101 protein-coding genes, 1 tRNA gene and 1 pseudogene (1 of these 103 running past the window's edge) are annotated in these 115343 nt (G+C 65.2%); 50 read left to right on the top strand and 53 right to left on the bottom strand.

The features are described from left to right. Positions 1–125 precede the first annotated feature (125 nt). On the top strand, positions 126–2288 hold the full coding sequence (locus RAD10_RS26440; protein ID WP_461619801.1) for a putative bifunctional diguanylate cyclase/phosphodiesterase: 2163 nt from the start codon (positions 126–128) through the stop codon (positions 2286–2288). A gap of 163 nt (positions 2289–2451) precedes the next feature. On the opposite strand, the gene RAD10_RS26445 is transcribed toward RAD10_RS26440, so the two are convergent. After that, positions 2452–3603: an acyl-CoA dehydrogenase family protein gene (locus tag RAD10_RS26445; RefSeq protein ID WP_461619802.1), complete on the bottom strand. Its 1152-nt coding sequence runs from the start codon at positions 3601–3603 to the stop codon at positions 2452–2454. 119 nt (positions 3604–3722) lie between these two features. Between RAD10_RS26445 and RAD10_RS26450 the strand changes: the two genes are divergently transcribed. Then, on the top strand, positions 3723–4544 hold the full coding sequence (locus RAD10_RS26450) for a hypothetical protein (RefSeq protein ID WP_461619803.1): 822 nt from the start codon (positions 3723–3725) through the stop codon (positions 4542–4544). On the opposite strand, the gene RAD10_RS26455 is transcribed toward RAD10_RS26450, so the two are convergent. Continuing rightward, entirely contained in the window at positions 4516–6174 is a 1659-nt protein-coding gene (locus tag RAD10_RS26455; protein WP_461619804.1) for an amidase family protein, read from the bottom strand. The genes RAD10_RS26450 and RAD10_RS26455 overlap by 29 nt on opposite strands. 136 nt (positions 6175–6310) lie before the next feature. On the opposite strand from RAD10_RS26455, the gene RAD10_RS26460 reads away from it, so the two are divergent. Further along, complete coding sequence (locus tag RAD10_RS26460; protein WP_461619805.1) at positions 6311–6787, top strand: GNAT family N-acetyltransferase; 477 nt, start codon at positions 6311–6313, stop codon at positions 6785–6787. 130 nt (positions 6788–6917) lie between these two features. On the opposite strand, the gene RAD10_RS26465 is transcribed toward RAD10_RS26460, so the two are convergent. Next, positions 6918–8465 carry an FAD-dependent monooxygenase gene (locus RAD10_RS26465; protein WP_461619806.1) on the bottom strand — a complete coding sequence of 516 codons (1548 nt, stop codon included), beginning with the start codon at positions 8463–8465 and terminating at the stop codon, positions 6918–6920. A gap of 429 nt (positions 8466–8894) precedes the next feature. Here RAD10_RS26465 and RAD10_RS26470 point away from each other — a divergent pair, with 429 nt between their 5' ends. Both RAD10_RS26470 and RAD10_RS26475 read left to right on the top strand, forming a co-directional pair. Beyond that, complete coding sequence (locus RAD10_RS26470; RefSeq protein WP_461619807.1) at positions 8895–10037, top strand: helix-turn-helix domain-containing protein; 1143 nt, start codon at positions 8895–8897, stop codon at positions 10035–10037. 78 nt (positions 10038–10115) lie between these two features. Then, entirely contained in the window at positions 10116–11363 is a 1248-nt protein-coding gene (locus RAD10_RS26475) for an acyltransferase family protein (RefSeq protein WP_461619808.1), read from the top strand. 26 nt (positions 11364–11389) lie between these two features. Here the strand turns inward: RAD10_RS26475 and RAD10_RS26480 are convergent, their stop codons facing one another. Further along, positions 11390–12610 (bottom strand): MFS transporter, encoded by a 1221-nt coding sequence (locus RAD10_RS26480; RefSeq protein ID WP_461619809.1) that lies wholly within the window; start codon positions 12608–12610, stop codon positions 11390–11392. On the opposite strand from RAD10_RS26480, the gene RAD10_RS26485 reads away from it, so the two are divergent. Next, entirely contained in the window at positions 12609–12845 is a 237-nt protein-coding gene (locus tag RAD10_RS26485) for a hypothetical protein (RefSeq protein ID WP_461619810.1), read from the top strand. The genes RAD10_RS26480 and RAD10_RS26485 overlap by 2 nt on opposite strands. Before the next feature lie 147 nt (positions 12846–12992). Here RAD10_RS26485 and lepA read toward each other — a convergent pair whose 3' ends face one another. Then, positions 12993–14804, bottom strand: a complete 1812-nt coding sequence (gene lepA / locus RAD10_RS26490) for a translation elongation factor 4 (protein WP_091959884.1) — start codon at positions 14802–14804, stop codon at positions 12993–12995. Positions 14805–14918: 114 nt separating this feature from the next. Between lepA and RAD10_RS26495 the strand changes: the two genes are divergently transcribed. After that, positions 14919–16544, top strand: coding sequence for a glycosyltransferase family 39 protein (locus RAD10_RS26495; RefSeq protein ID WP_461619811.1), 1626 nt, complete (start codon positions 14919–14921; stop codon positions 16542–16544). Positions 16545–16656: 112 nt separating this feature from the next. Here RAD10_RS26495 and RAD10_RS26500 read toward each other — a convergent pair whose 3' ends face one another. From RAD10_RS26500 to RAD10_RS26520, 5 genes are all read right to left on the bottom strand, one after another. Beyond that, a complete protein-coding gene (locus RAD10_RS26500) occupies positions 16657–16974 on the bottom strand; it encodes an HPr family phosphocarrier protein (RefSeq protein WP_461619812.1) in 318 nt (105 codons plus the stop codon). After that, positions 16971–17372: a PTS sugar transporter subunit IIA gene (locus tag RAD10_RS26505; RefSeq protein ID WP_007597752.1), complete on the bottom strand. Its 402-nt coding sequence runs from the start codon at positions 17370–17372 to the stop codon at positions 16971–16973. The genes RAD10_RS26500 and RAD10_RS26505 overlap by 4 nt, the downstream gene beginning before the upstream one ends. A 133-nt stretch (positions 17373–17505) precedes the next feature. Next, entirely contained in the window at positions 17506–18030 is a 525-nt protein-coding gene (locus tag RAD10_RS26510; protein WP_461619813.1) for an HPr kinase/phosphorylase, read from the bottom strand. After that, complete coding sequence (locus RAD10_RS26515; RefSeq protein ID WP_461619814.1) at positions 18027–19823, bottom strand: stimulus-sensing domain-containing protein; 1797 nt, start codon at positions 19821–19823, stop codon at positions 18027–18029. Before RAD10_RS26515 ends, RAD10_RS26510 begins: the two co-directional genes overlap by 4 nt. 117 nt (positions 19824–19940) lie before the next feature. Next, positions 19941–20642, bottom strand: a complete 702-nt coding sequence (locus RAD10_RS26520) for a response regulator transcription factor (protein WP_008542552.1) — start codon at positions 20640–20642, stop codon at positions 19941–19943. A 240-nt stretch (positions 20643–20882) separates the two neighbouring features. On the opposite strand from RAD10_RS26520, the gene RAD10_RS26525 reads away from it, so the two are divergent. The 3 genes from RAD10_RS26525 (at position 20883) to RAD10_RS26535 (ending at position 26193) form a co-directional block, all read left to right on the top strand. Further along, entirely contained in the window at positions 20883–21617 is a 735-nt protein-coding gene (locus tag RAD10_RS26525; RefSeq protein WP_461619908.1) for a HugZ family pyridoxamine 5'-phosphate oxidase, read from the top strand. Between the two features lie 78 nt (positions 21618–21695). Further along, complete coding sequence (locus RAD10_RS26530) at positions 21696–24290, top strand: CHAT domain-containing tetratricopeptide repeat protein (RefSeq protein ID WP_461619815.1); 2595 nt, start codon at positions 21696–21698, stop codon at positions 24288–24290. 286 nt (positions 24291–24576) lie between these two features. After that, positions 24577–26193, top strand: a complete 1617-nt coding sequence (locus RAD10_RS26535; RefSeq protein WP_461619816.1) for a phosphoenolpyruvate carboxykinase — start codon at positions 24577–24579, stop codon at positions 26191–26193. Positions 26194–26274: 81 nt separating this feature from the next. Here RAD10_RS26535 and RAD10_RS26540 read toward each other — a convergent pair whose 3' ends face one another. Beyond that, positions 26275–27303 carry a helix-turn-helix domain-containing protein gene (locus RAD10_RS26540; RefSeq protein ID WP_461619817.1) on the bottom strand — a complete coding sequence of 343 codons (1029 nt, stop codon included), beginning with the start codon at positions 27301–27303 and terminating at the stop codon, positions 26275–26277. 194 nt (positions 27304–27497) lie between these two features. Here RAD10_RS26540 and RAD10_RS26545 point away from each other — a divergent pair, with 194 nt between their 5' ends. Beyond that, positions 27498–29138: a flavin-containing monooxygenase gene (locus tag RAD10_RS26545; protein ID WP_461619818.1), complete on the top strand. Its 1641-nt coding sequence runs from the start codon at positions 27498–27500 to the stop codon at positions 29136–29138. A 56-nt stretch (positions 29139–29194) separates the two neighbouring features. Further along, positions 29195–30388, top strand: a complete 1194-nt coding sequence (acmB, locus tag RAD10_RS26550) for a methyl acetate hydrolase AcmB (protein ID WP_461619819.1) — start codon at positions 29195–29197, stop codon at positions 30386–30388. 37 nt (positions 30389–30425) lie between these two features. Here acmB and RAD10_RS26555 read toward each other — a convergent pair whose 3' ends face one another. Both RAD10_RS26555 and RAD10_RS26560 read right to left on the bottom strand, forming a co-directional pair. Beyond that, positions 30426–31241 (bottom strand): acyl-CoA thioesterase, encoded by an 816-nt coding sequence (locus RAD10_RS26555; RefSeq protein WP_461619820.1) that lies wholly within the window; start codon positions 31239–31241, stop codon positions 30426–30428. Positions 31242–31429: 188 nt separating this feature from the next. Next, positions 31430–33946, bottom strand: coding sequence for a glycogen/starch/alpha-glucan phosphorylase (locus tag RAD10_RS26560; protein ID WP_461619821.1), 2517 nt, complete (start codon positions 33944–33946; stop codon positions 31430–31432). A gap of 205 nt (positions 33947–34151) precedes the next feature. Here RAD10_RS26560 and RAD10_RS26565 point away from each other — a divergent pair, with 205 nt between their 5' ends. Beyond that, positions 34152–34397 (top strand): hypothetical protein, encoded by a 246-nt coding sequence (locus RAD10_RS26565; protein ID WP_461619822.1) that lies wholly within the window; start codon positions 34152–34154, stop codon positions 34395–34397. Positions 34398–34421: 24 nt separating this feature from the next. Here RAD10_RS26565 and RAD10_RS26570 read toward each other — a convergent pair whose 3' ends face one another. Beyond that, a complete protein-coding gene (locus RAD10_RS26570) occupies positions 34422–35285 on the bottom strand; it encodes a LysR family transcriptional regulator (RefSeq protein ID WP_461619823.1) in 864 nt (287 codons plus the stop codon). A 97-nt stretch (positions 35286–35382) separates the two neighbouring features. Between RAD10_RS26570 and RAD10_RS26575 the strand changes: the two genes are divergently transcribed. Beyond that, entirely contained in the window at positions 35383–36288 is a 906-nt protein-coding gene (locus RAD10_RS26575) for a DMT family transporter (RefSeq protein WP_461619824.1), read from the top strand. Positions 36289–36468: 180 nt separating this feature from the next. Here the strand turns inward: RAD10_RS26575 and RAD10_RS26580 are convergent, their stop codons facing one another. The 4 genes from RAD10_RS26580 to RAD10_RS26595 all read right to left on the bottom strand — a co-directional run bounded on the left by RAD10_RS26580 (position 36469) and on the right by RAD10_RS26595 (position 43007). Further along, complete coding sequence (locus tag RAD10_RS26580; RefSeq protein ID WP_461619825.1) at positions 36469–37239, bottom strand: TIGR02186 family protein; 771 nt, start codon at positions 37237–37239, stop codon at positions 36469–36471. After that, positions 37236–38153 (bottom strand): sulfite exporter TauE/SafE family protein, encoded by a 918-nt coding sequence (locus RAD10_RS26585; protein WP_461619826.1) that lies wholly within the window; start codon positions 38151–38153, stop codon positions 37236–37238. The genes RAD10_RS26580 and RAD10_RS26585 overlap by 4 nt, the downstream gene beginning before the upstream one ends. Positions 38154–38504: 351 nt before the next feature. After that, complete coding sequence (locus RAD10_RS26590) at positions 38505–42026, bottom strand: tetratricopeptide repeat protein (RefSeq protein WP_461619827.1); 3522 nt, start codon at positions 42024–42026, stop codon at positions 38505–38507. Between the two features lie 390 nt (positions 42027–42416). Next, positions 42417–43007 (bottom strand): PadR family transcriptional regulator, encoded by a 591-nt coding sequence (locus tag RAD10_RS26595; protein ID WP_461619828.1) that lies wholly within the window; start codon positions 43005–43007, stop codon positions 42417–42419. Between the two features lie 200 nt (positions 43008–43207). On the opposite strand from RAD10_RS26595, the gene RAD10_RS26600 reads away from it, so the two are divergent. The 4 genes from RAD10_RS26600 (at position 43208) to RAD10_RS26615 (ending at position 48973) form a co-directional block, all read left to right on the top strand. Continuing rightward, positions 43208–43591: a nuclear transport factor 2 family protein gene (locus RAD10_RS26600; protein WP_461619829.1), complete on the top strand. Its 384-nt coding sequence runs from the start codon at positions 43208–43210 to the stop codon at positions 43589–43591. A gap of 95 nt (positions 43592–43686) precedes the next feature. Next, positions 43687–45477 (top strand): acyl-CoA dehydrogenase C-terminal domain-containing protein, encoded by a 1791-nt coding sequence (locus tag RAD10_RS26605; RefSeq protein WP_461619830.1) that lies wholly within the window; start codon positions 43687–43689, stop codon positions 45475–45477. A 55-nt stretch (positions 45478–45532) separates the two neighbouring features. Continuing rightward, a complete protein-coding gene (locus RAD10_RS26610) occupies positions 45533–46741 on the top strand; it encodes an acetyl-CoA C-acetyltransferase (RefSeq protein ID WP_461619831.1) in 1209 nt (402 codons plus the stop codon). A gap of 18 nt (positions 46742–46759) precedes the next feature. Then, a complete protein-coding gene (locus RAD10_RS26615) occupies positions 46760–48973 on the top strand; it encodes an FAD-dependent oxidoreductase (RefSeq protein ID WP_461619832.1) in 2214 nt (737 codons plus the stop codon). 396 nt (positions 48974–49369) lie between these two features. On the opposite strand, the gene RAD10_RS26620 is transcribed toward RAD10_RS26615, so the two are convergent. Both RAD10_RS26620 and gstA read right to left on the bottom strand, forming a co-directional pair. Continuing rightward, positions 49370–49678, bottom strand: coding sequence for a hypothetical protein (locus RAD10_RS26620; protein WP_461619833.1), 309 nt, complete (start codon positions 49676–49678; stop codon positions 49370–49372). 240 nt (positions 49679–49918) lie between these two features. Beyond that, positions 49919–50533: a glutathione transferase GstA gene (gstA, locus tag RAD10_RS26625; protein ID WP_104465891.1), complete on the bottom strand. Its 615-nt coding sequence runs from the start codon at positions 50531–50533 to the stop codon at positions 49919–49921. 126 nt (positions 50534–50659) lie between these two features. Here gstA and RAD10_RS26630 point away from each other — a divergent pair, with 126 nt between their 5' ends. The 3 genes from RAD10_RS26630 to RAD10_RS26640 all read left to right on the top strand — a co-directional run bounded on the left by RAD10_RS26630 (position 50660) and on the right by RAD10_RS26640 (position 53431). Next, positions 50660–51157, top strand: coding sequence for a MarR family winged helix-turn-helix transcriptional regulator (locus tag RAD10_RS26630; RefSeq protein ID WP_018316363.1), 498 nt, complete (start codon positions 50660–50662; stop codon positions 51155–51157). A 99-nt stretch (positions 51158–51256) separates the two neighbouring features. Continuing rightward, positions 51257–52627 (top strand): glutamate--cysteine ligase, encoded by a 1371-nt coding sequence (locus RAD10_RS26635; RefSeq protein ID WP_028139831.1) that lies wholly within the window; start codon positions 51257–51259, stop codon positions 52625–52627. A 213-nt stretch (positions 52628–52840) separates the two neighbouring features. Further along, positions 52841–53431: a PAN domain-containing protein gene (locus RAD10_RS26640; protein WP_091959976.1), complete on the top strand. Its 591-nt coding sequence runs from the start codon at positions 52841–52843 to the stop codon at positions 53429–53431. A 128-nt stretch (positions 53432–53559) separates the two neighbouring features. Here RAD10_RS26640 and RAD10_RS26645 read toward each other — a convergent pair whose 3' ends face one another. The 4 genes from RAD10_RS26645 to RAD10_RS26660 form a co-directional block, all read right to left on the bottom strand. Then, the gene (locus RAD10_RS26645) at positions 53560–54126 is read right to left on the bottom strand and encodes a nucleotidyltransferase family protein (RefSeq protein ID WP_461619834.1); all 567 of its coding nucleotides are present in this window, start codon (positions 54124–54126) and stop codon (positions 53560–53562) included. Between the two features lie 83 nt (positions 54127–54209). Further along, entirely contained in the window at positions 54210–54989 is a 780-nt protein-coding gene (gene lepB, locus RAD10_RS26650) for a signal peptidase I (protein ID WP_018316360.1), read from the bottom strand. After that, positions 54986–56413, bottom strand: coding sequence for a metalloprotease TldD (gene tldD / locus RAD10_RS26655; RefSeq protein WP_461619835.1), 1428 nt, complete (start codon positions 56411–56413; stop codon positions 54986–54988). Before tldD ends, lepB begins: the two co-directional genes overlap by 4 nt. Before the next feature lie 327 nt (positions 56414–56740). Further along, positions 56741–57244, bottom strand: a complete 504-nt coding sequence (locus tag RAD10_RS26660; protein ID WP_430649270.1) for an invasion associated locus B family protein — start codon at positions 57242–57244, stop codon at positions 56741–56743. Between the two features lie 518 nt (positions 57245–57762). Between RAD10_RS26660 and coxB the strand changes: the two genes are divergently transcribed. The 9 genes from coxB (at position 57763) to RAD10_RS26705 (ending at position 64854) form a co-directional block, all read left to right on the top strand. After that, positions 57763–58602, top strand: coding sequence for a cytochrome c oxidase subunit II (coxB, locus tag RAD10_RS26665; protein WP_018316356.1), 840 nt, complete (start codon positions 57763–57765; stop codon positions 58600–58602). Between the two features lie 87 nt (positions 58603–58689). Then, positions 58690–60309 (top strand): cytochrome c oxidase subunit I, encoded by a 1620-nt coding sequence (gene ctaD / locus RAD10_RS26670; RefSeq protein ID WP_461619836.1) that lies wholly within the window; start codon positions 58690–58692, stop codon positions 60307–60309. Between the two features lie 61 nt (positions 60310–60370). Beyond that, on the top strand, positions 60371–61315 hold the full coding sequence (locus RAD10_RS26675; RefSeq protein ID WP_038948601.1) for a heme o synthase: 945 nt from the start codon (positions 60371–60373) through the stop codon (positions 61313–61315). After that, on the top strand, positions 61312–61488 hold the full coding sequence (locus tag RAD10_RS26680) for a hypothetical protein (protein ID WP_018316353.1): 177 nt from the start codon (positions 61312–61314) through the stop codon (positions 61486–61488). The genes RAD10_RS26675 and RAD10_RS26680 overlap by 4 nt, the downstream gene beginning before the upstream one ends. A 5-nt stretch (positions 61489–61493) precedes the next feature. Next, complete coding sequence (locus RAD10_RS26685) at positions 61494–62147, top strand: cytochrome c oxidase assembly protein (RefSeq protein WP_461619837.1); 654 nt, start codon at positions 61494–61496, stop codon at positions 62145–62147. Between the two features lie 79 nt (positions 62148–62226). Then, a complete protein-coding gene (locus RAD10_RS26690; RefSeq protein ID WP_461619838.1) occupies positions 62227–63123 on the top strand; it encodes a cytochrome c oxidase subunit 3 in 897 nt (298 codons plus the stop codon). A 97-nt stretch (positions 63124–63220) separates the two neighbouring features. Next, a complete protein-coding gene (locus RAD10_RS26695; protein ID WP_028139840.1) occupies positions 63221–63622 on the top strand; it encodes a DUF983 domain-containing protein in 402 nt (133 codons plus the stop codon). Then, complete coding sequence (locus RAD10_RS26700; protein WP_461619839.1) at positions 63619–64371, top strand: SURF1 family protein; 753 nt, start codon at positions 63619–63621, stop codon at positions 64369–64371. The genes RAD10_RS26695 and RAD10_RS26700 overlap by 4 nt, the downstream gene beginning before the upstream one ends. 117 nt (positions 64372–64488) lie before the next feature. Beyond that, positions 64489–64854: a nuclear transport factor 2 family protein gene (locus RAD10_RS26705; protein ID WP_461619840.1), complete on the top strand. Its 366-nt coding sequence runs from the start codon at positions 64489–64491 to the stop codon at positions 64852–64854. Positions 64855–64919: 65 nt separating this feature from the next. On the opposite strand, the gene RAD10_RS26710 is transcribed toward RAD10_RS26705, so the two are convergent. Continuing rightward, entirely contained in the window at positions 64920–66266 is a 1347-nt protein-coding gene (locus RAD10_RS26710) for a histidine kinase (RefSeq protein WP_461619841.1), read from the bottom strand. An 86-nt stretch (positions 66267–66352) separates the two neighbouring features. Between RAD10_RS26710 and RAD10_RS26715 the strand changes: the two genes are divergently transcribed. The 5 genes from RAD10_RS26715 (at position 66353) to RAD10_RS26735 (ending at position 71699) form a co-directional block, all read left to right on the top strand. Further along, positions 66353–66997 (top strand): response regulator transcription factor, encoded by a 645-nt coding sequence (locus RAD10_RS26715; protein WP_008541266.1) that lies wholly within the window; start codon positions 66353–66355, stop codon positions 66995–66997. A 571-nt stretch (positions 66998–67568) separates the two neighbouring features. Then, entirely contained in the window at positions 67569–68987 is a 1419-nt protein-coding gene (gene thrC / locus RAD10_RS26720; RefSeq protein ID WP_461619842.1) for a threonine synthase, read from the top strand. Continuing rightward, positions 68984–70273 carry a M16 family metallopeptidase gene (locus RAD10_RS26725; protein WP_461619843.1) on the top strand — a complete coding sequence of 430 codons (1290 nt, stop codon included), beginning with the start codon at positions 68984–68986 and terminating at the stop codon, positions 70271–70273. The genes thrC and RAD10_RS26725 overlap by 4 nt, the downstream gene beginning before the upstream one ends. Before the next feature lie 39 nt (positions 70274–70312). Continuing rightward, a complete protein-coding gene (locus RAD10_RS26730; protein ID WP_018316343.1) occupies positions 70313–70900 on the top strand; it encodes a GNAT family N-acetyltransferase in 588 nt (195 codons plus the stop codon). A 148-nt stretch (positions 70901–71048) separates the two neighbouring features. Further along, positions 71049–71699, top strand: coding sequence for a hypothetical protein (locus RAD10_RS26735; RefSeq protein WP_461619844.1), 651 nt, complete (start codon positions 71049–71051; stop codon positions 71697–71699). A gap of 201 nt (positions 71700–71900) precedes the next feature. Here the strand turns inward: RAD10_RS26735 and RAD10_RS26740 are convergent, their stop codons facing one another. The 5 genes from RAD10_RS26740 to RAD10_RS26760 form a co-directional block, all read right to left on the bottom strand. After that, entirely contained in the window at positions 71901–72386 is a 486-nt protein-coding gene (locus RAD10_RS26740) for a F0F1 ATP synthase subunit B family protein (protein ID WP_091960043.1), read from the bottom strand. Between the two features lie 5 nt (positions 72387–72391). Then, positions 72392–72958: a F0F1 ATP synthase subunit B gene (locus RAD10_RS26745; RefSeq protein WP_461619845.1), complete on the bottom strand. Its 567-nt coding sequence runs from the start codon at positions 72956–72958 to the stop codon at positions 72392–72394. A 66-nt stretch (positions 72959–73024) separates the two neighbouring features. Further along, on the bottom strand, positions 73025–73255 hold the full coding sequence (locus RAD10_RS26750) for a F0F1 ATP synthase subunit C (RefSeq protein WP_007599451.1): 231 nt from the start codon (positions 73253–73255) through the stop codon (positions 73025–73027). 53 nt (positions 73256–73308) lie between these two features. Continuing rightward, entirely contained in the window at positions 73309–74058 is a 750-nt protein-coding gene (locus RAD10_RS26755) for a F0F1 ATP synthase subunit A (protein ID WP_247324656.1), read from the bottom strand. A gap of 112 nt (positions 74059–74170) precedes the next feature. After that, positions 74171–74545: an AtpZ/AtpI family protein gene (locus RAD10_RS26760; protein WP_461619846.1), complete on the bottom strand. Its 375-nt coding sequence runs from the start codon at positions 74543–74545 to the stop codon at positions 74171–74173. 359 nt (positions 74546–74904) lie between these two features. Between RAD10_RS26760 and RAD10_RS26765 the strand changes: the two genes are divergently transcribed. Together RAD10_RS26765 and RAD10_RS26770 are read left to right on the top strand one after the other, a co-directional pair. Further along, on the top strand, positions 74905–75426 hold the full coding sequence (locus RAD10_RS26765) for a hypothetical protein (protein ID WP_461619847.1): 522 nt from the start codon (positions 74905–74907) through the stop codon (positions 75424–75426). Between the two features lie 160 nt (positions 75427–75586). Continuing rightward, complete coding sequence (locus RAD10_RS26770; RefSeq protein WP_461619848.1) at positions 75587–76060, top strand: secondary thiamine-phosphate synthase enzyme YjbQ; 474 nt, start codon at positions 75587–75589, stop codon at positions 76058–76060. Between the two features lie 77 nt (positions 76061–76137). Here the strand turns inward: RAD10_RS26770 and RAD10_RS26775 are convergent, their stop codons facing one another. Further along, positions 76138–77763 carry an MFS transporter gene (locus RAD10_RS26775; RefSeq protein ID WP_461619849.1) on the bottom strand — a complete coding sequence of 542 codons (1626 nt, stop codon included), beginning with the start codon at positions 77761–77763 and terminating at the stop codon, positions 76138–76140. Between the two features lie 338 nt (positions 77764–78101). On the opposite strand from RAD10_RS26775, the gene RAD10_RS26780 reads away from it, so the two are divergent. Continuing rightward, positions 78102–78773 (top strand): response regulator, encoded by a 672-nt coding sequence (locus RAD10_RS26780; protein WP_018316334.1) that lies wholly within the window; start codon positions 78102–78104, stop codon positions 78771–78773. Positions 78774–78778: 5 nt separating this feature from the next. Here the strand turns inward: RAD10_RS26780 and RAD10_RS26785 are convergent, their stop codons facing one another. Further along, a complete protein-coding gene (locus RAD10_RS26785) occupies positions 78779–81640 on the bottom strand; it encodes an ATP-binding protein (protein ID WP_461619850.1) in 2862 nt (953 codons plus the stop codon). A 198-nt stretch (positions 81641–81838) separates the two neighbouring features. Here RAD10_RS26785 and RAD10_RS26790 point away from each other — a divergent pair, with 198 nt between their 5' ends. The 4 genes from RAD10_RS26790 to RAD10_RS26805 all read left to right on the top strand — a co-directional run bounded on the left by RAD10_RS26790 (position 81839) and on the right by RAD10_RS26805 (position 84805). After that, entirely contained in the window at positions 81839–82258 is a 420-nt protein-coding gene (locus RAD10_RS26790) for an organic hydroperoxide resistance protein (RefSeq protein ID WP_461619851.1), read from the top strand. A gap of 38 nt (positions 82259–82296) precedes the next feature. After that, entirely contained in the window at positions 82297–83325 is a 1029-nt protein-coding gene (locus RAD10_RS26795; protein ID WP_461619852.1) for an alpha/beta fold hydrolase, read from the top strand. Positions 83326–83443: 118 nt separating this feature from the next. Beyond that, positions 83444–83962: a cytochrome P460 family protein gene (locus tag RAD10_RS26800; RefSeq protein ID WP_461619853.1), complete on the top strand. Its 519-nt coding sequence runs from the start codon at positions 83444–83446 to the stop codon at positions 83960–83962. 18 nt (positions 83963–83980) lie between these two features. Next, complete coding sequence (locus RAD10_RS26805; RefSeq protein ID WP_461619854.1) at positions 83981–84805, top strand: SDR family NAD(P)-dependent oxidoreductase; 825 nt, start codon at positions 83981–83983, stop codon at positions 84803–84805. Between the two features lie 10 nt (positions 84806–84815). On the opposite strand, the gene RAD10_RS26810 is transcribed toward RAD10_RS26805, so the two are convergent. Beyond that, on the bottom strand, positions 84816–88325 hold the full coding sequence (locus RAD10_RS26810; RefSeq protein WP_461619855.1) for a PAS domain-containing hybrid sensor histidine kinase/response regulator: 3510 nt from the start codon (positions 88323–88325) through the stop codon (positions 84816–84818). A 183-nt stretch (positions 88326–88508) separates the two neighbouring features. Next, the gene (hemA, locus tag RAD10_RS26815) at positions 88509–89738 is read right to left on the bottom strand and encodes a 5-aminolevulinate synthase (RefSeq protein WP_461619909.1); all 1230 of its coding nucleotides are present in this window, start codon (positions 89736–89738) and stop codon (positions 88509–88511) included. 339 nt (positions 89739–90077) lie between these two features. Between hemA and aroQ the strand changes: the two genes are divergently transcribed. Next, positions 90078–90509, top strand: a complete 432-nt coding sequence (gene aroQ / locus RAD10_RS26820; protein WP_461619856.1) for a type II 3-dehydroquinate dehydratase — start codon at positions 90078–90080, stop codon at positions 90507–90509. Between the two features lie 41 nt (positions 90510–90550). Here the strand turns inward: aroQ and RAD10_RS26825 are convergent, their stop codons facing one another. The 4 genes from RAD10_RS26825 to RAD10_RS26840 all read right to left on the bottom strand — a co-directional run bounded on the left by RAD10_RS26825 (position 90551) and on the right by RAD10_RS26840 (position 95437). Beyond that, positions 90551–91612, bottom strand: coding sequence for an MBL fold metallo-hydrolase (locus tag RAD10_RS26825; RefSeq protein ID WP_461619857.1), 1062 nt, complete (start codon positions 91610–91612; stop codon positions 90551–90553). 235 nt (positions 91613–91847) lie between these two features. Then, a complete protein-coding gene (locus tag RAD10_RS26830) occupies positions 91848–94001 on the bottom strand; it encodes a methyl-accepting chemotaxis protein (RefSeq protein ID WP_461619858.1) in 2154 nt (717 codons plus the stop codon). A 165-nt stretch (positions 94002–94166) separates the two neighbouring features. Continuing rightward, positions 94167–94892, bottom strand: coding sequence for an outer membrane protein (locus RAD10_RS26835; protein WP_461619859.1), 726 nt, complete (start codon positions 94890–94892; stop codon positions 94167–94169). A gap of 224 nt (positions 94893–95116) precedes the next feature. Continuing rightward, positions 95117–95437 (bottom strand): hypothetical protein, encoded by a 321-nt coding sequence (locus tag RAD10_RS26840; protein ID WP_104466053.1) that lies wholly within the window; start codon positions 95435–95437, stop codon positions 95117–95119. Positions 95438–95643: 206 nt separating this feature from the next. Between RAD10_RS26840 and RAD10_RS26845 the strand changes: the two genes are divergently transcribed. Beyond that, positions 95644–95928 (top strand): hypothetical protein, encoded by a 285-nt coding sequence (locus RAD10_RS26845; RefSeq protein WP_028139867.1) that lies wholly within the window; start codon positions 95644–95646, stop codon positions 95926–95928. A gap of 15 nt (positions 95929–95943) precedes the next feature. Here the strand turns inward: RAD10_RS26845 and RAD10_RS26850 are convergent, their stop codons facing one another. The 7 genes from RAD10_RS26850 to RAD10_RS26880 form a co-directional block, all read right to left on the bottom strand. Next, on the bottom strand, positions 95944–96882 hold the full coding sequence (locus tag RAD10_RS26850; RefSeq protein ID WP_461619860.1) for an AEC family transporter: 939 nt from the start codon (positions 96880–96882) through the stop codon (positions 95944–95946). Between the two features lie 162 nt (positions 96883–97044). After that, positions 97045–97254 (bottom strand): hypothetical protein, encoded by a 210-nt coding sequence (locus RAD10_RS26855; protein WP_461619861.1) that lies wholly within the window; start codon positions 97252–97254, stop codon positions 97045–97047. Next, positions 97251–97427 (bottom strand): hypothetical protein, encoded by a 177-nt coding sequence (locus RAD10_RS26860; protein ID WP_183258265.1) that lies wholly within the window; start codon positions 97425–97427, stop codon positions 97251–97253. The genes RAD10_RS26855 and RAD10_RS26860 overlap by 4 nt, the downstream gene beginning before the upstream one ends. Before the next feature lie 372 nt (positions 97428–97799). Further along, entirely contained in the window at positions 97800–99419 is a 1620-nt protein-coding gene (locus tag RAD10_RS26865) for an ABC transporter ATP-binding protein (RefSeq protein WP_461619862.1), read from the bottom strand. A 2-nt stretch (positions 99420–99421) separates the two neighbouring features. Next, on the bottom strand, positions 99422–100261 hold the full coding sequence (locus RAD10_RS26870) for an ABC transporter permease (RefSeq protein ID WP_028139871.1): 840 nt from the start codon (positions 100259–100261) through the stop codon (positions 99422–99424). Continuing rightward, positions 100258–101229: an ABC transporter permease gene (locus RAD10_RS26875; RefSeq protein WP_461619863.1), complete on the bottom strand. Its 972-nt coding sequence runs from the start codon at positions 101227–101229 to the stop codon at positions 100258–100260. Before RAD10_RS26875 ends, RAD10_RS26870 begins: the two co-directional genes overlap by 4 nt. 270 nt (positions 101230–101499) lie before the next feature. Continuing rightward, entirely contained in the window at positions 101500–103050 is a 1551-nt protein-coding gene (locus tag RAD10_RS26880; RefSeq protein ID WP_461619864.1) for an ABC transporter substrate-binding protein, read from the bottom strand. Positions 103051–103534: 484 nt separating this feature from the next. Here RAD10_RS26880 and irr point away from each other — a divergent pair, with 484 nt between their 5' ends. Further along, entirely contained in the window at positions 103535–104020 is a 486-nt protein-coding gene (irr, locus tag RAD10_RS26885; protein ID WP_461619865.1) for a Fur family transcriptional regulator Irr, read from the top strand. A gap of 21 nt (positions 104021–104041) precedes the next feature. Here irr and RAD10_RS26890 read toward each other — a convergent pair whose 3' ends face one another. Further along, positions 104042–105589, bottom strand: a complete 1548-nt coding sequence (locus RAD10_RS26890; RefSeq protein ID WP_461619866.1) for a winged helix-turn-helix domain-containing protein — start codon at positions 105587–105589, stop codon at positions 104042–104044. Between the two features lie 133 nt (positions 105590–105722). Here RAD10_RS26890 and mddA point away from each other — a divergent pair, with 133 nt between their 5' ends. Both mddA and RAD10_RS26900 read left to right on the top strand, forming a co-directional pair. After that, positions 105723–106511, top strand: a complete 789-nt coding sequence (gene mddA, locus RAD10_RS26895) for a methanethiol S-methyltransferase (RefSeq protein ID WP_461619867.1) — start codon at positions 105723–105725, stop codon at positions 106509–106511. Positions 106512–106727: 216 nt separating this feature from the next. After that, positions 106728–107150: a GFA family protein gene (locus tag RAD10_RS26900; RefSeq protein WP_028139881.1), complete on the top strand. Its 423-nt coding sequence runs from the start codon at positions 106728–106730 to the stop codon at positions 107148–107150. Positions 107151–107215: 65 nt separating this feature from the next. On the opposite strand, the gene RAD10_RS26905 is transcribed toward RAD10_RS26900, so the two are convergent. Beyond that, a complete protein-coding gene (locus tag RAD10_RS26905; protein ID WP_028139882.1) occupies positions 107216–107440 on the bottom strand; it encodes a hypothetical protein in 225 nt (74 codons plus the stop codon). 238 nt (positions 107441–107678) lie between these two features. Between RAD10_RS26905 and RAD10_RS26910 the strand changes: the two genes are divergently transcribed. Further along, a complete protein-coding gene (locus tag RAD10_RS26910; protein WP_018316308.1) occupies positions 107679–107969 on the top strand; it encodes a hypothetical protein in 291 nt (96 codons plus the stop codon). A gap of 137 nt (positions 107970–108106) precedes the next feature. On the opposite strand, the pseudogene RAD10_RS26915 reads toward RAD10_RS26910, so the two are convergent. The 4 genes and pseudogenes from RAD10_RS26915 to RAD10_RS26930 all read right to left on the bottom strand — a co-directional run. Next, positions 108107–109387, bottom strand: a pseudogene (locus RAD10_RS26915) (sensor histidine kinase); the annotation flags it as partial. A gap of 106 nt (positions 109388–109493) precedes the next feature. Beyond that, complete coding sequence (locus RAD10_RS26920; RefSeq protein WP_173015727.1) at positions 109494–110177, bottom strand: response regulator transcription factor; 684 nt, start codon at positions 110175–110177, stop codon at positions 109494–109496. 151 nt (positions 110178–110328) lie between these two features. Then, positions 110329–113085, bottom strand: a complete 2757-nt coding sequence (locus RAD10_RS26925) for a DUF2235 domain-containing protein (protein ID WP_461619868.1) — start codon at positions 113083–113085, stop codon at positions 110329–110331. Between the two features lie 208 nt (positions 113086–113293). Next, on the bottom strand, positions 113294–113527 hold the full coding sequence (locus RAD10_RS26930) for a hypothetical protein (RefSeq protein ID WP_461619869.1): 234 nt from the start codon (positions 113525–113527) through the stop codon (positions 113294–113296). Between the two features lie 146 nt (positions 113528–113673). Between RAD10_RS26930 and RAD10_RS26935 the strand changes: the two genes are divergently transcribed. After that, positions 113674–114132 carry an SRPBCC family protein gene (locus RAD10_RS26935; RefSeq protein WP_461619870.1) on the top strand — a complete coding sequence of 153 codons (459 nt, stop codon included), beginning with the start codon at positions 113674–113676 and terminating at the stop codon, positions 114130–114132. A 27-nt stretch (positions 114133–114159) separates the two neighbouring features. Here the strand turns inward: RAD10_RS26935 and RAD10_RS26940 are convergent, their stop codons facing one another. Beyond that, complete coding sequence (locus tag RAD10_RS26940; protein ID WP_461619871.1) at positions 114160–114462, bottom strand: hypothetical protein; 303 nt, start codon at positions 114460–114462, stop codon at positions 114160–114162. 196 nt (positions 114463–114658) lie between these two features. Then, a tRNA-Leu gene (locus tag RAD10_RS26945) sits at positions 114659–114743 on the bottom strand. A gap of 157 nt (positions 114744–114900) precedes the next feature. On the opposite strand from RAD10_RS26945, the gene RAD10_RS26950 reads away from it, so the two are divergent. Then, a protein-coding gene (locus RAD10_RS26950; RefSeq protein ID WP_461619872.1) for a disulfide bond formation protein B crosses the window boundary here: on the top strand, positions 114901–115343 show its 5' portion. 97 nt of this gene lie beyond the right edge of the window; only the first 443 of its 540 coding nucleotides appear in the window; its start codon is at positions 114901–114903; the stop codon falls past the right edge of the window.

A 115343-nucleotide genomic window follows, 5' to 3' on the forward strand; every position in this document is an offset into this window, starting at 1 on the left:
CCGGCCGGGCCACCCAAGATTACTTTTTTTTCAGACACTTGCCCCAAAACTTGCGCCGTTGGGCGCGACTGGGACGAGTGAAGTTGGGTTTGGGGTCTCGAAAAACAAGAAAACGAAAGCAAAGCGTGCTTGCCCGGGCCGGCCAATCGCCGCGCAAGCCGCGCTTCGCGCGCGCGCCGCGAGGTCTTTCGGAACGCGATGAAGTCCTGCGCAGCCGTGCCGAGGCGGAAGCCGCGATCGCGGACGCGCGCAAATCCCATGAGCGCCTGCGCCAGGCCGTCGACATCCTGCCCCAGGGCATTGTGTTTCTCGACGCCGAGGGTCGCTACGTCCTCTGGAACAAGAAATACGCCGAGATCTACAGCAAGACCGCCGATCTGTTCGAAGAGGGCGCGCGTCTCGAAGACACGCTGCGCATCGGCGTTGCCCGCGGCGACTATCCGGAGGCCATCGGCTACGAGGACGAGTGGATCGCCGAGCGGCTGCAAAGGCTCTATCAGCCCGGCGCCCGCCACGAGCAGAAGCTGTCGGACGGCCGCGTCATCCTGATCGACGAGCGCCTGACCGACGACGGCGGCGTCGTCGGCCTGCGCGTCGACATCACCGAGTTGAAGCAGCGCGAGGCCTCGTTCCGCCTGCTGTTCGACGGCAATCCCGTTCCCATGATCGTCTGCGCGCTGGACGACGAGCGCATCCTCGGCGTCAACGACGCCGCAGTCGCGCATTACGGTTACAGCCGCGCCGAGTTCGAGCGGTTGAAGATCCGCTCGCTGCAGGCTTTCGACAGCGAGCCGCCCTGGACCGCCGACCCGACCGGCGCGGAGCAGGCCGGCCGCACCTGGAAGCACGTCAAGGCCGACGGCGCGCTGATCGACCTTGCGATCTATTCCCGCGAATTGACCTATGCCGAGCGGCCGGCGGTGCTGCTCGCGCTGATGGACATCACCGAACGCAAGCGCGCCGAGGCGCGGCTCGCCTTCATGGCCCAGCACGACGGGTTGACCGGCCTGCCCAACCGCAGCCTGCTGCGCCAGCAGGTGGACGAGATGCTGCTGCATACGAGGCGCAGCACCGACAAGGTCGCGCTGCTGATGCTGGGGCTCGACAGTTTCAAGTCGGTCAACGACACGCTGGGACATGCGGTCGGCGACAAGCTGCTGCGCGGCGTCGCCAAGCGGCTGCGCTCGACCTTGCGCGAAGAAGACGCGCTGGCGCGGCTCAACTCCGACGAGTTCGCGATCGTGCAGAGCGGCCTGGCGCGTCCCGAGGACGCGGTGATGCTGGCAAAACGTCTGCTCGCGGCCATCGCCGATCCCTATCTGCTCGACGGCCATTCCGTGGTGATCGGCGCCTCGATCGGCATCGCGATGGCGCCCGGCGACGGCGATGATTCCGAAAAGCTGCTCAAGAGCGCCGACATGGCGCTGTCGCGCGCCAAGCTGGACGCGCGCGGCACCTTCGCCTTCTTCGAGGCCGCGCTCGATGCGAAAGCGCAGAGCCGCCGCAAGATCGAGGTCGAGCTGCGCGACGCGATCCAGAACGACGTGCTGCGCCCCTATTACCAGCCGCTGATCGACCTCCAGAGCGGCCGCATCACCGGCTTCGAGGCACTGGTGCGCTGGCCGCATGCCGAGCGCGGCATGATCTCGCCGGCCGAGTTCATTCCGGTCGCCGAGGACACCGGCCTGATCAATCCGCTCGGCGGGCTGATGCTGCGCAGGGCGTGCCTCGACGCTGCGACCTGGCCGGACGACGTCCGCGTCGCGGTCAACCTGTCGCCGCTGCAGTTCCGCAGCGGCAATCTGCTTTCGATCGTGACGGACGCCTTGAGGCATTCCGGCCTGCCGCCGCGGCGGCTCGAGCTCGAGATCACCGAGACGCTGCTGCTGGAGAAGAGCGCGCAGGTGCTGGCGACGCTGCATGCCTTGCGTGCGCTCGGGGTGCGCATCTCGATGGACGATTTCGGCACCGGCTATTCCAGCCTCAGCTATTTGCGCAGCTTTCCGTTCGACAAGATCAAGATCGACCAGTCCTTCGTGCGCGATCTAGGGGCCAACCGCGAGGCCCAGGCGATCATCCGCTCCATCGTCAGCCTCGGCAAGGGCTTGGGGGTCACCATCACCGCCGAGGGCGTCGAGACCGAAGCCGAGCTCAGCTGCCTGCGCACCGAGGGCTGCGACGAAGGCCAGGGCTTCCTGTTCAGCAAGGCAAGGCCGAACGCCGAGATCATCAGCCTGCTGGCCGCGCAGCGCGGCATCGACGGCGAGGACGCCGCGCTGGTGGCGTGAGCGGTGGCCGCTTGTTTATCCTGATGTGAGGGGCGCGCCGCTTTCTCACTCCCTCGCCCCGCTCTTACGGGGAGAGGGTGGGGTGAGGGGCGTCTCCGCGCATTCGGTTGTAAGTGGGGCCAGTCATGCGCGCCCGATCGCTTTGCTCCCAAATCATTCCGCGTCAGCCTCCCGATAAAATCGCCTTCCCCACATCTTCATAGTGCGTGTCCCGCGCCTGGATCTGCTGGGCGATCGCGTGCATGTCGCGAAACCGGCGTTCGAACGGGTTGCTGCGGAACACCGCGGTCGCGCCGGCCATGTGATAGGCGGTGTCGACCACCTTTGTCGATTGATGGATGGTCCAGGTCGCGGCTAAGCGAACCGCGCTACGGTGCGCTGTGCCGAATTCGCCGGCCGCACAGAGGTCGCGCCACATCGCGGTCGCGGTCGCATAGAGATAGGCGCGCGCGGCGCGCAAATCGCCCTCGGTGCGGCCGATCAGGCCCTGCACCGCCCCGTTGTCGCGCATCGCGGCGGCCGCCAGCGAGGGGCGCTTTTCGCGCGCAAGTGCAATCGCTGCATCCAGCGTCGCGCGCGCCACGCCGAGCGACACCGCGGCAAAGCCGAGGCTGAAGGCAGCGCCGGTGCCGATCCTGTAGAGCGGGCCCGGCTCACGCAACGCCGCCGGCACGTCGCGAAACGCCGTGAAGCGCTCGGGGATGAAGAGGTCGTTCACCTCGTAGGAATCCGTGCCGGTGCCGGAAAGACCAATCGCCTGCCACACGTCGTGCAACGTCGCACTTGCGGCCGGAAACAGAATGGTCCGCACTTCCGGCGAGCCATAGGCATTCCTGCGCGGCGTGCCGTCGACCCCGAGGATGCGCACATGTGCCCCCAGCCAGCTTGCCTGCCGCGAGCCCGAGGCAAAATCCCAGCGCGCCGTGACGCGATAGCCGCCCGCGACCGCGCGCGCCTCGTGCGCGATCGCGCCCCACGCCAGGATCCCGGGTGCGGTGTTGAAGATCTCCTGCGCGGCATCGCGATCGAGCGAGGCCGCGATCATCGCGCAGACGCTGCATTGGCCGAGACACCAGGCCGTGGACGCATCGGCCTTCGCGATTTCCTCCAGCATCTGCATGAAGGCTTCGATGGAGACTTCCGCACCGCCAAGGCTCCGCGGGAGGAGGGCGCGATAGAATCCGTTCTCGATCAGCGCCGCGACCACGGAAGGCGTCAGCCGCCGGGTGCGCTCGATATCGTCTGCTTCGCGCGCGATCAGCGGCGCGATGGCGCGGGCACGTTCGACGAGATCAGATCCGGGAAGCTCCGACATTCGCGTGTCCTCGCCCCTTCTGTCGTGAGCGGTGAGGATGCGATGGTGGTCTATTTGCCGGGGAGGATCAAGGTGCGGCGCATCCCCGCGCGCGACGCGTGAAGGCCGAGCGATGAACCTTGGCGGCGCGCCTCGCGACCAACAACCGCCATCGCCGCGACCGGCACCGCGGATCGCGCCGGATGAGGTTGCCCATGCCGATCGTCAGAATCCTCATCGTCCTGCTCGCGCTCGCTTCGCCGGCGTTGGCGCAGGATGGGCCCCGTGATGCCGCCGCCGCGGGCGAGGCCGCGCGGATGTTCCGGGTCTACGTCGAAGGCGTTGCGAAAAAAGGGGAGCGACCGGACCTGACCCGGCCGGAGACCACCGCGCTGCTCGGCCGCGTCTTCGATGTTGAGGCCCTGGGGGCGCTGCCGCCGGCGAAAGCGAGCGACATGAGCTGGCTGATGGACTGGATGGACGCCGCCAACGCGACCTACAAGCTGTTCGCGCTGTATGGCTCGAAGCCGGGGGCGCAGCCCGATCTTGCGATGATTCAGCGCAACATGACCGACTATGGCGACCAGTACGCGGCGGCGATGAACTTTGTCATCCGCGGCATGGCGCGCGAGGCGGTTGCGGGCGAGCTGTTCATGGCGAGCCTTGCGCCGGAGCAACGCACCCGCATCCGCCAGGAGGGATTTACGGGCTTCCGCCGCAGCGCCGCCGAATTCATCCTGGGCACCGTCTGCGCGGCGATCCAGGGCGCGGGCACGCCCGCCAACGCCCGCCTGGTCGCCGCCGCCATCCGCGACACGCGCGAGGTCTGGGCGAGCTTCCTGCTGCCGCAGGATCGGGCCCGCGTGATCGAGCAACTTGCCGACCTTCCCAGATGGGCACCGGACGAGACGGCACGAACCGATCTCGCCGCCTTCACGGCCGCACTGCGCGCGGTGAATTGAGCCCCGGCGGCGGCTTGCGGGCGTGAGTCGCCTGCTCGAAGGCATAGGCCAGCCGCAGCAGCTTGTGCTCGCTCCAGGCTCTCCCTGCGAAGGCGACGCCGAGCGGATAATCGGGCGTGTCCTTGCCGTCGACCGTCCCCGAGACGAAGCCGCCTGACACCATGACGCTGGGATAGCCTGCCTTGGCGGCAATCGCGGCACCCGTGGCGCCGGCGAACAGCACCGCGTCGAGCTTGTGCTGGTTCATGTAAGCGTCCATGCCGCGCGTCCTGGCCGAGAGCAGGTCCATGGCACGCGCCGACTTGTACTCGCGCTCACTCAAATCGCCCCTGGTCAAATCAGCTGCCAGGAAATGGTCCTGACCGAAGCGCAACGCCTTCCCCGCGTTCGCTTCATTGAAGGCCACGATGTCGCTGATGGTCTTGATGTCGGTGCCGGTCGCCCAATCTCTCAAATAGAGATTGAGATCGTGCTTCAGCTCGTACAGGAAGACGACCGGCGGCCTCGCGATGGTGCCCTTGTGCGCGCTCCGTGGATTGCGGTTGAGCACGGCCATGGTCGTGCCCGGCCCGCCGATCCAGCCCAGTGTCGGCATGCTGGCGCGGACGATGACGGCGCCGAGATCCTCCAGCACCTTGATCGTCTCGGTCATCACCTTGACCCAGTCGGGCGGCAGCTTGCCGTAATAGCAATCGTTCAAGGGATCGGCGGGGTCGCTCGGCACGCCGATGCGCGCGCCCTTGATAGCGTCGGCGGCAAGGCCCGCGGTGAAGTCGACGGGCCGCCGCTGCTTCTGCGTCGCCGGATCGAGCGGATCCCTGGCGGCCAGCACGTTCAGCAGCAGCGCCGCGTCGCGCACGGTGCGCGTCATCGGCCCCGCGGTGTCCTGACTGTGCGCGAGCGGCAGGATGCCGGCGCGGCTGATCAGTCCGACCGTCGGCTTCACGGTGACGAGACCATTCTGGCTGGCGGGGAACAGCAGCGAGCCCGAGGTCTCGGTGCCGATCGACGCCGCACACAGGCCGGCCGCCACCGCGACCGCCGACCCCGAGCTCGATCCGCCTGGCTGCACGACCGGGATGCCGTGTTCGTCCGCCGGCGCCGGCGCGTAAGGGTTCTTCACCTGACCGCCCAACGACGAATAGCCCGAGGGCATGTCGACCGCGAGCATGTTGGCGAACTCCGTCAGGTTGGCCTTGCCGAGGATCACTGCGCCGGCGGCGCGCAGCAGCTTGACGAGGGTCGCGTCGTCCCTGGCGCGCGCGCCTTCCAGCGCCAGCGAGCCTGCCGTGGTCGGCTGCTTGTCGCCGGTGGCGATGTTGTCCTTCAGCAGGATCGGCACGCCCGCCAGCGGCCGCCCGACCGATGGCTTGATGTCGTCCAGCTCGGCCGCGATCGCGCGCGCATCGGGATTGAGCGCGCGGACGGAATTGAGCGCGGGGCCGTTGCGGTCACAGGCCTCGATGCGCGCGAGATAAAGTTCGGCCAGCGCGGTGGCGGTGAGCTGCCCGCCGGCCAAGGCGTCGACGATCTCGCTCAACGGCGCGTGCTCGGGCGTCAGCGCGGCCGGGGCCTCCGTGCTGGCGACAATCGGGGCGAGGCGAGCATCGCCGCGGATCGGCTGGTCCATCGTGTGTTCTCGGGCGGCTTGCTACGATTATGCTACCAATGGTAGCATTGGGCTTGGTTGCGCGGCAAGCTGATTGCCGGTCACGCGGCGCAGGCGTGAGATTTCGATCTTTCCAGCGGCTTCAGTTGAGCGATCCATGGAGTGCACGATCCGGCCCGCGCGCGAAGATGATGCCGATGGCATCAGCGAGGTCATTTTGCATGCGCTGCGCGAGACGAATGCAAAGGACTACACGGACGAGATTATCGAACGGGTCGGGCGCAGCTTCAGTCCGGAGGCCGTCAGGCAGCTGATAGGCAAACGTACAGTCTTCGCCGCCGGCATCGGCAGCCGCATCGTCGGAACGGCAAGCCTTGATGGAAGCGTCGTCCGCACCGTCTTCGTGGCACCTGACGTTCAGGGCCGAGGCATCGGCAGGCGGCTGATGGCGGAGGTCGAGCGCGCAGCGCGCGAGCGAAACATCCCTGCCTTGACGGTCCCTTCGTCCGTCACCGCTGAGGTCTTCTATGCGCGGCTCGGGTTCAGGGCCGTGCGCGACAGCTTTCATGGTGACGAACGCACGATCATCATGGAGCGGGAGCTCGATGACGCTCAGTCTCACGAAGCCAGATAGCGAGCGTTCTCACGATCGGGGCACCAGATGCCGCATTCACGTCACAGAGCGATGGGTTTCGCAAGAGTTTGCCCCCATGTCCGAAGTATCAAAGGCGTGCCGCAAGATCGGGCACGCCTTTCTTCATGTTTCACGCCTCAATCGGGTCACCGAACCATTGCACGGCGGCCCGAGATGCTTCCTCGAGGTCCGGCGTCCTCTCGCTGACCCAGCCCACGACGCCGTCGGGGCGCACGAGCAAGGCGGTCAGGCCCAATCGATCCCGGGCGTCGCTTGCGACGTAGCTGATCCGGTCGCTCCAGCCGCGTGCAAGCGCTTGAAGCGCTGGCCGGGCGTCGAAGTCCAGCAGCAGCCCTTTCCCTGTCCTGAGCAGCTCGCTTGGTCGCGTTCCATCGACGAACGCGAAGTCGGGTGCGCTGCGCCCCACCAATGGATGGGGATCGCCGAGGTCATAGCGGAGAGAAACGCCCCAGACCCGTTCGGCGAAATAGGTCGCGCCATCGCGCGTCTCGATGAGGTCGCGGATAATGGCTTCGAGCGCGCGCGAACTCCGGCTGGGACGCATGAGACCGACCTGGGCGCGCGACCAGTCGAGGATTTGTGCGCCCACCGGCCGCCGCTCGGCCGAATAGGTGTCGAGCAGGCCAGCCGGCGCGTCGCCACGAACGGTCGCGGCGAGCTTCCAGCCAAGGTTCATGGCGTCGCCGAGGCCGAGGTTCAGGCCCTGGCCTCCCAGCGGCGAATGGATGTGCGCGGCATCGCCCGCCAGCAACACTCGGCCCGCTCGATAGTCGGTCGCCTGACATGCGCGGTCGGTCCAGGTGGTGGCGAGCCGCAGGCGCGTCACCGTGACATCGAGGCCCGAGACCTTGCGCAGCACCGTCTCGATATGGTCGCGCTGCGGTTCGCTCCGATGAGCCATGCCGCCGTCGAAATCGACCATCGCGATCGTGCCGGGCGCCGCATAGGTGTACATGCCCGACGCCGTGTAATGGCGACCCGCTGTGAGCGCGGCCGGGTCGGCCAGCTCGATTTGCGCCGAATAGCCGGTGAACTCGGCATCGGTGCCGACGAAGCCGATGCCGGCCGCCTTTCGCACGAGGCTGCGCCCGCCGTCGCAGCCAACGAGCCAGCGGCCTCGCACCGTTCCGCCGCTCGCTGCAACGGTGACGCCATCGTCCGATTGCGCGAGAGACTCGACACCGCAGCCGCGCCGGATCTCGACGCCCAGCGTTTCGGCACGGATCGCGAGGACCGTCTCGATGCTCGTCATGTCGGCCGCGATGCTGCCGATCTGGCCCGGCAAGCGATAGGGCCATTGCGTGCCGTCGATCTGATCCTGGAAGAACTGGATGCCGGCGAAATGCCCGCCTGGGCGGCGCTGCTGCTGCATCCAGTGCGCGGCCGCCGGCATGTCACGGCTGGCCGCGCGGAGCTTGAGATCATTCAGCAGATCGCGGCGGTCGAAGCTTTCGATGGTGGGCACCGAAAGACCACGCAGCCCGAACGGCAGGCGCTTGAGCGGCGAATGCGGATCTTGCGCCTTCTCAAGCACCAGCACCGAACAGCCCGCAAGCCGCAGCTCGCAAGCCAGCAACAGGCCGACGGGACCGGCGCCGGCGACGAGGACATCATAAAGGACAGGGACGGGATAAAGGACAGGGTCGGGGGTTTGCATGAACTGCTCCGTTGTCGAGATTCGACCGGAGCGTTTCCCAAACCTGAGAGCCTCACGGACGAACGATTGGCCGCTTGAACAGCGACCGTTGTTCGTCGTGGGGATCTCGGGCGCGAGGCCAAAGACCAGAGCTTTCGTTACCGAAAGGACTTGGGCTTACCAGACCAAGTCTGCCTTTTCCGACGTGGCCATTTAGCGTTGGGAGCGCGGCTTCGTCAACGGGCCGCTAGTTCGCAGGATGAGCGAAGCGAATGCCAGGCTGAGACGACCAGACGCTTTGTTCGCCCGTCTGCGCGATGGGTTTCGCCAGAGCCCAACCGATGCTCCGCGGCTGCTGCCGCGAGTTTGGGTTGTGCCGGCGCCGAGGCGATGCCAGACTTGAATACGGGATTTGGATTTCGAACGTAGGGCCTGCAGGGTGTGAACGCGATGGGGCTCACGGCCATCGATCTCGGGCTGCGCGGCGCGGTGAGCGGCGTGTTCCTGCTGATCATCGTCGTTGCGCTGATGCGTCGTGCGACCGGCCAGCAGGCTTTGCTCGGCATGGCGATGGCCGCCGGTGGCGTGTTCTACGCCATCGCGACCGCTCCGTTCTTTCCCAAATCGTCATGGTGGTGGGTCCTGCCGATCCTGTCGGCGCAACCCGCCGTGTTCTGGCTGTGGGCGCGCGCGGCGTTCGACGACGATTTCGCGCTCAGGCGATGGCATGGCGTCCTGTGGTTTGCCATCGTCGCCTTTGGATTCGTGCTGACCCTGGGTTGGACGAGCTGGCCCGCCATGGCCACGGCCGGCGGCAAGGTGCTGTCGTTGCTGGCCCTGGTGCTGGCGCTCGCGGCCGCGGCCCAGACGGTGAAGACCTGGCGTGCCGATCTGGTGGCGCGGCGGCGCCGGCTGCGGCTGGCGATGCTCGCGGTCAATGCGGTGCTGATCGCGGCCATCGCGGGTGCCGGCTTCGCCGCGATTCCCGTCGCGGTCCCCGGCGCGCCGGGCAGTCTCCAGACAGCCTTTGGTCTCTTCATGGTGGCCATGCTTGCCGGCGCAGGGGTTTTCGGCACGCAGGCGACCGTGACCGTCAACGACGCCACGGCGGCGATCGCATCCGCCGACACCGGCGATCAGCCTCGGGGGACCGATCGTTCCAGCACGGGAGCGACCGCCGTCGACCCCTTGCTACTCCGCCGCCTCAATCATCTGATGACCGTCGAACGCATCTATCGGCAGGAAGGCCTTGCGATCGGGACACTCGCGGCACGGTTTGACGTACCCGAGTATCGGCTCCGTCAGGCGATCAACGAGGGACTGGGTTATCGGAACTTCAATGCTTTCCTCAACCATTATCGCATCGATGACGCAAAGACGGCGTTGTCCGACGTGATGCAGCGGGAGGTGCCGGTGCTGACCATCGCCATGGATGCAGGCTTCCAGTCGATCGGACCTTTCAACCGCGCCTTCAAGGCCGACACCGGCATGACCCCGAGCGAGTTTCGGCGCGAGGCCCTGGCCCGGCCTCAAACGGCGCCGGACTCCGCGCGCGATGAGGAAATCGGCCAGCGGCATCAAGGAATCGGTTAGCCGATTTCCGGATCGGGCAAGAAGGCGCGGGCACGATTGGGCAGGCTGTCAGGCGAGCCCTCAGCAGCGAGCCTGTCCATGCCCCATCCGATCGCCACCCCCTCTGCATCCGAAAGACTGCACGCCCTCGATGCGGTCAGGGCTTTTGCCCTGCTGCTCGGCATCGTCCTGCACGCCGCCTTGTCGTTCGTGCCCGCCACGCCCCGGTTCTGGTTCATCCAGGACACCCATCCAAGCGTTGCCCTGGGCCTGCTGTCCTTCGCCATCCACGTCTTCCGGATGACCACCTTCTTCCTGATGGCGGGTTTCTTCGCGCGCATGAGCTTTCATCGTCGGGGGATCTGGAGTTTCGCCAATGACAGGCTGCAGCGGATCGGGCTGCCGCTCGTGATCGGCTGGCCGATCCTGTTTACGGCCATAGTGGTGGTCGTGATCTGGGCCTCGGGATTTCCGAATGGCGGTCCGACCGCCGGCATGCGCAACTGGCCGCCAGTGCTGCCGAATTTCCCGCTCGCCCATCTCTGGTTTCTCTATGTGTTGCTCGAGCTCTATGTCGCCATGCTTCTGCTGCGCGGCGTCGTTGTCCGACTCGATGCGTCCGGTGCCCTGCGAGCGAAGCTCGACCGCGTCTTCGCCCGGCTGATGCGAAGCCCGCTTGCTCCACTGGTTCTGGCGATCCCGATCGGCATCGCCTTCAGCCTCGATCACAGATGGGTGGGTGCGATAGGCGTGAGGACGCCGGATCAATCGCTCGTCACCAACGCGCAGGCCTGGATCGGCTTCGGTACCGCGTTCGGCGCCGGCTGGCTGCTGCATCGGCAGGTCGATCTGCTGCAGATCCTGGAGCGGCGCTGGATGTGGAATCTCGGGTGCGCCCTCGGACTGATCCTGGTCAGCTTCGCGCTGTCAGGCGTGATGACGTCAGCGCCGGGCGCCCCAAAACTGCCTGTCAGCTACGACACGCTGAGGCTTGTCGCTCCCGTCCTGTACGCACCGGCGATCTGGATCTCGACCTTCGCCTTCATCGGCCTCGCGCTCCGCTTCATGTCCGGCTTCAGTCCGATGCGCCGCTACCTCGCCGACGCCTCCTACTGGCTCTATCTGATCCACATGCCGATCGTCATGGCGCTGCAGGTCGCGGTGTCGCAACTCGGCTGGCCGGGGCCGGTCAAGTTCGCCATCATTCTCGCCGTTGCACTTCCCGTGATGCTGGCGGGCTATCACCTGCTCGTGCGCTTCACCATTGTCGGTGCGGTGCTGAACGGCCGCCGCGCGCCACGCGAACCGGCACCGGCCGCTGCGATCACCGGCCCGGCCGTGCCGTGAGGGGAGACGGCGGGTGCGCCACCGCGTCAGGCCGCGGCGCGGCCCAGGTCGAGCGATGGTCTGCGCTTCGTCGGGAAGCTCAGCGCCACCGCGACCGCGGCGAGCCCGATCGCGAAGGAGCCGGCGTGTAGCCATGTGTAGCGCTGGAAATTGTCGAACACGAGCCCGCCAGCCCACGGCCCGAGCGCCATGCCGAGGCTGGCGAAGGCCGACACTGCGCCGAACACGGTGCCCATGATGCGCGCGCCGAAGAATTCGCGGACCAGCACCGCATAGAGCGGCATCACCCCGCCATAGGCGAGGCCGAACACCACCGACAGCGCGTAGAACTCGCCGAGTTGCGCGACCGCAAGATAGGTCGCGATGCACATCGCCTGCACGAGCAGGCCGCCAACCAGCACCGGCTTTGCGCCAATGCGATCGGCGAGGGCGCCCAGCAGCAGGCGGCCGCCGAGGCCTGAGACGCCGGCGACGCTGTAGACCGTCACCGCCGTGAGCGGAGCGATGCCACAGACCATCGCATAGGACACCATGTGGAAGATCGGGCCGGAATGCGCTGCGCAGCAGGCGAAATGTGTCGCCGCGAGCGTGATGAATTGCGGCGTGCGCAGCGCCTGCGCCGCGGTCAGCTCGACCTCCGGGGCCGAGTCGGCACCGGCGGCGCCCGCCGCCACCGGCGCCGGACGCACCAGGAAGCAGGCCGGGATCAGCAGCGCCCATGCGGCGATGCCGATCACCAGCATCGCGGTGCGCCAGTCATAGGCCGTGATCAGCCAGCTCGCGGTCGGCGCGATCGTCACCGGCGACACGCCCATGCCGGCGGAGACCAGCGCCACCGCAAGGCTCCGGTTGGTCTCGATCCACGCGCTCGCGAGCGCCATCATCGGCGCGTAGAAGCTGCCGGCCGCGATGCCGATCAGCACGCCAAAGCAAAGCTGGAATTGCCACAGGCTTGTCGCCTGGCTCGCAGTGACGAGGCCGAGCCCCAGCAGAACGCTTCCCGCGAGAACCACGATGCGGGTGCCGAACCGGTCCGACAGGGTGCCCCACAGGAACGCGGCAAATCCCATGAAGAGGAAATCCAGCGTCGCCGCCGCCGAGACGCCGGCGCGCGACCAGCCCATTGCCTCCGATATCGGCTGCAAAAACACCGCCAGCGACAGCATCGTGCCGAACCCGACACAAGTCATCAGCGCACCCGCGGCGACAACGACCCAGCCATAGTCGAAGCGTGACGGCCTGCTCATGCGTTTCCTCAGCGCTGTTGGTTTTGTTGTGATGCGCGCGGGGATGGTGGCCTATCGGACGGCGGAGGGCAAGGCTGGCGGCTACGCGTTTTCGTCGTCATTCCGGGGCGCGCCACTTGGCGCGAACCCGGAATCCATCTCTCCGTGTTGCCTGCTGTACGATGGATTCTCAGTTGCGCAATTGCGCAATGCCATCGTGCACTGTTTTGCCCGATGGGGTCAAATTGATTTCTAAAAAATCGAAAACTCCAATCCAAGCAAGCCCTCGTCTACTGTGCATGGGGTTGTTTTCGATATTTTTGCTTTGCCGGGTCCCGAACGCAAATGCCCGGGACGAGCCCGGGCATGACGGCGGCTGATGTGACTGTAAAGCCAGCCCGCCTCAGCTATCCACCTTCAGCGCGGCAATGAAAGCTTCCTGCGGGATGTCGACCTTGCCGAACTGCCGCATCTTCTTCTTGCCTTCCTTCTGCTTCTCCAGAAGCTTGCGCTTACGCGTGATGTCGCCGCCGTAGCATTTTGCGGTGACGTCCTTGCGCAGCGCGCGGACCGTCTCGCGGGCGATCACCTTGCCGCCGATCGCGGCCTGGATCGGGATCTGGAACATGTGCGGCGGGATCAGCTCCTTCATCTTCTCGACCATGGCGCGGCCGCGTCCCTCCGCACGGGTGCGGTGGACCAGCATCGAGAGCGCGTCGACCGGCTCGTTGTTGACGAGGATCTGCATCTTGACGAGGTCGGCCGGCTTGTAGTCGGTGAGATGATAGTCGAACGAGGCGTAGCCCTTGGAAACCGACTTGAGGCGGTCGTAGAAGTCGAACACGACTTCGTTGAGCGGCAAATCGTATTTCACCATGGCGCGGGAGCCGACATAGGTCAGCTCCTTCTGCGAGCCGCGGCGGTCCTGGCACAGTTTCAGCACGCTGCCGAGATATTCGTCGGGCGTCATGATCGTGGCCTCGATCCAGGGCTCCTGGATCTCGGCGATCTTGACCACGTCGGGCATGTCGACGGGATTGTGGATCTCGATCTCGGTGCCGTCGGTCAGCTTCATCTTGTAGATGACGCTCGGCGCGGTCGCGATCAGATTGAGATCGAACTCGCGCGACAGCCGCTCCTGGATGATCTCGAGATGCAACAGCCCGAGGAAGCCGCAGCGGAAGCCGAAGCCGAGCGCGGCTGACGTTTCCATCTCGAACGAGAAGCTGGCGTCGTTGAGCCGCAGCTTGCCCATGGCGCCGCGCAGCGTTTCGAAATCGTCGGCGTCGACCGGGAACAGCCCGCAGAACACCACAGGGATGGCCGGCTTGAAGCCGGGCAGCATTTCGGTGACCGGCTTCCTGTCGTCGGTGATGGTGTCGCCGACGCGGGTGTCGGCGACTTCCTTGATCGCGGCGGTGATGAAGCCGATCTCGCCGGGGCCTAGCTCGTCGACCTGCTGCATCTTCGGCGTGAAGAAGCCGACGCGCTCGACGTCGTAGGCCGCGCCCGTGCCCATCATGCGCACGCGGCTGCCCTTCTTCATGACACCGTCGACGACGCGGATGAGAACGACGACGCCGAGATAGACGTCGTACCAGCTGTCGACCAGCAGCGCCTTCAGGGTCGCATTGCGGTCGCCCTTCGGCGGCGGCAGGCGGGTGACGATGGCTTCCAGCACGTCGGGCACGCCGAGGCCGGTCTTGGCCGAGATCATCACCGCGTCGGAGGCATCGATGCCGATGACGTCCTCGATCTGCTGCTTGATCTTCTCGGGCTCGGCCGCGGGCAGGTCGACCTTGTTCAGGACCGGTACGATCTCGTGATTGTTGTCGAGCGCCTGGTAGACGTTGGCGAGCGTCTGCGCCTCGACGCCTTGGCTGGCGTCGACCACCAGGAGGGAACCTTCGCAGGCCGCCAGCGACCGCGAGACTTCGTAGGCGAAGTCGACATGGCCGGGCGTGTCCATCAGGTTGAAGATGTAATCCTTGCCGTCCTTGGCGCGGTACGACAGGCGCACGGTTTGCGCCTTGATCGTGATGCCGCGCTCGCGCTCGATGTCCATGGAATCGAGCACCTGCTCCTTGCCCGCCATCTCGCGGTCGGAGAGGCCGCCGGTCATCTGGATCAGGCGGTCGGCCAGCGTCGATTTGCCATGGTCGATATGGGCGACGATGGAGAAATTGCGGATGTTGGAAATGGGGACGGTCGTCATGGGCGCGGGATACCACTCACATCCCCGTGCGGCAACCATATTGCTGTAATTTCAGGGCCTTTGTTCACGCCAAGCTGATTCCACGATGGGCCAAAACGCGCTAGGCAAGCGCCCATGTCGACCACGTCTCTTCCCACCCCTGGAGTGCGCACGAAGGCCCGCCTGAGCTTTGGCCGCTTCCGGGCCTGGCTGGTCGCTTGCGCGGTCCGCCCTGAGGCGAGATTGTGGCTGGTGATCCAGCTCGCCATCCTCCATGCGGTGCTCTGGACCTTCATCCTGATCAATCTGAAGGCTGCGCAGGACGTTCACATGGACGTCGCAGAAGCCTATGGCTGGGGTCAGAAATTCCTGTGGGGCTATGGCAAGCATCCGCCGCTGTCGGGCTGGGTTGCCGGGCTCTGGTTCAAGCTGTTCCCGGCGGCGGATTGGGCGACCTATGCGCTGGCGATGGCGACGGTCAGCGCCGGCATGGTGATCTGCTGGCTGGTTGCCTTGCGCGTGGTGGACGCGCGGCGCGCGTTCCTGGTCGTGGTGATGGTCGCGCTCTACCCGATCTTCAATTTCAAGGGGTTCAAGTACAATCCGGACCTGCTCCAGCTCGTCACCCTGCCGCTGCTGGTGCTCGCTTATCTCAACGCGTTCGAGAAGCGGAGCTGGCAGTCCGGCGTCCTGCTCGGCCTTGCCGGCGCGCTGGCGCTGATGACCAAATATTGGGTGCTGACCATGATCGGCGCCATCGGGCTTGCCGCGCTGATCCATCCGGAGCGGATGAGATTTTTGGTATCGCCGGCGCCGTGGGTCGCGATTGTGACGATGGTCGTGGCGATGATTCCGCACGTGGTCTGGCTGGCCGAGGCGCATTTCGTGCCGCTGACCTATGCCGGCGACACCTACAGCCTCGCGGACAGCGGCCAGGTGCATCAGCTCGTCACCGGCTACATGCTGCATAATCTCGGACTGCTGGCATTGCCGGTGGCGCTGGCCGCGCTCGCGATGGCGCTGGTGCCGCCGTGGTTCACATTGCTGCTGCGCGCGCCCTTGCGCATCGTCACGCGCGCCTGGGCGCGCGGCGCCAATCCGGGCGTCAATGTCTCGCAGGCGCTGAACGTGTGGATGATCCAGATCATCGTCGCATTCGGCCCGCCGCTCGGCGCGCTGGTCTTCGGCGTCTACCTGAAGACCGATTGGGGGATTTCGCTGTTCTTCCTGGTGCCGCTCGCGCTGGTCGCGATTCCGGCGCTGCGGGTGCAGGGCGCGAGTCTGTTCAACATCGCTGCGATCTGGCTCGTGCTCAGTGTTGCCACGCTCGCCGCCTCGCCCTGGATCGCCGCGCGCGAGATGACGGCCAATGCCGGCAACACGGCGACCTATGGCGCGCGCTCCGAGCTCGCACGCGAGCTGACCCAGGCCTGGCACGCGCGCTTCGCCTCGCGCTGGGCGGTCGTTGCGGGGACGATGGAGACGATCCAGCCGATGGTGTTCTACAGCCCCGATCACCCCAGCCCGTTCACGCCGAACGAAGCCTGGGCCTCCGGGCTGACCTCGCTCGACGACGTCAAGAGATACGGCTTCATCGGCGTGGTCGATGCGACCGACGAACGCCTGCCCAAGTTCGAGAAGTGGGTTTCGGAGGTCGCGCCGAACGCCGAGCGCGTGATGATGACCACGCGCCGCTTCACCCATGGCAAGGCCGGCCCGGCGATGAGCTGGAACGTCTACATCGCGCCGCCGGCGAAGTGAGAGGTGCCGTAGGGTGGGCAAAGCGCAGCGTGCCCACGTCTGATGAGTTCGTGGGCACGGCGCTTCCGCGCCTTTGCCCACCCTACGGCACTACGGCAACCGAGCGCGCGGCTCAGATCCCTTCCTCGTTGAACTTGCTTTCAACGAGTTCGGTGATCGCCGCGAGCGCAGCTTGGGCATCCGTGCCGGCGGCGGCGACGGTGATCGTGGTGCCCGGTCCCGCGGCAAGCATCATCAGGCCCATGATCGAGGTGCCGCCGACGGTCTCGCCGCCGCGCGTCACCCAGACCTGCGCATCGAAGCGCTCGACGGCCTGGACGAATTTCGCGGAGGCTCGCGCATGCAGGCCGCGCTTGTTGATGATCAGGAGGTCCTTGGAGATCGCGCCCGCGGGCACGCCTGTCCCCGCTTGTGGCGCCTCGTCGCTCATTTGCCGGCGAGCACGCGGCTGGCGATGGTGACGTATTTGCGTCCCGCTTCCTGGGCCATCGCGATCGCGTCGGGCAGCGGACGCTCCTCGCGCACCTTGGCGAGCTTGACCAGCATGGGCAGATTGATGCCCGCGAGCACTTCGACCTTGGGCCGGCTCATGCAGGATATTGCAAGGTTCGACGGCGTGCCGCCGAACATGTCGGTGAGGATCGCAACGCCGTCACCGGAATCGACGCGGTTAACCGCCTCGATGATGTCACTTCGGCAGAGATCGGAATCATCTTCGGCACCGATCGTGATCGCTTCGATTTGCTTTTGTGGGCCCATGACATGTTCAAGCGCTGCCTTGAATTCGTCGGCAAGGCGCCCGTGGGTCACAAGTACTAGACCAATCATCGGAAAACTCCTCGCGGGCGCTTTTGGTGCACCGCACGAACGCGCCACTTTGACCATCCAGAGCCCCTGCGCAAGAGGGGATGTTGCGTATCTCCCTGAATCTAGACGGATGGATGAGGGGAGCTGCGCCGGTCTATTCGGTCGCGATAGTGGGGTTCATATGGTTACCATTTCCCTTCAAACAATCGCCTGAGGGGTTAACGGAAGATGAACTCTTGGTAGTGGTCAAGGCCGCGACAACCAAAGGGAGGGGTGAATATCCACGGCTAACCGGGATTCGCGGTATTTCGACACCGGAAATGATGGTTTTCAGCGAACCCGTCGCAGGCAGGCGCTCGGCGTCCGCGGCATCCAGATCGACCACGAGACCGACGGTCGCATGCTCCACGAAGTCGCAGTGGCGGATTCCGAGGCCCCGGATTTCGATCAGGCCAGCCAATACCGGCGCGGGGCGGACTTCAATTTCATCGGCGACTGTCGCCAGATGGACACGGTCATCCCCGACCAGAACGGCCCTTTCGATCACGCCCGAGCGTCCGGCCATGATCAAATCAAAGGCAAGGCGCGACTTGCCCGAGCCCGAGGGACCGCGGATCAGCACCGCCCGTTGTCCGATCTTGACCGCGGAGGCGTGAACGCTGGGCCCGCCGTCGTTCATAGCGCCGGCAGCCTCACCACGAAGCGCGCGCCCGCGACCGTCGGCACGCCGTCGTCATCCGGCGGGCCTGCGCGGTTCTCGGCCCAGATGCGCCCGCCATGGGCGTCGATGATCTGCTTGGAGATCGACAGGCCGAGGCCGGAGTTCTGGCCAAAACCCTGATGCGGACGGTCGGTGTAGAAGCGCTCGAAGATGCGCTCCAGCGCGTCGTCGCGAATGCCGGGGCCGTCGTCGTCGACCACGATCTCGATCTCCCCGCGCGCGCGGCGGCAGGTGAGGCGCACCTTGCTGCCGGGTTCGGAGAACGACTGCGCGTTGGAGAGCAGGTTGGAGACCACTTGTCCGAGCCGTGAATCGTGGCCGCTCACGGCGAAGGTGTCGGTCGGGCTGCGACCCTCGAAGCGCGTCTCGACCGCGACGTCGTGGCCGAGCTTGGTCTCGTTGGCGACGGACACCAGCGTCGTCAGCAGGCGGCGCAAATCGACCGGGATCGCATCCTGGCGCTGCAATTCGGCATCGAGGCGGCTGGCGTCGGAGATGTCGGAGATGAGGCGGTCGAGCCGCTTGACGTCGTGCTCGATCACCTCGAGCAGGCGGGCACGGCTGTTCTCGTTGCGCGCCAGCGGCAGCGTCTCGACCGCCGAGCGCAGCGAGGTCAGCGGGTTCTTCAATTCGTGGGCGACGTCGGCGGCGAACATCTCGATCGCCTCGATGCGGCTGTAGAGCGCGCTCGTCATGTCCCGCAGGGCGCCGGAGAGATGGCCGATCTCGTCGCGGCGGCGGGTGAAATCGGGGATCTCGATGCGGGCCTTGATGCGGCGGCGGACGCGCTCGGCGCTGTCGGCAAGCCGGCGCACGGGCCCGGCGATCGTGCTCGCGAGCAGCAGCGACAGCATGATCATGACGGCGGCCGCGACGCCGCCGACTTTCAGGATGGCGAGGCGTTCGGCCGTGACCATCTGGTCGATGTCGTCACCTTGCGTCGACAGCATCAGCGCGCCGTGGATCGCGCGCGAGCGCAGCACGGGGACCGCGACCGAGACGATCACCTCGCCGCGGGCATTGACCCGCACCATCGAGCGCTTCTGGCCCTGGAGCGCATCGCCGACCTCGGCATAGCCGTTGCCGTTCTCCGGGCCGAGCTCGCGATAGAGCGGCAGGTCACCGCGGTTCAGCCAGGTGCGCACCGCGACCATGCCGCGCTCGACGAAGCCGGGCTTCTCCGCCGGCGGCGGCAGGTCGAGGCGCAGCACGTTTTCGAGGTTGCGGCTGTCGAGCAGCAGGCTGCCGTTCGGATCGTAGATGCGGGCGCGCGTCTTGGTCGGCGAGATCAGCGTGCGCAGTACCGGCGCCACGCGCTCCGGATTGATCGGGAAGTCCAGCGGCGAGTACTCGTCCGAACCGCCATAGGTCTCGCCCGGCTTGAGGTCGAGCAGCCGGTCGGGATCGATGGTGATGGCGTTGGTCTGCACCGTGGCGGAGGCCGCGATCGCGCCGGCGATGATCTCGGCCTGCACCAGGAGGCTCTGCGCCCGCGCGTCGATCAGTCCGGCGCGGAATTGCGACAGATACAGGATGCTCGCCACCAGCGCGACGAGGCCGGCGAGATTGAGCGAGACAATGCGGCGGGTCAGGCTGGAGAAGGACAGCGCAAAGAAGAATTGCCCGGCGCGCTTGAGCCAGTTCAGCGGTCGGAAGCCCTGCGGCTTGTCTTCGGCAAATTGCTCCGGAACGCCGTCGGATGTGATCTCCCCGGCGCTCTGGTTCTCGTCAGGCTGCGTTCGGTCCAGCAATGCTTACGCCCGCGTTAGGACAGCTCGTGGCAATGGTCCCCGCATCCTAGAGCCATCCCGGTCCCGATGAAATCAGAACCGGCGATGCTCTCGTCTTTCGTGAAAGGCGCTCCCGCCTCAGGCTTCCTTGAAGCGGTAGCCGACGCCGTACAGTGTCTCGATCATCTCGAACTCGTTGTCGACCACCTTGAACTTCTTGCGCAGCCGCTTGATGTGGCTGTCGATGGTGCGGTCGTCGACATAGACCTGGTCGTCATAGGCGGCGTCCATCAGCGCATTGCGGCTCTTCACCACGCCGGGCCGGGTCGCGAGCGCCTGCAGGATCAGGAATTCGGTGACGGTCAGCGTCACCGGCTCGTTCTTCCAGGTGCAGGTATGCCGTTCCGGATCCATGCGCAGCAGGCCGCGGTCGAGCGCCTTGGCGTCGTTCTCCTTCGGCGCGACGGTCGGGTCCTTCGGCGCCGAGCGGCGCAGCACCGCCTTGACGCGCTCGACCAGGAGGCGCTGCGAGAACGGTTTGCGAATGAAATCGTCGGCGCCCATCTTGAGGCCGAACAGCTCGTCGATCTCCTCGTCCTTGGAGGTCAGGAAGATCACCGGCAGGTCGGACTTCTGCCTGAGCCGGCGCAGCGTCTCCATGCCGTCCATGCGCGGCATCTTGATGTCGAGGATGGCGAGATCGGGCTGGGTGGTGCGGAAACCGTCAAGCGCGGAAGCGCCGTCGGTGTAGGTCATGATGCGATAGCCTTCGGCTTCCAGCGCGATCGAGACGGATGTGAGAATGTTGCGGTCGTCGTCGACCAAAGCGATTGTGGGCATGAGCCTCTGCTTTCTGCTTTCCGTTTGGGTCGTGGCTTGAAACGGCGAGCAATCCACTGATGCGCCGCATACATGGGTGCCGATGTCGGCGTTCGAACCTTGTCACCGAGCAATGCAAGCTGGGCTGAAGTGTGACCAAGTTCCACGAAACACGGCAGATTCGCCGCATGTGACCCATAACCAGGCCCCCGTTTACCCGAAAAAAGGCCCCCCTTGCAACCACCTGAGCCGAGAAAGCCGATGCAACCGACCCCTGATTTCGACCCCGCAAAGCTCGCCAAATCCCTGCTGCGGCGATCGCGGCAGGGGGCGCTGGCAACTCTCATGGCCGGCAGCGGCGATCCCTATTGTTCCCTGGTCAATCTGGCCAGCCATCCCGACGGTTCCCCCATCCTGCTGATCTCGGGCCTCGCCGTGCATACAAGGAACCTTCTCGCTGACAGCAGGGTCTCCCTGATGCTGGACGAGCGGGTGGAGGGCGATCCGCTGGAAGGTGCCCGGATCATGCTGTCCGGCCGGGCGGAACAGGCTGATGCCGAGAGGGATTTGCTCCAGCGACGGTATCTCAATGCGCATCCGTCGGCGGAAAGCTTTGTTTCCTTTAAGGATTTCTCTTTCTTCCGGATCCTCCCCACGGGAACTCATCTGGTCGCCGGCTTCGGCCGGATCGTCGATCTCAAGCCCGCCCAGTTCCTCACGGACCTCTCCGGCGCCGAGGATCTGCTGGCGGCGGAGGAGGGGGCGGTCGCGCATATGAACGCCGATCATCGCGACGCCATGGGCCTCTATGCGACAAAGCTCCTTGGCGCTGCCGCGGGGGACTGGCGCTGCACCGGCTGCGATCCGGAAGGTCTCGACATGCAGGAGGGCCAGACCGCGCTGCGGCTGGACTTCCCGGAGCGGGTGACGGACGGCACCTCGCTGCGCAAGATGCTGGTCCGCCTTGCTGGCGAAGCGCGCACGAAGGTGGACTAGAACGCAACAAATTGAACGCCGCGACCCATCGCTGCGACCCAAGACGGTCAGGTCTTAAGGCTCGCAGCGAGAGGGTTCATGACGCGTCGTCGTTTGGCATTGGCCGCGGGTCTGGCGCTCGCGATCACCACGTCGCTTGCCACGCCCGGCCTTGCCCAGAAGGGCGATCTGTCGGCGCAGAGCGCGCGCATCAATGCGCTCCGGAGCACCGGCAAATATTCGGAGGCGCTGCCGCTGGCGCAGGCCATGGTGGCCTCGCTCGAGAAGACCAGCAACAACCGCGACCTTGCCGCGGCGCTCAACAATCTCGGGCAGATTTACGCCGACCAGGGCCACGACGATCAGGCCGAGCCGCTCTACAAACGCGCCATCGCGCTGATGGAGAAGGGGACCGGTCAGGGTAGCGTCGAGATTGCGCCGCTCCTGAACAATCTTGCGGCGCTCTATCAGCGGCAGAGCCGCTTCACCGAAGCCGAACCGCTGTTCAAGCGTGCGCTGGCTGTTCGCGAAAAGGCGCTGTCGCGCGAGCATCCCGATGTCGGCCAGGCCCTCAACAATCTCGCCACGCTCTACGTGAAGCAGGAGCATTTTGCCGACGCCGAGCCGCTGTTTCAGCGTGCCCTCGCGATCTATCAGAAGGCCGCCGGGCCCGAGCATCCCGCGGTTGCCACCGTCCTGAACAATCTCGGCCAGGTCGATCGCGACCTCAACCGCGATGCCGATGCCGAAGCGCCGATCAAGCGCTCGCTCGCGATCCGCGAAAAGGTGCTGGGGGCGGATCATCCCGACGTGGCGCGCTCGCTCAACAATCTCGCCGGGCTCTACGAGCACCAGCAGCGCTATGCCGAGGCCGAGCCGCTCTATCGCCGCGCGCTTGCCATCCGCGAGCGGGCGCTCGGGGTGGATCATCCCGATGTCGTGACCTCGACCAGCAATCTCGCTTATTTCCTTCAGGTGTCGGGCCGCACTGCTGAGGCCTTGCCGTTCGCGCAGAAGACGCTTGCCGCCAACCGCGCGCAGCTGCGCGTCGTGCTGCCGGTGCTGTTCGCTGCACGTCAGCAAACTTTGCTGCCCGGCGACAGAGCGATCGATGACGCGCTCGGCGCGATTCAGCGCGGCACGCAATCGTCCGCCGCCTCTGCCGTGAACAAGCTCGCGGTGCGATTGGCCGCCGGCAGCGATCGGCTCGCCGAGTTGGTGCGTCGGGATCAGGATCTCGCGGCCGAGGCCGAGGCGCTCGACAAGGCGATCATCACCGCGGTGTCGAAGCAATCGGCGCAGCGGGACGTCGCGGCCGAGCAGCGCAGCCGCGCGCGGATCGTTGCGATTGCGAGCGAACGCGCGGGGCTGCAAAAGACGCTCACGCTCGAGTTTCCCGACTACGCCTCGCTCTCGAACCCGCTGCCGCTGGCGGTGAAGGACATCCAGCCGCTGCTGTCGGCCGATGAGGCGATGGTGATCTATTCCGTCGTCGACAAGCGGAGCTATGTCATCGCCATCACGCGCGATGGCGCCGACTGGAAGGAGATTTCGCTTGGCGCGGACGCGATGGCGCGGAAGGTCTCGGCCTTCCGCAGGGGGCTGGATGTCGGCAAGGCGCGCGATGCCTCCGGCAAATCAGGGCTGTTCGATCTTGCGCTCGCGAACGAGCTCTATGTCGCGCTGCTCGGCCCGGTCGAGGCGTTGACGAAGGACAAGCGCAACCTCCTGGTCGTGCCATCAGCGGCGCTGACCGCATTGCCGTTCCATCTGCTGGTCACCGAGAAGCCGCAGGCCGCGATCCCGGACAGGCTCGAAGGTTATCGCGACGCCGCCTGGCTGCTGCGGCGTCAGGCCGTCTCGGTGCTGCCGTCGGTGATCAGCCTGAAATCGCTGCGCGCCTTCGCGCGCAGGGATCAGGGCGCCAAGCCGATGACCGGCTTCGGCGATCCCGTTTTCAACCCCGCAGCCGAAGGGCCCGCCGACCGTCGCGCCGCAGGCGGCAAGGTCGCGGCGCGCAGCATTGCGACGATTGCCTATACCGATTTCTGGCGCGGCGCCGGGGTCGACCGCGCGCGGCTTGCGCAGGCGCTGCCGCAATTGCCCGATACCGCCGATGAGCTGAACGCCGTGGCGAGAGATGTCGGCGCCACTGATGCCGACATCCATCTCGGACGCGATGCCAGCGAAACGACGCTGAAGCGTGCAGCGCTTGCTCAATACGGCATCATCTATTTTGCCACCCACGGCCTCGTTGCCGGCGACGTCAAGGGACTGGGCGAGCCCTCGCTTGCATTGTCCATTCCCGATCAGCCGTCGGAGCTCGACGACGGCCTTCTGACCGCGAGCGAAGTGGCCCAGCTCAAGCTCAACGCCGATTGGGTGGTTCTGTCCGCCTGCAACACCATCGCCGGCGACAAGCCCGGGGCCGAAGCGCTGTCGGGATTGGCGCGCTCCTTCTTCTATGCCGGTGCCCGCGCGCTGCTGGTCTCGCATTGGGCCGTGGATTCGGAAGCCGCCACCCGCCTCACCACATCGACGTTCGAGCTGCTCAAGAACGAACCGAAAATCGGTCGCGCCGAAGCCTTGCGCCGCGCGATGTTAACGTTTGTCGACGACACCTCGTCACCGCGCAACGCCTACCCGGCGATGTGGGGACCGTTCGCGCTCATTGGCGAAGGCGAGGTACGATAAGCCGGCAGCCGGAATTGTGCGTCGCAAAAACCATGATCAACGCCGAATTCCGCATTTGGTTGCGCGATCATTCGTGAATTTTTGATGCAGCTGCTCAGAGCTGACATGCGCGACGTTTGGCGCGGTCCTTGAATAAACCAAATCCTGCGGGATCAGCTTGGCAACGCCAGCGTTCATCATTATTAGGTCGCCCAGCCGAGGCCGGTTGGCCTATAAATCACGGTGACCGCGATGGTGCTGAAGTTCTGGTCGCGCTGAATGTCGCGGGTTCTAGGAGGATTTTTTCGTGCAAGAGACGGGCGTGCGCAACGGTGCCTTCGGCGCCGACAAGTTTGGTTTAAAGAATCTCAAGCAGGTTCACTGGAACCTCGGTGCGCCGCAACTCTATCAATACTCGCTCACTGCGGGCGAGGCGGTGCTGTCCGCTGACGGCGCACTTTGCGCCGATACCGGCGAGTTCACCGGGCGCAGCCCGAAGGACAAGTTCACGGTGCGTGACGCCACCACCGACAAGAAGATGTGGTGGGCCGGCAACCAGTCGATCACCGCAGAACAGTTCGAGACGCTCTATCAGGACTTCCTCAAGCACGCCGAAGGCAAGAGCCTGTTCGCGCAGGACCTCTATGGCGGCGCCGATCCGGCCTACCGGATCAAGACGCGCGTCTTCACCGAGCTCGCCTGGCACTCGCTGTTCATCCGCACGCTGCTGATTCGCCCCGAGGCGATCGAGCTGCCGACCTTCGTGCCGGAGCTCACCATCATCGACATGCCGAGCTTCCGCGCCGATCCCAAACGTCACGGCTGCAAGTCGGAGAACGTCGTCGCGATCGATTTCGCCCGCAAGATCGTCCTGATCGGTGGTTCCTATTATGCCGGCGAGATGAAGAAGTCGGTCTTCACCACGCTGAACTATTATCTGCCCGAGCGCGGCGTGATGCCGATGCACTGCTCGGCCAATGTCGGCGCCAAGGGCGACGCGGCGATCTTCTTCGGCCTGTCCGGCACCGGCAAGACCACGCTGTCGGCCGATCCGAACCGCACGCTGATCGGCGACGACGAGCACGGCTGGGGCCCGAACGGCGTCTTCAACTTCGAAGGCGGCTGCTACGCCAAGTGCATCAAGCTGTCGCAGGAAGCCGAGCCCGAGATCTTCGCGGCCTCGACCCGCTTCGGCGCGGTGCTCGAGAACTGCGTGCTCGACGAAGACACCCGCGTGGTGGATTTCGACGACGGCTCCAAGACCGAGAACACGCGCTCGGCCTATCCGCTCGACTTCATCCCGAACGCCTCGCGCACCGGCCGCGCGCCGCAGCCGAAGAACGTGGTGATGCTCGCCGCCGACGCCTTCGGCGTGCTGCCGCCGATCGCCAAGCTCTCGCCGGCGCAGGCGATGTATCACTTCCTGTCCGGCTACACCGCGAAGGTCGCCGGCACCGAGCGCGGTCTCGGCAACGAGCCGCAGCCGGAGTTCTCGACCTGCTTCGGCTCGCCCTTCCTGCCGCTCGACCCCAGCGTCTACGGCAACATGCTGCGCGACCTCATCGCCCAGCACAATGTCGATTGCTGGCTGGTCAATACGGGCTGGACCGGCGGCAAGTACGGTGTTGGCTCGCGCATGCCGATCAAGGTGACGCGTGCGCTGCTCACCGCCGCGCTCGACGGCTCGCTTCGCAACGTCGAATTCCGCACCGACAAATATTTCGGCTTCGCGGTCCCGACCGCGCTGCCCGGCGTGCCGGCCGAGATCCTCAACCCGGTCAACACCTGGAAGGACAAGGACGAGTTCGACAAGACCGCCCGCGCGCTGGTCGGCATGTTCCAGAAGAACTTCGCCAAGTTCGAAGCCCAGGTGGATGCCGAGGTGCGCGCCGCCGCGCCGGAGGTGAAGCTCGCGGCTGAGTAAGTTTTCGCAGGACGTGATTGACGAGAAAGGGCGGCTTGATCAGCCGCCCTTTCTTTTACGGCCTGAGCATCGTCAGGCTGCCTAGCCCGTGCATTGCTTGCGATATTCTGCGGGAGTCGCACTCATATGCCTGCGAAATATCCGGTTGAGATGGCTCTGGTCGGAGAATCCGCTCAACAGGGCGATCTCCTTCAGTGCAAGGCGGTCCTTGCGCAGATGTTCGCAGGCGCGCTTCACCTTGCGGGCGAGGACGTACGCGTGCGGGCGCATGCCATAGTGTGCCTGGAATTTGCGGGCGAACTGCACCGGCGTGCAGTTGCAGATGTTGGCCAGTTCGTCGAGCGTGATGTTCCGGGAAATGTTCTGCTCGATATAATCCTCGATCATTCGCGCATGCGCCGGCCTGAAGGGCCCTTGCGCACAGGGCAGCTTGAACCGCACTGAGGCATATTTTCGCAGGATGTGGACGCTCGCCTGAAGTGCCATGGCGTCGTAGCAGAGCCGGCCGCCCGGACCTCCTGCGGAAACCTCCTGCACCATCTGGTCAGCAATCCAGGTCAGGACTGGATCCTCGATCCTGAGCAGATCATGAAGCTCGACGCTTTCGGTATCCCGGTCAAAAGCCTCGCTTGCGGTCTTCGCCATGAGACTAGGCGAGATGTAGAGATGACTGACTTCGATGTCATGGCACCATCGCCAGTTCGAAGCTTCCGCGCGCGTCAGCAGCGTCGTGACGCCGCGGCCGACTTGATCCTGCTTCCAGGATCCGGTCACGCGGCGTTTCATCGCCGTGGTGCCTTCGCGATAGATCACGATCAGAAAGTTATCGGACGGCGGCACCCAGATATCGGATGGCGCATAGCGGAACACGCGCAGCCGAAAATCGGCTTTTCCCACCGCTGAACTGTCCAACATCATTTCGCCGGGAGCATAGCGTGGCAGCTCCTCGACCGTGATGAACTGCCCCATCGCGCGAGCCTCCTCCCTGGAGTTTTGGCATGGTCGACTGCTTGTTGTTCTCATTGGCCGATCGGCAAGGCAGCAGCATAGGCCGGATTTGCCATTTGCCAAGCGAGCTCGGGCGAGGTCGGCGCCGGCCTCCGGCTTCATTCAAAGGATTGTCGGTTTTGTTCAAGCCGGGAACGCAGCCCGCCTCATAGCCTCCCTCGCGTTCCGGGCAAGTGCGGAAGAACGGTGAAAAGCCGCAAGCGCTCGCGGGACCGACAAATGACGCGATGCACGACCATCCGATCACACGACGGGTGGGGAAGGCCGCGCGCTCTGGGAAGACCTAGGAGGGAAAAATGGCAGAAACGGCGACCAAACCCAATGGTAGCAATGGCGCGCATGTAACGGCGAAATTCGACGCGGTGGTTGTTGGAGCCGGCGTCGCCGGGCTCTATCAGCTCTACCGTTTGCGCGAACAGGGATTGAAGGTCAGGGCGATTGACGCGGGCGCAGGCGTCGGCGGCACCTGGTATTGGAATCGCTATCCCGGCGCCCGCTTCGATTCAGAGAGCCACATCTACCAGTATCTGTTCTCCGAGGAGCTCTACAAGGGATGGAGCTGGAGCGAGAAATTCCCCGGCCAGCCGGAAATCGAACGCTGGCTCAACTACATCGCCGACCGCCTCGATCTGCGCAAGGACATCCAGTTCGGGACGATCGTCAAGAGCGCCCATTTCAACGAAGCCACACAGCGCTGGCTGGTCACGACCGACAGGGGTGACGTGATCGACACCCAGTTTCTGATCACCTGTTGCGGCATGCTCTCTGCCCCGCACGTATCGTTTCCGGGACAGGAGACGTTCAAGGGGCAGCTGTTCCACACGGCGCGCTGGCCCAAGGAGCCGGTCGAATTCGGCGGCAAGCGCGTCGGCGTTATCGGCAACGGCGCAACCGGCATCCAGGTCATCCAGACGATCGCCGGCGAGGTCGGTCATCTGAAAGTCTTTGTTCGCACGCCGCAATACATGATTCCGATGAAGAATCCCAAGTACAGCGCGGAAGATGCGGAGGCCTACAAGTCGAAATTCCAGCACCTCACGGAGCGCCTGCCGCATACCTTCACCGGATTCGAATACGATTTCGAGCATGCCTGGGCCGGCCTGACGCCGGAGCGGCGCCGGGAGGTGATCGAGGATTGCTGGAACGACGGCTCCCTGAAGCTATGGATATCGTCCTTCGCCGAGTTGTTCTTCGACGCCGAGGTCAACGCCGAAATCTCGGGCTTCGTGCGCGAGAAGATGCGCGAGCGACTGAAGGATCCAAAGCTGTGCGATGCCTTGATTCCGGCCGACTACGGTTTCGGGACCCATCGGGTGCCACTGGAGCAGAACTTCCTCGAGGCCTTCCATCGCCCCAATGTCGAGATCGTCAGCGTCAAGGCCAATCCGATCGAACGCGTGACACCCACGGGTATCCAGACCGCGGACGGGACGATTCACGAACTCGACGTCATCGTTCTGGCGACTGGATTCGACGCCGGAACCGGCGCGTTGACGCGCATCGATATCAGGGGCCGCGGTGGGCGGTCGCTGAAGGAGGATTGGAGCAAGGATATCCGCACCACGATGGGCCTGCAGGTTCACGGCTATCCGAACCTGTTCACGACTGCGGTGCCGCTGGCTCCGTCGGCCGCGCTCTGTAACATGACCACCTGTCTCCAGCAGCAGGTCGAATGGATCGACGATTGCATCAGGTTCGTGCGTGCGAAGAACCTGACGGTGGTTGAGCCGACCAGGGATACCGAAGACGGATGGGTGGCGCATCACGATGAGATCGCCAATGCGACGCTGATCGCGAAGACCAATTCCTGGTACCTGGGCTCGAACGTCGAAGGCAAACCGCGCCGCGTTCTGTCCTACTGCGGCGGCGTCGGCGCCTACCGGCAGAAATGCAACGAGGTCGCCGCCAGCGGCTACCTGGGCTTCACCATGAACTAAGTGCTCGCGAAGCGCTGCGTCGACGGAATTCATCCAATCCAAACGGGAGGACAACCATGAGCACGAATTTCGGTGCTGCCGCAGACGCCGTTCTCGACGGTGTCGTTACATCCACGCCGCGCGTGCCCGGCGTCGTCGCGATGGTGACGGACCGTTATCGCAACATCTACGAAGGTGCCGCGGGAAAAAAGCGCCTTGACCAGCCCGCCGACATGACGACCGACACCATCTTCGCCATCTTCTCCACGACCAAGGCGATCACCGGCACGGCCGTGCTGCAACTCGTCGAAGAGGGCAAGCTCGATCTCGACGCACCGGCCAAGCGCTACGCGCCGGACATCGGCAAGCTCCAGGTCATCGAGGGCTTTGATGCCGCGGGTGAGCCGATGCTGCGGGCGCCCAAGCGGGACATCACCACGCGGATGCTGATGACGCATACCGCCGGCCTCAGCTACGACTTCATCAACCACACCTACAACCGCCTGGCCGAGGAGAAGGGGCAGCCCAGCGTCATCACCGCTTCCAAAGCCTGCCTGATGACGCCGCTGCTGTTCGATCCCGGCGAGCGTTGGGACTACGGCACCAATCTCGACTGGTGCGGCCAAATCGTCGAGGCCATCGCCGGGCGCCGGCTTGGAGAGGTTTTCAATACGCGCATCTTCGAGCCGCTCGGAATCAAGAGCATGACCTTCGAGCTGACCGACGCCATGCGCAGCAAACTGGCGGGGATCCACGCGCGCGGCGCCGACGGCTCGTTGACGCCGATGGATTTCGAGCTCCCTGCCAAGCCTGAAGTGCATATGGGTGGCCACGGCCTTTACGGCACGGTCGGCGACTACATGCGTTTCATCCGGATGTGGTTGAATGACGGTGCCGGCGAGCATGGCCGCGTGCTGAAGGCGGAGACCGTGCGCATGGCGGAGAAGAATCATCTCGGAGACAAGAAGGTGACACCGATCACCGGCGTCATCCCAGCGCTGTGCAATGATGCCGAGTTCTTCCCGGGCCAATCAAAGTCCTGGGCGCTCTCGTTCATGATCAACGACCAGGAAGCACCCACCGGGCGTCCCGCCGGCGCCCTCGGCTGGGCGGGCCTTGCCAATCTGTTCTATTGGATCGACCGCCAGAACGGGTTCGGCGGGTTCTGGGCCACGCAGATTCTTCCGTTCGGCGATCCAACGTCGTTCATCGGTTACATGAATTTCGAGACGGCGTTTTATCAGAGCCTGAGGCAGCGAATGGCGGGTTAGGAGCCCCGGCAAGAAGGGGACGAGGGGTGGAGAGAGCTCACGCCTTGAAATACGCGATCTGTGTCGAGGTCGCGAGCAGCCGACCGTTCGGCGACCACAGCTCGGCGTTCTGGTCGGCGTAGCTCTTGTGCATGATCTTCGAATCGGCCGTCGCCAGCACGCGCGTGATGTCCTCAGCCGCGAGCTCTTCGCTTTCGGTGTGGAAATAGGTCGTCAGCGACACCGTGCCGAACGGCACCAGCTCGCGCCTTGCGTGGAAGATGCGACCGAAGAAGGCGTCCGACATCGACATCAGCGACAACATGTCGAGCTTGCGCGGCGTGCGGTCGCTGATCCAGATTTTCGAATAGGTGCTGGCGGGCTCGGCCTGCCGCGGGCCGATCCGCATCTCGCCTTCGACGAAGCGAAACTCGTATTGGTTCGCCCAGGACGCCGCGATCTTCGGGAACGGTAGCGTTTCCTCGAACGGCTTTGCGTCGGGATATTGCGCCACCCGGTGCTCCCAGGACGGCCGGCGCTCGGCGAACACCGCGGTGGCGAGCGTTGCGACCTCGCCGCCGCCTTGGCTGAGCTCGACGCTCCAGTGCTGGCTGGAGCGGTTGGCCTTCACGAGCCGCACGTCGAGATCGAACGGCCCCTTGGCGATCGGCGCGCAGTAATTGACGGTGAGGGCGAGCGGGTCGCCGGCGCGTTCCGGATGGTCGATCAGCGCGCGCAAAATGGTCGCGGCGGTGGCGCCGCCGAACGGGCCGACAAAGGCCCAGTAATCGTCGCTGGTGTGCCCCTGCCAGCTCGAGTGGCCGGCAGTGACGCGGGTGGCGTCGTCGAAGGGGTGGGGAAGTTTGGCGTGCATTTTCGTTTCCGTCTGTCATTCCGGGGCGATGCGACGGGACCGCGTAGCGCGGGACCGAGCATCGAACCTGGAAGCTCGAGATTCCGGGTTCGGCTCTGCGAGCCGCCCCGGAATGACGGTCGTCATATCACAGCCATCGCGTGGCTGTGCAATTACCTGTCGGGTAACGCTTCCACGCCGCGGAAAAATCAGCCCGCGGCGTCGCGCAGGTTCGGCAGCAGCGGCGTGGTCGGATTGACCGGCACGTTCCAGATCTCTTCGGCGTATTCGCGGATGGTGCGGTCGGAGGAGAACCACGCCATGCGCGCGACGTTGAGGATGGAGGCGCGCGTCCAGGCCGGCGAGACCAGCCAGCGCGCATCGACGCTGCGCTGCGCCTCGTAATAGGAATCGAAATCGGCGCTGACCATGTAATGGTCGAGATGGCGCAGCGCGTGCGCGATCGATTCAAAGCGGCCGGGATCACCCGGCGAGAACTCGCCGGTGCCGATCGCATTGATGGCGCGCTGCAGCTTCGGTGAATTGCGGATCAGGTCGGAGGCGTCCAGCCCCTGCTTGCGCCGGATCATCACGTCGCCGGCCTCCATGCCGAAGATCGCGATGTTCTCCGCGCCGACATGGTCGCGGATCTCGATATTGGCGCCGTCGAGCGTGCCGATGGTGATGGCGCCGTTGAGCGCCAGCTTCATGTTGCCGGTGCCGGACGCCTCCATGCCCGCGGTCGAGATCTGCTCGGACAGGTCGGCCGCGGGAATGATCACTTCGGCGAGGCTGACATTGTAGTCGGGCAGGAACACCACCTTGAGCTTGCCGCCGATCGTGGGATCGTTGTTCACGACCTCCGCGACGTCGTTGATCAGCTTGATGATCAGTTTTGCGTAGCGGTAGCTCGCGGCGGCCTTGCCCGCGAAGATCTTCACCCGCGGCACCCAATTGCCGGTGGGATCGTCCTTGATCGCCTGGTACAGCGCGACGGTCTCGATGACGTTGAGGAGCTGGCGCTTGTATTCGTGGATGCGCTTGATCTGCACGTCGAACAGCGCGGTCGGGTCGACCTTGATGCCGAGCCGTTCGCCGATCAAGCGCGCCAGCGCGGTCTTGTTGTGAAGCTTGACGCTGCGGAACTTCTTCTGGAATTCGACGTCGCTGGCGCGCGCTTCGATCAGCGAGAGCTGGGTCGGATCGTCGAGCACGGCCTCGCCGCAGGTCTCGCGCAACAGATCGGTCAGCTTCGGGTTCGCCAGCATCAGCCAGCGACGGAAGGTGATGCCGTTGGTCTTGTTGGTGATGCGGCCGGGATAGAGATGGTTGAGGTCGTGGAACACGGTCTCACGCATCAGGTCCGAATGCATGCCCGAGACGCCGTTGATACGGTGCGAGCCGACGAAGGCGAGCTGGCCCATGCGCACACGGCGCCCGCTCTTCTCGTCGATCAGCGAGACCGAGGCGCGGAAGTCGATGTCGCCGGGGCAGCGCGCTTCGGCCAGCGCCAGATGCTGCACGTTGATGCGGTAGATGATCTCGAGATGCCGCGGCAGCAGCCGCTCGAACAGCTCGACCGGCCAGGTCTCCAGCGCCTCGGGCAGCAGCGTGTGGTTGGTGTAGGAGAGGGTGGCGACCGTGATCTTCCAGGCCTCGTCCCAGCGGAAATTGTGCAAATCGACGAGGATCCGCATCAGCTCGGTGACGGCAAGGCTCGGATGGGTGTCGTTGAGCTGCACTGCGACCTTGCTCGACAGGCTGCGCAGCTGGCCGTCGGACGCAAGGTGCCGCTTGACGAGATCCTGGAGCGAGGCCGAGACGAAGAAATATTCCTGGCGCAGGCGCAGCTCGCGGCCTGCCGGGCTCTCGTCGTTCGGATAGAGGAATTTGCAGATCGCTTCCGCGCGCGACTGCTCGGCGGTGGCGCTGACATAGTCGCCCTTGTTGAAGGCGTCGAGCTTGAGTGGATCGGGCGAACGCGCCGACCACAGGCGGAGCGCGTTGACGTGCTGGCCCCGCCAGCCGACAATCGGCGTGTCATAGGCGATCGCCTGCACGGTCTCGCCCGGATGCCAGATCGCGCGGTCGCGGCCCTTGTCGTCGACATGCTCGACGCCGCCGCCGAAAAAGATGTCGTAGATCACCTCGGGGCGCTGCAATTCCCAGGGATTGCCGAAGCTCAGCCATTCGTCGGGATATTCCTGCTGCCAGCCCTGGTTGATGATCTGGCGGAACAGGCCGTAGTCGTAGCGGATGCCGTAGCCGATCGCGGGGATCGACAGCGTTGCCATGCTCTCCATGAAGCAGGCGGCGAGGCGCCCGAGGCCGCCATTGCCGAGCGCGGCGTCCGGCTCGCATTTGCGCAGCTCCGGCAGCGAGACACCGAGATCGCCGAGCGCGACCTCGAAGATCTTGAGCAGGCCCATGTTGTTGAGCGCATCGGTGAAGAGACGGCCGATCAGGAATTCGAGCGAGAGATAATAGACGCGCTTTCGGCCCGCGTCGTAGCTGTGCTTCTCGGCGGTGAGCCAGCGATGCACGACGCGGTCGCGCAGCGCCAGCGCCGCGGCCTGGTACCAGTCGTGCTTGGTCGCCATGCCGGCATCCTTGCCGATGGCAAGGCGCAGCTTCGCCAGGATCGCGCCCTTGATCTCAGCCAGCGCGAGCTCGTCGATCGGCTGGCCGGGGGCGGGAAAACTGGGCTGGAACGATTGATCTTGCAAAGCCGTCACTTCCTGGTCGAACACACCACTAACCCTACGCGTCTTGCCCCTGCACCGGAACTGCCACTGGAGCGGCCGTGCACTGCGCTGGCGCGAATTTATGCAAGGAACGGGCCGATTTGGGAACCCGGGCGAGCACGGAGAAACCCGGGATTCGGTGCTAGATTGCGGATCAATTCAGCCATCAGTGTGGAGGAACATTCCCATGAGACTGCTGACGCGACTGCTGATCGAAATCGCCGCGGCGGCCCTGCTCGTCGTCTGCATCGGTACCCTCAGTGCCGCGTTTGCCGCCGGCAAGCCGGGTCGCAGCGCCGACGGCCTCAGCTGCGGCTTCATGGTCCCGCAGAATGCCTCGCCCGCGGCCCGCTGTGCCGCCATCAAGCGTCAATGCGGCGGCAAGTTCTATGCGAATGCGTGCGGCGACAGGCTGATGTCCGCGGCGAGTTGAGAGGCGGCGACAACGCCAGCGAATCTAGGCCGCCTTCGCCTGCACCGCATCGCAAAACTCGGCGAGACGATCTGCAAGCCGCAGCGTTGCCGGGCTCGCATCCGGCGAGGCCATCAGTGCGACCTCGGTCTTGTTGATCGGCGCAAAACCGTCCTTCGCCGTCAGCACGCGGTGGTCGGACTGGATCGACATTTCCGACAGGATGCTGAGACCCATGCCGGCGGCGACCGCAGCTTGGATGCCGGAGAGGCTCGACGAGGAATAGGCCATGTGCCAGGCGCGGCCGACGCTTTCCAGCGCGTGGATGGCGCCGGCACGGTAGAGGCAGCCGGTCGGAAAACCGATCAGTGGCACCGACGCGGCATGAACATCGACCGGATGGCCCTTGCTGGTGACCCAGTGCACGCGCTCCGGCCAAACCGCAATCGCGCCCTTCTCGCCGGCCGCACGCTTGAATAGCGCAACGTCGAGCTCGCCGCGTTCGAGATCGCGCGCCAGGTGCTTGCTCTGATCGGCGCGCACGTCGAGCCGCAGGCCCGGATGCGAGCGCGAGAACGCGCCCAGTAATTTGGTCAGCCGGTACGCCGCGAAATCTTCGGGGATGCCGAGCCGGATCGCGCCTTCACCGCCAGGCTGGCGCAGCACGTCGCGCGCCTCCTCGGCGAGCGAGAGCAAACGCCGCGCATAGGAGAGCAGCCGCTCGCCGGCCTCGGTCGGGCGCACGGTCTTGCCGTCGCGATGCAACAGCACCTGGCCGATATCGTCCTCCAGCCGCTTGATCTGCTGGCTGACGGTCGACTGCGTGCGGTGGACACGCTCGCCGGCGCGGGTGAAGCCGCCGGCCTCGACCACCGAGACGAAGCTGCGCAGCAGCTCGAGATCGAGCATGGCCGCCTCCATTCGAAAATCCACTGATAGCGAGTTAATCATTTAATTTCCAAATGACAAGCGGGCTCCCTAGATCGAGGCTCAGGAGAATGCCCCCATGTCGCTCGCCCCCTCGATTTCCGTTCCCCGCGCCCGCTTCAACACGCTGCCGTTCGCTATTGGCCTATTCTGCCTGCTCTGGAGCTACGCCTTCGTCGCCGGCAAGATCGGCGTCACCCATTGCCCGCCGCTGATCCTGCTCGCCGCGCGCTTCTCGCTCGCCGGCATTTTGATCCTGGGCGCCACGCTGATCCGCGGCGACTGGTCGTTGTCGTGGCGCGATGCCCTGATCTTCGCCGTGCTTGGAATCGCCAACAACGCGCTTTATCTCGGGCTCGGCTACACCGGCCTCCAATCGGTCTCCGCCGGCCTCGGCGGCCTGATCGTCTCGGCCAATCCGGTCTTCACCGCGGCGCTCGCGACCCTGCTGCTCGGCGAAGACATGACCTGGCGCAAGGCCGGCGGCCTGCTGCTCGGCATCACCGGCGTGACCCTGATCGTCTGGCATCGCCTGTCGGTCGGCACGGATTCCCTGCATGGCATCGTCTTCACGCTGGCTTCGCTCGCCTCGCTCGTTGCCGGCACCATCCTGTTCAAGCTGCTCGCGCCGAAGGGAAGCCTGTGGATCGGCAACGGCGTGCAGAACCTTGCCGCCGGCCTCGTGCTGACGCCGGTCGCGTTCACCTTCGCCGACGTGCATGCGATCGATGTCACGCCGGGCCTGCTCGGCGCCTTCGCCTTCCTCGTGCTCGGCGGCTCGATCCTTGCCTATTGGCTCTGGTTTCATCTCCTGAAAGTGTGCGGCGCCACCGCCGCCAGCGCCTATCATTTCCTGATGCCGCCGCTCGGCATGCTGTTCGCGTATCTCGTCCTTGGTGAGCACGTCGAGGCCCGTGACCTGCTCGGCATCATCCCGGTCGCCCTCGGCATCTATCTGGTGACGCGGCCGGGGAAGGTGGCGTGAGGAAGTCACCACAATCTCAACTGTCATGCCCCGGCTTGACCGGGGCATCCAGTACGCCGCAGCGGTTGTTGTGAGAGCGAGGCGCGCCTAACGCCGGCCTCTGGAATACTGGATCGCCCGGTCAAGCCGGGCGATGACGAGAGGAGAGAGTAGCGCGCGCCTCAGAAATGTACGCGCCCCTCAATCCTTCCTAAAAACGATCGACGCCATCCATCCCGTCATCAGGGCCATCGCGGCGGTGACGAGGCCGTAGATCAGACCGTTCTGCCGGGCGGTGGTGGCGACGAACTGCTCGAAGCCGACCTTGACGATCTCGAACGCGGTCTCGGTCTTGCCGATGAACGCGCCGTTCGCAAACAGCTTGATCTCCACCTCATACGTTCCGATCGGCACCTCCGCGGGCAGCGGGATGCCGGTGCGGAACAGCGTCGGCGTCAGGAACGTGACGGCGCTTGGATCCTCGCGATAGAGCCCGCGCTGGGTGCGCAAGCGAATAAACGCGGACCGAAAAGCGTCGTTCGGCACCACGTCGGCATAATCGCCGCCGACCCGCTGCGTCAGCAGCACGTTGTTCAGCCCGATCTGCTGCCGCCGCGCAATCTCGGGCGAGGTGATCGCGTCGAAGGAGCGGTTGGCGAACAGCGCCAGATAGCTCGGCACCTGCAGGAACTGCCGGTAGTCGGTGTTGATCCAGATGCCGAAGGTGCGCTCCTTGCGCCGCGTCACCATGTCGGCGCGCGGGCCCATCACGGTGACGACGAGATCGTAGGCGGTGCGATCGGCGGGCGACGTCGCGTCCTTCTCGACCGAGCCGAACAGCACCAGCTCCTCGCCGGAATAGTTCGGTGTCACCGTGACGCGGTGGTTGGAGACCGAGACGATCAGCCGCTCGGCGCGCGCGGCGGAGCCGAGCAGCAGGACGAGCAGGAGTGCGAGAGCTGCGCGCATCATCCGCTCACTCCCAACTCGCGGATGGTGAAGAGATCCTCCGGCCGGATCACCAGCTCGATCGCGAAGCGGATTCCGACCGAGAGGATCAGAAGGCCGAGCAGCAGCCGCAGCTGCTCGCCGCGGATCTTCTGCCCGGCGCGGACGCCGAACTGCGCGCCGGTGACGCCGCCGACCATCAGGATCAGCGCCAGCACGGCGTCGACGAGGTGATTGGTCACCGCATGCAGCATGGTCGCGAACAGCATCGTGACGAGCGTCAGGACCATCGAGGTCCCGATCACCGTCGAGGTCGGCACCCTCAACAGATAGATCATGATCGGCACCAGGATGAAACCGCCGCCGATGCCCATGATGGCGCCGATGAAGCCGATCATGATGCCGACGATTACCACGGGGATGACCGAGAGATAGATCTTCGAGCGCTTGAAGCGCATCTTTAGCGGCAGGCCGTGAATCCAATTGTGCGTGCGTCGTGGCGGCAGCGCGCCGCGCCGGGTCCGCATCAGTGCGCGCAGCCCTTCCGAGAACATCAGGCTGCCGACGGTGCCGAGCAGCACCACGTAGGAGAGCGCGATCATCAGATCGAGCTGGCCGAGCGCGCGAAGCTGCGTGAAGGTCCACACGCCGAGCGCCGTGCCGGTGACGCCGCCGCAGAGCAGGACGCTCGCCAGTGCCGGGTCGATCGCGCGCCGCCGCCAATAAGACAGCGCGCCGGAAAAGGAGGAGGCCGCGATATGGCTCGTGACCGAGGCGACCGCGACCGCGGGCGTGATGCCGATGAAGATCAGCAGCGGCGTCATCAGGAAGCCGCCGCCGATTCCGAACATGCCCGAGACGAAGCCGACCGCGGCGCCCATGGCGAGCACCAGGAAGACGTTGACGGGAAGATCGGCGATCGGAAGATAGAGCTGCATCGAAGAACCATACGCCGGCGAGACGGATCGATTGTCGCGGAATGCTCGCGGGAAGGTCGGAACGGTTGCCGCGCCCCTCAATAGCGGAATTCAGAGCCGGGAGGGACCCGGAATTTCGGGCGTGGTGAATGTTGACGAGGGTCGTGAACGAGGCCCCGATCGTTGCGATAACGCGAGATGCGCTCCCTCCCCCGCCTGCGGGGGAGGGTTGGGGAGAGGGTGTCTCCTCTCGCGAGAACCCCCAAGAGGCGAGAGCCCTCACCCGCGTCGCTTCGCTCCGCGACCTCTCCCGCAAGCGGGAGAGGTGCACCGCGCGCGCGGCTCGTTCTGTCTGTCTAAAGCAATTCGCCTTTAATGCGCTGCCGAGGCCGAGCGCTTGGTCGCGACTTGCTTCGGCGCCGGCTTTGCATTCGCTTGCGGCGCGCTGTCCCAGCCGCCGGTGGGCGCCATGACGTTGACGGCGTCGTCGGGCTGCGGCTCGGCGCTGAAGGTCTGGATCGCGAGCTTGGCGGCCGCGAGCGATTGCGGGTCGAGACGCTTGGCGACGTCGTCGCGCTTGCCGGACGCATCCGCGTCACCCTGCGCAGCTGCGAGGCTGAACCATTTGTAGGATTCGGCGAGGTTCTGTTCGACGCCGATGCCGCGGGCATAGAGGATGCCGAGGTTGAACTGGCTGTCGGCAACGCCGCGATCGGCGGCCTTGCGGAACCACAGCGCCGCGCTCTTGTAGTTGGCGCCGCGTCCGCCGCCGTCGGCGTCGAGCACCGCGAGATTGTGCATCGCCTTGGCGTTGCCGCGCTCGGCGGCCTGGGTGTAGTAGCGGCGGGCGATGTCGGCGTCCTTTTTCACGCCGAGGCCCTTCTCGTAGAGCGTGCCGAGGCGGAAGGTCGCGGGCACCACGCCGGCCTGCGCCGCGCGGTCGTACCATTTGGCCGCTTCGTCGTAATTCGTGGCAACACCCTTGCCTTCGGCAAAGCGCAAGCCGATCTCGTAGGCCGCGGTCGCATCGCCCTTCATCGCGGCGGAGCGCAGCACCGGGCCGCCGATGCCGTCGGGCAGTTTTTCGCTCGGCGGCACCTGGATCATGCCGAGCTTGGCGCGGCTCGTGCCCGACAGCGCGCCGGTGACGTCGCTGCTCGCGGCAGGCGGCGGTACGGAGGCCGCCGGCGCCGGCGGAATTTCAACCGAGGCCGAGTTGCCCGAATTGGCGGCGGGAGCCGGCGCGGCGTTGTTCTGGGACTGCCGTCCGATCGGCGTCGGCGAGGTCATCGATGGCGTGACCTGCTCGGGCGTGGCGGGCTTGTTCTCGATCACCGGCGGTGGCGGTGGGGCCTGCGGCGCCGGCTGGCTCAACGTATTGTCCATGGCCTGCGGCGCGGGCGGCGGGCTGCCCTCGAGCAGGTTCATCGCCATCTTGAAGGTGCCGAGCACGATCACGACCACACTCGCGCCGACCAGCAGCGAGCGGATCTTCGAGGTGATGGTCGAGCTGCCGTCCTTGCCCTTGTCCTTGCCGCGATCGGCGCCAGCCTTCGCACCACCCTTGGCGCCGCGCGCCGGCTTTTCCGGCTGCGCGGCGGCGGCCTGGGCGGCGCGGCGGGCGGCCGCGATGAAGCTCGACGACGACACCGGCTCTTTCGGCGCGGCGGGAATGTCGCTGATCGCGCTCTCGGAGGCGGCGATGCGCTCCGACGGCGTGGCGAGGCGTCCACCCGGCCGTGTGCCCGGCTCGAGCGGATGATCCGGCGGCAATTCCGGCGCGAGCGCGGTGCGCGCGGGCGCCGTGTGCGGCTCCAGGATCTCGCTGATCGCGCGCGGTGGCACCGGTGGTGCCGACGGCACCGGCGGCGGCGCGGCGGGGCTAGCAGCGTGGAATTCACGCGGCGCGGCGGAGAAGGCGGCTTGGGCGAAGGCGCCGTAGGCCTGCTGCTGCGCGGCGGGGTTCGGCAGCTCCGGCTTCGGATCGTATTTCGGTTGCTGCTGGGTTTGCGGCCGCGGCTCACGCGCCATCGGCGGCGCGGGCTCCATGGGAGCGGCCATCGGCATGGGCATCGGCTGCGGCGCAGCGGCCGGCGGCGCGGTGCGCACCGCGCGCAGATCGCCCTCGATCATGGAGAGGCGATCGACGACATGGCCGAGCGCGCTATGGACGGCGTCGAGCGAGTCCTGGGTGCTGCGGTTGGTCTCGGCCTGACTGAAGCGGATGTCGGACAGCTCGCGCTTGACCAGATCGACCATTCCGGAATCGGCCGGGGCTGCGGAGCTGCGGCTCTCGGCCAGCGCGGAATAGGTCGCCTGCTGCCGCTCCAGGTGACGCAGGATGTCGTGCAGCCCGTCCTCGACGCGGCTCAAATTGCCGTTGCGCGGATCGGCGGCGGCTTCGATCCGCTCCAGCAAATACGAGACGCGCTGTTCGAGATGCGCAAAGGTCGAGGCCGAATCGTTGCCGACCTGCATGCGGTCGAAGCGGTCCGACAGCGCGCGGATCGCGGATTCCAGGTGCTCGGTGCTCTCGGCCGGCTGAGGCCGCTCGCGCGTTTCCAGCGCCGCGGTGAGCGCCGCAATGCGCTGCTCCAGCACCGCAAAGCTGTCGCCCTGGCCGGAGGCGCGGGTGACCTGGTCGACCTTGGACGACAGCAGCTGCACGTCTTCGGACAGGCGTGCCAACGCTTCGTTGGACGCGACGTTGGAGACGATGCCGCGCAAGGCGGTGATCGCGCCTTCGAGCTGGCGCACCGTCGAGGGATCGTCATTGGCGCGCAAAATCAGGTCGAGCTTGGCGCCGAGATTGCGGATTGCCTCGTCATAACCGGTGAGCTGCTCGGCCGGCGTCAGCGTGCGCAGCACCTGCTTGATGTCGGACAGCGCGTGCTCGATGCCCGACAGGACCTGGCCGTCGGTGCCGTTGGAACGCGTCTCGTCGATCCGGCGGTGCAGCGAGCGGATCTCGTTCTCGATCGATTCGATCGCGCGCCGCGGCATCGCCTCGGTGATGGCGGCGCGGATCTCGGCAAGCTCGCTGCGGAAGGCGTTGATCGCCTGCTCGGTATTGTCGGGGCGCTGCAGCGACTCGATCTGGCTCGTGATCTTGAGCAGATGACGCTCGAGCGCGGAAAAATCCGGCCCCGGCTGCGGTGGCGGCGGAGCATAGGCAGGCGCGGGTGGCGCCATCGGAGGTGCGTAAGGAGCGGCCCAGGGAGCAGCATTGGGCGCGATCGACGGCGCGGCGCGCGGCGGCATTTGCCGCGGCGTGAAGCCGTCGAGCTCGCTCTGCCGCGCGGTGATCTCGGCGACGGCGACGTCGAACGACGCGGGGCTCAGGGGCGGGGAGTTGCGATAGACCTGCGCGGCCGCGCGCTCGACCACATCGGCCTGGCGCTGACGCGTGTCGGCCGGCGCGGGGCGTTGAGCCGGAGGCTGCTGCGGTTGAGGCTGCTGCGGCCGGGAGATTTGCGACAGCCGCGCGTCGAGCCGCGAGATCGCATCGTTGAGCTGGCGCGCGACGCCTTGCTCGCGCGCGACGTCTGGCCGCGAAGGGTCCTGCCGCGACGAATCTTGTCGTGACGAATCCTGTCGTGACGAATCCTGGCGCTGCGCGGGCTTGGAGATCCGTTCGATCTGCTGGGTGATCGCGTCGAGCCGCTGGTGGATGTCGGCGACTTCGCGGCTTTCCTGACTCGGTCCCCGGGTTTGAACGTTCGGGGCTTGCGGACGCTGGTCGTAAGGTTCGCGAAAGTTCGGAGGAGCAGTCTCGCCGAGGGTGGAGTTCAGCCAATCGTTGAGTGACATGCCGGCGCGACGCGCAGCAGCTTCGGCCCGCTCCCTGACGGATGGATCGATGCCGTCAACACTCCACGATACGCGCGAATTCATGACTCTGTCCGGTTCCGACTCCGGCGCCCCACCCGGCGCCTCCAGCCTTCCCTCGCGTGCCGGTTGCAAAGACAATCGGATTTGGCGCGGGTCGTCTGCCTCGAAAACCGACTTTTTCCTGTTACGGTAAATAACGGGTTAAGGAACGCAGGCCCGGTGTCTTAAAGTTGGGCGGGAGGAACTCTGGGGCACGCCGGAAGCGGCGTCATTGCATCCTTCGCGACCTGCCGCCGCCATATACCCGCTGTCATCGCCCGCGAAGGCGGGCGATCCAGTACGCCGCGGCGGCTCGATTCCAGCCGCGCTGCCTCGGAGTACTGGATGCCCCGCTTTCGCGGAGCATGACACCGGTAAATGTGGTGACAGCTTCCTGTCGGGTCGGGCCACCCCTCAGCCCTTCCCCTCGCGCTTGCTCTCCTCCAGCGGCACCACTGTTGCCTTGCCGGTCATCGCCGACAGCGCATCGAGCGCCTCTTCGCAGAAGTCGGCCACCATCTGCTCGTGGCGGGCCCCTAAGCGGAGCAGGAGCAGATTGCCGAGGTCGAGCCGGCCTTCCGCCGTGCCCTCCGGGAAGCGCTTCTTCAGGATGCGTTCGTAATTGGCGTGGCGGTCCCGGTGGTGCTCCAGGCGGGCCATCAGGTCGGTGCGCAGCGGCTCGATGTCGATGCTGTCGAGCGCATGGAGGCGGACGAGGAGATCGTCCTTGGTCGAGGCTGGCGTGCTTGGCCGCGCGGCCCAGTGCCGCAGTGCTGTTCGCCCCTCCGGAGTGAGCGTATAAACCAGCTTGTTGGGCTTGCCCGATTGCACGACCTCGCGGCCCTGGATGTGGCCGCGGTCGCGCAGCTTGGAGAGCTCGCGGTAGATCTGCTGGTGGTCGGCCTTCCAGAAGAAGCCGATCGAGGAGTCGAATGTCTTGGCGAGCTCGTAGCCCGTCATGGGGCGTTCCGTCAGGCATGCGAGGATTGCGTCACCGAGTGCCATGACCGGCCTCCTTCTTCTTCGACCTCGACCAACTCGCTTGACTTTATGCGCATTGGCGCATATGCGTCAATGTGCATATGAGGCGTTCAGGGACGGGTCAAAGATCCGACCCGAAAAACCCAGCGGAATCAACCAGCACGCTACTGTGCATGGGGTTGTTTTCGCGTTTTTTGCCAAGGCCTTTAGGGAGGCACCTGAGAATGACCGGCCTCGACTCCTGGTACGGCTACATGAAGTCCCACGACCGCACCGCGCTCTGGGACCTGCTTCATCCCGACGCTGTCTTCGAAAGCCCTGTTGTGCATTCGCCGCAGCGCGGGCGCGACATCACCTTCAAATACCTTTCCAGCGCCGAGAAGGTGCTCGGCGGCCCCGGCTTCACCTATGTCGGTGAGTGGACGAGCGAGAGCGGCGCCGTGCTCGAATTCAAGACCATGATCGACGGCATCGAGATCAACGGCGTCGACATCATCAGCTTCGACGCCGAGGGACGCATCACGCATTTCAAGGTGATGGTGCGTCCGCTCAAGGCGATCAACATGCTTCACCGCCTGATGGCGGAGCAGTTGGCCGCCCAATCATGACCCTGCCCTGAGGTTGCAGAACCCGCTAAGCTCGCGGGCAAGGCTGCGCCGCTGGACTCACAGACATCACCAAGGCCCATTGCCGGGAGAATCCCATGCCGATCTACAAAGCCCCCGTCGAAGACGTGAACTTCCTGCTCAACGACGTCTTCCAGATCGACCGCTACGACAACCTCGCCGGCTTCTCCGATGCGTCGAGCGACGTGCGTGAAGCCATTCTGGGCGAAGCCGCCAAGCTCGCCGAAGAGGTGCTGCAGCCGCTCAATCGTGTGGGCGATCTCGAAGGCTGCAAGCGCACTGATGACGGCAGCGTCACCACGCCGAAGGGTTTCAAGGACGCGTTCAAGCAGGTCGCCGAAGGCGGCTGGCTCGGGCTGTCGGCGCCGACCGAGTTCGGCGGGCAGGGCCTGCCGGTGACGCTGAGCCAGGCGGTCAACGAATTCCAGATCTCCGCCAACATGGCGTTCTCAATGTATGGCGGCCTCACCATGGGCGCGACCGCCGCGCTGATCGTTCACGGCTCGCCCGAGCAGAAGCAGACCTACGTGCCGAAGATGGTGGCCGGCGAATGGACCGGCACCATGAACCTGACCGAGCCGCATTGCGGCACCGACCTCGGCATGCTCCGCACCAAGGCGGTGCGCCAGGCCGACGGCAGCTTCAAGATCACGGGCACCAAGATCTTCATCTCGGCCGGCGAGCACGACCTCGCCCCGAACATCATCCACCTCGTGCTCGCCCGCATCGAGGGCGCACCCGCGGGCATCAAGGGCGTGTCGCTCTTCGTGGTGCCGAAGTTCCTGGTCAATGCCGACGGCTCGGTGGGTGCGCGCAACGGCGTCGTCTGCGGCTCGATCGAGCACAAGATGGGCATCCACGGCAATTCGACCTGCGTGATGAACTATGACAGCGCCACCGGCTGGCTGATCGGCGAAGAGAACAAGGGCATGCAGGGCATGTTCGTGATGATGAACGAGGCGAGGCTCGGCGTCGCAGTTCAGGGCCTCGCGCAATCCGAGGTCGCCTATCAGAACGCGGTCGCCTATGCGCGCGAGCGCATCCAGGGTCGCTCGCTCACCGGCGTGAAGGCGCCGGACAAGCAGGCCGATCCGATCATCGTGCATCCCGATGTGCGCCGCACGCTGCTCTCGATCCGCGCCTTCAACGAGGCCGCGCGCGCCTTCGTGATGTGGACCGCGCTGAAGAGCGACGTCGCCCACCGCTCGGAAGATCCGAAGGACCGCCAGGCCGCTGACGATCACATGGGCCTGATGACCCCGGTGCTGAAGGGCTTCCTCACCGATTACGGCTTCGCCAACGCGGTGCAGGCGCAGCAGATGTATGGCGGCCACGGCTACATCGCCGAGCAGGGCATGGAGCAGTTCGTGCGCGATGCGCGCATCGCCATGATCTATGAAGGCGCCAATGGCATCCAGGCGCTCGACCTCGTCGGCCGCAAGCTGCCGCGCGACGGCGGCCGCGCTATCATGGCCTTCTTCGGCGAGGTCATGGCCTTCGCCAAGGAGAACGGCGGCGACGAGGCGCTAAAGCCCTTCATCGCGCCGCTCTCGGCCTCGCTCGGCCATCTCCAGCAGGCGACGACCTGGCTGATGCAGAACGCGATGGCGAAACCTGACAATGCCGGCGCCGCCGCAACCGATTACCTGCATCTGTTCGGCTTCGTCGCGCTCGGCTACATGTGGGCGAAGATGGCGAAGGTGACGAATGCCAAGATTGCCGAGAGCGGGGCGACGCCCTATCTCTCCACCAAGCTCGTCACCGGCCGTTTCTTCATGGAGCGGATGCTGCCGGAGACCGCCGCCAATCTCGCGCGCATCCAGGCCGGCTGCGCCACCATCATGGAATTGCCGGCGGAAGCGTTCTGAGGCTGCTTCCGCTGCCTGCTCCCAATCGTATTGAACATCACATCAGGAGGGCGTCATGCCTGAGGCATTCATCTACGACCACGTTCGCACCCCCCGCGGCCGCGGCAAGGCGGACGGTTCGCTGCACGAAGTCACGGCGCTGGCGCTCGCGACCGTGCCGTTGAAGGCGCTGAAGGACCGCAACAATCTGCCTGAGGATTCCGTCGACGACGTCATCCTCGGCGTGGTCGATCCGGTCGGCGAAGCCGGCTCCGACATCGCGCGTTTCGCGGCGCTGAAAGCAGGTCTCGGCGAAGCCGTGCCCGGCGTGCAGATCAGCCGCTTCTGTGCCTCCGGTCTCGATGCCGTGAATTTTGCCGCCGCGCAGGTGATGAGCGGCCAGCATGAGCTCGTGATCGGCGGCGGCGCGGAATCGATGAGCCGCGTCGGCATCGGCGCCTCCGGCGGCGCCTGGCCGATGGATCCCTCGATGGCGGTGCCGGCCTATTTCATGCCGCAGGGCGTCTCGGCCGATCTGATCGCGACCAAATACGGTTTCTCGCGCGATGACGTCGATGCCTACGCCGTGCAGAGCCAGCAGCGTGCGGCGAAGTCCTGGGAGGAAGGCCGCTTCGACAAGTCGATCGTCCCGGTGAAGGACATCAACGGCCTCACCATCCTCGCCAAGGACGAGCATATGCGTCCCTCGACGACGATGCAGTCGCTGGCGCAGCTGCAGCCGTCGTTCACGATGATGGCGCAGATGGGCGGCTTCGACGGTGTCGCACTGCAGTCGCACCCCGAGATCGAGCGCGTCAATTACGTGCACCACGCCGGCAATTCGTCGGGCATCGTCGACGGCGCCGGCGCCATGCTGCTCGGCAGCAAGGACGCGGGTGCCAAGTACGGCCTGAAGCCGCGCGCAAAGATCCGCGCGTTTGCCAATGTCGGCTCGGAGCCGGCGATGATGCTGACCGGTCCGGTCGACGTCACCGAAAAGCTGTTCGCGCGCTCCGGCATGAAGAAGTCGGACATCGATTTGTTCGAGCTCAACGAAGCCTTCGCCTCGGTCGTGCTGCGCTACATCCAGGCCTTCGACATCGACAACGCCAAGATCAACGTCAATGGCGGCGCCATCGCGCTCGGCCATCCGCTTGGTGCGACCGGCGCGATGATCCTCGGCACCGTGCTCGACGAGCTCGAGCGCACCAACAAGTCGACCGCCCTGGTCACGCTGTGCATCGGCGGCGGCATGGGCACCGCGACCATCATCGAGCGGGTCTAAGGGTAGGGAGCAACCAACATGTCGTACAAGAATTTCAAGGTTGAGACCGACGCCGACGGCATCGCGCTCGTTACCTGGGACATCCCGGGCCGTTCGATGAACGTGCTCGATGAGACCTCGACCAACGAGCTCGACGCGATCGTCAAGGCGACCACCGCGGATGCCGCGGTGAAGGGCGTCGTCATTACCTCCGCCAAGGAAGCGTTCTGCGCCGGCGCCGACCTGTCGATGCTCGAGGGCATGAACCAGGCCTATGCCAAGGTCTTCAAGGAGCAGGGCGAGACCGCGGCGAACCAGATGCTGTTCGACCAGAGCCGACGCTTCTCGCTGGTGCTGCGCTCGATCGAAACATCAGGCAAGCCATGGGCGGCTGCGATCAACGGGCTCGCGCTCGGCGGCGGTTTCGAGATCACGCTGTGCTGCCACTATCGCGTCGCCGCGGAGAATCCCAAGACCCGGCTCGGCCTGCCCGAGGTCAAGGTCGGCCTGTTCCCGGGCGCCGGTGGTACGCAGCGCGTGCCGCGCCTGGTGCCGCCGCAGGACGCGATGACGATCCTGCTCAAGGGCGATCCTGTCACGATCGACAAGGCCAAGGCGCTGAACCTGATCCACGCCATCGTGCCGGCCGCCGAACTCATCAAGGCCGCGAAGGACTGGATCAAGGGTGGCGGCAAGGCGATCGCGCCCTGGGACGAGAAGGGCTTCAAGCTGCCCGGCGGCCCGGTGTTCTCCAAGGCCGGCATGATGATGTTCCCGGCCGGCAACGCGATCTATCGCCGCGAGACCTACGACAATTATCCGGCCGCACGCGCCATCATGAGCTGCGTCTATGAAGGCCTGCAGTTGCCGATCGACGCCGCGTTGCGCGTCGAGTCGCGTTACTTCACCTCGGTGCTGCGCTCGAAGGAAGCGGCCGCGATGATCCGCAGCCTGTTCCTGTCGATGCAGGAGCTGAACAAGGGTGCGCGCCGTCCGAAGGACGTGCCCGCAACCAAGGTGAAGAAGATTGCCGTGATCGGCGCAGGCTTCATGGGCGCGAGCGTCGGCTACGTCTCGGCCCGTGCCGGTCTCGACGTCGTCCTGATCGACCGCGACCAGGAGAGCGCCGACAAGGGCAAGGCCCATGCGCAGAAGGTGATCGAGGAGCAGATCAAGAAGGGCCGCGCCAAGCCTGATGACGCCGAGAAGCTGCTCGCGCGCATCACGACGACCGCGGACTATGCGGCGCTGAAGGACGTCGACCTCGTCATCGAGGCCGTGTTCGAGGACCGCAAGGTCAAGGCCGATACCTTCGCCAAGGCGCAGGAGCATATGAAGCCCGACGTGATCTTCGCGTCGAACACCTCGACGTTGCCGATCACCTCGCTGGCTGAATCGTTCAAGGATCAGGGCAAGTTCGTCGGCATCCACTTCTTCTCGCCGGTCGAGAAGATGATGCTGGTCGAGATCATCAAGGGCAAGAACACCGGCGACCTCGCGCTCGCGACTGCGCTCGACTACGTCCGGCAGATCGGCAAGACGCCGATCGTCGTCAACGACTCCCGCGGCTTCTTCGCCAATCGCTGCGTCGGCCGCTATGTCGCCGAAGGCAACGAGATGTTCCTCGAGGGTGTGCCGCCGGCGATGATCGAGAACTGCGCCAAGATGGCCGGCATGCCGGTCGGCCCGCTCTCGCTCTCGGACGAAGTCGCGCTCGACCTCGGCCTCAAGATCATGAAGGCGACGGAGGCCGATCTCGGCCCCAACGCCATCAATCCCGATCAGAAGAAGCTGATGGTGGAGATGGTCGAGAAGCAGGGCCGGCTCGGCCGCAAGAACAGCAAGGGCTTCTACGACTACCCTGAAAAGGGAAAGGGCCAGAAGAGCCTGTGGCCGGGCCTCTCTGCCTTGCAGCCGAAGCAACTCGACCCCGACACGCTCGATATCGAGGAGCTGAAGCAGCGCTTCCTGGTAGTGCAGGCGGTGGAAGCCGCGCGCACGGTCGAGGACCATGTCATCACCGATCCGCGCGAGGCCGATGTCGGCTCCATCCTCGGCTTCGGCTTCGCGCCGTTCACCGGCGGCACGCTGTCCTATATCGACTTCATGGGCACGAAGAAGTTCGTCGAGCTTTGCCACAAGCTGGAAGCGAAGTACGGCTCGCGCTTCACGCCGCCGAAGCTGCTCGAAGAGATGGCGGCGAAGGGCGAAACTTTCTACGGCCGCTTCGCGCCGAAGAAAGCGGCGGCCTGACGAGAAGCCTGTAGCCCGGATGGAGCGTAGCGAAATCCGGGAACAGTTTTTCAACTCGCGAGAGCACCCCGGATTACGCTTGCGCTCCATCCGGACTACGCAGAAACAAAAGGCCGGATCGTCGATCCGGCCTTTCTATTTGCAGTCGCGAATGGCGAGAAAACGCCGCTCCAAATCCCCCCCAGCCTCGCTCACTCCGCCCTGGCACCGCTCTTGCTGACGATCCATCGGATGGCTCGTTAGCATTAAAGGTGTCCCGCAATGATCCCCACGGTGTTTCAAGACAGCGCAGCCGGCGCCGTAAGATACGCCCCCCTCTTGCGGCTGGGGCAGCCGTGGTCGCGCCGCAGGCTTCTCCGGCGGCGCAGAAAAATCCCCTCCTGGGTCGGCCTGGCGCTACTCGTTCTCTTCATCGACATGGCGATGGCCGTGCTTGCCTGGGTCGCCGTCGACGTCGTCCTGCATTGAGAGCTCGCCTCTGTGCACAAAGTGCGTCGCCGCCAAATAGGCGACCTGGCCGGCAATCAGGCAGCCGACGACGATGGGAATGCCCGTCCAAAATCCGAAGCCCGAGGTCTGAAGGACCGTTGCGACGAGGATCGCGGTCGCTGGCGAGACCAGCAACAGACTCCAGACTCGGAAGAAGAGTCCCGCCGTCAAGCCGGTGATCGTGCTCGCAAGCAAGAGGAGGAGTACGGTTGTCACGAGAGCTTCCCAGTTCAGGCCGCATCGCGGTAGATGGCTGAAATTGAGCCAACTGGATTGCTCTCACAACGATGGTGATCTCTGCCGCGCACACAAGGCGGAGTTATTGTTAACTCCGACAATGCTCGTAAAATTGATGCCCAGGACCTCGCGAAGGTCCGGGCTTCCGCAACCGGTTCAAGCAAAAAGAGCCGGATCGTCGATCCGGCTCTTCGTCGTCTCGACTGTCGTGCGCTGGTCTTACTTCGCCTGCGCGAGGCCTTCCTTCTTCAGCGCTTCCTGCACCTGCGGCCGCGCCTCGACGCGGGCCTTGTAGGCGGCAAGGTTCGGCATCGCCGAGAGGTCGAACTTCATCCGCTCGCCCCAGGTCAGCATCGTGAACAGATAGCCGTCGGCGACCGTGAACTGCTTGCCCATGAGGTAGTCGCGGCCGGCGAGCTGGCTGTCGATATATTTCAGCTTGCCCATGACGCGATCTTTGAAGAATGCCTTGGCCTCGTCGTTCAGGGCCGGCGCGAACATCGGACCGAAGCTCTTGTGCACCTCCGAGGTAAGGAAATTCAGCCATTCGAGCAGCTTGTAGCGCTCGGAACTGCCATGGGCGGGCGCCAGTGCCTTGCTTGATGCCTGATCGGCGATCATCTGGACAATCACCGGGCCTTCGGTCACGATCTCACCGCTGTCGAGGCCCAGCGCAGGGACCTGGCCCTTGGGGTTCAGCTTCAGATAATCCTCACCATTTTCGAGCTTCTTGGCCCGGATATCGACCTTGACCAGTTCGTAGGGCAGGCCGGCTTCCAGGAGCGCGATGTGGGGGGACAGCGAGCAGGCACCGGGCGAATAGTACAGTTTCATGGAATTTCCTCCTCTTGACGCTTGGTTCGGCGGAAAGAACAACTACATGCAGCTGCTTGTAACAGTCAATATTGATGCAGCTGCATCAAATGGGGTAAGAGACGGGCGACGAGCTTGAGCGGGACCATGAAACGCAAACCATCGACCGAGGCGACTTCCGCCTGGATCCGCCTGATGCGGGTGCAGAGCCGCGTGCTCGATTGCGTCGAGCAGGATCTGAAGAAGGCCGGCTTCCCGCCGCTGGCATGGTATGATGCGCTGCTCGAATTGTCGCGGGCTCCCTCGGGCGAGCTAAGGCCGGTGGAACTCGAACGGCAGATGCTGATCCCGCAATATTCCACCTCGCGCCTGATCGACCGCCTGGTCGACGAGGGCCTCGCTTCGCGGCGCGAATGCAAGATCGACAAGCGCGGCCAGTTCGTCGAGATCACCGAAGCCGGCCGCGAGCTGCAGAAGCGGATGTGGAGCGCCTATTCGGCTGCGATCGAGAAATATGTCGGTTCAAAACTATCCGACGCAGATGCCGTCAAGCTCAGCGGTCTGCTCGATCGCCTGGGCTGCTCGTGCGGCGAGATGAAACTGCCGCCCGTCGCCAACGTCAACGAAACCTCGCCGTCGCGATGATCGCGCGGCACACCAGCTCGTCCGTGCGCCCGGTGGGTTCGCGGACCATCCCGTCACCCGCGCGCGTTCGATCGAAGCGCCTTTTGATTAGAGTTTGATATGGCGCGAGACCAGATCGATATGACGCCGCTGCAATCGCGCGACGAGCTCGTTTCGTGGTTCGAGGAAGGCTGCAAGGACCCGTCCGAATTCCGCATGGGCACCGAGCACGAGAAGACTCCGTTCACGCTCGAGGGCCACCGTCCGGTGCCTTACGAAGGCGCGCGCGGCATCGGTGCGTTGCTCGAAGGCATGAAGCTCCTGCTTGGCTGGGAGCCGATCATGGAGAAGGGCAACATCATCGGCCTCTACGACGTCACCGGCGGCGGTGCGATATCGCTCGAGCCCGGCGGACAGTTCGAGCTCTCCGGCGCGCCGGTCGAGAACGTGCACCAGACCCAGAGCGAGCTGATGGCGCATCTTGCACAGGTGCGCGAGATCGCAACGCCGCTCGGCATCGGCTTCCTCGGTCTCGGCATGACGCCGTCCTGGTCGCGCGCCGATATCCCAGTGATGCCCAAGGGCCGCTACAAGATCATGACCAACTACATGCCGAAGGTCGGCCAATACGGCCTCGACATGATGTACCGGACCTGCACGGTGCAGACCAATCTCGACTTCTCCTCCGAAGCCGACATGGTCAAGAAGCTGCGCGTTTCGCTCGCGCTGCAGCCGGTCGCAACCGCCTTGTTCGCCAATTCGCCGTTCACCGAAGGCAAGCCGAACGGCTTCCTGTCCTTCCGCTCCGAGATCTGGCGCGACACCGACAATGCGCGGTCGGGCATGATGCCGTGGGCCTTCGAGGACGGCATGGGGTTCGAGCGCTATGTCGACTACGCGCTCGACGTGCCCATGTATTTCGTCAAGCGCGGCGAGGAATACATCGACGTGTCGGGCTCCTCGTTCCGCGCGTTCTTCGACGGCCGCAACAACAACCTACCCGGCGAGCGTCCGACGCTGTCGGATTGGGCCAACCATCTCTCGACGATCTTCCCGGAAGTGCGGCTCAAGCGTTATCTCGAGATGCGCGGCTCCGACGGCGGCCCGTGGGGCCGGTTGCCGGCGCTGCCGGCGTTCTGGGTCGGGCTGCTCTATGACGACGTCGCGCTCGATGCGGCTTGGGAGATCGTCAAGCACTGGAGCGCGCCCGAGCGTCAGGCCCTGCGCGACGACGTGACGCGCTTCGGCTTCAAGGCGCGGATCAAAAACCGTTATCTGTTCGAGATCGCCAAGGAATGCCTCGTTCTGGCCCATGCCGGCCTGCGCCGGCGCGGCCGCATCGACCAACTCGGCCGCGACGAAACGCGGCATCTGGAGCCGCTCGACCGCATCATCGATTCCGGCCGGACGCCGGCCGAGGAAATGTTGGACAAGTTCAACGGTCCCTGGAAGGGCTCGGTGGAACCGGCCTACGCGGAATACGCGTTCTAACGCCTGCTCCGGAAAAGTGCGCAGCGGTTTTCCGAAAAGATCATGCTTAAACAACAACCTAAAGCGCGATGACGATTCATCCTGATCGCATCGCGCTTTAAGCTGGTCAGCCCCCGGTCGGGGATTCAGCCGTTCATCGCCCATACAGGTTTGCGGCGATCAAATGACCGGCTGAAAAACCTGAGCGTCGTCAATAACTCGAAAGCTGTTCCGATGGGGAAGGGCCGCCTGTCCGGCGCCGTCATGGCAAAGGTCTTGGCAAAAGTCCTGGCAAGCGTCGTGGCATGCGCCGCGCTGCTTTCGCTCGCATGCGCGAGCGTGCCGGCGCGCGCCCAGACTGCGTTCGACCGGCCCGGCGGCGACTATTTCAGCACACCGGTCGCCTCGGGCGATCCTGAGGATTGCGCGCTGCTGTGCGAGCGCGACCGCCGCTGCCGCTCGTGGAGCTTCAGCTATCCCGATGTCGAAGGCGGCGCGGCGGTGTGCTGGCTGAAGAACACCGTGCCGGCGCGGGTGCCTGGAAGTTGCTGCATCTCGGGTGTGCGCGGCGCCGGCGTGATCGAGCCGCGGGTCGAGGGCGTGGAGACCTCGATCGACCGCCCCGGTGGCGATCTGCGCAATTTCGAGCTCAAGGACGGCGAGGGCGAAGAAGCCTGCAAGGCAGCGTGCACGGCCGACAACAAGTGCCGCGCCTTCACCTATGCCCGCCCCGGCTACACCGGGCGCGAGGCGCGCTGCTTCCTGAAAAAGGAAATCAAGCCGCCGCGACGGAAGGCGGGATTCACGTCGGGCGTGGTGCGGTAGTGTTGGTCCTCGTGCCCCGGACGCAGGTGCCGTAGGGTGGGCAAAGGCGCGAAGCGTCGTGCCCACGATCTTTTCCGATACGGCGACAGACGCGTGGGCACGCTCCGCTTTGCCCACCCTACGAGAGCTCACTCCGCCGCGATCACCGTGAGCTCCGGCCACAGCGCTTTCCAACGTGCGGCCTTCGCTTCGTAATTGGCGATGGAGAAGTTCAGCGCTCGATTGGGCCGCACGATCAACCCCGCGACGTCGTCGAACCCGTGGGGCGCATAGACGTCGAAATCTCCGCCCGCGCATCTCACTCCGAATTGCGTGTTCTGCGTGAGGAAGCGGTCGATACCGTCAGTCGAACGTGTCAACGGCGGATAGGGCAGGCCATGCTTGGCAGGGTACCAGAGATGGACGCGCGCCTGGTTGCGGATCTCGATCTTGGCGCCGAGATGTCCAAGCCGCGCATGCAGCGTACGGATCACCGCGTCCTCGGCTTCCCAGGAGGTATCGGGATCGAAATAGAACACATCGTAATCGGCAATGCCGTGATCGATCGGGCGGCCCGTGAGCCCGTTCCACGCCGTCTGCACCAGGCAACCTGCAACCAGCCACGCATCCGGCAGCGCGAGCTGCACAAGCGCGTCGGCGATCGCGACGTTGAGCGGATTGCGGAGCGCCAATGCGAGGAATTCGTCGCGGATCATCAGGAGTCGCAGGTTAGGGCTCTCCAGATTGCGACAGAAGAGGTGGGCACGCTTCCGCTTTGCCCACCGCAGGATCTACGCGATCAATGCACGGCGGTGAAGAACCGGCCGAGCCGGAAGCCGGAGAGCCAAGTGTAAACCGGCTGGCCGCGTATGCCGAGATCCCAGGAGCCGAGCACCGCATCGGCACGGCCGATCAGATTGTCGATCGGCAACAGGCCGACGCCGCCGGACCGCAGCGGCACGCGGCTGTCGGCGGAATTGTCGCGGTTGTCGCCGAGCACGAAGAGGTGGCCGGCCGGCACCGTCACTTCCGGTGAGTTGTCGAGCGGACCGTTGTCGCGCATCTTGAAGATCAGGTGCGAAACGCCGTTCGGCAGCGTCTCGACATAGCGATAGGCGGGCTCGCTGCCGCCATTGTCGTCCTCGGCAGCGCCAACGCCGTCCGGCTTGAGCTCGGCTGGGCGATCGTTGATGAAGAGCTGGCCCTGCCGCATCTGGATGCGATCGCCGGGCAGACCGACGACGCGCTTGACCCAGGCCTGGGAGCGATCGCCGGGCCAGCGAAACACGACGACGTCGCCCTGCTTCGGCGTCTCCGCGAAGACGCGGCCGCTCTCGGGCAGGCTGATCTGGATCGGCAGCGACGAGGTGCCGTAGCCGTAGGGGAATTTCGAGGCGAGCAGCGCATCGCCGATCAGCAGCGTCGGCTCCATCGAGCCCGACGGCACGTAGAACGGCTCGGCAAGCGCGCCCTTGGCGATGAAGACGGCGGCGACGATGCCGGCGAGCTGAACGATCTGCCCGCCCCAGCCGCTGCTCTTCCGCTTGGGGGTGACGGTGACCTTTTCTTCTACGCTCATGCGCCCGTTCCACCCACCGTGATGCGCTCCATCAGCAGCGACGGCTGGCCGACGCCGACAGGCACGCCCTGTCCATTCTTGCCGCAGGTGCCGATGCCGGTATCGAGCGCAAGGTCGTTGCCGATCATGCGGATGCGATGCAGGTCGGTCGGCCCGTTGCCGATCAGCATGGCGCCCTTCAGCGGCGCGCCCAGCTTGCCGTTCTCGATCTTGTAGGCCTCGGTGCACTGGAACACGTACTTGCCCGAGGTGATGTCCACCTGGCCGCCGCCGAAATTCGCAGCAAAGACGCCGTTCTTCACCGATGCGAGGATCTCGGCCGGATCGCGGTCGCCCGCGAGCATGTAGGTGTTGGTCATGCGCGGCATCGGCACATGGGCATAGCCCTGGCGACGGCCGTTGCCGGTCGGCTTCATGTTCATCAGCCGCGCGTTCTGGCGGTCCTGCATGTAGCCGACCAGGACGCCGTCCTCGATCAGCACGGTGCGATTGGTGGGGGTGCCCTCGTCGTCGATCGACAGCGAGCCGCGGCGCGAGGCCATGGTGCCGTCGTCCACCACGGTGACGCCCTTGGCCGCGACCTGCTGGCCCATCAGGCCGGCAAATGCCGACGTCTTCTTGCGGTTGAAGTCGCCTTCGAGGCCGTGGCCGACCGCTTCATGCAGCATCACGCCGGGCCAGCCGGCCCCTAACACGACGTCCATCTCGCCGGCGGGGGCGGGGATCGATTCCAGATTGACCAAAGCCTCGCGCAATGCGCCGTCGGCCGCATCGCGCCAGTTCTTGCTCTGGATGAATTCGGCATAGCCGGCGCGGCCGCCATAACCCTTGCTGCCGCTCTCCTGGCGGTCGCCCTGGCCGGCCACCACGGAAATGTTCACGCGCACGAGCGGACGGATGTCGCGATAGCTCTCGCCGTCGGGCCGCAGGATCTCGACGACCTGCCAGGTCGCACCCAGGCTGACGCTGACCTGCCGCACCCGCGGATCCTTGTCGCGCAGGTAGGCGTCGATCTCGGCGAGCAGTTTTACTTTTGTCTCGAAGCCCGGAGCATCGAGCGGGTTGTCGTCGCCGTAGAGCCGCACATTGGTATGCGCCGGCGGCGCGGCGAAGCTGCCGGAATAGCCGCCGCGCACGGCCGCGACCGCGTCTGCGGCGCGGATCAGCGCCGGCAGCGAGACGTCGGAGGAATGCGCATAGCCGACCGCATCATCCTTGACCGCGCGTAAGCCAAACCCTTGCGAGGTGTCATAGGTCGCCTGCTTCAGCCGCCCATTGTCGAACATCAGCGCTTCGGTCTGGCTGTACTCCAGGAACAGCTCACCGTCGTCGGCACCGGAAAGCCCGCGCGCGACCTCGTGGCGAACCTGGTCGCGGTCGAGATTGGCGCGGTCGAGCAGGGAGGTCGTGGCAGGATTTGTCATGCGTCCGTCCATTATCGGAAGATGTGGGGCAAGATAATGGTTTCGGACCGGTTCCGCGAGGGGGCGGGGCGTCACATTACGGAAACGATAGGATTGCCGACGGTGTTGTCGAAAACGTTGGCCGCGAGCATCAATCCATCACCGTCACTCCCGCGCAACGGCGAAGCCGTTGCCGCTGGAGGCGGCCGCTTCTTCAGCGGCCCTCGAAGGGCGGCGGCCCGGCTGCATCTCGGCCGCTCATCCTTCGAGGCTCACCTTGCAGCTTCGCTTCGCAAGCCTCGCGTCTCAGGATGACGGGATTGAGAATGTGCGACCGGAGACCTGCCCCTACGGCAGCTTGTCGTAGCCCTCGCCGAGCCCGTTCAGGCTGAGCGGGAAGCCGATGCCCTCTTCCGGGGTCTCGAAGATGATGAAGGTGGCGGTCTTGGCGGTGCGGAGCTGGCCGAGCAGCTTGTCGTCCATGACGACCTCGGCGACGCAGCCATTGGGCAGGCAGCGCACGAAGCCGGCGCGGCCGACGTCCTGGTTGTCGAGCTTGAGGCCGAGGCCGGAGGGCAGCAGGACACCGAGCGGCGCGACCACGCGCATCAGGCGGCTCTTCTGGTCGGCGGTCTTGAGCACGATGACGGTCAGGCCGGCATTGGAGCGGTCTTCGGCTACCACGCTCTGGATCAGGGCGCATTGCTCGGTCTGCGCGCCCGGCGGGGTGTCGCAGCGGATCTGCCAGTCGCCATGGACGGAGCGGACTGCGCCCTGCGCATGGGCGAGGCCGGGGAGTGCCAGAAGGACGAGCGCAGCCAGCAGGCTGGCCAGCGCCGGGAGGCGGGTCATCTGCCTTCTAGCCAGCCTTGCCATAGCCAGGCCTGCCATCGATTTCGAAAGCCCCATCGGGTCGGTCCCTCTGCTCGCCTGGGTCGCTCGCGCTTGGCGGACTAATCTGGCGGACTGATACGGGAATGACGGCGTCTTGAAGGCGATTCCCAAGCAAATTCCACGCCGCCTCGCGCCGCCGCCGCCCGCACGAATCAGGTTCCTGCGCGGCCATCTGCCAGTGCCTACCGCGGGCAATTCCGCTGTCAAGCGGCAGCATCCCGGCAAACGGTATTTTTGTCTGATCTTACTAGGAAATATCTTGCGGGTGATCGCTGGCAGACGGGGCTCAAGACTGCATTGCGATAGATCAAAAATTATGGTTTGAGAGGCTTGATTTCGGCGTTCTAGCGATCTGGCCCCAATTCCTCTTAGAGGTATTCTTGCGCGGCGGTTTGTCAGGCGGGCGGATCGAATAAGCGTTTCTCACAAACAGGGGAGCGCACTTGGGGTGATTTCGTAAGGGGAGCGCGAACGGCATGAGGATGTCGATGGGCCCGGTGGGCCGGCACTTGCTGGGATTGGCCGTGGCTGGTCTGACGCTGGCGACGGGCGGTGCGGCATTTGCCGAGCTCGGGCAACCGAAGCCCTGGGAATGGACGCTTCAGGAGTCCGGCTCCCCGGTGATGGACAACATCGTCTGGTTCCACAACTTCCTGTTCGTGCTGATCACGCTGATCACGCTGTTCGTTCTGGCGCTGCTCGTGGTCGTGGTCGTCAAGTTCAACGCGCGGGCCAATCCGGTGCCGTCGCGGACCACCCACAACACGCTGATCGAGGTGGCCTGGACGCTGGTTCCGGTGCTGATCCTGGTCGGCATCTCGGTGCCGTCGTTCCGGCTTCTGTTCCTCGAGCTCGACGTGCCGAAGGCGGATATCACCATCAAGGCGACCGGCAAGCAGTGGTACTGGTCCTATGCCTACCCCGATAACGGCAAGTTCGAGTTCGATTCGCTGATGGCGCAGGACAAGCAGCCCCGCCTGCTCGGCGTCGACAACGAGATGGTGGTGCCCGTCAACAAGGTGATTCGTGTCCAGGTCACCGGCGCCGACGTCATCCACGCCTTCGCGCTGCCGGCTTTCGGCGTCAAGATCGACGCCATTCCGGGCCGGCTGAACGAGACCTGGTTCAAGGCGACCAAGACCGGCATGTTCTACGGCCAGTGCTCGGAGCTCTGCGGCAAGGACCACGCCTTCATGCCGATCGCGATTCGCGTCGTGAATGACCAGGAGTTCGCCTCCTGGGTCGAGACGGCAAAGAAGAAATTCGCGAGCGGCGGCACCAGCACCTACGCCTCCGCAGCCGGCCCGACGCAGTAAGCGTCGGGTGACGGCTCTAAGGGACTGAAAGCGACAGAAGGGCGGGACCTCCAGAGGTCCGATTGGGACGCAAGGCAGGATTTGAAAATGGCAACGAGCGCAGCGGCACACGGCGATCACGCCCACGGACATGACGAGCATGCCCATCCGACCGGATGGCGCCGCTACGTCTATTCGACCAACCACAAGGACATCGGCACGATGTACCTGATCTTCGCGGTCATCGCCGGCGTGATCGGCGCCGCGATGTCGATCGCGATCCGTGCCGAGCTGATGTATCCGGGCGTGCAGATCTTCCACGAGACGCACACCTATAACGTGTTCGTGACCTCTCACGGCCTGATCATGATCTTCTTCATGGTCATGCCCGCGATGATCGGCGGCTTCGGCAACTGGTTCGTGCCGCTGATGATCGGCGCGCCCGACATGGCGTTCCCGCGCATGAACAACATCTCGTTCTGGCTGCTGCCGGCTTCCTTCGCCTTGCTCCTGATGTCGACCTTCGTCGAGGGCGAGCCGGGTGCCAACGGCGTCGGCGCCGGCTGGACCATGTACGTGCCGCTGTCGAGCTCGGGCCATCCGGGCCCGGCCGTCGACTTCGCGATCCTGTCGCTGCATCTGGCGGGTGCCTCGTCGATCCTCGGCGCCATCAACTTCATCACCACGATCTTCAACATGCGCGCGCCGGGCATGACCCTGCACAAGATGCCGCTGTTCGTGTGGTCGATCCTGGTGACGGTGTTCCTGCTGCTGTTGTCGCTGCCGGTGCTCGCCGGTGCGATCACCATGCTGCTCACCGACCGCAACTTCCACACGACGTTCTTCAACCCCGAAGGCGGCGGCGACCCCGTGCTGTTCCAGCATCTGTTCTGGTTCTTCGGCCACCCCGAGGTGTACATCCTGATCCTGCCGGCTTTCGGCATGGTCAGCCAGATCATCTCGACCTTCTCGCGCAAACCCGTGTTCGGCTATCTCGGCATGGCCTACGCCATGGTCGCGATCGGCGGCATCGGCTTCGTGGTTTGGGCGCACCACATGTACACGGTCGGCATGTCCTCGGCGACGCAGGCCTATTTCGTCGCGGCGACCATGGTCATCGCGGTTCCGACCGGCGTGAAGATCTTCTCGTGGATCGCCACGATGTGGGGCGGCTCGATCGAATTCCGGGCCCCGATGATCTGGGCGGTGGGCTTCATCTTCCTGTTCACGGTCGGCGGCGTCACCGGCGTCGTGCTGGCGAACGCGGGCGTCGACCGCGTGCTGCAGGAGACCTACTACGTCGTCGCGCACTTCCACTACGTGCTGTCGCTGGGCGCGGTGTTCGGAATCTTCGCCGGCTGGTACTACTGGTTCCCGAAGATGTCGGGCTACATGTACAACGAGACGCTCGCGAAGGCGCACTTCTGGGTCACCTTCATCGGCGTCAATCTGGTGTTCTTCCCGCAGCACTTCCTCGGCCTGTCGGGCATGCCGCGCCGCTACGTCGACTATCCCGACGCGTTCGCGGGCTGGAACCTGGTCTCGTCGGTCGGCTCCTACATCTCCGGCTTCGGCGTGCTGATCTTCCTCTACTGCGTGCTCGACGCCTTCATGAAGAAGGTGCCGGCCGGCGACAATCCGTGGGGTGCAGGTGCGACCACGCTGGAGTGGACCTTGCCCTCGCCGCCGCCCTTCCACCAGTTCGAAGTGCTGCCCCGCGTGCAGTGATCGATCTCCCGCGGCGCCCGTGACGGGCGCCGCGGCTCTATAACGAAGCGAGTTGAATTAAGTGTCCGTCCTCGACCACAACGCCATCGACATCAATCCCCGCATCTCCGAAGCGGAGGTCGGCGACTACATCGCGCTCTTGAAGCCGCGGGTGATGTCGCTGGTGATCTTCACCGCGCTGGTCGGGATGGCGATGGCGCCCGGGCATTTCCACTGGGTGCTGGCGATCACCTCGCTGCTCTGCATCGCCGTAGGCGCCGGTGCCTCCGGCGCGCTCAACATGGCGCTGGAAGGCGATATCGACTCCAAGATGTCGCGCACGGCGAACCGGCCGATTCCGCGCGGCCGCATCACCCGCCCTGAAGCCATGGCGTTCGGCCTGACGCTGTCCTTCTTCTCGGTGATGACGCTCGGCATCCTCGTCAACTGGATCGCGGGCGCGCTGCTCGCCTTCACCATCTTCTTCTACGTCGTGATCTACACGATGTGGCTGAAGCGCTGGACCGCGCAGAACATCGTGATCGGCGGCGCCGCCGGCGCGCTGCCGCCGGTGGTGGCCTGGGCCGCGGTGACCGGCACAGTCGACGTCGAGCCGCTGCTGCTGTTCGCCATCATCTTCTTCTGGACCCCGCCGCACTTCTGGGCGCTGGCGTTGTTCCGCTCCGACGATTACGCGCGCGCCGGCATTCCGATGCTGCCCAATGTCGCCGGTCCCGACGCGACGCGGCTCCAGATCCTGCTCTACACCATCGTGCTGATCGCGGTCGCCGCCGCGCCCTGGGCGCTCGGCTATTTCGACGCCGTCTACGGTATCGTCTCGCTGATCCTCGGCGCCGGCATGCTGGTGCTCGCGATCAACGTCTATCTGCGCCGCGAGCGAGCTGCGTCGCTGCGCGCGACCCGCAAGCTGTTCGCCTTCTCGATCCTCTATCTGTTCGTGCTGTTCGCGACCCTGCTGGCCGAGGTCGTGTTCCGGGCGCTTGCTCCGCTGGTAGGGGGCGCATGATCGCAGGGATGGTCGACAAACCCGAGCCAGATGGAATCGTCCTCACCGAGGCGCAGAAGAAGAGCCGTCGTCAGCGTTCGATTGCGATCGCGCTCGCGCTCGGCGTGCTCGTGGTGCTGTTCTTCGCCGTCACCATGGTCAAGGGGCCGGCAGTCCTCGTGCGGCCGATGTAGGAAACATGGATCACGAGCCGACCATATCGCAGGATGTCAGTGCCACGCCGGCCAAGCGTGAGCCGACCAAGGGCCGCGGGCTGGGCCGCGATGTGGTGGTTGCTTCCATCTGCGGCGGCGTGGTCGCGTTGATGGTCGGTGCCTCCTACGCGGCGGTGCCGTTCTACAACTGGTTCTGCCGCGCCACCGGCTTCAACGGCACGACCCAGGTTGCGACCTCCGCGCCGGCCACCGGCCCGATCGCGCGGAAAATCTCGGTGCGCTTCGATTCCAACGTCGCCCCGGGCCTGCCCTGGAAGTTCGAGCCGGAGCAAAGCGAGATCGAGGTCAATATCGGCCAGGTCGTGACCGTCTTCTACACCGTGACCAACCAGGCTGCGCGCACCACTTCCGCGCAGGCGGCCTACAATGTCGCGCCGCTGACGGTCGGCTCCTACTTCCAGAAGATCAATTGCTTCTGCTTCACCGAGCAGACCATGGCGCCCGGCGAGAAGCGCGAGATGCCGGTCGTGTTCTACGTCGATCCGTCGATCGCCGACGATCACGAGAACGACGGACTGAACACGATCACGCTGTCCTACACCTTCTATCCGGTCAAGGATCCCGTGGTGAAGCCGCTGGCATCGGGCGAAGCAGACAAGCGCAAGGGAAATCTCTGACCGCCGGGCTCACGCTCGGGCGGTTGGAAATAAGGGGATAAGTGCCCGACAGGCACGGGATTGAGGAGAGAGACCGCAAATGGCAACGGCGCACACCAAGCATCACGACTATCACCTGGTCGATCCCTCGCCCTGGCCGGCCGTCGGTTCGCTCTCGGCCTTCATCATGGCGGTCGGCGCGATCACCTGGATGCATCACATGTTCTCGGCCGCGCCGATCGTGTTCGGCGTCGGCACCGTGGGCGTGCTCTACACCATGGCGAGCTGGTGGGGCGACGTGATCAAGGAAGCCCAGTACAAGGGCGACCATACCCGCGTCGTGCAGCTGCATCACCGCTACGGCATGATCCTGTTCATCGCCTCCGAGGTGATGTTCTTCGTCGCCTGGTTCTGGGCCTATTTCAACGCCGCGCTGTTTCCGGCCGACGCCGTTCACGCCACCCGCGATGCCGTGTTCGGCTGCGGCCTTGGCACCCAGGCCGGCGCCTGCGCCGTCCCCGGCACCTGGCCGCCGCATGGCATCGAGACCTTCGATCCCTGGCACCTGCCGCTCCTGAACACGCTGATCCTGCTCACGTCGGGCACCACCGTGACCTGGGCGCACCATGCGCTGCTCGAGAACGACCGCCAGGGCCTGAAATACGGCCTGATCCTCACCGTCGTGCTCGGTGCACTCTTCACCTGCGTGCAGGCCTACGAGTACAGCCATGCGGCGTTCTCGTTCGGCGGCAACGTCTATGGCGCGACCTTCTTCATGGCGACCGGCTTCCACGGCTTCCACGTGCTGGTCGGCACCATCTTCCTGCTGGTGTGCCTGTTCCGCGCCTATGCGGGCCACTTCACGCCGAAGCAGCATCTCGGTTTCGAGTTCGCCGCCTGGTACTGGCACTTCGTCGACGTGGTCTGGCTGTTCCTGTTCCTCTGCATCTACGTCTGGGGACACGGCGCCGAGACCATGGCCCACGGCGCGCACTGAGCCGCGACAACGAGATCAGAAAGGGCGGCCGCTGGGCCGCCCTTTCGCTTTTGGGCCGCCGGAAGCTCCCGCGAAAACTGTGATAGAGTCTGCCCTCATGAACGACACCGCCGGCAAGCCCGAGCCTGAAACCACCGTCCTGCAAAGCGCGCTGCGCGGGCTTGCCTGCCGATGCCCGCGCTGCGGCCAGGGCAAGCTCTATGCGGGCTTCCTGACGCTCGCACCCGCATGCGACCGCTGCGGTCTCGACTATGCCTTCATCGATACCGGCGACGGGCCGGCGATCTTCATCATCATGCTGGCCGGCGGGATCGTGGTAGCGGCTGCGCTCATCGTCGAGGTCAAGTACCAGCCGCCATACTGGCTGCATGCGGCGCTGTGGTTGCCGCTGATCCTGGCCACCACGCTGTTGCCGCTGCGTGCGATGAAGTCGCTGCTGATCGCGCTGCAATTCCACCACAAGGCGGCGCCGGGCCGGTTGGTCGACCGCGCGAAATGAACCAGCCTGCGCGCAAGCCTCGCGTGGCCGGCTTCGCGCTGTTCACGCTGTTCCTGACGGCCGTCTTCATCGCACTCGGTGTCTGGCAATTGCAGCGCCGGACCGCCAAGCACGCGCTGGTCGCGGCGCTCACCGAGCGCCTTGCAGAGGCGCCCATCGCACTGCCGCCACCTTCGCAATGGGCTGCACTCAATCCCGCGCGCGACGAATTCCGCCGCGTCAGCTTCACCGCGACCTACGCAGCCCTGCCGGATGCGATGGTCTATTCCTCGGGCTCCGCGGTGCGCAAGGATGCCTCCGGCCCCGGCACCTGGGCGTTCCTGCCGGCGCGACTTCCCAGCGGCGAGACGGTCGTGATCGATGCGGGCTTCGTCGAGAACACCATGCAGGACCGCAGCGTCGAGGATCGCGCGGTGAAGAAGCTCGTTACCGGGCAGCCGGTCGCGCTCACCGGTTATCTGCGCTTTCCCGAGCCGTCCGGTTGGCTGACGCCGGCGGAGAACCGCGACAAGCGGCTCTGGTTCGTGCGTGATCATCCGGCGATCGCAAGTGCGCTCGGCTGGGGCGCGGTTGCGCCGTTCTATGTCGACCTCGAGCAACCGGTGCCCGAGAACGGCATCCCGCGCCCGGGGCCGCTCGACGTGCATCTGAAGGACGATCACCTGCAATACGCCGTCACCTGGTTCCTGCTCGCCGGCGCCGTGCTGATCGCCTTCGCCGTGTGGGCAAGAGGCCGGCGGCAGAGCTGAGCTCGACCGTAGATACCCCGAGGGAACCCGGTATCGCCCGGGGTTTATTATTCAGCGCACATTCACGAGTGTGGTTCTAAGCCGCCGGTGAGTTTCCGCGGCAGACAGGATTGCGGCGTGAGCGATTTCGACCAGATGGGAATTGTCGTCGATTGGGTGGACGCCTGCCGGAAGGGCGACCTCCCGACGTTGCTCGACCTCTATGCGGACGACGCCCAGGTCGAGTGCACGTGCAACGGTGCGCAGCGCTATCGCGGCCGCAGCGAGCTCGAGGCCTATTGGCAGCCGCGACTCAGTGCCTTCTCGTTGGCAGGTTTCGGGCTGGAGGAGATCCGTCCCGCGCCCCATGGCGTCGATCTCGAATATTCCGTCGCGGGCGCACTGCGCATTCAGGCCTCGTTTCGCTTCAGCCCGGAAGGCAAGATCCGCAGCACGCTGTGCGAGCCGGCGCGACAGAACGCGCATCATGGCTGCGCCTGTTAGGGCATGCTCCGGACCGAAGGGCCGCGCTAGCGCAAGGTGTGCAGCGGTTTTTCGACAAGACATCCTCATCCAATGGGCTGGACCGGCGCCTCGCGCGTGGGTCCGGTCGGAAGGCGGCAGCGTACATGGGTTCGCCCATCCACGCGCAACAGTGACAGCGATCCGCTGAGCGCGCGCACGCGCTCATGCATGCCGGTCAGGCCGCGGCCGAAAACGTTGCCCTCGGGAAAGCCGCCGCCGTCGTCGGAGATCTCGACGACGAGCGCCTCGCCGGTGACGGTTGCTTGGACAAGGGCGTTGCCGGCGTTGGCGTGGCGCAGCACGTTGGTCAGCGCCTCCTGGATCACCCGATAGACGGTCTGGGCCAGCGGCCCGGCGATGCCGTTGAGAGCCGGATCGATCGTGTCCGTCAGGACGATATGCGGTGCCTGCTTGCGAAAGTTCTGGAGCAGTGTCTGCACACTGGTCGAAAGGCCCAGCTCCTCGATGTAGAGCGGCCGCAGCCGATCGAGGATACGGCGGTTGGTCTGCTGGAGCGCCTCGACCGATTGCAGCACGTCCTGGGCTGACTTGCCGAGATTTCCCAGCTGCGGCGAGGTGTCGATCAGCGCAATCGTGCCGGCGCGGATGCCGAACAGCAGCGGTCCGAGCTCGTCGTGCAATTCGCGGGCGAGATCGCGCCGTTCGTCGTCCTGGAGCGACACCAGGCGGTGCATCAGATCGCGATTGTCCTGACTCAATTGCGCCAGCGTCGCAGCCAGCGCATTTGCTTCCTCACAGCTCTGCCGGATCTCCGGCGGCCCTCCGACCGGGATCGGCTTTGCGTAGTCGCCACGCCGCATCCGCGTGAGGCCTTCGCCGAGATGCTGCAGGGGACGCAGTGCCGATCCCGCGAAGACGTAAGCGATGATTCCGGTGAGCACGGTCAGCATGGCAACGAGGCCGGTCAGCGCCAGGAAGCCGATCCACTTCTCGAACAGGTCAGCCGACAGGTCCGGCAGGAACACGATATCGCCGACACGCCTGCCATCGATCAGCACCGGGGTCGCGGCGTCCATGTCCGGCACCATGAGCAGGTTGACAAACCACTGCGGAACCCCTTGCAGGTTGTGCAGGCCGTCCCTTGGCTCCTCCGCAGCAGGGCCTTCCGCGGAACGGAACTGGATGTCCGAGGAGCTGGTCAAGGATTGGACAAAGGCGTCAAGTGTCTTCCGCGGGTCGTCCGACGCGCGCAGAGTGTTGTTGAGTGCGGTCGCGATCGTCCGGGTCGAACGTCGAGCCGGCTCGTTCTCGTCGGCGAGCTGACCGGCCGCGAAGATTCGGAGCAGCACGCCGCCCAGGATCAGCGCTGCGAGAAAGCTCGCGCCGAGTGGAAGAAGCAGTTGCGTTCTGAACGAGAGTCGTTGCCACATTAGGTCAATTCTAACGCGCATCGGGGGGATTTACTCTTTCCATTTGTTCCCGCCGGTCTATGAGTCGAAAAACAAGAGAGTGCGCGATGCAAGATACCGCCAAGCCGGCGACCAGGGTCCTGATTGTCGATGACCACCCCGTGGTGCTGTCCGGTTGCCGGACCCTGTTCGCTTCGGACCATTCGATCCGTATCGACGAGGCGACCGACGCCAAATCCGGCCATCGCGCCTATGTCAGCAAGCGGCCCGACGTCACCGTGATCGACATCAGCCTGCCCGATGTCTCCGGCTTCGAGCTGATGCGACGCATCCGCAAGGACGATCCCGACGCCAAGATCATCATGTTCAGCATGAACGACGATCCGGCCTTCGTGGTGCGGGCGGTCGAGCTTGGGGCGCAGGGCTATGTCTCCAAGGGCGATGATCCCAGGATCCTGCTGAAAGCGGTGCGCAAGGTGGTCGCGGGCGACAATTTCATCTCACCGCAACTCGCGGAAGCCGTGACGTTTTCCGGCGCGGCGATCAAGGCCAACCCGGCCTCGCAGATGACGCCGCGGGAGCTCGAAATTCTCCGCCTGCTCGGACGCGGCGACAAGATCGTGGAAGTCGCCGAGGCGCTCGGCATCTCCTACAAGACCGTCGCCAACACCACGTCCCTGCTCAAGCAGAAGCTAGGAGCCAAGAACCATTCCGACCTGATCAGGATCGCGGTTGAAATCGGGATGAATTGACGGCCCGGGCACTGGCGGCCCGGGGCACAGACGGCACCGAACCGGCTGCTCCAGGATGCAGCCGGTTCGGCGAGACGGATTGGTGTCGGCGTGCAGCCGGGCAATGCATGGACACCGCCGACACCCCTCCGCGGACACAATGGGTCGAGGTGGCATTCGTTCCGAAGTCCCCGCAATTGTCGGGATAAAATGGCAATCCTTGGCACCGCTTCGCTGGAACGCGCCCGCATAAGCTTGGGCATGTCGGGAAAAATAGGAACATCTTCCCGCGCTCGTCGTTTTCGCCCTTGACGATTTCGTGACTGACGGCGAAAGGTTGCCGGACAAGTTTCAGCGGGGGCGGCGACCCCAGAGGCAAACCGGTCTGCACATATCAACGACAGACCTTCCAAGAGAGGGCTGCGGCACCGCCGCAGCCCTTTTTGCTGGGCAGGGGTACCGGCGGGAAGCGGTTTCCTGATGCCGCAAAACACTTTATGGTGGCCCAAAGCCTCTGGCTGTTAACAAGTAATTTCGTAAAATCAAAGGCTTAACGAGCGGGCGCAGGCCCGGTCGGCCTTTGGAGGGCAGTTTGACTCGTTATATCTCGACCCGGGGCGAGGCCCCCGAACTCGGCTTCTGCGACGTGATGCTGACCGGGCTTGCGCGCGACGGCGGCCTGTATGTGCCGACGATCTGGCCGCAGCTCTCTGCCGAGACCATCGCCGGCTTCTTCGGCCGCCCCTATTGGGAGGTCGCGGTCGACGTGATCCGTCCCTTCGCCGGCGGCGAGATTTCGGACGCCGAGCTTGGCCGCATGGCCAACGAGGCCTACGCGACCTTCCGCCATCCGGCGGTGGTGCCGCTGCGCCAGATGTCGCCGCACCAATTCGTGCTGGAGCTGTTCCACGGTCCGACGCTCGCCTTCAAGGACGTGGCGATGCAGCTGATCTCGCGGCTGATGGACCATGTGCTCGCCAAACGCGGCCAGCGCACGACCATCGTGGTCGCCACCTCAGGCGACACCGGCGGCGCGGCGGTCGAAGCCTTCGCCGGCCTCGAGAACGTGGATCTCATCGTACTGTTCCCGCACGGCCGCATCTCCGAGGTGCAGCGGCGGATGATGACGTCGACGGGCGCGGCCAATGTCCATGCGCTGGCCATCGAGGGCAATTTCGACGACTGCCAGGCGCTCGTGAAGGGGATGTTCAACAACCATCGCTTCCGCGATGCGACCTCGCTCTCCGGCGTCAATTCCATCAACTGGGCGCGCATCGTCGCTCAGGTCGTCTACTATTTCACCTCCGCCGTTGCGGTCGGCGCGCCGGCGCGCGCGGTGGACTTCGTCGTGCCGACCGGCAATTTCGGCGACATCTTCGCCGGCTACGTCGCCAAGCGGATGGGGCTGCCGGTGCGGACCCTGCGCATCGCCGCCAACGTCAACGACATCCTGGCGCGCACGCTGAAGACCGGGATCTACGAGGTGCGGGAGGTGCACGCGACGGCGTCGCCGTCGATGGACATCCAGATCTCGTCGAATTTCGAACGGCTGTTGTTCGAGGCCGGTAAGCGCGATGCGGCGGGCGTGCGCCGTCTGATGGATTCGCTGAAGCAGTCAGGACGTTTCGTGCTGCCCGATGCGACGCTGGCCGCGATCCGCGAGGAGTTCGACGCGGGGCGCGCCGACGAGACCGAGACCGCGGCTGCGATCCGCGCCGGCTGGCGCGAGGCAGGCGAGCTGGTCGATCCCCATACGGCGGTGGCGCTCGCCGTCGCCGATCGTGACACCACCGACACTGGGGTGCCGAGCATCGTGCTCTCCACCGCCCATCCGGCCAAATTCCCCGACGCTGTCGAAGCGGCCTGCGGCCAGCGGCCGCAACTGCCGGCTTGGCTCGACGGATTGATGACCAAATCCGAACACATGAAGGTGATGAAGAACGATCAGGCCGAGGTCGAGCGGTTCGTGCTGTCGGTCAGCCGCGCCGCAAAGCAGGGAGTTGCCGGATGAGCGTCGAGATTTCCAAGCTTGCCTCCGGCCTGACCGTCGTCACCGACAAGATGCCCCATCTTGAGACCGCGGCGCTCGGCGTCTGGGCCGGCGTCGGCGGACGCGACGAGAAGCCGAACGAGCACGGCATCTCGCATCTGCTCGAGCACATGGCGTTCAAGGGCACGACGAAACGCTCCTCGCGCGAGATCGTCGAGGAGATCGAGGCGGTCGGCGGCGACCTCAATGCCGGCACCTCGACCGAGACCACGTCCTATTACGCGCGGGTGCTCAAGGCCGACGTGCCGCTCGCGCTCGACGTGCTTGCCGACATCCTCGCCAATCCCGCCTTCGAGCCCGACGAGCTGGAGCGCGAGAAGAACGTCATCGTGCAGGAGATCGGTGCCGCGCAGGATACGCCCGATGACGTCGTGTTCGAGCATCTCAACGAGCTCTGCTACCCCGACCAGCCGATGGGCCGCTCGCTGCTCGGCACGGCCAAGACGCTGCGCGCCTTCAATCGCGATTCGCTGCGCGACTATCTCTCGACGCATTATCGCGGGCCCGACATGGTGGTGGCCGCGGCCGGTGCGGTCGATCACAAGCAAGTGGTCGCTGAGGTCGAGAAGCGCTTCGCAAGTTTTGAGGGGACGCCGGGTCCCAAACCGCAGGCGGCCATGTTCGGCAAGGGCGGCGCCAAGGTGGTGCATCGCGAGCTGGAGCAGGCGCATCTGACGCTGGCTCTGGAAGGCGTGCCGCAGAGCGATCTGTCGCTGTTCTCGCTCCAGGTCTTCACCAACATCCTCGGCGGCGGAATGTCGTCGCGCCTGTTCCAGGAGGTGCGCGAGAAGCGCGGTCTCTGCTACTCGATCTATTCGTTCCACGCGCCCTATACCGACACCGGCTTCTTCGGCCTCTACACCGGCACCGATCCGGCCGACGCGCCGGAGATGATGGAGGTCGTGGTCGACATCATGAATGATTCGGTCGAGACCCTGACCGAGGCCGAGATCGCGCGGGCCAAGGCGCAGATGAAGGCGGGCCTGCTGATGGCGCTGGAAAGCTGCTCATCGCGCGCCGAGCAGCTGGCGCGCCACGTGCTGGCCTATGGCCGGCCGCAGACGGTCGAGGAGCTGGTGGCCCGGATCGACGCCGTCAGCGTCGAATCGACCCGGGACGCAGCGCGTGCGCTGCTGTCGCGGAGCCGGCCTGCCGTTGTCGCATTAGGCAGTGGCAGGGGTCTGGACACGGCGGTGTCTTTTGCGGAAGGATTGACGCGGGCACGTGCCAAGGCGCGGCTGCATTAGGAGCCGCGCGCGGGCTGAGCTGCCCCGGGAAGCATCACCATGGCCCTCTTTCGCCTGCCGTCCAGTGGACCCGCCGCCCTCGCGCCGCGCGGTAACGGGCTGTTGCTGCGCGCGCCGCAGATGTCGGACTTCCTGCAATGGGCGCATTTGCGCGAAACCAGCCGCGATTATCTGACGCCCTGGGAGCCAATCTGGCCGTCTGACGATCTCACCCGCTCCGGCTTCCGCCGCCGCCTGCGCCGCTATTCCGAGGACATTGCCGCGGACCGTTCCTATCCCTTTCTGATCTTCCGCGAGCTCGATGGCGCCATGGTCGGCGGCATCACGCTGGCCAATGTCCGGCGCGGCATCGTGCAGGCCGGCACCATCGGCTATTGGGTCGGGCAACCCCATGCCCATCGCGGCTACATGACGGCTGCACTCCGGGTCCTCCTGCCGACGCTGTTCGGCGAGCTCAATCTGCATCGGGTCGAGGCCGCATGCATCCCCACCAATGCGCCATCGATCCGGGTGCTGGAGAAGTGCGGTTTCTCCCGCGAGGGCCTGGCGCGCCGCTATCTCTGCATCAACGGGGTCTGGCAGGACCATTTGCTGTTCGGCCTGCTGCATGAGGATTTCCGCGGCTGAGCGGCTCGCTTCATTGGACCAAGTCCCCTGGCCAAGTCCCTGGCCAAGTCCCCCTTTTTGCTGCCTTGGGTTCGCCGATTTTGGCGATATAACCCGCATGCCCCGGCCGGCGATCGGCCGGACAATTGTCATTGGAGTACGGGCTTTGATGGTGAAGCAGCTTCGGTCATCGCGGAATGTGCTGCGGCGGATGCCGGCGATCGCGCTTGCATTGTCGATGTCGTTCGCGGCGGTTTCGCCGGTGGCCGCCCAGTCCTTGACCGACCGCTTCAAGAGCCTGTTCGGGGGCAAGTCGGATGAGCCGGCCCCGCCCAAGCCCGCGCCTGCGCCTGGCCAGCCGGCGGAAGACGACCTCGATTGCCCGCAGGTGACGGTGCGCGCGGGCGCATCGACCTATGCGGTGGGGGCGGCCGGCAAGCCGGCCGTCGGCAACGAGATCCGCTTCCAGGCCTCGATCACCAAGATGGCGCGCGAATGTTCCCGCAGCAGTGTCGGCATCACGGCCCGGATCGGAATCCAGGGCCGCGTGATCGCCGGTCCCGCCGGCGCGCCCGCCACCGTCGAGGTCCCCTTGCGTGTCGCGGTGGTGCAGGGCGGCGTCGGCGAGAAAGTGATCGCCTCGAAGGCTTACCGGACCACAGTCGAGATGTCCGAAGGCGGCAGCGTGCCCTTCACCTTCATCGTCGAGGATCTGGCTTATCCGACGCCCTCGGCCGCGACCGCCGATTCCTATGTCTTCTATGTCGGCTTCGACCCGCAGGCGCTCTCGCCCGAGCCGAAGGGACGGAAGAAGAAGTAGGTAAGCAAGTCGTCACGAAGAACGCTGTCATGCCCCGCGCAGGCGGGCATCCAGTACGCCGCGGCTTCTCCGTATCTCATTGCTCTCTCTGGAATACTGGATCACCCGCTTTCGCGGGTGCTGACACCGTTTTTGTGGATTGCGAAAACAAAAAAGCCGGCGCTCATCGCGCCGGCTTTTTGATTGGTGAAGGCAAAACCCTCAGTTCAGCTTCTGCCGGACCTCGGTGATACCCTTGGCGAGCAGATCGTCGGCGACCGAGCCCTTGACCGACTGCGACAGGATCGTGGAGGCGGCCTGGACGGCGGCTTCCGCGGCTGCGGCGCGGACATCGGCAAGTGCCTGGGCCTCGGCGAGCGCGATCTTGCTCTCCGCGGTCTTGGTCCGGCGGGCGACGAAGTCTTCCATCTTCGCCTTGGCATCGGCCGCGATGCGCTCGGCTTCGGCCTTGGCGTTGGCGATGATGTCGGCAGCTTCGCGCTCGGCCGTGGCGCTGCGGGCCTTGTAGTCGGCAAGCACCTTGGCCGCTTCCTGCTTGAGGCGCGTCGCGTCGTCGAGCTCGGCCTTGATGCGGGCGGCACGATGATCCAGCGCCGTCATCGCCGACTTGAAGACCCCGAGATAGGCGAACACGACCATCAGGATCACGAAGGCGATGGCGACCCAGGTTTCAGGATCGAAGAACATCTCGACTAACCTTTCAGGGACGCATCGACCGCGGCATTGACCGACGCAGCGTCGGGAACGACGCCGGTGAGCTGCTGCACGATCTGACCTGCCGCATCGGCCGCGATGCCGCGGACGTTGCTCATGGCGGTGGCGCGGGTCGAGGCGATGGTCTTCTCCGCCTCGGCGAGCTTGGCCGCCAATTGTTCTTCCAGCGTCTTGCGCTCGGCTTCCGCCTGCGCATTCGCCTTGTCGCGGGATTCGTTGCCGATCGCCTGTGCCCGCGTGCGCGCCGAAGCGAGCTCGGTTTCATAGGCCTTCAGCGCCGCGTCGGACTGGTCCTTCAGCTTCTGCGCCTCGGCGAGGTCACCCTCGATCTTGTTCTGACGCGCCTCGATCGCACCGCCGACCTTCGGCAGAGCAAGCTTGGACACGATCACGTAAAGCAGGACGAAGAAGATCGCGAGCGACACCAGCTGTGAAGCGTAGTTGCTGCTCTCGAACGGCGGAAAACCGCCACCGTGGTGACTACCGTCAGCCCCGGTGTGAGCGCCCGCCGCCGGACCTTTTGCGCCGCCATGACTTTCAGCCACGGAGTTCTCCTGTTGCTGTCACACGCGCCGTCCCAATGGAATGGAACGGCGCGAAAAACGTCGTCCTCAGAGCGGAACGAACAGCAGCAGCAGCGCGATCAGCAGCGAGAAAATGCCGAGCGCTTCGGTCACGGCGAAGCCGAAGATCAGGTTGCCGAACTGGCCCTGAGCGGCCGAGGGGTTGCGAACGGCTGCGGCGAGGTAGTTGCCGAAGATCACGCCGACGCCGACGCCCGCGCCGCCCATGCCGATGCATGCGATGCCCGCGCCGATAAGTTTTGCTGCTGCCGGATCCATTTTAGACTCCTTGGAAGAAAGATTGGGTTGTGGGTGGAAATTCCCCGGACCGCTCAGTGTCCCGGATGAATGGCGTCGTTGAGGTAGATGCAGGTCAGGATCGCAAACACATAGGCTTGCAGGAACGCGACCAGAATCTCGAGCGCGTACAGCGCGACCGTGAGAGCCAGCGGCAGCACGCCGCCGACCCAGCCCAGCGCCCCGAGCGAGAAGCCGAGCATGGCGACGAAGCCCGCGAACACCTTCAGCGCGATGTGGCCGGCCAGCATGTTGGCGAACAGACGGACGCTGTGGGAGACCGGCCGCAGGAAGAACGACAGGATCTCGATGAACATCACCAGCGGCAGGATGTAGCCGGGAACGCCGTGGGGCACGAAGATCGAGAAGAATTTCAGGCCGTTCTTGGCGACGCCGTAGATCAGGACCGTGAAGAAGACCAAAAGCGCGAGCGCTGCCGTCACGATCAGATGGCTCGAGATCGTGAAGGTGTAGGGGATGATGCCGACCAGGTTCGAAACGCAGATGAACATGAACAGCGAGAAGATCAGCGGGAAGAACTTCATGCCTTCCGAGCCGGCGGTCGAGCGGATGGTCGAAGCCACGAACTCGTAGGAGATCTCGGCGACCGACTGAAGGCGCCCGGGAACCAGCTGCGTTCCGCTGGCGAGCATCAGGATCGAGATGATCGCCACCGCCACCAGCATGTAGAGCGACGAATTGGTGAAGGCGATCGTGTGATTGCCGATATGGCCCAGGGTGAAGAGAGGCTCGATGTTGAACTGGTGGATCGGGTCGATTTTCATCAGCGCGGCATCTCTTGGTCTGCCGGGCAATGCCGGCGGGTCTCGGTCTGCCGGCCGGGCCGGCCCGTACCGGCGATGCCGGCACGATCATTCCTGTCCTGGTGCGGATCGGCTAAGACCCACCGCGCCTGTTTTGACCCGCACCCGCCGTTCTCACCACATTCACCACGCCGGCGACGAAGCCCAGCAACAGGAACACGATAAATCCGAAAGGCGACGTCGACAGCAAGCGGTCGAAACCCCAGCCAATCCCCGCTCCGACAACGACCCCGGCGATCAACTCGGAGGATAACCGGAAACCAAGCGCCATCGCCGAAGCTCTGGCCGCTCTGTCTTCACCGTCACCTGCGGGTTGCTCGGTCTTGATTCGTCGGTCCCGGAATTCGGACAACCGCTGATCAAGTTTTCCGAGCCGTTCGGAAAGCGCAGCTTCCTCGGACGATCTATCGCGATCCCCATTCTCGCCGTGTCCCGTGCCCTGTGTCATGCAACGAAGACCCGAAACGCCGCGGCTGAATGGAAATTGCGCCCGCCACCCTCAAAAGCCGCGCGGACCATACTGATGGCCCATAATCAAGTCAAGCCAAGTCACGATTGCGTCGCTTTCGGTTATGTAGCTGATTTACTTGATGATATTGGCGCGCACGGCAGCGCTGCACACAGCGTGACGCCGCACCGCAGCAGCAGGCCTCAGGATCGGCGAAGGCGGCCGCCCTTTCGCCACGCTGCCGGGATCGAAGACGCCGCTGGGATCGTTGATGTCGGTGCGTGTTTTGGGCGGCGGATCGCCTCACCGGGGTGTAGAATTTGCGAGAGAGCCACCTGCACGTCGTGGCGGAGAGCGCGATGAGACCAGTGACGTCATCCACAACATCATGGCTAGCGCTGGCCGCGTTCGCCGCCGCGGTGGCGATCGGCGGCGACCTCGAGGCCGCGCAGTCCGCGCCCGATAGCGAGAACGGCCGCTACAGCATGGCGCCCATCCCCGAGGGCGTGCTGCGGCTCGACACGCGCACCGGCACGGTATCGACCTGCACCAAGAACGGCGCCGGCTGGGCCTGCTACGCGGTGCCCGACGAACGGACCGCGCTCGACGCCGAGATCGGCCGGCTCCAGGCCGAGGTCGAAAGGCTGCAGGGACAGCTCGCGGCCGGACCGACGGTGTCCGGCAAGATCGACGAGGCGCTGCCGAAATCCGACCCGCTGAAGAAAGCGGAGCCCAAGGGCGCCGAGGGCGAGCGCAAGATCGAGATCCCGCTGCCGAGCGACCAGGACGTCGACCGCGTGATGTCGTTTCTGGAAAAGGCCTGGCGGCGGCTGATCGACATCGCCAACCGCGTCCAGAAGGACGTGTCGGGGAAGATTTGAGGACCCCTTCGCGCCATCCATGCGTTGAGGTGCCGTAGTGCCGTAGGGTGGGCAAAGCGAAGCGTGCCCACCAATTGACGCAACGGGATCGAGATCGTGGGCACGGCGCTTCGCGCCTTTTGCCCACCCTACGGCAGTGTTCGATTAGTCGGGACCTTTCATGACATCAGCCAGATCAGTCACCCGCTCGGCGCCATCGTCGGTGCAAGCCAACACCATCGCATCATCATTGCTGACCGTGCAGACATCGGGCCACGGCTTCACCGATCTGACCAGCGAGGCTGCAAAATTCATCGCCGAGGTTCACGCGCGCGACGGCGCGCTGACGCTGTTCATCCGCCATACCTCGGCCTCGCTGACGATCCAGGAGAATGCCGATCCGTCCGTGCTGGTCGATCTCACCACGGCACTGTCCCGGCTGGCGCCGGAGAATGCCGGGTGGACCCACGACACCGAAGGGTCCGACGACATGCCGGCACATATCAAGACGATGCTGACCGGGGCCTCGCTTCAGGTCCCGGTCTTGAGCGGCAGGCTTGCCCTCGGCACCTGGCAGGCGATCTACTTGATCGAGCACCGCAAGCGCCCGCACCAGCGCGAGGTGGTGCTGCAATTCGTCGGCAGCAATCAGTAAGGCAATTTTAGCGCTCAAAACAAAACCGGCCGCGGATCGCTCCGCGGCCGGTTCGTTGTGCTTATTGCTGCTTTCGATCAGGTCGCCTTGATGTCGACGTCCTTGGTCTCGGGCAGGAAGAAGAAGCCGATCACGACGGTAATCGAGGCGAAGATGATCGGGTACCAGAGGCCGGCATAGATGTCGCCGGTCGAGGCCACGATGGCAAAGGCGGTCGCCGGCAGCAGGCCGCCGAACCAGCCGTTACCAATGTGGTAGGGCAGCGACATCGAGGTGTAGCGGATGCGGGTCGGGAACAGTTCGACCAGCATCGCCGCGATCGGGCCGTACACCATGGTGACGTAGACCACGAGCACGAACAGCAGGCCGATGATCGCCGCCACCTGCGGACGGAAGACGTCGAACGGATGCGCCATCTTCACGATTCCGGCGTCGCCGCCCTTCGGATAACCGGCCGCCTGCACCGCGGCGAGCACCGCCGGGTTGCCGTCCTTGGCGTTGGCGTAGGCGACCTCCTTGCCGTTGACCACCACCTTCACGCCCGAGCCGGCTGCGCCCGGCGTGGTCGAGTACTTGACCGACGACTGCGACAGATAAGCGCGCGCGGTGTCGCAAGGTGCGGTGAAGACACGGGTGCCGACCGGGTTGAACAGGTCGCCGCAACCCGCGGGATCCGCCACCACGTCGACCTTGACCGATTCGATCGCCTTTTCCAGCGCCGGGTTGGCGTTGGTGGTGATCATCTTGAAGATCGGGAAGAAGGTCAGCGCCGCGATCAGACAGCCGCCGAGGATGATCGGCTTGCGGCCGATCTTGTCGGACAGCATGCCGAACACGATGAAGAAGCCGGTGCCGAGCAGCAGCGACCAGGCGATCAGCAGGTTGGCGGTGTAACCGTCGACCTTCAGGATCGATTGCAGGAAGAACAGCGCGTAGAACTGGCCGGTGTACCAGACGACGCCCTGGCCCATCACGCCGCCGAGCAGCGCGAGCAGCACGAGCTTGCCGTTCTGCCAGTTGCCGAAGGCTTCCGTCAGCGGCGCCTTCGAGCTCTTCCCCTCGTCCTTCATCTTCTGGAAGATCGGGGATTCATTGAGGCGAAGCCGGATCCAGACCGAGATGCCGAGCAGCAGCACCGAGACCAGGAACGGGATGCGCCAGCCCCACGCCGCGAAGTCGGTCTCGCCGAGGGCGCTACGGGTGAACAGGATCACCAGCAGCGACAGGAACAGGCCGAGCGTCGCGGTGGTCTGAATGAAGGAGGTGTAGTAGCCGCGCTTGCCGTTCGGAGCATGTTCCGCGACATAGGTCGCCGCGCCGCCATACTCACCGCCGAGTGCCAGGCCCTGGGCGAGGCGCAGCGCGATCAGGATGATCGGAGCCGCGATGCCGATCGTCGCCGCGTTCGGCAGCAGGCCGACGATGAAGGTCGACAGACCCATGATCAGGATGGTGACGAGGAAGGTGTATTTGCGGCCGACGATGTCGCCGACGCGGCCGAACACGATCGCGCCGAACGGACGCACCAGGAAGCCGGCTGCGAACGCCAGCAGCGCGAAGATGTCGCGGGTTGCCGGCGGATAGGCCGAGAAGAACTGCGCGCCGATGATGCCGGCCAGCGAACCGTAGAGGTAGAAATCGTACCACTCGAAGACGGTACCGAGCGAGGAGGCGAGAATGACGAACCGTTCGTCCTTCGTCATCCCTCCCGCGCCTGCTTGAGACACAGCCATTGTCGACATATTGAGTCGCTCCCCGAATTGCGTTTCCTCGCGCCCCAGACGTCCGGACATGCCGGATCAACCCAGGTCTTGCCCGCAAGGTAACATCGGCGTGAAACCCGCCCCAATACGACTTTCGGCCTTGCGCACTGACGCGTAGCTGACGCCCGGTATCGGGCACCGGCGCGCCGCCACGTAGGCTTCCGGATTAACCCCTTTGCAGCAAAGGGATAATGTGCACTTGCATGCCACGGCCGCTCGGGGAAGAATTGACAGACCCGGGATCTGTCCGCCGGCCCGCGAACGACAGCAAGAGAACGATGAACGCTCCCTCGACCCATCTCGTCATCGCCGATGACCATCCTCTTTTCCGCGACGCGCTGCGACAGGCGGTGGCCGGCGTCCTGACCTCGGCCAGGATCGACGAGGCCGGATCGTTCGAGGATCTGACCAAGCTCCTGGAACAGACCTCGGATGTCGACCTGATCCTGCTCGACCTCTCGATGCCCGGGATCTCAGGCTTTTCCGGCCTGATCTATCTGCGCGCGCAATATCCGGCGATCCCGGTGGTGATCGTCTCGGCGTCCGACGACAGCGCCACGATCCGCCGCTCGCTCGATTTCGGCGCCTCCGGCTTCATTCCCAAGCGATTCGGCGTCGAGACCCTGCGCGACGCCATCCTCAAGGTGATGGAAGGCGACGTCTGGGTTCCCGCCGATACCGATTTGTCGGCTGCGGCCGATCCCGACATGACGCGACTGCGCGACCGCCTGGTGACGCTGACGCCGCAGCAGGTCCGGGTCCTGATGATGCTGTCGGAGGGCCTGCTCAACAAGCAGATCGCCTATGAGCTCGGGGTCTCCGAGGCCACCATCAAGGCGCATGTCTCGGCGATCCTGCAAAAGCTCGGCGTCGAAAGCCGCACCCAGGCGGTGATCGCGGCCGCCAAGATCGCCGGCGGCCAGTGGAAGCAGGGCACGCCGACGGGGTGAGCCCGCTACAGCGTCTTCAGGAGCGCAGCGGCGGCCCTGATATCTTCAGTCTCGGAACCTGCAGCGAAACCTTCGCGTGCCGATTGAAGTAATCGCGTGGCTTCCTTGCCGCGGCGCCGGTGGGCAAGAAGCTGCGCCAAATCGATTGCCGCGCGCAGTTCCCATGCTTTGGCGCCCTTCGCGCGGCTGAGCTCCAGCGCCTGCACCAGGCAGGCCTCGGCTTCCTCGATCTGCGGTTCCGGCAGGTACGACAGGACCTTGCCTTTCATGCGCAACAGCTCGGGCATGTAGAGGTGATCGCCGCTCTGCTCGACGAGTTGGATGGCGTCGTCGATCAGCTGTGCGCTCCGCTCGATCTGGCCGAGCGCCAACAATCCCTGAACCAGCGCCATGTTGAACGTCGTGGTCAGCAGCTCGTAGCCGGCATCGTGGAGCTCGCGCAGGCAAGTCCTGATCGTCGCGACGCCACCGGCGGCATCGCCGCGCCGGATCGCCAGCTCGCCTTTGACGCCGCGGCCGACGGCGAGATAAGGCCCCATCGAGCGCGATGTCGCATGCGCGATGAAGCGGTCGATGTTCGCGTCCGCACCGTCGAGGTCTCCGCTCCACAGGTCGATCGCGACCGTCCAGATCAGCGCAATGCAGAGCGTGATCGGGTGATCCATCTGCGCGGCCTCGGTGACCGTCTGTCGCGCCAGCTGCAGCGCATCCGCGGGGCGGCCCTGCAACCAGAGCTCGCGAGCCAGCGTGATGCCGGCCCGGTTGCGATGATCGAAGCCGTGGACGGTGCTGATTCGCTCCGTGCCCGGTCCCCGCCAGGCCACCTCCAGCATCTCAAGCGCGTCGCGATGCCGGCCTGCCAGATGCAAGGAGACGCCGAGGAGGGAATGGGCGAGGGCGATCGAGGCGGGATCGCCCAGCGACCTCGCGACCGCGAGGCTCTGCTGCGCATAGCCGAGCGCGGCGTCGAACTCTCCCATCCGTTCGTGAAAGATATGCATCCGGCCGAGCAGCTGAAGCTGATTGACTTCGTCGCCGCGCGCTTCGGCGATCGCAAGGCTCCGGCTCAAGGCGCTGCGGGCCGCTTCGCTGCCGCCGCGGGTGAACATCAGGGTCAGTCCGAGGGCGGCCTGGATGTGCATTTCCTGGGCGCTGCCGCGCGAGGAGGGAGCAATCGCCAGCAGCGCCCGTTCCGACCAGCGCCGGCATTCGATCAACAAGGACATCGCCAGGAAGATCGGCGCCGCGGCGGCGGTGAGCGCAATGCCGATGCCGAGATCACCGCCCGCGCCGAAGCACCAGTCGAGCGCGGCGCGCACATTGTGAAGCGCGGAGAAGTGCGCAGCTCGTTCGTCCGCGCTCGGCACGGCGGCCCATGTCATGCCGGCCTGTTCCAGCCATCGCCGGTAGTAAGTCGCGTGGCGCGCGGCGAGAGCCGCGTCATCGGGCTCGATCTCGAGCAGATAGCCGCGCGTCGTGTCGAGCAGGCGGTAGCGCATCATGGCGCCGATGGGACGTGGCGCGACCATCGATTTGGCCACGAGACTGTCGACGGCGTCGAACAGGCGGGCCTGGTCGACGCGCTCGTCCGGCACGACCTCGAGCGCCGCGTCGATGGTGAAATGCCCGGCGAAGACCGCAAGCCTGCGCAGCACGAGGCGTTCGAGATCCGACAGCAGTCCGTAGCTCCAGTCGAGCGTGGCCTGCAATGTCTTCTGCCGGGGCGGTGCCGTTCGCTGGCCCTGCCAGAGCAGATTGAGGCGCTCGTCGAGCAATGCAGCCGTCTGCTCCAGGCCGTAGGCTTCGACCCGGCCGGCAGCGAGCTCGATCGCCAGCGCCATGCCGTCGAGCTTGCGGCAGATCCTCGCGATGATCGCGGCATTGGCGTCATCGAGACTGATCTGCGCGCCGCTGGCCGTGGCACGTTCGAGGAACAGTTGCAGCGCCGGATAGGTCTGCGCTGCGGCGACCGTCAGTCCGGAGCCGTCGGGCGGAACGGCAAGCGGCGCCAATCGATAGACCTGCTCGCCCTCGACGCGCAGCGCTTCGCGGCTGGTCGCGAGGATATGGACATGCGGCGCCGCCTGGAAGATGTCGGCCGCCAGCGGGGCGGCGGTCGCGATGACATGTTCGCAATTGTCGAGAACCAGCAGCATCCGCTTGTCCCTGACATGCGCGAGCAGCGCGGGCAGGGGATCGTCAGTCTCGGCCGGCAAGCCCAGCATCAGCAGGATCGAGGTGATCACGAGATCGGGATCGCTGAGCGCGGCGAGATCAACAAAGTGCGCGGCATCGGAGAAGGTCTCGAGCAGGTCGTGGGCGATCGCCACTGCGACCGCCGTCTTGCCGACGCCGCCGGGACCGACGATCGTGACAAAGCGCGAGGCGATGAGCTTGTCGGAAACGGCGGCGATCTCATCGTCGCGCCCGACCATCCGCTGTAACCGGTTCGGCAGTTTCACCGGCGGCAATTCCGGCCGCGGCGCGGGGTGCTGGACTGCCGCAATGCCTGTTTGCGAAATCGGCGCTGCGAGTTGCGAAATCGGCGCCACGAAGCAATAGCCGCGGCCGGACAGCGTCGTGATGTAGCGGGCGCCGTCCTTGCCGTCGCCGAGCGCCTTGCGCAGCGCTGCGACGTGAAAGCGCAGATTGGCCTCCTCGACGGTGATGCCGGGCCACACCAGCGCCATCAGGTCCCATTTGCCGACGACCTGGTTCGGTCGCGACATCAGCGCCATCAGCGTGTCGAACGCTTTCGCGCCGAGCGGCAACGCGACGCCATCGCGCATCACGAGCCTTTCATGCGGCGTCACGGAGAATGGCCCGAACGATAAAGTTCCCGTTGCGGTGCCGGCCGGCTCTGTCATGGCAAATCTCGGGTCCCTTCGACAGGACCCGATAGCCAGATGATCGCGATCCGGCAAGGCCGTCGCTGCATCGGCATCAGACCGCGGATGCAGGCCTTGTTGAGCGCGCGAGGTCTGACCTCACAACTTCTCACAACTCCCAACGGGTGTCCTGCACCAGCCACTGCTAGTCAGTTGTGCAACGGAAAGGACAGCTTCATGACGCAGGCGGCAAAAACACTCTACACGGCCAAGACCCACACCAGCGGCGGACGAGGCGACGGCGTATCGCGCAGCTCCGACGGCCGCCTCGACGTCAAGCTGTCGCCGCCGGGCGCCGCAGGCATCGGCACCAATCCCGAGCAATTGTTTGCCGCCGGCTGGTCGGCCTGCTTCGAAGGCGCGATGGAGATCGCGGCGCGCAAGCGGAAGATCGAGCTTCCCAGGAAATGCGCGATCGATGCGGAAATCGATCTCGTCCTCGACGAGGGTGCCTACTCGCTCCGGGCGCGCCTCAATGTCAGCCTGCCGGGCCTCGATCCCGAGATCGCACGCGGCATCATCGATGATGCGCATCAGACCTGCCCCTATTCCAAGGCCGTTCGCGGCAACATCGACGTCACGGTCGCGCTGATCTGACGCGCCATCACCAACCATCAAAAAAAGGTAGCACCACCATGAAGCAGATCATCGACCAGCATCGCCGCCAGTTCTTTGGCGTCGCCGCCGGAACCGTCGCCGTCGGCCTCGGCGTGATCGACCTCGCGCGCGCTGAGACCGAAGCGCCGAAATCGTCCGCATCGACTGCGTCCTTCGGCACGATCAAGCAGATCGATGCCGGCGTCCTCAATGTCGGTTATGCCGAGGCGGGTCCTTCGAACGGTCCCGTGGCGATCCTGCTGCACGGCTGGCCCTACGACATTCACGCCTTCGTCGACGTCGCGCCGATCCTGGCCAAGGCCGGCTATCGCGTGATCATCCCTCACTTGCGCGGCTACGGCACGACGCATTTCCTTTCCAGCGAGACGCCGCGCAACGGCGAGCCTGCCGCGATGGCGGCCGACGTCATCGCGCTGATGGACAAGCTCGATATCAAGAAGGCGGTCGTCGCCGGCTTCGATTGGGGCGCGCGCACCGCCGACATCATCGCCGCGCTGTGGCCGGAGCGCTGCCGCGCGCTGGTGTCGGTCAGCGGTTATCTGATCTCCAGCCAGGCCGCCGGCAACGCGCCCTTGCCGCCGTCCGCCGAGCTGCAATGGTGGTACCAGTTCTATTTCGCGACCGAGCGCGGCCGCGCCGGATACGAGAAGTACACGCATGACTTCGCCAAGCTGATCTGGAAGCTCGCCTCACCGCAATGGAAGTTCGACGACGCCACCTTCAATCGAAGTGCGGCGGCGCTGGACAACAAGGATCATGTCGCGATCACGATCCATAACTACCGCTGGCGGCTCGGGCTCGCCCAGGGCGAGGCGAAATACGAGCATCTCGAAAAGAAGCTGGCGGCGGCTCCCGTCATCGACGTGCCGACGATCACGATGGAGGGCGACGCCAACGGCGCGCCGCATCCCGACCCCAGCGCCTATGCCAAGAAGTTCTCGGGCCGATACGAGTTTCGCCTGATCACCGGCGGCATCGGCCACAATTTGCCGCAGGAAGCACCGCAAGCCTTTGCCAAGGCCGTCATCGACGCCGACGGCGCCTGAGCATCTGTCAGCACCTCGGTCCAGCCGGGCTGGACCGAGGATCGCCCATTGAACCCAGCTTGATGAATGGTCATGACGGCCAGCCGAACCTGAAAAGAACAAATCTCCTTACGCCGCGATGATCGTGCTCGCCGTCGTCCTCCTCGTCGTGCTCCTGACCTGCGTGCCGTATCTCGTCACGATCGCTTCCGCGGAGGGGCCGGCGGCACGCGACACGCCGGACGGCTCGCCAATCTTCGGCGTCACGATTCCGCCGGGCTACAAGCAGTGGGAGCTGATCGCGCCGGCCGAAGAGGCGCCGCCGCTCGACGAGCTCCGCGCTGTCGTGGGCAACCAGACTGCAATCGACGCATATCAAGCCGGCAAGCTTCCGTTCCCCGACGGCACCATCCTGGTCAAGCGCGCCTGGAAGCGCAAACAGTCACCTGAGTTCGCGTCCGCGACCATTCCCGGTGCCGCCACCACGGTCCAGGTGATGGTCAAGGATTCTAAGAGATATGCCGCGACAGGCGGCTGGGGTTTCGGCCGTTTCATCGACGGCAAGCCGGTCGACGAGGCCCAGCATCGCACCTGCTGGGGCTGTCACGAAGCTCGCGCCAAGAGCCGGGACTACGTCTTCACGCAGCTGGCGCCTTAAGGTCATCTGGAGATCGAGATGTCGAAGACATGGTTCGTCAGCGGCGCCTCGCGCGGTCTTGGTCGCGCCATCGTGGAAGCCGCACTCACGGCGGGAGATCGCGTGCTTGCTTCGGCCCGGGACCCCAAGCCGCTCGAACCGTTGCTTGCGCGCTTCGGCGAAACGCTCCAGCTTGCAACGCTGGACGTGACCGACGAGGCGGCGGCGCATGCAGCCATCGGTCTTGCCCTGAAGACGTTCGGCGGCGTCGATGTGGTGGTGAATAATGCCGGTTACGGCGACCTCGGATCGGTCGAGGACACAAGCCTGGATTCGTTCCGTCAGCAGATCGAGGCCAACCTGATCGGCACCATCATCGTCACCAAGGCGGCGATCCCCGTGCTGCGCCGGCAGGGCCATGGGCACATCGTGCAGGTCTCGTCCGTCGGCGGCCGCATCGGTGCGCCGGCACGCGCGGCCTATTCGGCCGCGAAATGGGGAATCGAAGGCTTTTCGGAATCGCTGACGCGTGAGATGGCGTTGATCGGCGTGCACGTGACGATCGTCGAGCCCGGCGGATTCAGGACCGGCTTTGCCCAGGCCGCGCATGCGACGGACGAAGGACGCCCGGAGTACGACGCCGTCGTCGGCGCTGCGGTCAGGATGCAGCGCGATTACGATGGCCGCCAGCCCGGCGACCCCGCCAAGGCCGCCGCCGTGGTGCTGAAGCTCGCTGATATGAAACGCCCGCCGCTACGCATCGCGCTCGGCAGCGACGCCGTGAACGCCATCGCTGCGACGGACAGGCTCCGACTCGAAGAACTGGAGAAGTGGCGAACGCTCAGTGTCTCGACCGACTATTGACCGGCGCGTCCTACTCCGCCGCCACCATCTGCTGCGTGCGCCACTGGCCGAGCAGAGCGCGAAGCGAAGCCGGCTTCACAGGCTTGTTCAACACCGCGACCTTTTCATCCCGCGCAGCCACCTGCACGGCGGGGCTGCGGTCGGCGGTGATCAGGATTGCGGGGATGCCGTCGCCGAAGCGACGGCGGATGTCGCGGATGGCGGCGATGCCGTTGCCGCGGTCGAGATGATAATCGACCAGGAGGCCGGTGACGCGCCGTCCCGCCGTCTCGATGGCGGCGATCGCGCCTTCGGGATCGGCGACCGCGATCACTTCGGCGTCCCAGGCCTTCAGCAGCGTGCGCATGCCGTCGAGGATCGCCGCGTCATTCTCGATACAGACGATCAGGGCACCGGAAATCGGCGTGCGCGCCAGCGGCGTCGCGCTGGTCACCGCGGCGGTGTGGGTGATCGCTTTCGCCGTCGGCACCGTCACCGAGAAGACCGAGCCGCCGCTTCTGTTGCCGTCGATGGCGATGCCGTGCTTGAGCACCCGCGCCAGGCGTTCGACGATCGACAGGCCGAGCCCCAGCCCGCGCGCGATCCGCGCGCCCTGCTCGAGGCGGTGAAATTCCTTGAAGATCTCGCCGCGCTTGACCGGCGGGATGCCGACGCCGGTGTCATAGACGCAGATCTTGAGCGAAGGGCCTTGCCGGCGACAGCCGACCAGCACGCGGCCGCGCGGGGTGTATTTGATCGCGTTCGAGATCAGGTTCTGCAGCAGGCGTCGCAGCAGGAGCCGGTCCGATTCGACCGGCAGCGAGCAGGGCACGAAGGCGAGCTCCAGGTTCTTGGCGCGCGCGATCGGCGCGAACTCGATCTCCAGCGAGCGCATCAGATCGGCCATCTTGAAGCTCGAGATCGAGGTCGTCATCGCGCCGGCGTCCAGCCGCGAGATGTCCAGCAGCGCGCCGAGGATCTCTTCGATCGCCTGCAGGGATTCGTCGATGTTCTCGACCAGCCGCGTCTCCTCGCCGCTGTGCTGACGTTCGACCAGGCTCGTGACATAGAGCCGCGCCGCGTTCAGCGGCTGGAGGATGTCGTGGCTGGCGGCGGCGAGGAAACGCGTCTTGGAGATGCTGGCGTCTTCCGCGGCGCTCTTGGCCAGCGCCAGCTCGGAGTTCAGCCGCGTCAACTCCTCGGTGCGGTCGCGCACGCGCTTTTCCAGTGTCGCGTTGGCGCGCTCCAGCGCTTCCGCCGCCTCGAATGTGGGCGTGACATCGGTGAAGGTGATGACGAAGCCGCCGCCGGGCATGCGGTTGGTGAGCACTTCGATCACCATGTGGCGTTCCGGCAGGCGTTCGAGATATGGCTCGCTGTCGGTGGTGTAGGCGGCGAGGCGCCGCTCCAGCATGGCCTCGCGCTCGACCGGGTCGTCCGGATCGCTCACGCCGATGAATTCCAGGATCTCGCGCAGTGGCTCGCCGAACTGGACGATATGCGGGGGCACGTTGAGGAGATCGCCGAATTGCCGGTTGGAGCAGATCAGCTGCAGATCGGCATCGAACACGGCGATGCCCTGGCGCACGTGGTTGAGCGCGGTCTGCAGGATCTCGCGGTTGAAATGCAGGGCCGCGTGCGAGTCGTCGAGCAGCTTGAGTGCAGCCTTGGCCGAGACCGTGCGCTTGCGCAGCAGCAGCGACATCACGAGACGCGAGGAGGCAGCTCCAATCGAGGAGGCGATCAAATGCTCGGCGTGCTGCAATAGCTCGAAATCGGCGGGCGCTCCGGCCTCCAGCCGCACGTTGCGCCGCGCGGAGAACGCCTCGAAGGAATGCCGGGCGCGGTCGGGTCCGAGATATTGCGCCACCGTGGTCTGGATGTCCTGCACGGTGACGGTGGTGCGCCAGCGGCGGAAACTCGGTGAGATCGGCGCAAGCGTATTGGGCACGAACAGATCGGCCTGCAGCAGCTCGATGGACGAGGGCCTTCGCGCCAGCGACAGCAGCACATAGGTCAGGACGTTGAGCGACAGCGACCAGATCACGCCGTGCATCAGGGAAGGCAGATCGGCGCCAAACAGCGCCTGCGGCCGCAGCGCCTCGATGCCGAAGGGGCCATGCTGGAGCAGCAGGATTCCTGATGTCGAGGTATCCATGAAGCTCGGGATGAACAGCGTGTAGAGCCACACGGCGAAGCCGACCAGCATGCCGCCGATGGCGCCGCGCGCGGTCGCGCGCCGCCACAGCAGCCCGCCGAAGAAGCTCGGCGCAAGCTGCGCGATGGCGGCAAAGGAGAGCAGGCCGATCGCCACGAGCTGGGTATTGCCGAGCGCGCGATAGTAGAAATAGGCCATCACCATGATGGCGAAGATCGCGAGCCGCCGCGAGCGCAGCAGGAAGTCGCTGAAATCCGCGCCGCCGGCGCGTCCTTCCGGCCGTCGTTGCAGAACCAGCGGCACCACGAGGTCGTTCGAGACCATGATGGAGAGTGCGACGCATTCGACGATCACCATCGCGGTCGCCGCCGACAGGCCGCCGACGAAAATGGCGACGCTGAGAAGCCCCGCACCGCCCTCCATCGGCAGCGCCAGCACGTACATGTCAGGGTCGGCCGCGCCGAACGGGAAGGTGACGAGGCCGGCGAGCGCGATCGGGATCACGAACAGATTGATGGCGACGAGGTAGAGCGGGAACAACCAGCGCGCGCGGCCGACCTCGGCATCCGAGGAGTTCTCGACCACGCTGACGTGGAACTGGCGCGGCAGCAGCATGATGGCGCAGAGCGACAGCAGCGTCATGGTGAGGAAGTTGCCGATCGACGGCGAATAGTTGATGGCGCGCACCGCCTCCGGCGTCTTCATGGCGCGCTCGATCAATTCGTGCGGCGAGAACATCCAGAAGGTGACGAAGATGCCGGCGGCGAGGAAGGCGACCAGCTTGATGATGGATTCGGTCGCGACCGCCAGCATCAGGCCGTGCTGATGCTCGGTCGCGTCGGTCTGCCGCGTGCCGAACAGCACCGCGAAGGCCGCCATCGCCAGCGTCACCATCAGCGCGACGTCGCCGACGATCGGGATGTGGGAGAATGCCTGGTCTTCGCTCAGGATCGTTTCGAGCGAGGAGGCGACCGCCTTGAGCTGGAGCGCGATGTAGGGCACCGAGCCGATGATCGCGATCAGGGCCACGGTGGCAGCCACCGCCTGGCTCTTGCCGTAACGGGCCCCGATGAAGTCGGCGATCGAGGTGATGTTGTGGGTTTTCGCGAGCTGGATTACGCGGCGCAACACGCCGGCGCCTAACCCGATCATCAGGATCGGGCCGACATAGATGGCGAGGAAGTCGGTCGAGGCGCGGGTGGCGAAGCCGACCGAGCCGAAGAAGGTCCAGGAGGTGCAGTAGATCGCCAGCGAGAGCGGATAGATCAGCCCGGAGGCACGGCCGCGCCCGGCCGGCGAACGGCGGTCGCCGTGGCTCGCCACCAGGAACAGGAAGCCGATATAGCCGAAGGCGGCGGCGATCACGCCCCAATCGTGCAGCATGGCGAGCGCGCTTCTCCCAGGGCGCTGGCCGCGCCCGAGCTCATTTTCCCTGTAATTCTAGCGCGCTGGACGGGGCGAGGCGACAGCGAAATGCCGCGCGGCGATGGGAACTGGGGTTGTCGTTAAGTCGTAGGGCGAGCTGCCTGCTCTCACCCTCCCCCTCCAGGGGAGGGTAAGACAGGCCTATTCCGCCGCGAGCGACTTCTCGCGCAGCGGCAGGCCGAGACGGTCCCACACTTGCAGCAGGGCCTCGGCGAGTTGATCGATCAGGCCGTCGTCGTGATAGGGCGAGGGCGTGATGCGCAGCCGCTCGCTGCCCTTGGCGACCGTCGGATAGTTGATCGGCTGGATGTAGATGCCGTGCTCCTCGAGCAGCAGGTCGGACGCCTGCTTGCACCTCTCGGGATCGCCGACGAACAGCGGCACGATGTGGGTGTCGCTCGACATCACCGGCAGGCCGGCGGCGTTGAGGATCGCCTTGACGCGGGCGGCACGGTCCTGGTGGCGCTCGCGCTCCCAGTTCGAGGTCTTCAGGTGCTTGATGGCGGCGGTCGCGGCCGAGCAGATCGCCGGCGGCAGCGCGGTGGTGAAGATGAAGCCCGGCGCATAGGAGCGCACGGCGTCGATGATCTGGCCGTTGGCGGCGATGTAACCGCCGAGGCAGCCGAACGCTTTCGCCAGCGTGCCTTCGAGGATGTCGATGCGATGCATGACGCCGTCACGCTCGGCGATGCCGCCGCCGCGCGGGCCGTACATGCCGACCGCGTGGACTTCGTCGACATAGGTCATCGCATCGTACTTCTCGGCGAGATCGCAGATCTTGGCGAGCGGGGCGACGTCGCCGTCCATGGAATAGAGGCTCTCACAGACAATCAGCTTCGGCCTACCAGGGCCGGCTGCTTTCAACAGCTCTTCGAGATGCGCAAGATCGTTGTGGCGGAACACGACCCGCTCGCAGCCGGACTGGCGGATACCCTCGATCATCGAATTGTGGTTGAGCTCGTCCGACAGGATCAGGCAGTTCGGAATGAGTTTTGCGATGGTCGGGATGCCGGTCTGGTTCGAGACATAGCCCGAGGTGAACAGCAGCGCGGCTTCCTTGCCGTGGAGATCGGCGAGCTCGGCCTCGAGCTGGACCAGCGGATGATGCGTGCCGGCGATGTTGCGGGTGCCGCCGGCACCGGTGCCGACGCGCGTCGCGGTCTCGACCATGGCGCCGACCACCTTCGGATGCTGGCCCATGCCGAGATAATCGTTGGAGCACCAGATCACGACGTCGCGCTTGCCCTTGGGCGAGTGCCAGACCGCGTGCGGGAATCGGCCGGCCGTGCGCTCCAGGTCGGCGAACACGCGGTAGCGCCGCTCGGAATGGAGACGATCGAGGGCGGTATCGAAGAACTGGTTGTAATCCATCGGCAAAACCTGCAACGGAACCCGGCCACGGCGGCCGCTCATTTTTAGAGCTTTTCCAGCTCCAATGTCCATGCGGCCGCACACATTTGTGACGAGGCGCGCGGGTCCATTGATAGCGGCGTCTCGCCGGCGATAGTTGATGTGGATCAAACGCCTAACACTGGCCCGCCCGCGCGGGCCGAGGCTCCGGGAAAGCCGGTACCGTTGCAGCTGACCTGGACATTTTGTCCACGGGGCGCGCTCCGTCCATGATTGCTGAGCCGGTCGCGCCGATGTCGTAGCCTTTGCCTTGGCGAGGCGCGGATCGGCTCGCCAGCAGCTCATGCGAAAGGACGCCCGATGAAACGTGTCATGGTTCTGAACGGTCCCAACCTCAATATGCTCGGCATTCGCGAGCCGCACATCTACGGCACGACGACGCTCGCAGAGGTCAACGCGAGCTGCGAGGCGGCTGCCGCAACCCTCGGGCTCAAGCTCGCCTTCCACCAGTCCAACCATGAAGGCGTGCTGGTCGACCTGATCCAGTCGGCGCGGCAGGACGCCGACGCCATCATCATCAATCCGGCCAGATTTTCCTTCACCTCGGTCGCGATCATGGACGCGATCAAGACGTTCGAAGGGCCGGTGCTGGAAGTCCACATCTCCAACATCCACGCCCGCGATGAATATCACCGCCACTCCAAGATCTCGTTCGTGGCGACCGGGGTGATCTGCGGGCTCGGCCCGTTCGGCTACGTCGCGGCGCGGCACGCGATCGCGAATATGAAGTGAGGTCTGCTCCCTCGCCCCGCTTGCGGGGAGAGGCAAAAAGCTCACGTCGTCCTGAACTGCAGCACGCCGTCCTTCGTCTCTGCCGTCAGCCGGCCCTCGACGATCATGTAGTTGACGTGGGCGACGAGTTCGCCGGCGGCAAAGCCCATCTGGTGCTCGTCGAGCACATGCTTGTTGAACACGACGGGCACCAAGGCGCGCGAGGTCTGCGGCACCTCGCGGCAGGCTTCCGCGATCAGGCGGCAGCGCTCTTCATGGTGGTCGGCGAGCTGCTTGATGCGGGTCTTCAGTCCGTAGAACGGCACGCCGTGGCCCGGCAGCACCAGGACGTCATAGGGCAGCGTCGTGGTGAGGCTGGCGAGCGAGGCCAGATATTCGCCCAGCGAGTTCTGGTCGGGCTCGACCGCCCAGACGCTGACATTGGGCGAGATCTTGCTCAGCACCTGGTCGGCGGAGAGGAACAGCTTGTCGTCGGCGCAATACAGCATCACCTGGTCGAGCGCGTGGCCGCCTCCGGTGATCACCTTGAAGCGCCGCGTGCCGATCACGACGTCGTCGCCATGGGAGATGCGGCGGTAGGAGGGCGGCAGCACCGAAACGCGCTTGAGATAATCCTGGCCGCGGCCGAGCAGCTTTTCGGTGAGCGACTCGTCCATGCCATGGCGACGGAAGAACAGCCGCTGCGCCTCCTGCCGCTCCGCGGTGCCGCGGTTCTGGTGATAGACCGATTGCAGATATTCGACCTGCGACATCACCAGCGGGCAGTTGAACCGCTCGACGACCCAGCCTGCGAGTCCGACATGGTCGGGGTGGGAGTGGGTGACGATCAGACGCGTGATGTGGACGCCCTTCAGCGGTCCGTCGAACAGTTTCGTCCAGGCCTCGATCGTCTCCTCATTGCCGAATCCGGTATCCACCATCGCATAGCCGTCGCCGTCGGCGAGCAGGTAGATGTTCACGTGGTTGAGGCGGAACGGCAGCTTCAGCCGCGCCCACAACACGCCGGGCCTGACCTCGACGATCTCGTCGTGGCCGGGGTGCTGGTCCCAGGGGTAGCGCAGGGCTTCGGCTGAGGACTGTGCGGTGTCGGTTTTCGGGTTCATGCTTTATCGGTACCCGCACATACGGCGGGACGCCAGCCGAAAAAGGACCGTCCGTGGTATCCGCATGGCGGTCATACCGGGCGGCGTTTTTCCGTGCGCCGGTTGAAAGCCTGACAAAAACGCTGTCATTCCGGGGCGCGCGGAGCGCGAACTCAGGTGCGCTGTTGCGCACCCGAGAATCTGGAGATTGTTGCGAGATTCCGGGTTCGCCTCTTCGAGGCGCCCCGGAATGACGTCAGGCCGCCCGCATGTTGTTGAGGAACGCGTCGATCTCTCCGCGCAGCATGTCGGCTTCGCGTCGGAGCGCGTCGGAGGCGCCCAGCACTTCGTTTGCCGCGGCGCCGGCTTCGGCCGAGGCTGTGGAGACGCCGACGATGTTGCTGGAGACTTCGCTGGTGCCGCCGGCGGCATGCTGGATGTTGCGCGCGATCTCGCGGGTGGCCGCGCCCTGCTCCTCGACTGCGGCCGCGATCGTCGTGGTCACATTGTCGATCTCGCCGATGATCCGGCCGATGCCCTGGATGGCGCCGACCGCCGATGTCGTGATCTCCTGCATGCTGGCGATCTGGGTGCGGATTTCCTCCGTGGCCTTGGCGGTCTGGCTCGCGAGGCTCTTCACCTCGGAGGCGACCACCGCGAAGCCGCGGCCGGCCTCGCCCGCGCGCGCCGCCTCGATGGTGGCGTTGAGCGCGAGCAGGTTGGTCTGCGAGGCGATGGTCTGGATCAGGTCGACGACGACGCTGATGCGGCTCGCGCTGTCGGCAAGGCTCTGCACCGTGGTGTCGGTGGCGCCGGCCTCGTCGACCGCCTTCTTGGCGATCGCGGCCGAGGTCACGACCTGCTTGCTGATCTCCTCGATCGAGGACGACAGCTGCTCGGTGCCTGACGACACGGTCTGCACGTTGACCGAGGTCTCCTCGGCGGCGGAGGCGACCGCGTTGACCAGCGCGTTGGACTGGTCGGCTGTGGTCGACATGCTCTGCGCGGTCGATTGCATCGAATTGGCCGACTGCGCCAGATTGTCGAGCGCGGAGCGCACCGTGCTTTCGAATTCGGCGATCTTCGCTTCCATGCGCGCGGCCCGCTCGGCCTTGGCGACACGGTCCTTGTCCTGCTCGCCGGCGAGCGCCCGGGCTTCGATCATGCTGTCGCGGAATACGGTCAGCGTTTCCTTCATCACGCCGATCTCGTCGTTCTGCCGGGAGCGGACGATCTCGGTGTCGAGGTCGCCGGCCGACAGCAGCTGCATGGCGCGCTGAAGCTCACGGATGCGGCGCAGGATGTTGCGGCCGACATAGAGCCAGACGAACAGCGCCGAGCCGACCAGCATCAAGGAGCCGAGCGCCAGCATCACGGTGGTCGCGAGCGAGGTCTCCTGCTGCGCCTGCGAAGTCGAGGCGTTGGTCTCTTTCTGCACGCCGTCGACGAGCTGTTGCACGCTGATACCGAGGCCGACATTGAGCTTGCGCGTCTCGTCCAGGATGGTCTGGCCGTAGTCGACCGAGTCGAGCTCCTTCTCACGCAGGTTGAACACGCCGGTCTTGCCGGTGCCGAGCGCGAGCAGCTTCTCCGCCGTCTCCCGCAGCATCTTGTTGCCCTGATTGTCCGGCAACAGATCGAGGTTCGACCGCAGGCGTCCCTGTGCCGTCTTGAATTCCTTCTGGATGTCGTCGAGCTTGTCGCTCGTGTTCGCCGACAGTGCCGCACTCATGTTGGCGGCTGCGAGATTGCCGCTGGCGACGACGTTGCCGAGCTGGCCGACGGTCTGCGCGGCATCGTTGGCATCTGCGGCGGACAGGTCGGCCGAGCCGAGAATGGCGTTGACCCGGGTCTGCGCGTCGAGCATCGCCGGACTGGCCGCGCCGACGAAGGCGCCCTGCGCGCTGCGCAGCGCGTCATATTGCTTGTCATGGAGGGCGGCGATATCGAGCCGCTCGCGGGCGGCCTTGGCCAGGCTCTGCGCCGCCTCGTTGATGCTCTTCATCGTCTCGCTGAGTCCGGAGACGACGGCCTTGTCGCCGCCGAGCCCGATGATCTCGGTGAGCTTCTGCTGCGTCTGCTCCTGCAGCTCCTTGAGCTTCTTGGTGCGCTCGTTCAGGGCTTCCTCGCTTTGCGCCGCGAGCAGGGCCGGTCCCTGTGCCGCAAGGCTCGCGCTCAGGGCCGACAATTGCAGGCTGGCGGCAAGGCGCGGAATGTCCCGCCCGCTCAGCTCGGTCATCCGTCCGCCGAGATTCTGCAGCGCCAGGCCGGCGCCGGCTGCGATCACGAGGCCCATGCCGGCGACCACTGCAAAGGCCGCGAACAGGCTGCCGCGCACGCCCCAGGTCGGCATTTTGAAACGAGGCCGCATCCGGCCAAGTGAGCCGCCAAGGCTGAAACGGATCGCCATCGAAATTCCCCCAACATTCTTGCTTCTGTTTGTGGCCGGCAGTATCCGCACGGCGGGTTAAAAATTCGCAATCTCCGCAAACGGTTGCGCCTGTTCCGCAGAGCGAAAAAAGAAGGGCCGGCGAAATCGCCGGCCCTTCCGTCATGGTAAGGTTGTGGTAACCGATCAGTAGCGCGCGACGGCCGGGCTTGCCCAGTTGAAGCGGTAGTTGACGCCCGCCTTGATGGTGTGGTCGTCGGTGGTGAAGCTGCCGGTGCCCGCGAGCGGGCCGCCGGTGAAGCTCGAGTCGCCGAAATTGTAGTACTGGTACTCGGCCTTGGCCGACCAGTTCGGGGCGAACATGTATTCGAGGCCGGCGCCGACGGTATAGCCGTTGCGGTGATCGCCGGTGATGACGAACGCGGTCGGCACGCCGCCGACGGTCACCTTCTCGTTGTTGTCCGAATAGGCGTAGCCGCCCTTCACGTAGACGAGGCCGGGGCCCCAGGTGTAGCCGACGCGGCCGGTGATCGAGCCGAGGCCACGCTGGTCGTTGGTGTAGGCGATGCCGCCCGGAAACACGGCGCCGACGCTGCCGGAGAGCCAGGAATACTGGCCTTCGACGCCGACCACGAAGTTCGGGTGGAACTGCCAGTCCCCACCGACCTGCACGCCGCCGAGGAAACGGCCGTTGCCGTTGTTGCCGGTGGAAAGGCCGTTGAAATTGTTGTCGCTGGAGAACGCGCCGCCGACATGGCCGCCGATATAGAAGCCGGTCCAGTTATAGATCGGCGCGGCATAGGCCGGCGCGGGCGTCTTGTAATAGTTGCGGTTGCCGAGATCGGCACCGACGGCCGGTGCAGCAGCGCCCACCACGAGCAGCGCAACGGTCGCAAACAGAATCTTCTTCATCGTCTTGAACTCCGACACTTAAGGTCCCCGGCAGGCGCGCTTTCCGCGCCGCGTTGGTTTTGCAGATAGCTTCCTTTTGACGAAAATGCTGTCACATGCATGGCACAGCGCGACCCAACCTAACTTATTGGGCTGCAAATGATTTTCGTGCTTAATGCCGGCTTAAGAAGTGGTGAAGGAAGGTTTAACTTCGCAGGGCTTCGGTAATCTCTGGGCGTCCTTCGTTAACCAAGACGCCGTCGCGCCTCATCGCGCATCTGCTCGCGGAACGCCGCGCGCTTTGCGGGGCGGTCCTCCTCGCGCACGTCATGGCGATCGAAGATGTCGAACTTCTCCAGGATGGGATAGCGCTCGCTCGCCATCGCAAGCACGCGCAGCACCTTGGTCGCCTCCGGCGTCGGGCCGCTCACCTCCCAGCGCCGGATGGTGTCGCCGCCGCCTTTCTCCGGCAATCCGCAGAGCTTTGCCATGTCGGCCGCCGTGAGCTTCCGCTCGAGGACATCGGAGAGGTCGGCGCGGAGTTGCTTCAGTTCGGGCCCGGTCATGTCGCCTCAATACGCGAAGTCGCTGAGGGCAATGCACTAGCGCTGATTCGGGTCCATCCGAAGGCGGGCGTGATCCATCCGAAGCGGGGTGACGACGCATTGCTTCGGCACATTCGCCAGCACACGGAGTTATGAACTTGTGCCTATGGACATCGTGCGATCAATGAACACATGGCACAAGGGCCCCAACGATAGAGGGATCAGCCATGACAAGCATCAAACTCGCCATTGCCGCGCTCATCACGACCGGGCTGCTTGCCGCGCCCTTTGCGGCTGAAGCGAAGAAGGCGCGGTCGAGCCGACACTACAGCACGGGCGTGGTGGCCCCGACCTATGGCGGCGCCGGAGCGCCGGCAGCGCAGCCGCGGGCGTCCTACGGCTCGTCCGGCCAGACGGTCGGAACGGTCACGGCACCGTCGGTCGGATCTTACAATTGGCCCTCGGTCGGCGTGACCAATTCGGCGCCCACCTGGAGCAACACCACGAGATAAGTGCGCCCATGCGGGTTAGCGCGTGCCGGTCGCCAAGCCCGAGAGAAGGTATAGCGCGACCAGCAATGTTGCGACAGACAGCATCGTCGTGATCGAGACCGTGGCCGCGACCAGTTTCTCCTCGACCTTGTGCTCGTGCGCCAGCACGTACACCGTCTTCGCTGTGGGCACGGCGGCGCATATCACGGCGGCGACGGTGTAGAGCGCGTTGAGGCCGGTGACCACACAAAGTCCGTAGACGATCAGCGGCATGAGCACGAGCTTCACGACGGCGAGCGCGAACGTTGCCTTCAGGTTGGAGCGCAGGCCCTCGACCGACAGGCCGAGCCCGATGGCAAATAGTGCGCAGGGCGTGAGCGCGGCGGCGATCATGTTGAGATAGGCCGCGACCGGCGCCGGAATCGGCAGGCCCGTGATCGCCCAGACGAGACCGATAAGCGTCGACAGCACCATCGGATTGAGCAGGATCTGCTTCGCGAGGCCGGCGGACTGCGCGGACAATCCGCGCGCGTCCCTTTCCAGCAGGATGACCGTGATTGGAAACATCACGGCCGCGACGAATACCGTCGCGACCGCTGCAGGCAGGACGGCGGGCTGGCCGTAGATCGCGTGCAGGATCGGCAGCGCCACGAAGCCGGTATTGGTCATCGCCGCCGCCATGCCATGAATCGTGCTGCTGGCGAGATCATGCCTTCCGCCGGCGCGGACCACCAGGAAGACCAGCGCAAAGCAGACGAGGGAGCCGCCGCCGAACGCGAGCAGGAAACGCCATTCCAGCAGATTACGCGCGGGCTCCTGCGCGATGGTGACGATCAATAGCGCAGGCATTGCCACGTTGTAGGCGAAATGCACCAGCGCGTCGGCGAGCGAGCGGGAGAGATAGCCGAGCTCGCCGGCCAGCCAGCCGGTGACGATGATCGCGAATACGGGAAGAACGAGGCTCGCGACTTCCATCCGGATTCCCCCCTTGCTGCCAATGGCTGCAACGAGAGGTTACCCCGGCAATGGAGAGTCGTCACGGCTTTGGTCGAGCCGTGGTCCCTGGCTCAAGCGTTCCCTTCAGTCGAGACCGTCATGGCCGGGCGCGACGCGCCGATCGAACGCGGCCGTCAAACGTTAGATCCTCCGGCCGGCCTGTTGACCGATCACGCAGCGCCACGCAGCCAGTCGCTCCGCTGGATGCTGGTTCATCCAGTCGGCGAGCTGCGGCGCGCCCATCAGGCAGGACTGCACCGAAACCTGCGCGAAATCCGAGGTGGTGACAACCTGCTCGTGACAATTGGTCGGGGAGGCAAGGCTGCAGAGCACGGCGATGATCTTGATCACGACAGGTTACCCCCCTCGCGGCCGATATATGTACGGCCGATCGCGGCCTTATCCTGGCCTTCGCTGGCCGGGTCGGTCGGCGGGAAGATACTGTCGTAGATGGCGCGCGCCTCCTGGATGAGACGTGCTCGCTCGCGCTCGGACTTTGAGACAAATCGAATGACTTCGCCCATGTTGGCTCCGAATATCAGTTGGCAGATCCCGTCATCAGATGACGCTTATCATTTCATCGTCATCTAAGACGCCGTCTTCGGCTTTGAAGCGGTGTCGCCGATCACGAAGGAGTAAAAAACGCGTGAGCGCACTCCGGAATCCCAACGTCTCCCGTGCCTTTGATGCGCCGGGTTGAGAGACCGCTCACCAGCTCACATCCGTCGCGCGGTTCAGGAGCCGCGCGACGGATGCTGGTGTCGACTTGATCCCTGCACTCATCAGCAAGGATATTCTCGTCAAGAAAATTCTTCTGGACCGAATATGTTTCACCTCGGGCCGCGTGCAAGTTTTTGGAACCATCCCGGAATTCGGCGACTCGATACGATCGATCCTCACGCCGCCGGCGCGCGCTCTTTCCGTCCCGGCACCGCCGCCAGCAGCTCGCGCGTATAGGCATGCTCCGGCGCGGCGAACAGCTGCGCGGTCGGCTTCAGCTCGACGATGGCGCCGCGCTGCATCACCGCGATGCGGTCGCAGATCTGGGCGGCGACGCGCAAGTCGTGGGTGATGAACAGCATCGAGAGACCGAGGCGCGTCTTGAGGTCTTCTAGCAGGCGCAAGACCTGGGCCTGCACGGAGACGTCGAGCGCGGAGACGGCCTCATCCGCGACGATGATCTCGGGCTCGAGCGCCAGAGCGCGCGCAATGCCGATACGCTGGCGCTGGCCGCCGGAGAATTCATGCGGATAGCGCTCGAGCGCGCCGGCATCCAGGCCCACCATCTTGAGGAGATCGCGGGCGCGGTCGAACGCGACCTTGGGATCAAGGCCGGTCGCGATCGGACCGTCGGCGATGATGTGGCCGACCTTGCGGCGCGGATTGAGCGAGGCGAACGGATCCTGAAAGATCATCTGGATGCGATGGCGCTCGGCGCGCAGCGCCTTGCCTGAGAGCTGGGTGAGATCGGTCTCGCCGATCCGCACCGTGCCGCGGTCGGCCTCGATCAGCCGCATCACCAGGCGCGCCACCGACGATTTGCCGGAGCCCGATTCGCCGACGAGGCCGAGCGTCTCGCCCTTGAGGATGTTGAAGTTGACCGCGCGCGCGGCATCGACGCGGCGGTCCTCGCGAAACCAGCCTCCTGACGTGACGTAGGTCTTGTCCAGACCGATCACCTCGACGGCCCTGGCCTGATCGTCGAGCGGCTCGCGCGCCGGCGGGTCCATCGAGGGTACGGCGGCGAGCAGCGCCTTGGTGTAGTCGTGCTGCGGCGCGTTGAAGACTGTTGCTGCGGGACCTTCCTCCACGACCTTGCCGTGCCGGAGCACGACGACCTGGTCGGCGATGTCGGCGACCACGCCGAAATCGTGGGTGATGAACATCACCGCCATGTTGCGATTGCGCTGGAGGTTGCGGATCAGCTTGAGGATCTGCGCCTGCGTGGTGACGTCGAGCGCGGTGGTCGGCTCGTCCGCGACCAGCACGGCCGGCTCGAGCGCGAGCGCCATCGCGATCATGGCGCGCTGGCGCTGGCCGCCGGAGAGCTGGTGCGGATAGGCGCGCACAATTCTTTCGGGGTCGGGCAGGCCGACTTCCCGTGCCAAAGCGAGCGCTCGCGCGCGCCGCTCCCTCGGCGTCAGCAGGCCGTGCGCCTCGAACATCTCCGCCATCTGGTCGCCGATCCGCATCAACGGATTGAGCGCGGTCATCGGCTCCTGAAAAATCATCGCCAGCCGGCGGCCGCGCAGATCGCGCCAGCCGTCGTCGTCGAGCTTGAGCAGGTCGCGTCCCTCGAATTGGATCTCGCCGGAGGCGACCGAGACAGTATCGGGCAACAGGCCCATCAGCGCATGCGCGCACATCGACTTGCCAGAGCCGGACTCGCCGACGACGCAGACGATCTTGCCGGGCCGCAAGTCCAGCGAGACGCCGTCGACGGCGAAGGGACGCTCGGCGCCTTTGGGCAGGGCAATCCGCAGGTTCTTGATGGAGACGGCGGGCGGGGCGGTCATCGTCAGCGTCCCTCCCGCGACAGGCGCGGATTGAGCGCGTCGTTGAGGCCTTCGCCGATCAAATTGAGCCCGAGAACCGAGATCAGGATGGCGACGCCGGGAAACACGGTGATCCACCAGGCCTGGCGGATCACGGTGCGGCCGGCGCCGACCATGTAGCCCCAGGAGATTAGATTGGGATCGCCGAGGCCGAGGAAGGACAGCGAGGATTCCAGCAGGATCGCGGTCGCCACCATCAGCGAGGCCAGCACGATGACCGGCGACAGTGCGTTCGGCAGGATCTCGCGCATGATGATCCAGGTGTTGCTTTGGCCGGTGACCACGGCGGCCTGGACATATTCCCGCGTTCGCAGCGACAGCACCTCGCCGCGCACGAGGCGGGCGACCGGCGGCCAGCTCACCAGCGCGATCGAGGTCACGATCGAGTAGATCGAGGGCTGCAGGATCGCGACCAGCACGATCGCGAGCGCGAAGCTCGGAATGGTCTGGAAGAACTCGGTGAAGCGCATCAGGGCGTCGTCGACCCTGCCGCCGAAATAGCCGGCCATGGCGCCGATGGGAACGCCGACGATCAGCGCGACCAGCGTGGAGACGAGGCCGACAAGCAGCGAGACGCGCGCGCCAAAAATCATGCCGGCGAACACGTCGCGGCCGAGCGCGTCGGTGCCGAGCGGCACGGCGGAGAGCGTAAACGGCGGCAGGAACGGCCGCTGCACCATGCGCCAGGGCGAGTTCGGGAACAGCATCGGTCCGAACAACGCGACCGAGATCGCGAGAACCAGGATGATGAGCCCGATGACGCCGCTCGGGCTACGCAGCATCGATTTCCAGAACTGTTTCATGAGGCGAATTCGATGCGCGGATCGACCAGGCGATAGACCAGATCGGTGATGAGGTTGAAGATCAGGACCATGGCGGAGCAGATCACGAAGACGCCGAGCAGCAGATTGTAGTCCCGCTGCAACAGCGCGTCGTACATCAGGCGCCCGATCCCGGGCCAGGCGAACACGGTCTCGGTGATGACGGCGCCGCCGATCAGCGTTCCGGAATGCACGCCGGCCAGCGTCACGACGGGCAGCAGCGCGTTGCGCAGCACGTGGCGGCGCTGGATCACGGCGTCGGAGAGGCCCTTGGCGCGCGCGGTCTTGACGAAGTCGAGCCGTTTCACCTCCAGCATCGAGGCGCGCGTCATGCGGGTATAGGTCGCCATGAAGAACAGGCCGAGCGTCATCGCCGGCATGATCAGGTGTTTTGCGACGTCGACCGCGTGGGCGAAGCCGGTCAGATTGGCGCCGACCGTCTCGTAACCAAAACTCGGCAGCCAATCCATGGTGACCGAGAACAGCAGGATGCCCATCAACGCCACCCAGAAGATCGGCATGGCGTAGAAGATCAGTGCGAACACGGTGATGGCGGTGTCGAGGAAGGTCCCGGCAAAGCCCGCGGCGAAGGTGCCGAAGAGAATGCCGAGCGTGAGCGAGATCGCGAATGCGGTCAGCGTCAACAGCAGCGTCGTCGGCAGCCGTTCGCCAATCAGCTTTGCGACCGGCGCCTGCTGGCGGAAGGAGAAGCCGAGGTCGAGGGTCACGACACCCTTGACGTAGATGAAGAGCTGCTCCGGCAACGGCTTGTCGAGGCCGAACTTCTCCCTGAGCTGATTGACGAAGATCTGATCACTGGCCCCGGCCTCGCCCGCCATCACCACCGCGGGGTCGCCGGGCGCAAGCCGGATCAGGAAGAAATTGAGGACGACGATCGCAAGCAGGACGATCACGCCCTTCAGGACACGCTGAGCGATAAAGGAGAGCATACTTAGAGCGACGCTTGTTTGACGAGAGGGTCGCCGCAGCGACGGTGCGCTCCCTCTCCCGCTTGCGCGGGAGGGCAGGGGTGGGGGTGTTTCCGCAGAGAAGGTCCCCGAGTGGAGAGAGCCCCCACCCGCCGCGCTTGGGACGATGCTTCGCATCGCCCGGCGCGCGTCGACCTCCCCCGCAAGCGGGAGAGGTGCACCTTTTCCGTGGCTCGGACGGCAATCATTCGGCGAAAGCTACAGCACGAGAAATCAGACGCGAAGCGCCCGTCACTTGTCGAGCCATGCGTCCTTGAAGCCGTCATTGACCCCGATCCCCGTGGTGATCAGGTTCTTGACCTTGCAGCGGGTGATGGTCGGGAATTGCAGCTCGAGCATCCAGGCCACCGGCACGTCCTCGACCAGGATCTTCTGCGCCTTCTCGTAGATCTCCTTGCGCTTGGAGTCGGGGGTCGCGACCGCGCCGTCGGCGAACAGCTTGTCGATCTCGGGGTTGGAGTAGCCCTCGACGTTGTTGAACATCTGGCCCTTGGCGATGGCGCTGGAGACGTAGTTGCGGCCGACGCCGAGCGCGGGATCGCCATACTGGTAGAGATAGGTGAAGGCGATGTCGTAGTCCCAGTCGCCAATCTTCTGGTTGCCGCCGGCGACGTCGGTGGCGATGGTCTCGATATTCATGCCGACGTCCTGGAGGTTCTGCTTCACGGCTTCACCCCAGCGCTGCCAGGTCTCGCCATAAGCGAGCGGCAACAGGCGGATCTTCTCGCCCTTGTAGCCGGCTTCCTTCAAGAGCGCCTTGGCCTTGGCCGGATCGTACGGGTATTTCTTCACATCGTCGGTGTAGTATTTGATAGTCGAGGCCGACGGGCCGGTCGCGACCTTGCCGAGCCCGTTCCAGATCACGTCCTTGGCGAAGTCGCGGTCGACCGCATACATGACCGCCTGCCGCACCCGCTTGTCCGCGAGCGGACCCTGGCGGTTGTTGAGCCACAGCCAGGCCAGCGGCGAGAAGAACTCCCAGCCCGCGCCGGTGACGCAGGTGTCCTTCAGCTTGGACAGTCGCGGCACGTCGAAATTCTCGACCGAGCCACCGGGCAGCACGTCGACTTTGCCGGTCTCATACGCCACCGAGCGCGCCGCGGCGTCGGGAATGATCTGCCAGTAGATCTCGTCGAGATAGGGCTTGCCCTTCTCGTGATAGTTCGGATTCTTGACCAAGCGGATGAACGAGCCCTTTTGCCATTCCCTGAACATGAAGGGACCGGTGCCGACGGGGGCGTTGTTGTAGGGATTGGTCTTCCAGTCGGTGCCTTCATAGAGATGCTTCGGCACCATCGGCATCGAGCCGACCTCGAAGATGCCGAGGAACGGGCCGAACGGCTGCTTCAGCGTAAAGACGACAGTGTAATCGTCGGGCGCCTCGACCTTGTCGACCTGCGCGAGGTTGTTGCGGGCGCGCGCGTGGGTCTGCTTCAGCATCTCGATCGAGAACAGGACGTCCGCGGCGGTGAAGGGCTTGCCGTCATGCCAGGTGACGCCCTTCCGGAGCTTGAACGTGTAGGTCTTGGCGTCCTCGCTGACGCTCCAGCTCTCGGCGAGCTCGGGCTGCGGTTCGAGCTTCGGGCTGTAGCGCAGCAGGCCCTCGAAGATGTTGCCCGACACCATCTGCACCGGGCCGTTCTGGACCATCGCCAGCATCAGGCCGGGCGGCTCGGGCTGGATCACCGCATTGATCACGCCTCCGGTCTTCGGCTCTTGCGCCAGTGTCGGGGCCGTGAGGCCGCACGCCAGGAGGAGACCAAGCAACACTCGTTTCGGCATGTCGTATCTTTCTCAAGCGAGACCAGCCGTCAACGCTTCGCACGCCATGGCGCGCAAAGCTACGGCCGGTCCATCCCAGTCCCCATCCGATATCGAGGCTCACACAGTCCCATTCGGCGCCGCAAGATGAAAGTCGCGACAGTGCTCGCACAAAAAATGTACAGCGCGTCCTGTTTTCCGCATACCTTCGCGCACGGCGGATCGGCCCGCTCCGGGCGATCAAGCGGCCTTACTCGTGTCGAGAGTCTGCGAAGGCGTTGCACAAGCCTGCGCCTGCGACCAAAAGCATCAGGCCGTCATGATGCGCTGAGCCCGTCGCCGCCCAACGGGCCAGGAATAAACCGGACCGCCTTGCGATAGGTCAGAGGCGGCCCCGCTCCGGATTTGATCCGGATCAAAGCCAGGCCGCCGTTTTTGCGATCGAATAGCAACTGGCGGGACCCGGCGCGGTGCGTCCTGCTCCCCCTGAGCCGTGAGACGATCGATGGACATCCAGGCCACGAATTTCCCTGCGAGTGACGATAGCGATCCTGATGTCGCCGGCCTCGAGTTGCCGCCCGATGCAGGGGTGCAGCGCTGTCTGCAATTGCTCAGCGATGCCGGTCTGCGCCCGACGCGCCAGCGCCTGGCGCTCGGCCAGTTGCTGTTCCTGCGCGGCCATCGTCATGTCACCGCCGAGAGCCTGTTCGAAGAAGCGATGGCGGCGAGCGCCTATCTGTCGCTCGCAACCGTCTACAACACGCTGAACCAGTTCACCGAGGCCGGCCTCTTGCGCCGGATCGCGGCCGACGGCATCAAGTCGTTCTTCGACACCGACACATCGGTGCATCCGCACTTCTATCTCGAGGGCGAGGATGTGCTGGTTGACGTTGCCGAAGGCCTCGCCTTTACCAAGATTCCGGAGCCGCTTCCCGGCCACGAGATCGCGCGGCTCGACGTCATCGTCCATTTGCGCCGCAAGCGAACGTAGCGCCGGGGTAAGAGCGGCCGCCTAGCGCAGCCCCGCGCGCCGAAATCCTTCCAGATAGTGCTCGCGATCCCCGTCATTGGCCCACGGCAGTTGCGTCGCGATCCAGTGCAGCGAGATGTCGGGCTGGGTGCGGCGGAGCTCGCTCAGCGCCGTCTCCGCAAGCACCCCGTCGCCGGTCATGCCGGCGGAGACTGCAAGCACGCGGTAGGCTCCGGTGAGATCGCCGCGATGGCGGATTGCCTCGCGCGCCAGCGCGATGGCCTCGTCATAACGGTGTTCGGTGAAGCGCGCATAGCCCGCGATGCCGTGATAGATCGCCAGCGACGGATCGCGCGGTGACAGCCGGATCGCCCTTTGGGCAGCCTCGAACGAATCCTTCGGACGTCCGGCATAGGATAGCGCCAGCGCGTAATAACCCTGCGCCAGCGAGAAGTTCGGATTGAGCGCGAGCGCCTGCTCGAACTCGGACAGCGCGTCCGCGAGCCTGCGTGTCGAGAAGCAGACGCTGCCGAGCGCGACATGCGCCCAGGCATCCTCATGGTCGCAGCGCACCGCGGCCAGCGCGGCGGCTTCCGCCACCGGCGCCACGGTGGCCAGCTCGGCCCAGCCGAGATGCACGCCGAGCATGTAATTCGCCGCCAGTACCGACAGCGCCTGACCGTAATTCGGATCGATCCCGATCGCGCGTTCCAGCAGCGTCCGTGCGGTCTCGTGATCGCGCCGGGTCACGCGCCAATAATGCGACAATGCCCGCATCAGGAAATCCCAAGCGTCCAGGCTCGCAGGTCCCTTGCGGTGGGCGCGAAAACTCTCGGCCGCGTGAATCTGCGGCTCGATCGCCGCGGCGATCGCGTTGGTGATCTCGTCCTGAACGGCGAAGACGTCGACCAGCTCGCGGTCGTAGCGCTCGGCCCACAGATGGCTGCCTGACGTGGCATCGTTGAGCTGCGCGGTGATGCGCACCCGGTTGTTCGCCTTGCGCACGCTGCCTTCGACGACGTAGCGGACGCCGAGCTCCTCCGCGATCTGCCGGAGGTGGACTGCGCGCCCCTTGTAGGTGAAGGACGAGTTGCGGGCGATCACCATGAACCAGCGCTGCTTCGACAGCGCCGTGAGGATGTCCTCGCTGATGCCGTCGCCGAAATAGTCCTGTGCGGGATCGCCGCTCATGTTCTCGAAGGCGAGCACCGCGATCGCCGGGCGGTCCCCCGCGCGTGAGGGGGCGGGCCTCGCTTCGGCCGGCACGATCGGCGCTGCCACATCTTCCCGGACCTCGCCGACGAAACGAAAGCCCTTGCGCGGAATGGTCTTGATCAGCCGCTGCGTCGCGCCGTCGTCACTGATCGCCTTGCGCGCGGCGTTGATGCGGCTGTTCAGCGCCGAATCCGAGATGATCCGATCGCTCCAGATCTGGCTGATCAGGTCATCCTTGCTGACCACACGCGCGCGTTGCGCGACGAGATAGAGCAAGAGATCGAACACCTGCGGCTGCAACGGCACGGCGGCCCCGCCGCAGGTCAGTTCCCGCAGGTCGCCGTCGAGCACGTTGTTTTCAAAGCGAAATCGCACGTTTCTGTCGTCTCAAGCAAAAATCAAAGTCGTCTCAGGCGAAAATCAACCGTCCGCGAAAGTCTGGGGGCGTCCGATCCGGCATGGTGCGAAGACCAAACAGTGCCGATGCCTCGGCACAACGGAGCGTTCTATGACCCAACTTGATCACCAGGTTCATTCCATCAGCCCGGAGGTTGCGGGCTCACGCATGTTCAAGTTCATCGCCTTTCTGTACGGAATTGCGGCATATCTCGTGTTTTTCGTCACCATTCTCTACGCCATCGGCTTCGTCATGGGGCTGGTGGTGCCCAAGACCATCGATACCGGAACCGACACGCCGACGGCCGAGGCCGTCATCGTCAATCTCCTCCTGATGTCGCTGTTCGCCCTTCAGCACAGCGTGATGGCACGCAAGCAGTTCAAGGCGTGGTGGACGCAGTTCGTCCCCAAGCCGGTCGAGCGCTCGACATATGTGCTGTTCGCGAGTCTGTCATTGCTCCTCCTGTTCTGGCAGTGGCGTCCGCTGCCTGCGATCGTATGGAATGTCGAGAACCCGGATCTCGCCGTGACGTTGGTCACGCTGTCGTTCGCGGGGTGGATCCTGGTGTTCACCAGCACCTACCTGATCAATCATTTCGAATTGTTCGGATTGCATCAGGTGACCAACCATTTGGTGGGCAAGGAAATGACGCCGCCGCGCTTCAGGACGCCGCTGCTCTACAATTTCGTCCGCCATCCGATCTATCTCGGTTTCATCATTGCGTTCTGGGCGGCGCCGACCATGACCGCGGGGCATCTGCTGTTTGCGGTCGTCACCACGCTTTACATCTTCGTCGGCATCGCGCTGGAGGAGCACGACCTCGTCGCTCTCTTCGGCGACGAGTACCGGCAGTACAAACAACGGGTGTCGATGCTTATTCCCTGGCGCCGGTCACTCTAGCCTCGGCGCGGCACCGCGCGCGTCCGCCGAACGGAGGACGCTTGGCCGCGCCGGCTGAGGTATGAGAGCATCTCACATACCCGTCCCCTCAACGTCCCCCGGGGTGATGTCCCCCTTCACCCCGACACCTCTCCCCGCATTCCCATCGGTCCCGACATATTGTGGACGAGGAGCGGGGAGAGGATTTCTTCCTCTTCATCAAACGGAGACGACCCAATGAAACATGTCGGAAATTGCTTCTGCGGCGCGGTCACGATCGAGGTCACGGGCGCACCGGAGGCGATGGGCTATTGCCATTGCCGTTCCTGCCGCTCCTGGTCGGGCGGCCCGGTCAACGCCTTCAGCCTGTGGAAGCCCGAGGCCGTGCGCGTCACCGAAGGCGCCCAGAATGTCGAGACCTTTGCCAAGACGCCGCTCAGCGAGCGCAAATTTTGCAAGAAGTGCGGCGGCCATCTCATGACCAACCATCCGCCGCTCGGACTGGTCGACGTCTTCACCGCCACCATCCCGACGCTCGCATTCGCGCCCGGCGTTCACGTCAACTATGCCGAGACCGTGCTGCCGATGCGCGATGGCCTGCCCAAGCTGAAGGATTTTCCGGCCGAGTTCGGCGGCAGCGGCGAGATGATGCAGGAGTAGCGGTGCCGGGTGTCGAGAGGGCGGCAGCGCGCCGCTCCTCTCTTCTTCGCGAGAACGGCGACGGGTCAGCCGCCGCGCGATTCAACGACTTTGCGGCAGGAATCCGAGAGCTTCGACTTGTTCTCCCGCAGGCAGGCATTCATCTGCGGCGGCTTGCCGATATGTTCGGCGCAGAATTTGCTGGCATCGCCGCGGCAGGCCATTTGCTCCTGGACCGATGGACCGGATTGCGCAGCAGCAGGCAGGGCGGAAGCGGCGAGCAGCAGCGCGGCAACAGCTGAAATCTTCATAAAGCACCTCTTTGGAATCGACGTTGGTCCCGACCGGGATCAATCGGGCCGGACCATCTCGCGAAGGCCGCGCATGGGTCCATGCCATGTTCATGGCGTCGGCCCGGTGTCCCGGCCGCAGCAACCCCCATCTTCATGGCATGTATCCGCGCGCCGTCTTTTGTCATTCAGGCTGCACCTCGGCTGCGAAACCCGGTGATTGCATCGGGACGCCGAACGGGAAGCAGGAGAGCAAAGGATGTCGAAGAGAGCTGGAGCGCTGAGTGCGGGGCTGACGGTCATGGCGCTGGCCGGCGCGGCGATGGTGTCGCTGGGCACGAGCCCGGCACAGGCGGTGGTCTATTGCAAGACGGTCGGCGTGCCCAAGGGCTGCGTGGTGCGGCCGACGGCGGCCGTGGTGGTCGCGCCGGGAGCGCCGGTCGCAAGGGCCGCGGTCGCAACGCCCGGCGTCGGTGCGCCCGGGGTCGGCGTGCGCGCGGGAACGCCGATGAATCGCGGCGGCCCGGTCAATCGCGTCGGCGTGCGCTGATATTTCCATTCGATTGAATTGATTGCATCACCTCGGGCCCGGGGCGCCCTGCGGACGACCCCCCCCGTCCTCCGCCGGCAAATCACCCGGCCCGTTCCCTCTCTCCGCGCGTCCCACACGTTCGGAGAGGGGGCTTTTCAGCCCGCAGCCGCGTCGCTGTCGGGAAAACGCTGCGGCAATTGCAGCCGCACGCGCGTCCCGGAGGCATCGGAACTCAGTTCGAGCACCGCACCGCAGCGCGCGGCGCGGCTTCTCATGTTGCGCAAGCCGCGGGCGGTCTGGCCCGCGCGGGCGGCCTCTCCATGGCCGGCCAGCGCAAAGCCTTGGCCGTCGTCGGTCACGCTGATCAGGCCGTACGGCCCCTCGCTCGCATCGAGCGTCTCGATGGTGACCGCGATGTGGCGGGCCTGCGCGTGCTTGACGGCGTTGGTCACGGCCTCGTCGAGGATGCGCACGATCTGGATGACGTGCCATGGCCTGAGTTCAGGGTGCAGCGGCAGGCCCTGCGGGGTCGCCACGCGCCAGTCGAGCGTGATGTCGTGCGGCCGCAATTGCGCGCTCGCGCGCTCGCGCCAGGAGCCGAGGGCGAGCATCAGGTCGCCGCCGATGTCGTCCATGGAATCGATGACGAGACGCAGATCCTTCAGCGCGGCACGGGCGGCGTCGGTGATGGTCGCGCCCTCATGGCCGCGCTCGGAGAGCGCGACGATGCTGACGAGCTGGCCGCCGAGGCCGTCGTGCAGGTCACGCATCAAACGCGTGCGCTCATTGGCGAGCGCGGCGGCGCGCGCGCGCTCCTCCTCGCGGACGAAGCTCGCCTTCAGCCGCTCCTCGGCCTCGCGCACGCGCGTCACCAGCTGGCCGGCGAAGCTGTCGACCTGGTTGAGCGCGCGGGCGAAGCGCCAGGTCAACCCGGCCCCGATCGCGACCAGCATCGCCGAATAGGACAGGCGCGAGACGAAGATGCGATCGTTGCTCACGATCTCGAGCACCGTGAGCATGTCCTGGACCCAGCAGACCAGCACGATGGTGACGGCGCAGCCGATCGTGAAGCTTGCCGCATCCTGCCGCCGGACGACCGCAGTCGCGGTCACCCAGGCCATCAGAAACAGGCAAAGCCCGACGGTGGGGATGCCGAGCACCAGAAAGAGGATGCGCGGCAACGGCGGGCCCCCGATCAGCCCGACCACGAACACGACGAGGCCTGGCACGAACAGCAGCATGCCGTAGCGCGGCCAGCGCCAGCCGAAGAACAGCACGCCGAACATGACGACCAACGCGCTCTCGATCGGCGCGGACGCCAGCAGCACCGCGGCAAGCCGCGACGTGGCGGCCGGCGGAACCGGCGGCGGTACGTACGCCTGCACCACGCCGAGCACCATCGCAGCCGCCAGCACGCCGTAGACCGGCTCGCGGCGGCCTGCAGCAGCAGATAGGGCACGAGGCGCGAGGCGATCAGCCGGCGCCGCGGCCGCGCGGGTGCCTTCGTAGCTGCCTTTGTAGGTGCTTTGGCCGCGATCTCGCTCACAGCTTGATCAGGCCCTGCTGCACCGCCTCGAACACCGCTTCGCTGCGCGTGTGCACCTCGAGCTTGCGATAGATGTTCTTGATATGGCCGGGCACGGTCTGCTTGGACAGGCCGAGATGACTGGCGATCTCGGCATAACTGAAGCCTTTTGCGATGCCCCAGAGGATGTCGATCTCGCGCGGCGTGAGCCTCGCCGTATTGAGCACGGGTCCCGGCGGCGGCTCCGCCGAATTTGGCGCGGCACCTTGGGTTCTGCGCACGATGAAGCGCGCGATCGAGGCCGAGATCGGCGAATGGCCGGCGACCAGGTCGCGCACCGTGGTGGCGATGTCGGTGGGGAAGGCGTCCTTGAGCAGATAGCCGGTGGCGCCGACCGTGATCGCCGAGATCACGCTCTCCTCGTCCCCGAGTGCCGAGATCACCATGATCTCGGTGTCGGGGAAGCGCTGCCTCATCTCGCGGATCAGCTCGATGCCGTGGCCGTCGGGCAGGCGCAGATCGGTCAGCAGCACGCGGGGCGCGCCGCCGGCAAGCGCGGAACGGGCTTCGCCGAGCGTGCCGGCGCTGCGCACCTCGTAGCCGGCCTTGACCAGCGCATCCTGCAGCCGCCAGCAGGTCGGCGCGTCGTCCTCGACGAGGAGGATGGTGATGGGTTCACCCGTCTCGCCCTGTTCGGTCATGATCATGGTCCCGCGACCCGCGTGTCCCCCGCGGCGCAGGGGCAAGTTTAACCGCCGGATGCGGGCAGCGACACCCATAATCATGGGGGCGGGAATGCCCCGTGTCCAAGTCGCGGCGAGGAGCGCTCCGAGGCGGGGTCCCCGCTGGGCCTCAGTTGCTTGCCAGCGGTAATGCCGGCTTGTCCGGCGGCATCGGTGGGGCCGGCAGGCGCTGGACCGTGATCTTCGCAGTGCCGCTATTGTTTCGGTAGAACAGATCGTGCGGACCCTGGATCGCATCGAGCCAGGATGGGACCCACGACTCCGGAAGCAGCCGCGGGAATATCTGGACGGCGTCATTGACGTAGAAGAACAGCTCGCCGGACTCGGGCGCCACGAATTCGGCGACGACGCGGCCGGTCAACAGCTGCTTGGTCCAGACCTGGCTTGCCTCGGCGAGCAAGGCCGGCGGAATCGGTTCGAATTTGCCGAGTCCGTCGAGCCTGCCCTTGAACTCGGCCGTGTCGTCGAGCCGCACGGGGTACCTGTTGCGGCTCCTGCTGATGTCGTCCTCCGCGGGCAGGGTGGGCTTCATGCGGCGGGGAAATTCGTCGGCCGGCATCACATTGACTGCCTTGAGCGGCAGGTCGTTGATGCCTTTGCTGCCGACGCGCACCACGGGCTGGAACCAGTCGGCGGCGAACAGACGACGCTCCGGCAGCGCCACGTAGTGGTGCGGCTCGTAGGTCGCAAATCCGTTTACGCCGCTCATGATGGTGCGGTCGAACCATGGCTCTTTGATCTCGAGAAAGACGCGGTATTTGCGGCCCTTCTCGACGGCGAGCCCGCTCCACCAGCAAAAGTCCCTGGTGTCGAATAATGCGCGCGCGTCGACCGGCTCGTCCGTCACCGGCGTGCCGGTCTGGAACGCGGCAGAGCCCTTGACCGTAGGCGGCGAGCAGACCGAGCCGAGGGCGAGACGACCGGTGAACAGGCTGCTCGACACGATCAGCGCGGCCGAGCCGAAGATCGCGATCAGGAAGACCGCCGGCACCAGTCCCCTGGTGATGATGCGCTGCGCCGGGCCGGCATTCAGGCGCATCCAGTGTCCGACCCGCATCAACGGCCCCGGCTTGTCGATGTGCTCCATGCTCGCCCTGCGGCGCGACGTGTTCCAGGCGAGACGCGCCCGCTCCTCGATGTCGTCACGCAACGTTCCGTTCTTGTGCCAGATCCACCAGGTGACGATCACCACGATCGAAGTCAGGAAGGGATAGTAGGTCGCGATGTTGAGCCAGGGGGCCGCATAGGACGGCAGCACGTCTCGCAGCAGATTGGTCAGCGGCGCCACCACTGCGCCCATCACCCAGTCGATATTGGTGATGAAAGACAGTGCGCCAGTGCCCTCCAGGGCGCGGTCTTCGGACCACTGCACCAGCGCGTGCGCGATCCATGGCCAGGCGACGATCACGCCGACCATGAACAAAAGCGAGAAATAGGCGACGCGCCGCCACCAAACGGTGTCGCGCGTGAGGCTCGACATGGTGGCGTCGGGCGTGCTCATCGTGGTGAAGGCCCTGGCCTCCTCGGTACGACGCGGTCCCGTCGCCTTTTGCAGATAGGCGGCCTTCATGACCTCGCGCGCGTGCTGCTCGTCGAGATCCTTGCTCTCTCCCTCGGATCGCAGTGGCAACCTCGTTCCGTCCGGCAGCAGCACCAGGCAGTTCGCCGGAAGCATGATGGGCGCGTAATCGTCGCAGCCGAGCAGCATGCGCTCGATGACGGCGAAGTGCACCACCGGCAGCCCGCCATTCACGTCGCCGCCGAGGATCGGACGCGGCCCGTAGCGGTACAGCACCGCTGCGCCGCTGCGGGAATCATGCCGCGGTCCGAGCGCCGATTGATATTCCCCGAAATGCTCGATCTCGCCGTCCTGGAAGCGCAACCGGTCGCCGAGCTGCTCGACCATCCAGACCAGCGGCACGAAGGACAGCGTGGATTCCGGATAGCCGCCGCCGATATCGGAATGGACGCCCGTGAACCACACTTCCTTGACGACCTGCCCCTCCGCCAGATGGCTCTGGTCGATCCGCAGCGGATGGAAGGTGGTACGTTCGTCGTCGAGCGCGAGCGCGTGACAGGCGTGCCTGACCTTGTGCGACAGCCGGTGATTGCGGAACGAGATCGGCCAGATCGCCCAGTCGATGGCGAGACGGAGCTCCTCGACCGGAACGCCGAACGCCTCGACGGTGTCGAACAGGCCGAGGAATGCGATCTCGACCTCGCTGCGCCCGTTCATTTTGCCCCGCACCTCGGCATAGCTACGGTGCCCGCAAAGCCAGTGATAGACGAACAGCAGGAAGTCGCGGATCCAGCGCGTGACCCAGATCGTGGGCAGGCTCTTGGTCCAGGGCACGGTCTCGCGCCGGTACTCGCGCCAGGCGGCTTTAACGTTGCGCCCCATCTCGGCATGCGACACCGGCGTGTCATCGATCTCCGCCGGCATCAGGCCCTGGCTCGAGATCAGCGCCGCCAGCGTGCGCGCGGTGAAGGCGCCGCGGCTGAAGCCGAAGATGTAGATGTCGTCGCCGGGTCGCCAGTTCCAGCACAGGAAGCGATAGAGCTTGCGGACGTTGCCGGGGACGCCGATGCCGGTGGCGCCGTCAAGCGCGGCAAGCGGTGCCCAGCCGGCAGTGCCGACACCCTTGATGTAATGCGCGATCTGATCCGGCTGGGTATGGTCCAGGGCTTCATAGAGACGCCAGACGCTGGATTCCTGCGTCGTGAACGCATTGCCGGTGCCGTCGGCGAACAGCACCAGCTTGCGCCTTGGCAGGCCCGCGCCCGCGCCGGCATTGCTGTCTTGATCGCTGGGCGCGCGTTCTGGCCTCGGAGAATCGGCATTTCCCCCGACATCATGATGCGTCATGGGCCCCTCCGGCAATTCGACAAGGAAAGCGTCAGGCCAAACCGGGCATCGTTTCCCGGAATCAATCAGTGGTTGAAATCTCTGACTCATGAAAACACAGGTGCATTCTGCGCACAGTCGCGCTGAGGTAGCAAGCGGGATCATGCGGCGTCGCTGCTTCCAGCGCGTCGTTGCGTGGCGACAGACTGTGCTGGATGTGCTGACGCCGTTACGAGAGATCCACCCGCGGCGGCGGGTAGCGCCGCGCCAGCATCGACAGCGACAGATCGCGCTCGTCCGCCGGCAGCTCCAGATAGGCCAGTACCAGCGGCCGCCTCCAGTCGCCGATGCCGAAATCCATCGCCATCCATTTCTGCGGCTCGGGGCCTTCGAGCCCCCGGACCCAGACGAAATAGCGGGGGAGGTCGTCGGCGTCCGCTTCCGTCGCGCGTCTTCTGGCCATCAAAGCTGCTCGCTGCATCGACATGCGTTGCGGCAGGATATAGGTACTGACGCGCCGAAGTCGAACGCCTTGCGGCGGGTCCGGTTCAGGGATGTTTCGCCACGGCGACCCCCGCGACGATGCTGCAAGCCCGAAAGCCTCTGGATATGACCTTCAAGACGGTGACTGAATCGATCCGGATCGCGGCGAAGCCGGGACGTGTATGGGACGCGCTCACCGATCCCCAGGCCGGGGACAGATGGCGCGACGCTCATTTCAAGACGGAATGGCGCGTCGGAGATCCGTTCGAGATCGAGGCCGTGATCGGGACGAAGCGCTACCGCGACAAAGGTCGCGTCATCGAGGTCGAGCCCCCCGCGTTGCTTCGCTACGCCTATTGGTCGCGCGTCTCCGGCCTGCCGGATCATCCTCAATTCTGGTCGACGATCACCATGACGCTAGGCGCCGACGGCGCGGAGACGATCCTGACGGTCGACCAGCAGGTGCCGCCCTCGCCTCCGCGCTCCGGACCGGGTTGGGAGATCGGTGAAGACTCGGGCTGGAAGCACGCCGCCTTCTACTGGCGCAGCGCGTTCGCGACACTGAAGCGGACGGTCGAGGAATAGCGTGGGAGCTGACGCGGCAGCGTCGCCTCACTGCCAGAGCTGGCTCTCCGCCACGCGGTTGATGTCGGCGAGCCTGCGGTCGGCGTCGGCATTCAGATCGATGCTCGCGACCAGCGTCAGCAGACGGTGATAGGCGCCATCGGCCACCTCGACCGGCAGCGGGGCCTCGTCATAGGCCTCGACGTAGCTGCCGACGAGGCTGCTCAACAGGCGGCACAGGCCGCGCTGGGCGGGATCGTCCCGGCCGAGCGTATCGAGCTTCTGCTGAAATGTCCGGAAGGTGCGCAGGCCGTGGTGCTGCTCTGAAAGCCACGCGTGCAGGTCGTTCATATGAGCTCCTTCGAGTTACGGAAGAAGCTACCGGTTTATACAGTGGAGATGCGGGGATGGCTAGGGTGGGGAGAGCGAGTGGAGCTTTGCTGAGGCAGTCCGTCTTCGCCAAGGCTTCGGCGCGGCAGCCTTCGCCGCTTCGCATGGATATGGCTGCTCCCGGCTTGCCGAGCCGTAGCTGCGAAGCAGCGAAGGCTGGTGCCCCTGGCCGGAATCGAACCAGCACTCCTTGCGGAACTCGATTTTGAGTCGAGCGCGTCTACCAGTTCCGCCACAGGGGCCCTCGGTCGGCCCTTGCAGGGAGCGTCGCGAAGCCGGCGGACTATAGCCATGGACAAAGCGGGGTCAACCCGCGCCAAAGTGATGTCAGCCGTTCTCGACAGCCGCATGGACCGGGGCTAGAGGCTTAAGGGCGCGACCTATCGGAAAGAGGCTGACGTGACGACCCAGAGTGCCGCCATACCTGCATTCAAGCCGGCTGCCAGCGGCTCCGCGCTGATGGCCTCGCTGCTCGTCACGCTGATTGCCGCAGCGACCATCGCGGGCGCCTGGTTCTTCCAGCTCGTGCTGGAGATCCTGCCCTGTCCGCTCTGCCTGGAGCAGCGCTACGCCTATTACCTCGCCATTCCGCTCGGTGCGCTCACGGCGCTGGCGGCGCGGAGCGGCGCGCCGCGGCCGCTGCTGCTGGCGGGGCTCGCGATCCTCGCGCTGGCGACGCTCGCCAATGCCGGTCTCGGCACCTACCATTCCGGCGTCGAATGGGGTTTTTGGAAAGGGCCGACCGATTGCTCCGGTCCCGTCGTCAATCTCGGCAATGCCGGCGATCTCTTTTCAAAGCTCGACACCGTGAAGGTGGTGCGCTGCGACGAGGTGCAGTGGCG

This window comes from Bradyrhizobium sp. 23AC (genome assembly GCF_054863025.1).

Bases quoted from the DNA above. Each gene is read 5' to 3' on its own strand.
- RAD10_RS26940 (WP_461619871.1), bottom strand. From the start codon at position 114,462: ATGAACGACCTGCACGCGTGGCTTTCAGAGCAGCACCACGGCCTGCGC.
- RAD10_RS26565 (WP_461619822.1), top strand. From the start codon at position 34,152: ATGAGACTGCTGACGCGACTGCTGATCGAAATCGCCGCGGCGGCCCTG.
- gstA (WP_104465891.1), bottom strand. From the start codon at position 50,533: ATGAAACTGTACTATTCGCCCGGTGCCTGCTCGCTGTCCCCCCACATC.
- RAD10_RS26690 (WP_461619838.1), top strand. From the start codon at position 62,227: ATGGCAACGGCGCACACCAAGCATCACGACTATCACCTGGTCGATCCC.
- RAD10_RS26555 (WP_461619820.1), bottom strand. From the start codon at position 31,241: ATGCACGCCAAACTTCCCCACCCCTTCGACGACGCCACCCGCGTCACT.
- RAD10_RS26680 (WP_018316353.1), top strand. From the start codon at position 61,312: ATGATCGCAGGGATGGTCGACAAACCCGAGCCAGATGGAATCGTCCTC.
- RAD10_RS26730 (WP_018316343.1), top strand. From the start codon at position 70,313: ATGGCCCTCTTTCGCCTGCCGTCCAGTGGACCCGCCGCCCTCGCGCCG.
- irr (WP_461619865.1), top strand. From the start codon at position 103,535: ATGGACATCCAGGCCACGAATTTCCCTGCGAGTGACGATAGCGATCCT.
- aroQ (WP_461619856.1), top strand. From the start codon at position 90,078: ATGAAACGTGTCATGGTTCTGAACGGTCCCAACCTCAATATGCTCGGC.
- RAD10_RS26610 (WP_461619831.1), top strand. From the start codon at position 45,533: ATGCCTGAGGCATTCATCTACGACCACGTTCGCACCCCCCGCGGCCGC.
- RAD10_RS26520 (WP_008542552.1), bottom strand. From the start codon at position 20,642: ATGCCCACAATCGCTTTGGTCGACGACGACCGCAACATTCTCACATCC.
- RAD10_RS26795 (WP_461619852.1), top strand. From the start codon at position 82,297: ATGAAGCAGATCATCGACCAGCATCGCCGCCAGTTCTTTGGCGTCGCC.
- RAD10_RS26860 (WP_183258265.1), bottom strand. From the start codon at position 97,427: ATGGGCGAAGTCATTCGATTTGTCTCAAAGTCCGAGCGCGAGCGAGCA.
- RAD10_RS26870 (WP_028139871.1), bottom strand. From the start codon at position 100,261: ATGAAACAGTTCTGGAAATCGATGCTGCGTAGCCCGAGCGGCGTCATC.
- RAD10_RS26840 (WP_104466053.1), bottom strand. From the start codon at position 95,437: ATGACCGGGCCCGAACTGAAGCAACTCCGCGCCGACCTCTCCGATGTC.
- RAD10_RS26920 (WP_173015727.1), bottom strand. From the start codon at position 110,177: ATGACCGAACAGGGCGAGACGGGTGAACCCATCACCATCCTCCTCGTC.
- RAD10_RS26930 (WP_461619869.1), bottom strand. From the start codon at position 113,527: ATGGCCAGAAGACGCGCGACGGAAGCGGACGCCGACGACCTCCCCCGC.
- RAD10_RS26500 (WP_461619812.1), bottom strand. From the start codon at position 16,974: ATGAGCGACGAGGCGCCACAAGCGGGGACAGGCGTGCCCGCGGGCGCG.
- RAD10_RS26900 (WP_028139881.1), top strand. From the start codon at position 106,728: ATGAAACATGTCGGAAATTGCTTCTGCGGCGCGGTCACGATCGAGGTC.
- RAD10_RS26695 (WP_028139840.1), top strand. From the start codon at position 63,221: ATGAACGACACCGCCGGCAAGCCCGAGCCTGAAACCACCGTCCTGCAA.
- RAD10_RS26595 (WP_461619828.1), bottom strand. From the start codon at position 43,007: ATGGCACTCGGTGACGCAATCCTCGCATGCCTGACGGAACGCCCCATG.
- RAD10_RS26600 (WP_461619829.1), top strand. From the start codon at position 43,208: ATGACCGGCCTCGACTCCTGGTACGGCTACATGAAGTCCCACGACCGC.
- RAD10_RS26845 (WP_028139867.1), top strand. From the start codon at position 95,644: ATGACAAGCATCAAACTCGCCATTGCCGCGCTCATCACGACCGGGCTG.
- hemA (WP_461619909.1), bottom strand. From the start codon at position 89,738: ATGGATTACAACCAGTTCTTCGATACCGCCCTCGATCGTCTCCATTCC.
- RAD10_RS26575 (WP_461619824.1), top strand. From the start codon at position 35,383: ATGTCGCTCGCCCCCTCGATTTCCGTTCCCCGCGCCCGCTTCAACACG.
- RAD10_RS26740 (WP_091960043.1), bottom strand. From the start codon at position 72,386: ATGTTCTTCGATCCTGAAACCTGGGTCGCCATCGCCTTCGTGATCCTG.
- RAD10_RS26545 (WP_461619818.1), top strand. From the start codon at position 27,498: ATGGCAGAAACGGCGACCAAACCCAATGGTAGCAATGGCGCGCATGTA.
- RAD10_RS26645 (WP_461619834.1), bottom strand. From the start codon at position 54,126: ATGATCCGCGACGAATTCCTCGCATTGGCGCTCCGCAATCCGCTCAAC.
- RAD10_RS26790 (WP_461619851.1), top strand. From the start codon at position 81,839: ATGACGCAGGCGGCAAAAACACTCTACACGGCCAAGACCCACACCAGC.
- RAD10_RS26470 (WP_461619807.1), top strand. From the start codon at position 8,895: ATGGGGCTCACGGCCATCGATCTCGGGCTGCGCGGCGCGGTGAGCGGC.
- RAD10_RS26640 (WP_091959976.1), top strand. From the start codon at position 52,841: ATGGGGAAGGGCCGCCTGTCCGGCGCCGTCATGGCAAAGGTCTTGGCA.
- RAD10_RS26865 (WP_461619862.1), bottom strand. From the start codon at position 99,419: ATGACCGCCCCGCCCGCCGTCTCCATCAAGAACCTGCGGATTGCCCTG.
- RAD10_RS26590 (WP_461619827.1), bottom strand. From the start codon at position 42,026: ATGAATTCGCGCGTATCGTGGAGTGTTGACGGCATCGATCCATCCGTC.
- RAD10_RS26925 (WP_461619868.1), bottom strand. From the start codon at position 113,085: ATGACGCATCATGATGTCGGGGGAAATGCCGATTCTCCGAGGCCAGAA.
- RAD10_RS26755 (WP_247324656.1), bottom strand. From the start codon at position 74,058: ATGAAAATCGACCCGATCCACCAGTTCAACATCGAGCCTCTCTTCACC.
- RAD10_RS26465 (WP_461619806.1), bottom strand. From the start codon at position 8,465: ATGCAAACCCCCGACCCTGTCCTTTATCCCGTCCCTGTCCTTTATGAT.
- RAD10_RS26480 (WP_461619809.1), bottom strand. From the start codon at position 12,610: ATGAGCAGGCCGTCACGCTTCGACTATGGCTGGGTCGTTGTCGCCGCG.
- RAD10_RS26770 (WP_461619848.1), top strand. From the start codon at position 75,587: ATGACATCAGCCAGATCAGTCACCCGCTCGGCGCCATCGTCGGTGCAA.
- RAD10_RS26835 (WP_461619859.1), bottom strand. From the start codon at position 94,892: ATGAAGAAGATTCTGTTTGCGACCGTTGCGCTGCTCGTGGTGGGCGCT.
- RAD10_RS26875 (WP_461619863.1), bottom strand. From the start codon at position 101,229: ATGCTCTCCTTTATCGCTCAGCGTGTCCTGAAGGGCGTGATCGTCCTG.
- RAD10_RS26570 (WP_461619823.1), bottom strand. From the start codon at position 35,285: ATGCTCGATCTCGAGCTGCTGCGCAGCTTCGTCTCGGTGGTCGAGGCC.
- RAD10_RS26935 (WP_461619870.1), top strand. From the start codon at position 113,674: ATGACCTTCAAGACGGTGACTGAATCGATCCGGATCGCGGCGAAGCCG.
- RAD10_RS26605 (WP_461619830.1), top strand. From the start codon at position 43,687: ATGCCGATCTACAAAGCCCCCGTCGAAGACGTGAACTTCCTGCTCAAC.
- RAD10_RS26775 (WP_461619849.1), bottom strand. From the start codon at position 77,763: ATGACGAAGGACGAACGGTTCGTCATTCTCGCCTCCTCGCTCGGTACC.
- RAD10_RS26735 (WP_461619844.1), top strand. From the start codon at position 71,049: ATGGTGAAGCAGCTTCGGTCATCGCGGAATGTGCTGCGGCGGATGCCG.
- RAD10_RS26530 (WP_461619815.1), top strand. From the start codon at position 21,696: ATGACGCGTCGTCGTTTGGCATTGGCCGCGGGTCTGGCGCTCGCGATC.
- RAD10_RS26700 (WP_461619839.1), top strand. From the start codon at position 63,619: ATGAACCAGCCTGCGCGCAAGCCTCGCGTGGCCGGCTTCGCGCTGTTC.
- RAD10_RS26750 (WP_007599451.1), bottom strand. From the start codon at position 73,255: ATGGATCCGGCAGCAGCAAAACTTATCGGCGCGGGCATCGCATGCATC.
- mddA (WP_461619867.1), top strand. From the start codon at position 105,723: ATGACCCAACTTGATCACCAGGTTCATTCCATCAGCCCGGAGGTTGCG.
- RAD10_RS26725 (WP_461619843.1), top strand. From the start codon at position 68,984: ATGAGCGTCGAGATTTCCAAGCTTGCCTCCGGCCTGACCGTCGTCACC.
- RAD10_RS26780 (WP_018316334.1), top strand. From the start codon at position 78,102: ATGAACGCTCCCTCGACCCATCTCGTCATCGCCGATGACCATCCTCTT.
- lepB (WP_018316360.1), bottom strand. From the start codon at position 54,989: ATGAGCGTAGAAGAAAAGGTCACCGTCACCCCCAAGCGGAAGAGCAGC.
- RAD10_RS26830 (WP_461619858.1), bottom strand. From the start codon at position 94,001: ATGGCGATCCGTTTCAGCCTTGGCGGCTCACTTGGCCGGATGCGGCCT.
- RAD10_RS26805 (WP_461619854.1), top strand. From the start codon at position 83,981: ATGTCGAAGACATGGTTCGTCAGCGGCGCCTCGCGCGGTCTTGGTCGC.
- RAD10_RS26905 (WP_028139882.1), bottom strand. From the start codon at position 107,440: ATGAAGATTTCAGCTGTTGCCGCGCTGCTGCTCGCCGCTTCCGCCCTG.
- RAD10_RS26525 (WP_461619908.1), top strand. From the start codon at position 20,883: ATGCAACCGACCCCTGATTTCGACCCCGCAAAGCTCGCCAAATCCCTG.
- RAD10_RS26585 (WP_461619826.1), bottom strand. From the start codon at position 38,153: ATGCAGCTCTATCTTCCGATCGCCGATCTTCCCGTCAACGTCTTCCTG.
- RAD10_RS26785 (WP_461619850.1), bottom strand. From the start codon at position 81,640: ATGACAGAGCCGGCCGGCACCGCAACGGGAACTTTATCGTTCGGGCCA.
- RAD10_RS26540 (WP_461619817.1), bottom strand. From the start codon at position 27,303: ATGAAGCCGGAGGCCGGCGCCGACCTCGCCCGAGCTCGCTTGGCAAAT.
- RAD10_RS26615 (WP_461619832.1), top strand. From the start codon at position 46,760: ATGTCGTACAAGAATTTCAAGGTTGAGACCGACGCCGACGGCATCGCG.
- RAD10_RS26825 (WP_461619857.1), bottom strand. From the start codon at position 91,612: ATGAACCCGAAAACCGACACCGCACAGTCCTCAGCCGAAGCCCTGCGC.
- RAD10_RS26495 (WP_461619811.1), top strand. From the start codon at position 14,919: ATGTCGACCACGTCTCTTCCCACCCCTGGAGTGCGCACGAAGGCCCGC.
- RAD10_RS26580 (WP_461619825.1), bottom strand. From the start codon at position 37,239: ATGATGCGCGCAGCTCTCGCACTCCTGCTCGTCCTGCTGCTCGGCTCC.
- ctaD (WP_461619836.1), top strand. From the start codon at position 58,690: ATGGCAACGAGCGCAGCGGCACACGGCGATCACGCCCACGGACATGAC.
- RAD10_RS26455 (WP_461619804.1), bottom strand. From the start codon at position 6,174: ATGGACCAGCCGATCCGCGGCGATGCTCGCCTCGCCCCGATTGTCGCC.
- coxB (WP_018316356.1), top strand. From the start codon at position 57,763: ATGAGGATGTCGATGGGCCCGGTGGGCCGGCACTTGCTGGGATTGGCC.
- RAD10_RS26475 (WP_461619808.1), top strand. From the start codon at position 10,116: ATGCCCCATCCGATCGCCACCCCCTCTGCATCCGAAAGACTGCACGCC.
- RAD10_RS26630 (WP_018316363.1), top strand. From the start codon at position 50,660: ATGAAACGCAAACCATCGACCGAGGCGACTTCCGCCTGGATCCGCCTG.
- RAD10_RS26910 (WP_018316308.1), top strand. From the start codon at position 107,679: ATGTCGAAGAGAGCTGGAGCGCTGAGTGCGGGGCTGACGGTCATGGCG.
- RAD10_RS26445 (WP_461619802.1), bottom strand. From the start codon at position 3,603: ATGTCGGAGCTTCCCGGATCTGATCTCGTCGAACGTGCCCGCGCCATC.
- RAD10_RS26810 (WP_461619855.1), bottom strand. From the start codon at position 88,325: ATGCTGCACGATTGGGGCGTGATCGCCGCCGCCTTCGGCTATATCGGC.
- acmB (WP_461619819.1), top strand. From the start codon at position 29,195: ATGAGCACGAATTTCGGTGCTGCCGCAGACGCCGTTCTCGACGGTGTC.
- RAD10_RS26685 (WP_461619837.1), top strand. From the start codon at position 61,494: ATGGATCACGAGCCGACCATATCGCAGGATGTCAGTGCCACGCCGGCC.
- RAD10_RS26715 (WP_008541266.1), top strand. From the start codon at position 66,353: ATGCAAGATACCGCCAAGCCGGCGACCAGGGTCCTGATTGTCGATGAC.
- RAD10_RS26485 (WP_461619810.1), top strand. From the start codon at position 12,609: ATGCGTTTCCTCAGCGCTGTTGGTTTTGTTGTGATGCGCGCGGGGATG.
- RAD10_RS26850 (WP_461619860.1), bottom strand. From the start codon at position 96,882: ATGGAAGTCGCGAGCCTCGTTCTTCCCGTATTCGCGATCATCGTCACC.
- RAD10_RS26710 (WP_461619841.1), bottom strand. From the start codon at position 66,266: ATGTGGCAACGACTCTCGTTCAGAACGCAACTGCTTCTTCCACTCGGC.
- RAD10_RS26660 (WP_430649270.1), bottom strand. From the start codon at position 57,244: ATGACCCGCCTCCCGGCGCTGGCCAGCCTGCTGGCTGCGCTCGTCCTT.
- RAD10_RS26800 (WP_461619853.1), top strand. From the start codon at position 83,444: ATGATCGTGCTCGCCGTCGTCCTCCTCGTCGTGCTCCTGACCTGCGTG.
- RAD10_RS26880 (WP_461619864.1), bottom strand. From the start codon at position 103,050: ATGCCGAAACGAGTGTTGCTTGGTCTCCTCCTGGCGTGCGGCCTCACG.
- RAD10_RS26460 (WP_461619805.1), top strand. From the start codon at position 6,311: ATGGAGTGCACGATCCGGCCCGCGCGCGAAGATGATGCCGATGGCATC.
- RAD10_RS26760 (WP_461619846.1), bottom strand. From the start codon at position 74,545: ATGACACAGGGCACGGGACACGGCGAGAATGGGGATCGCGATAGATCG.
- RAD10_RS26635 (WP_028139831.1), top strand. From the start codon at position 51,257: ATGGCGCGAGACCAGATCGATATGACGCCGCTGCAATCGCGCGACGAG.
- lepA (WP_091959884.1), bottom strand. From the start codon at position 14,804: ATGACGACCGTCCCCATTTCCAACATCCGCAATTTCTCCATCGTCGCC.
- RAD10_RS26765 (WP_461619847.1), top strand. From the start codon at position 74,905: ATGAGACCAGTGACGTCATCCACAACATCATGGCTAGCGCTGGCCGCG.
- RAD10_RS26510 (WP_461619813.1), bottom strand. From the start codon at position 18,030: ATGAACGACGGCGGGCCCAGCGTTCACGCCTCCGCGGTCAAGATCGGA.
- RAD10_RS26505 (WP_007597752.1), bottom strand. From the start codon at position 17,372: ATGATTGGTCTAGTACTTGTGACCCACGGGCGCCTTGCCGACGAATTC.
- tldD (WP_461619835.1), bottom strand. From the start codon at position 56,413: ATGACAAATCCTGCCACGACCTCCCTGCTCGACCGCGCCAATCTCGAC.